The organism is Mycobacterium tuberculosis complex sp. N0072 (genome assembly GCF_030323725.1).
Lineage (GTDB): Bacteria > Actinomycetota > Actinomycetes > Mycobacteriales > Mycobacteriaceae > Mycobacterium > Mycobacterium tuberculosis.
This window is the reverse complement of record NZ_CP040689.1, coordinates 2,756,165-2,871,507: the sequence shown is the minus strand read 5'-3', so window position 1 is coordinate 2,871,507 and position 115,343 is coordinate 2,756,165. Positions and strand designations below refer to the sequence as shown.

The following is a 115,343-nucleotide window of genomic DNA, read 5'->3' as shown; positions in this document are numbered from 1 at the left end:
AGTAGCGGTCCTCGACCACCACGGCGGCCCGTGGCAGCGCGGCCAGTTCGGTCAGTTGGTATTTCAGGTTGCCGTTCAGCACGCCAGAAGTAAGGTCCGCCAACGCTTTACGCTCGACGGCCGCCACGAGTTGGCCGGCCACTTTCAGGCCGTAGTCGCCGCAGGGCAGGGCTTCCCGCGTCGTCTTCGCGGGTTTGTCGGCAAAGGTGTAGGGGTAGCGTTCGTGGGCGTCGACGACGATGTGCAGCTCGGGGATGCCGGCGGCGCGGGCGGTGGGGGTGCGCACGCCCGGCCGCGACTGTTTGCGCGTTTTGGGGCTCTGCCAGAACACCACCTGGCGGCCGCGCGCCATGGTGTGCACCAGTTGCGATCGGTTCTCCCGCGCGCGGGCGGCGACGACGTCGATGGCCGCGCCCCGGCGGCTGCAGCTGCGTAGCTCGACCCGGTCGACGACGACGGGGTCGGCGGGCCAGTCGGCGATGTCGAGGCGATGGCAATACAGCGCCTTGGTGCGCGGCCACACGTCTGAGGTGGCGAAGACCAGTCCCGCGCCCACCGGCAGCCGGATCAGGTAGGGCAGGCGCGAGTCTTCAGCGGGGTTGGCGGCGACGAGCAGCTCCACAGAGTGTGAGGGTACGGGCGGCGTACGGCAACGGTGAAGCAGGCACTCCGACGAACCCATCGTCACGTCGAAGGGGCAGGTGACGGTTCCGAAAGCGGTGCGCGACGCGCTCGGCCTGCAATCGGGTGATCGGGTTGTCTTCCGCGTTGAGGGCAATCGCCCGGTGCTTGCTCGGACGCCGGACTTCCTCGCCCCTGCCGGGACGATCCGGTGGCCGTCTTTCGATCGGTCTGTCGACCGGCTCAAGACGATCGAGGGGGTTGAGCCGCCGCCGGTCGGATCCCGGCGGAGCCGCGGACCGTGAGCCCAGGGCGGTGCTGTCGGCGGCCTGACGAGGCAAGGCCGATCGGCAGCGTTTGACGCCGAGCCCGACACCGCATTCGGTGTGGCACTGGACGACGGCGTGTCGCGGCTGCTGGCGACCCGGTGCGCGAGGTGCACGTTCCCTTGTGTCTCACCCGCCTCACGCGTCCCGGCATGGCAGGGATATGCCGACCTTTTAGGTCGGCGGGACCGGGTACACGTGGGGCAGATGAGGAAGATGCGACGCCTGCAGCGGGCCTGTCAGAACACGGAGCCCCGGATGGACTTACCCAACTTGGCCGGTTCGGAGGGCTGACAAGCCAGCTGGATAATGGCTCCCCATGACGATCCCTGATGCCCAGACGTTGATGCGGCCGATTCTCGCGTATCTTGCCGATGGACAAGCGAAGTCGGCCAAGGACGTCATCGCGGCGATGTCCGACGAGTTCGGTCTGTCCGACGACGAGCGGGCGCAGATGTTGCCCAGCGGTCGGCAAAGGACCATGTACGACAGGGTGCACTGGTCTCTCACTCACATGTCGCAGGCCGGATTGCTCGACCGTCCCACGCGGGGCCACGTCCAGGTCACGGACACGGGCCGTCAAGTCCTGAAGGCGCATCCCGAGCGCGTCGACATGGCTGTGCTGCGGGAGTTCCCGTCGTACATCGCTTTTCGTGAGCGAACCAAAGCCAAGCAGCCAGTCGACGCGACCGCCAAGCGACCGTCCGGGGACGATGTGCAGGTCTCACCCGAGGATCTCATCGACGCTGCGCTTGCGGAGAACCGGGCAGCCGTCGAGGGGGAGATCCTGAAGAAGGCACTCACGTTGTCGCCCACCGGGTTTGAAGATCTGGTTATCAGACTTTTGGAGGCGATGGGTTACGGGCGAGCCGGCGCGGTGGAACGGACGAGTGCCTCCGGTGACGCTGGCATCGACGGAATCATCAGCCAGGACCCGCTCGGGCTGGACCGCATCTACGTGCAGGCCAAGCGATACGCCGTCGACCAAACGATTGGCCGGCCGAAGATCCACGAGTTCGCCGGCGCCCTCCTGGGCAAGCAGGGCGACCGGGGCGTCTACATCACCACGTCATCGTTTTCCCGCGGTGCCCGCGAGGAAGCTGAGCGGATCAACGCCCGGATCGAACTCATCGACGGCGCTCGGCTGGCCGAGCTGCTCGTGCGGTATCGAGTCGGTGTCCAGGCGGTGCAGACCGTCGAACTCTTACGGCTCGACGAGGACTTTTTTGATGGCCTGTAAGGATTATCGCCTCCGCTCACGGATTCGGGCGAAGCTAGCGCCCGCGAGAGAGTTCGCATGCTTGAAACCCAGGCCGTACGACGGCAATTCGTTTGTAGTCACGGTCGTGGTGCAACACGCCGGCCCGGTGATGAAGCGCGGTTTCGGCGATGAATAGGTCCGGAAGCGGCGTTCGATGCCACATCCCACGGTGGTGGGCTAGGTCGCGCTGAAGGTGGCGAACCCGGTCAAAGATGTCGCTGGGTGCGCGAAGGATTTGATAGGCGCGCAGTGACGTTTGTTGGCTGTCGTAGTCGGTAGCTGACCGTGCTGAATACAGCCATTCAAGTTCGCCGATATCGCAGATGGCGAGGTCGGTGAGGTCGATGCCGGCTGGCGGCGTGGCGCCGGCCACGAGTCGCACGTGGGCACTCTTGTCCAGAATCCAGGTGGTCATCGCCACGCCTGCTCGGAGAGCAGCACGTCTGCGTCCACGTGAGTGCCGGCGTGCGCGAGATGGTCGACGATCCGCCGCCGGCGCGCGGCGGCCTGCTCGGCAGCCGCGGCCACCAGCTGCTGCAGCGCGCGCTCGACCGTCGCTCGCAATGTTTCCCCGGTGACGGCCTGGGCTGCCCGCACAAGATCTTCGTCCAGCTCAATCGTGGTCCTCTTTACGGTCATATGTACATACTAGTGTCTGATATGTGTGTCTAGTTGGACCTTTGAGGACACCTGCCCGGCAAGCGCACGGGGCTGCCTACGCCGAACGTGCAACCACGGCGGCGTCGCCCGGGCGTGTCGCCGCCACCAGTGCACATTCGGCGCAGCCAGCCCACGCTCGGCGCGCAGTGTGGGAACTACTCAACTGGTTGCACGTCCAGGTTCTGCCAGCGGGCGCGATCGTCGGACTCCCCCGTGGTAGTTGGTGAAGTTGCTGAGCACTTTGCAGCTAAGACGCCGCAAAGTTCTTATGCGTCGATATCCGCCTGGCCTCGAGTGCGGTGGCGCGACGATTTTGCCCATTGCGCCGTTGGGAGCGTAGGCGATCACACCGTAGTAGTGGTCGCAGGGAGAGGCGGCCTGCCCGAGACCGCACCGGTGTCGGTATGGCCGCATGCATGTGTTCTGCCAGTGTGATGCATCCGTGACCACTGAAACCAGTGTGACAGTTGTTGTTTTTGTCGTACCCTGTGGCATATGTCGGTCTCTCGGCGTGATGTGCTCAAATTCGCGGCGGCGACTCCGGGCGTGCTGGGTCTTGGCGTCGTTGCGTCGTCGTTGCGCGCCGCGCCGGCATCGGCCGGTTCGCTGGGCACCCTGTTGGACTACGCCGCCGGTGTCATCCCCGCCAGCCAGATCAGGGCTGCCGGCGCGGTGGGGGCAATCCGGTACGTGTCCGATCGGCGGCCTGGCGGCGCCTGGATGCTTGGCAAGCCGATCCAGCTCAGCGAGGCCCGTGACCTGAGCGGCAATGGGCTCAAGATCGTGTCCTGTTATCAATACGGCAAGGGGAGCACTGCCGACTGGCTGGGCGGTGCCAGCGCCGGCGTGCAGCACGCCAGACGGGGGTCGGAGCTGCATGCCGCTGCCGGCGGCCCGACGAGCGCCCCGATCTACGCCTCGATCGACGACAACCCATCATATGAGCAGTACAAGAACCAGATCGTGCCATATCTGCGGTCCTGGGAGTCGGTGATCGGACACCAGCGGACCGGCGTGTACGCCAACTCCAAAACCATCGACTGGGCCGTCAACGATGGCTTGGGCTCGTACTTCTGGCAGCACAACTGGGGCTCGCCCAAGGGATACACCCACCCGGCCGCGCATCTGCACCAGGTGGAGATCGATAAGCGCAAGGTTGGTGGGGTCGGGGTGGACGTCAACCAAATCCTGAAGCCCCAATTCGGGCAGTGGGCTTAGCCTGCCGCCCCGAGCCTGGCCCCCGCTGCACTACAGCAAACACTCGTTCGCCCGCTGCACGGCATTGCCAACCCCGGGCCAACGCCGCCAATGGCGCGGCCTTTGGGTCGGCGCGTCGGCACGCGCCCGGCGTAGAGCGAATTCCCAGCATAACGATTTGATAACAAAACTGCCTTGATCAGCGCAGTTATAGCTACTCCACCGTAACCACCTGCACGCAGGACGTTTGGTCAACACATACGCGCCGGCCGTCGAACCCGGCGTTACCCACGACACGGTTACCCGTACGTAGAACTCGCCAGTAACCGATCTGTGTAAACAAGGTGGACCGATCCTTATGAGACTCTTATAAGGCCGATGCAGCCCGTCGCGCTGCTCGACCCACGGGCCGGCCCACCGACAACACACCGGTCAGAGGATTTCGGCTGGGAGTCGGTGCGGAGTCGGGGATGCCCCGCACGGCAGCCTGGGCCGCTGTACGAACTGACACGTACCGATGCACATAGGGAGACATAGACCGTGACGATCCACGAGCACGACCGGGTGTCCGCTGATCGCGGCGGGGACAGCCCGCATACCACCCACGCTCTGGTCGATCGCCTCATGGCTGGTGAGCCCTACGCTGTCGCATTCGGTGGCCAGGGCAGCGCCTGGCTGGAAACCCTCGAAGAGCTGGTGTCGGCCACCGGGATAGAAACCGAGTTGGCGACGTTGGTCGGTGAGGCAGAGCTGTTGCTCGATCCGGTCACCGACGAGCTGATTGTGGTGCGCCCGATCGGTTTCGAGCCGCTGCAATGGGTACGCGCACTGGCGGCCGAGGACCCGGTTCCGTCCGACAAGCACCTGACGTCGGCCGCCGTGTCGGTGCCCGGCGTGTTGCTTACCCAGATCGCGGCGACCCGGGCGCTGGCCCGTCAAGGCATGGACCTCGTGGCCACCCCGCCGGTCGCCATGGCGGGGCATTCGCAAGGTGTGCTGGCGGTGGAAGCCCTCAAGGCTGGTGGGGCACGCGACGTCGAGCTGTTTGCCTTGGCCCAGTTGATCGGTGCCGCCGGAACGCTGGTGGCCCGCCGGCGCGGAATTTCCGTCCTGGGCGATCGCCCGCCGATGGTATCGGTCACCAACGCCGACCCCGAGCGCATCGGCCGGTTGCTCGACGAGTTCGCCCAGGACGTGCGCACGGTGCTGCCACCGGTGTTGTCCATCCGCAACGGCCGGCGTGCCGTCGTCATCACCGGCACCCCCGAGCAGCTGTCGCGTTTCGAGCTTTATTGCCGCCAGATCTCCGAGAAGGAAGAAGCCGACCGCAAGAACAAGGTCCGCGGCGGCGACGTCTTCTCGCCGGTCTTCGAGCCGGTGCAGGTGGAGGTGGGCTTTCACACCCCGCGGCTATCCGACGGGATCGACATCGTCGCGGGCTGGGCCGAGAAGGCGGGCCTCGATGTCGCCTTGGCTCGGGAGCTGGCCGATGCCATCTTGATCAGAAAGGTCGACTGGGTCGACGAGATCACCCGTGTCCACGCGGCCGGCGCCCGCTGGATCCTCGACCTGGGGCCGGGCGACATCCTGACCCGACTGACCGCACCGGTGATCCGCGGCCTGGGCATCGGCATCGTGCCGGCGGCTACCCGCGGTGGCCAGCGCAACCTGTTCACCGTCGGCGCCACCCCCGAGGTTGCCCGGGCCTGGTCGAGCTACGCACCGACCGTGGTTCGCCTCCCCGACGGCAGGGTCAAGCTCTCGACGAAGTTCACCCGGCTGACCGGCCGCTCGCCGATCCTGCTCGCGGGCATGACCCCGACCACCGTGGACGCCAAGATCGTCGCCGCGGCGGCCAACGCCGGGCACTGGGCCGAGCTGGCCGGCGGCGGGCAGGTCACCGAAGAGATCTTCGGTAACCGCATCGAACAAATGGCCGGCCTGCTCGAGCCGGGCCGCACCTATCAGTTCAACGCGCTGTTCCTCGATCCCTACCTGTGGAAGCTTCAGGTGGGCGGCAAGCGGTTGGTGCAGAAGGCCCGCCAGTCCGGCGCCGCGATCGACGGCGTGGTGATCAGCGCCGGCATCCCAGACCTCGACGAGGCCGTCGAGCTGATCGACGAACTGGGCGACATCGGCATCAGCCACGTCGTGTTCAAACCCGGGACCATCGAGCAGATCCGCTCGGTGATTCGCATCGCCACCGAGGTGCCCACCAAGCCGGTGATCATGCACGTCGAGGGCGGGCGCGCCGGCGGGCACCATTCCTGGGAGGATCTCGACGACCTGCTGCTGGCTACCTACTCGGAGTTGCGCTCACGCGCCAACATCACGGTGTGCGTCGGCGGCGGCATTGGCACCCCAAGAAGGGCTGCGGAATATTTGTCCGGGCGCTGGGCGCAGGCCTACGGCTTCCCATTGATGCCGATCGACGGCATCCTGGTCGGCACCGCGGCGATGGCCACCAAGGAATCCACCACGTCGCCATCGGTCAAGCGGATGCTCGTCGACACTCAGGGCACCGACCAATGGATCAGCGCCGGAAAAGCGCAGGGCGGCATGGCCTCCAGCCGCAGTCAGCTCGGTGCCGACATCCACGAGATCGACAACAGCGCATCCCGGTGCGGGCGGCTGCTCGACGAGGTGGCCGGTGACGCGGAGGCGGTCGCGGAGCGTCGCGACGAGATCATCGCGGCGATGGCCAAGACCGCCAAGCCCTACTTCGGCGACGTCGCCGACATGACCTACCTGCAGTGGCTGCGGCGCTACGTCGAACTGGCCATCGGGGAAGGCAACTCGACCGCCGACACCGCCTCGGTGGGCAGCCCGTGGCTGGCCGACACCTGGCGGGACCGCTTCGAGCAGATGCTGCAGCGTGCCGAAGCCCGGTTGCACCCACAGGATTTCGGCCCGATCCAGACGCTATTCACCGATGCTGGCCTGCTGGACAATCCGCAGCAGGCGATCGCCGCCCTGCTGGCGCGCTACCCCGACGCCGAGACCGTGCAGTTGCATCCCGCGGATGTGCCCTTTTTCGTGACGTTGTGCAAGACGCTGGGCAAGCCGGTCAACTTCGTGCCGGTGATCGACCAGGACGTGCGGCGCTGGTGGCGCAGCGACTCGCTGTGGCAGGCCCACGACGCCCGCTACGACGCCGATGCGGTGTGCATCATTCCGGGCACCGCGTCGGTAGCCGGCATCACCCGGATGGATGAACCCGTCGGTGAGTTGCTGGACCGTTTCGAGCAAGCCGCAATCGATGAAGTGCTCTGCGCCGGTGTCGAGCCGAAGGATGTCGCGTCGCGCCGGCTGGGCCGCGCCGACGTGGCCGGACCGTTGGCTGTCGTCCTCGACGCACCCGATGTGCGCTGGGCCGGTCGCACCGTGACCAACCCGGTGCATCGGATCGCCGACCCGGCCGAATGGCAGGTGCACGATGGACCCGAAAACCCGCGCGCCACACACTCATCCACCGGCGCCCGGCTGCAGACGCACGGCGACGACGTCGCCTTGAGCGTGCCCGTCTCGGGCACCTGGGTCGACATCCGATTCACGTTGCCGGCCAACACCGTCGATGGCGGCACCCCGGTGATCGCCACCGAGGACGCCACCAGCGCCATGCGCACGGTGCTGGCGATCGCCGCCGGTGTCGACAGCCCGGAGTTCTTGCCTGCGGTGGCCAACGGGACGGCCACTTTGACGGTGGACTGGCACCCCGAGCGTGTTGCCGACCACACCGGCGTCACCGCCACGTTCGGTGAGCCGCTGGCACCCAGCCTCACCAACGTGCCCGACGCGCTCGTCGGCCCTTGTTGGCCAGCGGTTTTCGCGGCCATCGGATCGGCGGTCACCGACACCGGTGAGCCGGTGGTGGAAGGCCTGCTGAGCCTGGTGCATCTGGACCACGCCGCCCGCGTGGTCGGTCAGCTGCCCACGGTCCCGGCCCAATTGACCGTCACCGCAACGGCTGCCAACGCAACCGATACGGACATGGGCCGCGTCGTGCCGGTCTCGGTCGTCGTTACCGGCGCCGATGGCGCCGTGATCGCCACTCTCGAGGAGCGATTCGCGATCCTGGGTCGCACCGGTTCCGCCGAGCTCGCCGACCCGGCGCGAGCCGGTGGCGCGGTGTCGGCGAACGCCACCGACACCCCGCGCCGTCGCCGCCGCGACGTCACGATCACCGCGCCGGTCGACATGCGCCCGTTCGCGGTGGTGTCCGGCGACCACAACCCCATTCACACCGACCGGGCCGCCGCGCTGCTTGCCGGCCTGGAGTCGCCGATCGTGCACGGCATGTGGCTGTCGGCCGCGGCGCAACACGCGGTGACCGCCACCGACGGGCAGGCCCGGCCACCGGCCCGGCTGGTCGGCTGGACCGCGCGGTTTTTGGGCATGGTGCGCCCCGGCGACGAGGTGGACTTCCGCGTCGAGCGCGTCGGAATCGACCAGGGCGCAGAGATTGTGGACGTGGCCGCGCGCGTCGGGTCGGATCTAGTGATGTCGGCCTCCGCGCGACTGGCCGCACCCAAGACGGTCTACGCATTCCCCGGCCAGGGCATCCAACACAAGGGCATGGGCATGGAGGTGCGCGCCCGCTCCAAGGCGGCCCGCAAGGTGTGGGACACCGCGGACAAGTTCACCCGCGACACCCTGGGCTTCTCGGTACTGCACGTGGTCCGCGACAACCCGACCAGCATCATCGCCAGCGGTGTGCACTACCACCACCCCGACGGGGTGCTCTACCTGACGCAGTTCACCCAGGTCGCGATGGCGACGGTGGCGGCCGCGCAGGTCGCCGAGATGCGTGAACAGGGAGCCTTCGTCGAAGGCGCCATCGCGTGCGGCCACTCGGTCGGCGAGTACACCGCGCTGGCCTGCGTGACCGGCATCTACCAACTGGAAGCCTTGCTGGAGATGGTGTTTCACCGCGGGTCGAAGATGCACGACATCGTTCCGCGCGACGAGCTCGGCCGCTCCAACTATCGGCTGGCGGCCATCCGGCCGTCCCAGATCGACCTCGACGACGCCGACGTGCCCGCGTTCGTCGCCGGGATCGCGGAGAGCACCGGTGAATTCCTGGAGATCGTGAATTTCAACCTGCGTGGCTCGCAATACGCGATCGCGGGCACGGTACGCGGCCTCGAGGCGCTCGAGGCCGAGGTGGAGCGGCGCCGCGAGCTCACCGGCGGCCGACGGTCGTTCATTTTGGTGCCCGGCATCGATGTTCCGTTCCACTCGCGAGTGCTGCGGGTCGGGGTGGCCGAATTCCGGCGCTCGCTGGACCGGGTCATGCCGCGCGACGCGGACCCCGACCTGATCATCGGGCGCTACATTCCCAACCTGGTGCCGCGGTTGTTCACCCTGGACCGCGACTTCATCCAGGAAATCCGGGATTTGGTGCCCGCCGAGCCGCTCGACGAGATCCTCGCCGACTACGACACCTGGCTTCGCGAGCGTCCGCGCGAGATGGCGCGCACGGTGTTCATCGAGCTGCTGGCATGGCAATTCGCCAGCCCGGTGCGCTGGATCGAGACGCAGGATCTGCTGTTCATCGAGGAGGCCGCCGGCGGGCTGGGTGTGGAGCGATTCGTCGAGATCGGTGTGAAGAGCTCACCGACGGTGGCGGGTCTTGCCACCAACACCCTCAAACTGCCCGAATACGCCCACAGCACAGTGGAAGTGCTCAACGCCGAGCGTGATGCCGCGGTGCTGTTCGCCACCGACACCGACCCGGAGCCGGAGCCGGAGGAAGACGAGCCGGTCGCGGAATCGCCCGCGCCGGACGTCGTCTCGGAAGCCGCCCCCGTCGCGCCGGCCGCTTCGTCGGCGGGCCCGCGTCCCGACGATCTGGTTTTCGACGCCGCCGATGCCACGCTGGCGCTGATCGCGCTCTCGGCCAAGATGCGCATCGACCAGATCGAAGAACTCGACTCCATCGAGTCCATCACCGACGGTGCGTCGTCGCGGCGCAACCAGCTGCTGGTGGACCTGGGCTCCGAGCTGAACCTCGGTGCCATTGACGGCGCCGCCGAATCGGACCTGGCCGGTCTGCGCTCACAGGTGACCAAACTGGCGCGCACCTACAAGCCTTACGGCCCAGTGCTTTCCGACGCCATCAACGACCAGCTTCGCACCGTCCTCGGACCGTCGGGCAAGCGGCCCGGCGCCATCGCCGAGCGGGTGAAGAAGACCTGGGAGCTCGGTGAGGGCTGGGCCAAGCATGTCACCGTCGAGGTCGCGCTGGGCACCCGCGAGGGCAGCAGCGTTCGCGGCGGCGCCATGGGCCACCTGCACGAGGGCGCGCTGGCCGATGCCGCCTCCGTCGACAAGGTCATCGACGCGGCGGTCGCATCGGTGGCCGCGCGCCAGGGCGTTTCGGTAGCGCTGCCGTCGGCCGGTAGTGGTGGCGGCGCCACCATCGACGCGGCCGCGCTCAGCGAGTTCACCGACCAAATCACCGGCCGTGAGGGCGTGCTGGCCTCCGCGGCCCGCCTGGTGCTGGGGCAGCTGGGACTGGACGACCCCGTCAACGCCTTGCCGGCCGCCCCCGATTCCGAGCTGATCGACTTGGTCACCGCCGAACTGGGAGCGGACTGGCCGCGGTTGGTGGCACCGGTGTTCGACCCCAAGAAGGCCGTCGTATTCGACGACCGCTGGGCCAGCGCCCGCGAGGACCTGGTGAAGCTGTGGCTGACCGACGAGGGCGACATCGACGCCGACTGGCCGCGCCTGGCGGAGCGCTTCGAGGGTGCCGGCCACGTCGTGGCGACCCAGGCTACCTGGTGGCAAGGTAAGTCGCTGGCCGCGGGCCGGCAGATCCATGCATCGCTGTACGGCCGCATCGCCGCCGGCGCCGAGAACCCCGAACCCGGCCGCTACGGCGGCGAAGTTGCCGTGGTGACCGGCGCTTCGAAGGGTTCGATCGCCGCGTCGGTGGTGGCTCGGCTGCTCGACGGCGGAGCCACCGTCATCGCGACCACCTCCAAGCTCGACGAGGAGCGGCTGGCGTTCTACCGCACGCTGTATCGCGACCACGCCCGTTACGGCGCGGCGCTGTGGCTGGTCGCGGCGAACATGGCGTCCTACTCCGACGTCGACGCCCTGGTCGAATGGATCGGCACCGAACAGACCGAAAGCCTTGGGCCGCAGTCGATTCACATCAAAGACGCGCAGACCCCGACGCTGCTGTTCCCGTTCGCGGCGCCACGCGTGGTCGGGGACCTGTCGGAGGCCGGTTCGCGCGCCGAGATGGAGATGAAAGTGCTGCTGTGGGCCGTGCAACGGCTGATCGGCGGCCTGTCGACGATCGGCGCCGAACGCGACATCGCGTCGCGGCTGCACGTGGTGCTGCCCGGCTCGCCCAACCGTGGCATGTTCGGCGGCGACGGCGCCTACGGCGAAGCCAAGTCCGCGCTGGATGCCGTGGTGAGCCGCTGGCACGCCGAGTCGTCCTGGGCGGCACGGGTCAGCCTGGCGCACGCGCTCATCGGCTGGACCCGCGGCACCGGGCTGATGGGCCACAACGATGCCATCGTGGCCGCCGTCGAAGAGGCCGGGGTCACCACCTACTCGACCGACGAGATGGCGGCGCTGCTGCTCGACCTGTGTGATGCGGAATCCAAGGTGGCTGCGGCGCGTTCGCCGATCAAGGCCGACCTGACCGGGGGCCTGGCCGAGGCCAACCTCGACATGGCCGAGCTGGCGGCCAAGGCGCGCGAGCAGATGTCGGCAGCGGCGGCCGTCGACGAGGACGCCGAGGCCCCTGGCGCCATCGCCGCGCTGCCGTCGCCGCCCCGGGGTTTCACCCCCGCACCGCCGCCGCAATGGGACGACCTCGATGTCGACCCGGCCGACCTGGTGGTGATCGTCGGCGGCGCCGAAATCGGCCCGTACGGCTCGTCACGCACCCGGTTCGAGATGGAGGTCGAAAACGAGCTGTCGGCGGCCGGCGTGCTGGAGCTGGCCTGGACCACTGGGTTGATCCGCTGGGAGGACGACCCGCAACCCGGTTGGTACGACACCGAATCCGGCGAAATGGTCGACGAATCCGAGTTGGTGCAGCGCTACCACGACGCCGTGGTGCAGCGCGTCGGCATTCGCGAATTCGTTGATGACGGCGCGATCGACCCCGACCACGCCTCGCCGCTGCTGGTGTCGGTGTTCCTGGAGAAGGACTTCGCGTTCGTGGTGTCCTCGGAGGCCGATGCGCGCGCCTTCGTCGAGTTCGATCCCGAGCACACGGTCATCCGGCCGGTGCCCGACTCCACCGACTGGCAGGTCATCCGCAAGGCCGGCACCGAGATCCGGGTGCCGCGAAAGACCAAGCTGTCCCGCGTCGTCGGCGGCCAGATCCCGACCGGGTTCGACCCGACGGTGTGGGGCATCAGCGCAGACATGGCCGGTTCCATCGACCGGTTGGCGGTATGGAACATGGTGGCGACCGTCGACGCGTTCCTGTCGTCCGGTTTCAGCCCGGCCGAGGTGATGCGTTACGTGCACCCGAGTTTGGTGGCCAACACCCAGGGCACCGGCATGGGCGGCGGCACGTCGATGCAGACGATGTACCACGGCAATCTGTTGGGCCGCAACAAGCCGAACGACATCTTCCAGGAAGTCTTGCCGAATATCATTGCCGCGCACGTGGTTCAGTCCTACGTCGGTAGCTACGGTGCGATGATCCACCCGGTAGCCGCGTGCGCCACCGCCGCGGTGTCGGTCGAGGAAGGTGTCGACAAGATCCGGTTGGGCAAGGCTCAACTGGTGGTGGCCGGCGGCCTGGATGACCTGACGCTGGAGGGCATCATCGGATTCGGTGACATGGCCGCCACCGCCGACACGTCCATGATGCGCGGCCGCGGCATCCACGACTCGAAGTTTTCCCGGCCCAACGACCGCCGCCGTCTGGGCTTCGTCGAAGCCCAAGGCGGCGGGACGATCCTGTTGGCCCGCGGGGACCTGGCGCTGCGGATGGGGCTGCCGGTGCTGGCGGTGGTGGCGTTCGCGCAGTCGTTCGGCGACGGCGTGCACACCTCGATCCCGGCCCCGGGCCTGGGCGCGCTGGGGGCGGGCCGCGGCGGCAAGGATTCACCGCTGGCGCGGGCGCTGGCCAAGCTGGGCGTGGCCGCCGACGACGTGGCGGTCATCTCCAAGCACGACACCTCGACGCTGGCCAACGATCCCAACGAGACCGAGTTGCATGAACGGCTCGCCGACGCCCTGGGCCGTTCCGAGGGCGCCCCGCTGTTCGTGGTGTCGCAGAAGAGCCTGACCGGCCACGCCAAGGGCGGCGCGGCGGTCTTCCAGATGATGGGGCTCTGCCAGATATTGCGGGATGGGGTGATCCCACCCAACCGCAGCCTCGACTGCGTCGACGACGAGCTGGCCGGCTCCGCGCATTTCGTGTGGGTGCGTGACACGTTGCGGCTCGGCGGCAAGTTCCCACTCAAGGCCGGCATGCTGACCAGCCTCGGGTTCGGCCATGTGTCGGGCCTGGTCGCGTTGGTGCATCCGCAGGCGTTCATCGCCTCGCTGGATCCCGCACAGCGCGCGGACTACCAGCGGCGTGCCGACGCCCGCCTGCTGGCCGGTCAGCGCCGGCTGGCCTCGGCGATTGCCGGTGGTGCGCCGATGTACCAGCGGCCCGGTGACCGTCGCTTCGACCACCACGCGCCCGAGCGGCCGCAGGAGGCGTCGATGCTGCTGAATCCGGCGGCCCGGCTGGGTGACGGCGAGGCGTATATCGGCTGACCCTGCCGTTGGGCGCCGAACGTGCGCTCAGGGCGACGGTGTTCGGCGTGTCGCCGCCATGGATACACGCTCGCCGCGTGCTCCTTGGCCTGACTGCCCGGCATCTCTTCGGTCCGTCCCCCGCAAGCGGGAGGTGCCCCCAACGCGGACCGCATCGTCGCCGGACTGGGCCATCGATTAACGTGGCCGCCCATGGGCATCGTCGGTGTGGGGATCGACCTGGTCTCCATTCCCGATTTCGCCGAGCAGGTCGACCAGCCCGGAACGGTGTTCGCCGAGACCTTCACCCCGGGTGAGCGCCGGGACGCCTCGGACAAGAGTTCGTCGGCGGCCCGGCACCTGGCGGCCCGCTGGGCCGCGAAGGAGGCGGTGATCAAGGCCTGGTCCGGATCGCGGTTCGCGCAGCGGCCGGTGTTGCCGGAGGACATCCACCGCGATATCGAGGTGGTCACCGATATGTGGGGCAGGCCGCGGGTCAGGCTGACCGGGGCCATCGCTGAGTATTTGGCCGACGTGACGATCCATGTGTCGCTGACCCACGAAGGGGATACCGCGGCCGCGGTCGCCATCCTGGAGGCCCCGTGAGCGCGAGCAGACGCAGAATCGCATCGAAATCCGGATTTTCATGCGACTCTGCGTCTGCTCGCGAGCTGGTTGAGCGCGTCCGTGAGGTGTTGCCGTCGGTGCGGTGTGATCTCGAGGAGCTGGTCCGCATCGAATCGGTGTGGGCCGACCCAGATCGGCGCGACGAGGTTCACCGCAGCGCGCGTGCGGTGGCAGACCTGTTGTCGCAGGCCGGTTTTGACGACGTGCGGATTGTCAGCGAGCGCGGTGCGCCGGCGGTGATCGCGCGGTACCCGGCGCCGCCGGGGGCGCCGACGGTGCTGCTCTATGCCCACCACGACGTCCAGCCCGAGGGTGACCGCGGGCAATGGGTGTCGCCGCCGTTCGAGCCGACCGAGCGTGGTGGGCGGCTCTACGGGCGGGGCACCGCCGATGACAAGGCAGGTATCGCCACGCATGTGGCCGCATTCTGGGCACACGGCGGCAGACCGCCGGTGGGCGTCACGGTCTTTGTCGAGGGTGAAGAAGAATCCGGGTCGCCGTCACTGGGCCGGTTGCTCGCCGCCCACCGTGACGCGCTGGCAGCCGACGTGATCGTCATCGCCGACTCGGACAATTGGAGCACCGACATCCCGGCTTTGACGGTGTCGCTACGCGGAATGGCCGACTGCGTCGTCGAGGTCGCCACCCTCGACCACGGGCTGCACTCCGGGTTGTGGGGCGGCGTCGTTCCCGACGCGCTGACCGTGCTAGTGCGGCTGTTGGCCAGCCTGCACGACGACGACGGCAACGTGGCCGTGGCGGGCATGCACGAAAGCACCGCGGCGCGTGTGGATTACCCGGCTGGACGGGTACGCGCTGAGTCGGGTCTACTGGACGGAGTATCGGAAATCGGCACGGGCTCGGTGCCGCAGCGGCTCTGGGCGAAGCCGGCGATCACCGTAATCGGCATCGACACCACATCCGTTGCGGCAGCGTCCAATACGCTGATCCCGCGGGCCCGGGCCAAGATCAGTATTCGGGTGGCGCCTGGAGGCGATGCCACGGCGCACCTGGACGCGGTGGAGGCCCATCTGCGGCGGCACGCCCCCTGGGGCGCCCAGGTCACTGTCACGCGCGGCGAGGTCGGACAGCCCTACGCCATCGAGGCGAGCGGCCCTGTCTATGATGCGGCGCGGTCGGCGTTTCGGCAGGCGTGGGGTGCCGATCCGATCGATATGGGAATGGGCGGGTCGATCCCGTTCATCGCCGAGTTCGCCGCCGCGTTCCCGCAGGCGACCATCCTTGTCACCGGGGTAGAAGACCCCGGAACGCAGGCGCACAGTGTCAATGAAAGCCTGCATCTGGGTGTGCTGGAACGCGCGGCGACCGCCGAAGCGCTGCTGCTGGCCAAGCTCGCGGCTATACCGACAGGTCGCGCCGAAGCTTAGCGACGTGGCCGGTGGCCTTGACGTTGTACTGCGCGACGACGATCTTTCCGTCTTCATCGACGACGAAGGTGGACCGGATCACCCCCTGCACCGTCTTGCCATACATCTGCTTCTCCCCGTAGGCACCCCAGGCCGTCAACACCTCGCGGTCGGGATCAGACAGCAGCGGAAACGTCAGGCCCTGGGCATCGCGGAACGTAGCGAGCTTCTCCGGCTTGTCGGGGGAGATACCGACGACGTTGAGGCCGGCAGTGGTGAAATCGCCCAGATTGTCGCGAAAATCACAAGCCTGCTTGGTGCATCCCGGTGTCGAGGCCGCCGGGTAGAAGTACACGATGACGCGGCGTCCTCGGTAGTCGGCCAGCGACACGTTGTTGCCGTCGGCATCGGGCAGGGTGAAGGCAGGGGCTTTGTCTCCGGGGGTCAGACGCGTGGTTTTGGTCACTGATCTAGGGTAGTTCGGCGGGCGACGCAGGCCGGCAGTGGGCGACTGGAGAACTTGGAGGACAGCACGTGGTGGACCGCGATCCCAATACCATCAAGCAGGAGATCGACCAAACCCGCGACCAACTGGCGGCGACCATCGATTCCCTCGCCGAGCGCGCCAACCCCCGCCGCCTCGCCGACGACGCAAAAACTCGGGTGATCGCCTTCCTCAGGAAGCCCATCGTGACCGTGTCACTGGTCGGGATCGGGTCTGTGGTCGTCGTCGTGGTCATCCACAAGATCAGGAATCGCTGACCAACCCGGAGTTACCGATGGGAAACCCATTGCAGTGCACCATGATTGCGCACTCCGCACTTAGCCGAGGTTCTGGACGAACGTGACGCCCTTATGGCGCGGCGGTTCTGGACCCGGCGGAAAGCTACGGTGGCGGGTAATTGAACACCACCGTCCCGACACCGCTAGGGTTGTTCGAGATATATACCGGTCCCAGCAGGAACGGGGTTAGACCGGTGTTGAGTCGGGGGTCTGCCGTGACCACTGGGCTGTTGCTCGCGGTTGTCGTGTACTGATACAGCAGCGTCTGGTTGTCATGTATTGAGATTGAGATAACCGTGCCCGGCGGGGCGTAACCGGTTGTCTGGCCCGTGCCGAGAATCACCGCCGGAAGCGTTCCGTGGTTGCCGCCCGAATCGAAAATCGAGGGGAGTGACCAGTAGCCCCCGTTGGGGTCGTAGCCGCCGATCTGAACGTTCAGCACGGTGATCGGTGCCCCGGTCACGGAGGTGATTGGAGTGCCCGTGTTGGGGCCGAACTGCATGTAGCCGCCGGGAATGTCGATGAGGGTGCCTTCGTTGAGTTGGCCCGGCAAATCGGTCGTGACAACGTTGCCGGGCCCGCTGACGGCATACGACCCCACATTCGGCCCGATGCCCAGTATGCCGTTTCCGTTGGGTCCGAAAGCGCCGCCGGAAGCGATGAGGACCAGGCTGTCAAGGTTTCGCGGGTACGGCAGGATACCGACATGGACGGAGGTCGGTGTGGTAGCGGCGCCGCCACCGAAATCGACCGTCGTGGGCACGTCGGCGTAGACGATGCTCACGCCATTGCCGTAGTGAACGACATCGAACCCGGTGGGCAAGCCCAGGTTCTGCCACCCGATTTTCCAGAATGGGATGACGAGACTCGAGGATCCCGTGTCCAGCAGTATGGGGACAGTTGGCCCGCGGTTGACCAAGAGGTTCACCAGCGGAAAGTTGTTTTCCACGCGCAGGGGGACGGCAACGTTAACTGGGTCGCCGGTGCCAGCGGCGCCGTTGTTGCCCCATAACCAGCCGCCGAGGCCTCCAGTCCCGCCGCCGGCGCCGGGCCCGCCGGCGCCCCCGGCGCCACCGTTACCGATAAATCCGGCCGACCCGCCGGCTCCGCCGACAGCTCCGGGCGTGGTCTGGGAGTAGCCGTTTCCGCCGTCGCCGTACAGGATTCCGCCGGGCTCGCCGATGGGGCTGGCAGCCGTGCCGTCAGCTCCGTCGCCGATCAGCGAGCGTCCGAACATGAACTCGGTGGGCGCATTGATCACACCCAGTACACCTTGTGTCGCGGTCTGCACGAGCGACGCACCCGTGGCTTCGGCCGTCTGATACGACGCTGCCGCCGAGTTCAGTGCTTGCGCGAACTGCTGATCAAGCGAGGCGAACCGCACACTCAGCGTCTGATACTCCCGGCCGTAGTTGGCGAATAGCGCTGCGGCCGCTGCGGATACCTCGTCTTCGGCGGCGGCCACCAATAGGGTGGTGGGGGCCGCGGCCGCGGCGTTCGCCGCGCTCAGCGCCGAGCCGATGCTTTGCACCTCCGCCGCTGCTGACGCCAGCCAGTCCGGAGCCACGATCAGACGCGACACAACTAACCTCTTCCCCGCTGTCCACATGCAGCGTAGCTATTGCACGCGCCTACAACCCAATTTTCTGCGGCTTCCCCGGCTGTCTCGTCGAGCTATCCCCGTGGCTCCGATCCGATCCGCTGCCCAAATCCGGTAACCGGCGTGCACCTTCCGAATACGGAAATCGTCGCCCAACGGGACAGCTGCGGCTGGTGCATCCGAAATAACGCGTTGACCTGTGCGCCGTCAGGGTTTCGAACCCCGGACCCGCTGATTAAGAGTCAGCTGCTCTACCAACTGAGCTAACGGCGCCTCGATTACCTAGCCAAGGCACATTAACAGGCCTTGCGCTCTCGCGTGAAATCTCACACTGAACTTGGTATCAGCATCGCAGCGTGGCGGCCAGTCAGGACCTAGACTACAGCCGAGTCTAGCTCGGTCACGACGCAGTGGGGGAGGTGAGGGAAGGCATGCCAAAGGTGGGGATTGCAGCTCAGGCGGGTAGGACCAGGGTTCGGAGAGCCTGGTTAACCGCGCTGATGATGACCGCCGTGATGATCGGTGCCGTCGCATGCGGCAGCGGCCGCGGACCCGCACCGATCAAGGTCATCGCGGACAAGGGCACGCCGTTCGCCGATCTGCTGGTGCCCAAGCTCACCGCGTCGGTCACCGACGGCGCCGTCGGCGTCACCGTGGATGCACCGGTGTCGGTGACCGCCGCCGACGGTGTGCTGGCGGCCGTCACCATGGTCAACGACAACGGCAGGCCGGTGGCCGGTCGACTCAGCCCCGACGGACTGCGCTGGTCGACCACTGAGCAGCTCGGCTACAACAGGCGCTACACGCTGAACGCGACGGCGCTTGGACTGGGTGGCGCGGCGACCCGCCAGCTGACCTTCCAGACCAGTTCCCCCGCGCACCTGACCATGCCCTACGTCATGCCCGGTGATGGGGAGGTCGTGGGTGTCGGCGAGCCGGTGGCGATCCGATTCGACGAGAACATCGCTGACCGGGGCGCGGCCGAGAAGGCCATCAAGATCACCACCAACCCGCCCGTGGAGGGCGCGTTCTACTGGCTGAATAACCGTGAAGTGCGTTGGCGCCCAGAGCATTTCTGGAAGCCAGGTACGGCCGTTGATGTGGCGGTCAACACCTACGGCGTCGACTTGGGCGAGGGAATGTTCGGCGAGGACAACGTGCAGACGCACTTCACCATCGGCGACGAGGTGATCGCGACCGCCGACGACAACACCAAGATACTGACCGTGCGGGTGAATGGCGAGGTCGTAAAGTCCATGCCGACGTCGATGGGCAAGGACAGCACCCCGACGGCCAACGGCATATACATCGTCGGCTCGCGGTACAAGCACATCATCATGGACTCGTCCACCTACGGCGTACCCGTCAACTCGCCCAACGGATATCGCACCGATGTCGACTGGGCCACCCAGATCTCCTACAGCGGTGTCTTCGTGCACTCAGCGCCGTGGTCGGTGGGGGCTCAGGGCCACACCAACACCAGCCATGGCTGCCTGAACGTCAGCCCGAGCAACGCGCAGTGGTTCTACGACCATGTCAAGCGCGGCGACATCGTCGAGGTGGTCAATACCGTGGGTGGCACCCTGCCGGGGATCGACGGGCTCGGCGATTGGAACATTCCGTGGGACCAGTGGCGCGCCGGTAACGCCAAGGCGTAAGCGCGCCGCGAGGAACGCCAGACAACCAACAGCGCCTGATACACGCCCTGCAACGACCGCATGGTTCGTTGTACGACGATGACATCCGATGGCCGCAGTGCCCAACCGCGCGGACCATGACGACACTCGGGTGTTCCTTCGCGACTGGGAGAACCACTGAGACCGGGTGAAGCCCAGCCGGTCGGCGATCATGAGGCCAGCCGGGGCGAGCTCGCGCGAAGCCGTGATCATCGGAGCACCCACTCACTGGCTACATCGCTCAAATATTCGAATGAGTCCGGCTAAAACCTTTACGATGTCGCGTCTTGCCATTACTCTTGACACATCGCAAGTGTTGGGGAGACGATGTGAACAGCGCAATCATCAAGATCGCGAAGTGGGCGCAATCGCAACAATGGACGGTTGAGGATGACGCCAGCGGCTACACCCGCTTCTACAACCCCCAGGGCGTCTATATTGCTCGGTTTCCGGCAACACCTAGCAACGAGTACCGCCGGATGCGAGACCTATTGGGCGCGTTGAAGAAAGCGGGCCTGACGTGGCCACCGCCGAGCAAGAAGGAACGGCGGGCACAGCACAGGAAGGAAGGCGCACAGTGACAGCCGACTGGGTCGTCACCTTCACGTTTGATGCTGACCCTTCGATGGAGACCATGGACGCCTGGGAGACGCAGCTCGAGGGCTTCGACGCACTGGTATCTCGGGTCCCAGGACACGGCATTGACGTCACGGTCTATGCGCCCGGCGATTGGAGTGTGTTCGACGCGCTCGCCAAGATGGCTGGCGAGGTTATGCCGGTAGTTCAAGCCAAGAGTCCCATTGCTGTGCAGATCATTAGCGAGCCAGAGCATCGTCTGCGCGCTGAGGCGTTCACAACGCCCGAGTTGATGTCTGCGGCTGAGATCGCGGATGAGTTGGGGGTTTCGCGTCAGAGGGTGCACCAATTGAGGTCGACAGCAGGGTTTCCCGCTCCGTTGGCAGATTTGCGTGGAGGCGCGGTGTGGGATGCGGCAGCGGTGCGCAGGTTTGCGGAGACCTGGGAGCGAAAGCCCGGTCGGCCGCATACCGGGACTGCCAAGTTCGCGTACTCGTGGGCGGTGGGACCGGCGGTCGGCAGGTCCGGTAAGGCACCTAACGTCCGGTGGCGTGTCGAGAACCCAGACAAAATCCGCTTTGTGTTGCGCAACATCGGCGACGATATCGCAGAAGATGTCGAGATTGACCTCTCGCGAATCGATGCGATCACTCGAAATGTCCCGAAGAAGACGGTGATTCGCCCCGGAGAGGGGCTCAACATGGTCTTGATAGCGGCTTGGGGCCATCCCCTTCCAAATCAGCTATACGTCCGTTGGGCTGGACAGGACGAGTGGGCGGCCGTCCCGTTGCACCCTGCTCACTAGTTCGTAAGGCGTTACACCGCAGCCGGTCTCACGGCACACCGTCCCAGACGCCGAACGCGGCGAGTACCGTCTCGCCAGGTTGCGGGGGAGCGGTTAATCGGCTGGTCGGGAACCAAGCGTGGGTATCGGCCATCCAATGTGGGTGGGGTGGTGCATCATCATTGCCATGCGGTCGATTCCCGCTTCGGTGGAGAGCTCGGTGCTCCGTTGGGCTCGCGAGTCGTGTGGCCTGACCGAGGTAGCCGCGGCCCGCAAACTCGGCCTGCCTGATGATCGCGTCGCGGCTTGGGAGGTGGGCGAGGTTGTGCCAACCATCGCGCAGCTGCGCAAGGCCGCCGAGGTCTACAAGCGCTCGCTGGCGGTGTTCTTCCTGTCCGAGCCGCCCGAGGGGTTTGACACCTTACGCGACTTCCGACGATTGGACGGTGCCGCGTCGGGTCAATGGACGCCGGGGCTTCACGAGGAGTTCCGTCGCGCACACACGCAACGCGACTTCGCGCTAGAGCTGGCCGACGCCGAGGACCGGGAGATACCGGGCGCCTGGCGTTTGCCCCTATCCGGCGACGAGGCCGACGCGGATATCGCGGCACGAATCCGCAAGGCCTTGATCGAGGTCAGCCCGTTGCCTATCCCCGTGGCCTCGGTTGACCCTTACGAGCATCTGAACGCCTGGGTGTCGGCCATCGAAACGTCCGGCGTTCTGGTGCTCGCGACCCGCGGCGGCAAGGTCGCTATCGACGAGATGCGCGGTATGTGTCTGTATTTCGACGAATTGCCGGTGATCGTGCTCAATGGCAGCGACCACCCCCGCCCTCGCCTGTTCTCGCTGCTGCATGAGTTCGTGCACGTGGTGCTGCACACCGAGGGCTTGTGTGACGTGATCGCCGATGCTCATCCGAGCACCCAGGACCGATCGCTGGAGGCTCGATGCAACGCGATCGCCGCCGCTGTGCTGATGCCTGCCGACGTGGTGCGAGCGCGGCCGGAGGTCATCGTTCGCAGCGAGACTCCGTCTTCGTGGGATTACGAATCGCTGCGGCCGGTCGCGGCGCATTTTGGCGTGAGTGCCGAGGCGTTCCTGCGGCGGCTAAGCACGCTTGGAATCGTGCCGGTCGAGGTCTACCGACAGCGCCGCGCCGAGTTCATCGCGGCTCACGAGGACGAGGCCGAACGGGCTCGATCGGCTGGGGGCGGCAACTGGTACCGCAATACCGTCCGAGACCTCGGTAAGGGCTACGTGCGGGCGGTGACCGACGCCCACCGCCGCCGCGTCATCGACAGCAACACCGCTGCGATCTACCTCGACGCCAAGGTCAGCCAGATTCCGAAGTTGGCTGAGTCAGCCGAACTGCGGAGCGTGGTCTAACCGCTGTGCTCTATTCCTTCGATACCAGCGCCATCCTGAACGGACGGCGTGATCTGTTTCGGCCAGCGGTGTTTCGCAGTCTGTGGGGCCGGGTTGAGGATGCGATCAGCGCCGGTCAGATCAGGTCGGTCGATGAGGTTCAGCGCGAACTCGCCAGGCGTGATGATGACGCGAAGCGGTGGGCGGACGGGCAAACTGGCTTGTTCTGTCCTCTGGATGAACAGATCCAGCAGGCGGCGCGGCACATCTTGCGGTTGCACCCGAACATGGTCCGGCAGGGTGGCAGGCGAAGCGCCGCCGACCCGTTCGTCATCGCGCTCGCGATGGTGAACAACGCCACGGTGGTTACCCAGGAGACTGCGAGCGGCAATATCGAAAAGCCGCGCATCCCCGATGTCTGCGACGCTCTTGGCGTGCCGTGGCTAACTCTGATGGGCTATATCGAGGCGCAGGGATGGACTTTCTGAGAGCTTCTGGCCGCGCCGCTGGGCTGTCACTTCATCCGCTTCAGCCTGCGGACAGCAGCCACGTCTGTACTCTGCGACGCCCATCACCCGGCTGGAGGACCTTGCCGGCGCCCATGCCGACAGGCCTAACGACATGCTCTCGGGTGCTACCCGAAGATCGGAGAATCTTGGTCCTCACAAGTGTTTCGTTTCGTGGTGCGTTCTCCGGCCGGCCGACGTCGAGTGACGCTTCGGTGCGCCATTCTTGCCTATCCAGGTTCGTAGCCGTCGCCGATCCTTCGTTCATCGCCTGGTTAGGACTCTGGCCCGGCGAATCCAAAGAATTCCAGCTCCTCATCGTCGTCTGGCCCCTTGCAGGTGATGCGGATCCATCCCGGCGACCGCTGCGAAGTCTCAGGGATATTGCCGAATCCAGCCAGGAGTGTGGGCCCTTCCGGGTCGCCCACTCTCGGCTCGATTTGGCTGGCGTAGAAGGTGTAACCCGGTAGCGTCCGGAAGACGAACGGCACCTTCCCGCCGCGAATACGTGGAGTATCGACCGCTTCCGGGCCCACCGGTCCAGGACGGCCTCCACCACCCAGGATCTCCGGTTGCTCTCGGCGCGCCGCGAAATTGAGAAACCCCGCCGGATTTTCCCCACCCGAACTTATGGCCCGCGTGACCGTGAAGGTTATGTCCGGCAGGCTGTCGAGCTTGAATGCTGCGATGTCGTCCACCTTGTTTCTCTCTGTTGTGGCTTAGCCAAGCTCGCCGCGGCGATTCATTCGGTCAATGTGGCCATATATCTGGTTGCTATCGATGATGGACAGCGTTGCACAGTTTCGTTTGCCGCAGAGGCAGCCGTGCCCGGTTGACTGATGATAGCGGCCGAGCTTTTCGAACTCTCTTAACACGGCATCGTGAGACCTAAACGCAGCCAGCATCTTTGCCTTGTAGTCATCGGCGCGGAGTTACGTCCAGGGGTGTGGTGTACGGGCAGGTAAGGCCGGTGGGCGTGTCGTAGCCCAGTAGTGGGCGGTCATCGCGTGATCCTTCGAAACGACCAGCAAAAGTCAATCGAAGGAAATGACGCAATGACCTCTTCTCATCTTATCGACACCGAGCAGCTTCTGGCTGACCAACTCGCACAGGCGAGCCCGGATCTGCTGCGCGGGCTGCTCTCGACGTTCATCGCCGCCTTGATGGGGGCTGAAGCCGACGCCCTGTGCGGGGCGGGCTACCGCGAACGCAGCGATGAGCGGTCCAATCAGCGCAACGGCTACCGCCACCGTGATTTCGACACCCGTGCCGCAACCATCGACGTCGCGATCCCCAAGCTGCGCCAGGGCAGCTATTTCCCGGACTGGCTGCTGCAGCGCCGCAAGCGAGCTGAACGCGCACTGACCAGCGTGGTGGCGACCTGCTACCTGCTGGGAGTATCCACTCGCCGGATGGAGCGCCTGGTCGAAACACTTGGTGTGACAAAGCTTTCCAAGTCGCAAGTGTCGATCATGGCCAAAGAGCTCGACGAAGCCGTAGAGGCGTTTCGGACCCGCCCGCTCGATGCCGGCCCGTATACCTTCCTCGCCGCCGACGCCCTGGTGCTCAAGGTGCGCGAGGCAGGCCGCGTCGTCGGAGTGCACACCTTGATCGCCACCGGCGTCAACGCCGAGGGCTACCGAGAGATCCTGGGCATCCAGGTCACCTCCGCCGAGGACGGGGCCGGCTGGCTGGCGTTCTTCCGCGACCTGGTCGCCCGCGGCCTGTCCGGGGTCGCGCTGGTCACCAGCGACGCCCACGCCGGCCTGGTGGCCGCGATCGGCGCCACCCTGCCCGCAGCGGCCTGGCAGCGCTGCAGAACCCACTACGCAGCCAATCTGATGGCAGCCACCCCGAAGCCCTCCTGGCCGTGGGTGCGCACCCTGCTGCACTCCATCTACGACCAGCCCGACGCCGAATCAGTTGTTGCCCAATATGATCGGGTACTCGACGCTCTGACCGACAAACTCCCCGCGGTGGCCGAGCACCTCGACACCGCCCGCACCGACCTGCTGGCGTTCACCGCCTTCCCCAAGCAGATCTGGCGCCAAATCTGGTCCAACAACCCCCAGGAACGCCTCAACCGAGAGGTACGACGCCGAACCGACGTCGTGGGCATCTTCCCCGACCGCGCCTCGATCATCCGCCTCGTCGGAGCCGTCCTCGCCGAACAACACGACGAATGGATCGAAGGACGGCGCTACCTGGGCCTCGAGGTCCTCACCCGAGCCCGAGCAGCACTGACCAGCACCGAAGAACCCGCCAAGCAGCAAACCACCAACACCCCAGCACTGACCACCTAGACTGCCACCCGAAGGATCACGCGAGGAACCTTCACTCGTACACCACGTCCCTGGCCTTGGCCCGGCGCGGTCCAGCGCAGCGTGGAGTTCGTCCACCGTCTCGCCCCAACGGATGCGGACCTCCTCTTCGTGGTCTTGCGCCATCTTGACCGGCTGGCCTTGGTGCTCGTTACAGATGCGACAGCGCCACCCACGGACGAGTCCGTATGGGTTGCGAATCGCTGACGCGAGCTGTTTAGGAACACAGAGCTCGCAGCACTCGCATACGACCTTGTCGGCTGACGCAGAAGCGCTCATCCTGGTCTAGCTGGTTGGGGTCTCAAACGTCCTGCACATCAACCATGGCACGAAACACCGAGTGAGTCCGAACAAGCCACGCCGGAGGTGCGATAGTTGCGCGGCAGGCAAATAGACCGGGCAAACCGACACCTGCCAAGGCCCTGGCGACGGGAAACATGCTGTCCGATGGCAGTTTGACCGGCGGGTGTTGGAGCGGGTGGCCAGGTGCAGTCGCGGCGAGTGGTCGAATTCGCCACGGGACCAGATCATAGACACGAAGGTTGCAGGTGCAAGCCCTCGGCGGGGACAGCAAAGGGCCCAGGGCCATAAACACCCTGCCGCCCTGTTGGGGTGAGTGACGGGACTCGAACCCGCGACACCCAGGATCACAACCTGGTGCTCTACCAACTGAACTACACTCACCATGGCCGCCGGCCGCCCCCGCGGGGGCTAATGAGCGGCGACGTCGATATTAACCGCTCTGGGGCGCCTCGGCCGAATCTGTTTCTTCCTGCGCGCCCGCCCCGTCGGAAAGCTCGGCGACGACGGCCGCGATTTCGCTGGTAGAAGGGCCGGGCTGGGGCACGAACGCGGTGCGGCGGTAGAACCGCAGTTCGCGGATGGATTCGTGGATGTCGGCCAGCGCCCGGTGCGTCAGCCCCTTGGGCGGCTGGCCGAAGTAGATCCGCGGATACCAGCGCCGGCACAGTTCCTTGATCGAGCTGACGTCGATCATTCGGTAGTGCAGAAACGAGTCCAGCGTGGGCATGTCGCGGGCGATGAACGCGCGGTCGGTGGCGATCGAGTTGCCGGCCAGTGGGGCGGTCTTGGGCTGCTTGACGTGCTCGTTGATGTAGTCGAGCACCATGGCCTCGGCGGTCGCTAGGTCGACCGTGGATGCCTTCACCTCGTCGATCAGCCCCGACCGCGAGTGCATCTCGGCGACCACGTCGATCATGCCCGACAGCGCGGCGTCGTCGGCGTGCATCACCACGTCCACCCCGTCGCCGAGAATGTTCAGATCGGCATCGGTGACCAGGGCGGCTATCTCGATCAGCTTGTCCGAACCCAGATCGAGCCCGGTCATCTCGCAGTCGATCCACACCAGTTCGTCTTGCACAGCGCTCAGCGTAGGCGCATGCGAGCCGTCGCGGCTGTCTCCCCCGGGCAAGTAGTGTGATCCAGCTATGGGCACCGAATCGGCGGCCGGTGGACCTGGCGGGCCCGCGCAGCGGATCGCGGCGGGTTACACCGTCGAAGGCCAGGCCCTGCAGTTGGGCACCGTCGTCGTCGACGGCGAACCCGACCCGAGCGCGCAGATTCGCATTCCGCTGGCCACCGTCAACCGGCACGGTCTGGTCGCCGGGGCCACCGGAACCGGCAAGACCAAGACGCTGCAGCTGATCGCCGAACAGCTCAGTGCGGCGGGGGTGGCAGTGCTGATGGCCGACGTGAAGGGCGATTTGTCCGGTCTGGCCCGCCCGGGGGAGGCCGCCGACAAGACGGCCGCCCGTGCGAAAGACACCGGTGACGACTGGGTGCCGACGGCCTTCCCGGTGGAGTTCCTGTCGCTGGGTGCCAGTGGCGTCGGGGTTCCGGTGCGTGCGACCATCTCCAGCTTCGGCCCGATTCTGCTGGCAAAGGTGTTGGGGCTCAACGCTACCCAGGAATCTACACTGGGCCTGATCTTTCACTGGGCCGACCAACGAGGACTTCCGCTGCTGGACCTGAAGGATCTGCGGGCGGTCATTACCCATCTGACCAGTGATGAGGGCAAGGTAGAGCTGAAATCCCTTGGGGCGGTGTCGCCCACGACGGCCGGGGTCATCCTGCGGGCTTTGGTCAACCTGGAAGCCGAAGGTGCCGACACATTCTTCGGTGAGCCCGAACTGAGGCCCGAGGACCTGCTGCGCGTCGACAGCCAGGGTCGGGGCATCATCTCGTTGCTGGAGTTCGGGAGCCAGGCGTTGCGCCCGGCGATGTTCTCCACTTTTCTGATGTGGGTGCTGGCGGACCTGTTTACCTTCCTGCCCGAGGTGGGTGACCTGGACAAGCCCAAACTGGTGTTCTTTTTCGACGAGGCGCACCTGTTGTTCACCGATGCCTCGAAGGCCTTTCTCGAGCAGGTCGAGCAGACCGTGAAGCTGATCCGTTCCAAGGGTGTTGGGGTGTTCTTCTGCACCCAGCTGCCCACGGATCTACCCAACGATGTCCTCTCCCAGCTGGGAGCCCGAATTCAGCACGCGCTGCGCGCGTTTACCCCCGACGACCACAAGGCGCTGCGCAAGACCGTGCGCACCTACCCGAAAACCGATGTCTACGACTTGGAGTCCGCGCTGACGTCGCTGGGCACCGGCGAGGCCGTCGTCACCGTGCTATCGGAGAAGGGCGCACCGACGCCGGTCGCCTGGACCAGGATGCGAGCGCCACGGTCGCTGATGGCCGCGATCGGAGCCGAAGCGATTGGCGCCGCGGCCCAGGCAAGCTCGTTGCAGGCCGTATATGGCCAGACCATCGACCGCCCGTCAGCCCACGAGATACTGAGCGCCAAACTCGCGCCGGCGCAAGAGGCCCCGGCCCAGGAGGCCCCAGCCCCAAGGGGGCAGTACGATCCGCTGCCCTGGCCGGACGATTTTGAAGTTCCGCCGATGCCCGCTCCGGTGGAGCCGCAGGGCCCCGCGGTGTGGGAGGAGATACTCAAGAATCCGACCGTCAAGAGCGTCCTCAACACCACCGCACGCGAGATCACCCGCAGCATCTTCGGCACCGGGCGCCGCCGCCGGAAGTGATGCCTAGCTGCCCCCAAGCCTTTTGTAAAAGGCACCCACGATTGGCGCCACGATGGCGCGCGGAGCGTATTGGCTGGCCACCGACATCGCCTTTGACGTCAGACCCGGAACGACGCGCATCTTGTTGCGCTCCAAGGCATTCAGCGATACCCGGGCGGTGTGCTCCGTCGAGATCCACAGGAAGTCCGGCACCAGCTTCTCGACCAGTGACGCTTCGGAGGCATCCGGTAGCTCGGTGCGAACCGGGCCCGGGGCCAGCACCGTGACGTGCACGCCGGAGCCGCGTAGCTCACCGCGCAGAGATTCGCTGAAGGTGTTCACGAAGGCCTTGGTCGCGGCATAGGTGGCGTTGTAGGGAATCGGTGAATTGCCGGCCGCCGAACCAGAAATCAAGATGCCGCCGGCCTTGCGCTCGATCATGCCCGGCAACACCGCCAACGTAAGGTCGTGCACCGCCACGGCATTCAACTGCACCTGCGTCTTTTCGCCGGCAAGATCGAGCGATGCGATCGGGCCGAATGTCGCGGTACCCGCGTTGGCGCACAGGATCGAGATGGGCCGGGCAGCCAGCTCGTCGGCCAGTTTCGATCGTTCTTGCGGATCGGCCAGATCGGCCGGTCGCACGTCGACCGTGACACGGTACTTGTCGGCCAGCCGGGCAGCCAACTCGGTCAACACGTCCTCGCGTCGTGCGGTGACGATCAGGTGGTGCCCGCGTGCGGCCAGTTCGGTGGCCAGCGCCGCGCCGATGTTCTGCGAAGCCCCGGTGACAACGGCACGTGCGTCGGGGCTGGGCGCGGGTATCGGCATGCGCCAATCGTAGACACGTAGCGATCGCGAGCGCGGCGGAGCCGGGCGCAGCGGGTCGCTGCCAAAAGCAATAAAGTGCCGGACATGAATAACCCGGGGTCGCGCGCGGGCACCCTCCTGCACTTCCGGGTGGTGGCGTGGGCCATGTGGGATTGCGGTTCCACCGGTCTGAACGCGATCGTGACAACCTTTGTGTTCTCCGTCTACCTGACCAGCGCCGTGGGTCAGGGTCTGCCGGGCGGCACTTCACCGGCGAGTTGGTTGGGTCGTGCGGGGGCGGTCGCCGGGTTGACCATCGGGGTGCTGGCGCCCGTCGTCGGCGTGTGGGTGGAGTCTCCGCACCGCCGTCGGGTGGCACTGTCTGTGCTGACCGGCACCGCGGTCGCGCTGACCTGCGCAATGTTCCTGATCCGCGACGACCCCCGCTACCTGTGGGCCGGGCTGGTTTTGCTCGCGGCCACCGCGGCGTCCAGCGATTTGTCCAGCGTTCCGTACAACGCGATGCTGCGCCAACTGTCCACACCCAGCACGGCGGGCCGGATCTCCGGCTTCGGTTGGGCGTCGGGCTATGTCGGCAGCGTCGCGCTCTTGCTGGTGATCTATCTGGGTTTCATGTCAGGTAGCGGTTCGCAGCGCGGCCTGCTGCAGCTACCCGTCGCGAACGGACTCAACGTGCGAATGGCGATGCTGGTTGCGGCGGCCTGGTTGGCGTTGCTGGGCCTGCCATTGTTGTTGGTCGCGCACCGACTACCCGATTCCGGTGCGGCGTCTCATCCTTCGACCGGCCTGCTGGGCGGCTACCGCAAGCTGTGGACGGAGATCAGCGCGGAGTGGCGGCGCGACCGCAACTTGGTCTACTTCCTGGTGGCCAGCGCGATATTCCGCGACGGGCTGGCGGCCATTTTCGCCTTCGGCGCGGTACTTGGCGTCAACGCATACGGGCTCACCCAGGCCGATGTCCTGATCTTTGGTGCGGCCGCAAGCGTGGTGGCTGCGGTGGGGGCCGTGCTGGGTGGGTTCGTCGACCACCGGATCGGGTCCAAACCGGTCATCGTCGGATCACTGGCCGCCATCATCGCCGCGGCGCTCACGTTGCTGACGTTGTCGGGCCCAACGGCGTTCTGGGCGTGCGGGCTGCTGTTGTGTGTGTTCATCGGGCCGGCGCAGTCGTCGGCACGCGCTCTGCTGCTGCATATGGCGCAGCACGGCAAGGAGGGTGTGGCCTTTGGGCTCTACACGATGACCGGCCGGGCGGTGTCGTTTCTGGGGCCGTGGTTGTTTTCGGTCTTCGTCGACGTGTTCCACACGGTCCGTGCCGGGCTCGGCGGCGTGTGCCTCGTGTTGACAACCGGCCTGCTGCTCATGCTGCGGGTACAGGTGTCGCGGCACGGCGGTGCGCTGACGACGGCGCAATCCTCCTAGCTGGGAGCGTCGCAGATGGTCAACCCCGCCCCGGTGCGCTGGCGTACCTGAACCCCGGCCACGGTGACCGAGCAGGTGACGTTGTGGCCGATGTTGACGATCGTGACGCTAGCGGGATGCAAGGACGACTTTGACAGGCTGACCTCTTTCCGCCACGGCAGGGCGACGTTGAACTCGGTCTGTATGACGTTGCCGCTATCCATGTACGTGATGCTGATTGCCCGGCCTTCCCCCGTGACGTCGTAGACAACGGTTTGCATCGCGCCGGCGACCGTCTCACTGGGCGTACCGGTCGTAGTTGTCGGTGCCGGTGCGGCGCTGGGTGAGGGTGGGGTCGGTGTGGTCGTGGTCGGACGTGTCGGGCTAGGCCCGGGCATGGGGGGTAACGGCTCGATCGCGGTTTGCTTTTTGACCGAGCCGTTGGCGATAACCAGTGCGATGACCAACGCGACGACGAGCAGCACGGCTGAGCCGGCGGCGAACCACAACCAGCGCGGCGTTCTCGGCCCTTGCGGTGGCGGGGGAGTCAGCCCGTCGGGGGGAAATCCGCCCGGTGGGGGCTGGTCGTATTGCCAGTACTGCGGCAGCTGTTGGGTCGGACTGGCCTCGTGGGGGCCTGGGGGCCACTGGGGAGGCCTTGGCGGGGGCCCTCCTGGAGACCACGGCGGGGAAACGTAACCGCCGTACGTGGATGCATACGGCGACTGGTCGGCGTAAGCCGGGTCGGCGGTCGGCGGATTGGGGGGAACCTGCGGTCCGGTCGGCCCGTACCCGGATAGAGGGGGACCAAACCGCTGGGGGCGACGTGGATCGTTCATGTCCACCTCATGGCATGCAGGGTACCCGCGCTGGGTGCGGGTGCGCTGATGTACCCGGCGACATCGCAGCCTGGCGAGCTATAGACAACGATCCGCGGCCGATAGCGCGGCGACCGTCATCGCCCGTAGGACGGCGCGTGCACGCACCGTCCGTGCCGGCTTGCTGTCGGCCGCTTTCATGCTATGCGGGGTGGAGTTCAGCAGTCCGAACACGGCGTGGGCCATCAGCCGGGCGTCGGCTTCGGCCAGGCCTGGGTTCAGCTCGCGCAGCACCCCGACCCAGACCTCCACGTACTGTCGCTGGGCCTTACGCACCTGCCGCTCAGCGACGGCCGGCAGGTGCGCTAGGTCCCGGTCCTGGATCCGGATGAGGTCTGCTTCGCCGAGTGCGAAGTCAAGGTGAAACTCGATGAGGCCATCCAGTGCCGCGGCCAAGTTAGCGCTGCGGGTCGTCACATCGCGTGCGCCGGCAAGAAGTCGCGCACTGACGCCGACCAGCAATTCCACCAGCAGCGACTCTTTGTTGGGGAAGTGTCGGTAGATGGCCGGACCGCTGACGCCCGCGGCGGCGCCGATGTCCTCCAGTCGCACCGCCAGGAATCCTCGTTCGGCAAACAATCGTTCGGCGGCTGCCAAGAGTTGGAATCGTCGGTCGGACTTCAGCTGACTGCGACGATTTGTGGCCTCGGGCTGGCCGGGCCGACCGTCCGGGGCGGACGCTGTCACGACGGTCTCCGTACACGACTCATGCTGGACACTTCGGTTAATCGTCACTAACGTAGCACGAGCTATTCGATGTTAACGCGAGTCAGACATGCGGTAGGCACCAGGCGGAGGAACCGTGGCAGCCGCGGAAGTCGTAGACCCCAATCGGCTTTCCTATGATCGCGGTCCGAGTGCGCCATCATTGCTCGAGTCGACCATCGGCGCCAACCTCGCAGCGACCGCTGCCAGGTACGGACATCGGGAAGCACTCGTGGACATGGTGGCCCGGCGACGGTTCAATTACAGCGAACTGCTGACTGACGTGCACCGGCTGGCGACGGGGCTGGTGCGGGCGGGGATCGGCCCGGGCGATCGGGTCGGCATCTGGGCACCGAACCGGTGGGAGTGGGTGCTCGTCCAGTACGCGACCGCTGAGATCGGCGCGATCCTAGTGACCATAAACCCCGCCTATCGGGTCCGCGAAGTGGAGTATGCGCTTAGGCAGTCCGGTGTCGCGATGGTGATTGCCGTAGCGAGTTTCAAGGATGCGGACTATGCCGCGATGCTGGCCGAGGTTGGGCCGCGATGCCCCGATCTGGCCGACGTGATTTTGCTGGAAAGCGATCGCTGGGACGCGCTGGCGGGTGCCGAGCCCGATCTGCCTGCGCTGCAGCAGACCGCGGCGAGGCTAGACGGCAGTGATCCGGTAAACATCCAATACACCTCCGGCACAACGGCATACCCGAAGGGTGTCACGCTAAGCCACCGCAATATCCTCAACAACGGCTACCTGGTGGGCGAGCTGCTCGGGTACACCGCACAAGATCGGATTTGCATCCCGGTGCCCTTCTACCACTGCTTCGGCATGGTAATGGGAAATCTGGCGGCCACCAGTCACGGGGCGGCCATGGTGATCCCGGCGCCGGGCTTTGACCCTGCGGCCACGCTGCGCGCGGTGCAGGACGAGCGATGCACCAGCTTGTACGGCGTGCCGACGATGTTCATCGCCGAGCTGGGCCTGCCGGACTTCACCGACTACGAACTGGGCAGTCTGCGCACCGGGATTATGGCCGGCGCCGCGTGCCCGGTCGAGGTGATGCGCAAGGTGATCTCACGCATGCATATGCCCGGGGTCTCGATCTGCTATGGAATGACCGAAACGTCACCGGTTTCCACGCAGACGCGCGCCGACGACTCGGTGGATCGACGGGTCGGCACGGTCGGTCGGGTGGGTCCACACCTTGAGATCAAGGTGGTGGATCCGGCCACGGGCGAGACGGTCCCGCGCGGGGTGGTCGGCGAGTTCTGCACGCGAGGCTATTCGGTGATGGCCGGGTACTGGAATGACCCGCAGAAGACTGCGGAGGTGATCGACGCCGACGGCTGGATGCACACCGGAGATCTGGCTGAGATGGACCCGTCCGGGTACGTGCGGATCGCCGGCCGGATCAAAGACCTCGTCGTCCGGGGCGGCGAGAACATCTCGCCGCGGGAGATCGAGGAACTCCTCCACACGCATCCCGATATTGTCGACGGTCACGTCATCGGGGTGCCCGACGCCAAATACGGCGAAGAGCTCATGGCGGTGGTCAAGCTGAGAAACGACGCGCCGGAACTGACCATCGAGCGGCTGCGCGAGTACTGCATGGGCCGCATCGCGCGATTCAAGATCCCGCGGTACCTGTGGATCGTCGACGAGTTCCCGATGACCGTCACCGGCAAAGTACGCAAAGTGGAGATGCGACAACAGGCGCTCGAATACCTCCGCGGCCAACAGTGAGGTCCCTAGACGCACCGCGGGGGCAATGGTATTCTCACCTCAGTTAATGATAATTAACTGAAATGCTAGGAGGCTCTGCGGTATGGACAAGGTGGTGGCCACCGCCGCGGAGGCGGTCGCAGACATAGCCAACGGGTCGTCGCTTGCGGTTGGTGGATTCGGGCTTTGCGGCATCCCCGAAGCACTGATCGCAGCGTTGGTGGATAGCGGTGTCACCGACCTGGAAACAGTCTCGAACAACTGCGGAATCGACGGTGTTGGTCTGGGACTATTGTTGCAACACAAGCGAATTCGCCGGACAGTCTCCTCCTACGTGGGGGAGAACAAGGAGTTCGCCCGCCAGTTCCTCGCGGGCGAGCTCGAGGTGGAACTGACCCCGCAGGGCACGCTGGCCGAGCGGTTGCGGGCCGGAGGGATGGGCATACCGGCCTTCTATACACCGGCAGGGGTCGGTACCCAGGTCGCCGACGGCGGGTTGCCGTGGCGCTACGACGCCTCGGGCGGGGTGGCGGTGGTGTCGCCGGCCAAGGAGACTCGGGAGTTCGATGGTGTCACCTATGTCCTCGAGCGGGGGATCCGGACCGACTTCGCACTGGTGCATGCCTGGCAGGGGGACCGGCACGGCAACCTGATGTACCGCCACGCCGCGGCCAACTTCAACCCGGAGTGCGCATCCGCAGGCAGGATCACGATCGCCGAGGTCGAGCACTTGGTCGAGCCGGGTGAGATCGACCCTGCCACCGTACACACCCCGGGCGTGTTTGTGCACCGGGTGGTTCATGTGCCCAACCCCGCCAAGAAGATCGAGAGGGAGACGGTGCGGCAATGAGCGCCCCGGGCTGGAGCCGAGACGAGATGGCCGCACGGGTGGCCGCGGAGTTCGAAGACGGTCAGTATGTCAACCTTGGCATCGGCATGCCCACCCTGATTCCCAACCACATTCCCGACGGCGTCCATGTCGTCCTGCACTCGGAGAACGGCATCCTCGGCGTCGGCCCCTACCCGCGGCGGGAGGACGTGGATGCCGATTTGATCAACGCGGGCAAGGAGACGGTCACCACGCTGCCGGGTGCCGCATTCTTCAGCTCGTCGACTTCGTTCGGAATCATCCGCGGCGGCCACCTTGATGTCGCAGTGCTTGGCGCGATGCAGGTTTCGGTCACCGGTGACCTAGCCAACTGGATGATCCCCGGCAAGATGGTCAAGGGCATGGGCGGCGCGATGGATCTGGTACACGGCGCTCGCAAGGTGATCGTGATGATGGAGCACACCGCCAAGGACGGTAGCCCCAAGATCCTAGAGCGGTGCACATTGCCGTTGACCGGTGTGGGCTGCGTCGACCGCATTGTCACTGAACTCGCGGTCATCGATGTCTGCGCTGACGGCCTGCACCTGGTCCAGACCGCTCCTGGCGTGTCGGTCGACGAGGTAGTCGCGAAGACTCAACCGCCCCTTGTGCTTCGGGACCTGGCGACCCAGTGACCACCCCGTCGATAGCAATAGCCCCCTCGTTCGCCGACGAGCACCGCCGGCTGGTGGCGGAATTGAACAATAAGCTCGCCGCCGCCGCCCTGGGCGGCAACGAACGCGCCCGGAAACGCCACGTCAGCCGCGGCAAGCTGTTGCCCCGCGAACGGGTGGACCGCCTGCTCGACCCGGGCAGCCCTTTCCTCGAGCTGGCTCCGCTGGCCGCTGGCGGCATGTACGGCGACGAATCCCCGGGCGCGGGAATCATCACCGGGATCGGCCGGGTATCCGGACGCCAGTGCGTGATCGTCGCCAACGACGCGACGGTCAAGGGCGGTACCTACTACCCGATGACGGTCAAGAAGCACCTGCGCGCCCAGGAGGTCGCGCTGCAGAATATGCTGCCGTGCATCTATCTGGTCGACTCCGGCGGCGCCTTCCTGCCCCGCCAAGACGAGGTGTTTCCCGACCGCGAGCATTTCGGGCGGATCTTCTACAACCAGGCGACGATGAGCGCCAAGGGCATTCCGCAGGTGGCGGCGGTTCTCGGCTCCTGCACGGCGGGTGGCGCTTATGTGCCGGCGATGAGTGACGAGGCCGTCATCGTCCGTGAGCAGGGCACGATCTTCCTCGGCGGTCCGCCACTGGTGAAGGCGGCCACCGGCGAGATCGTCTCGGCCGAGGAACTTGGCGGTGGCGACTTGCACTCGCGCACGTCCGGTGTCACCGACCATCTGGCTGACGACGACGAGGACGCGCTGCGGATCGTGCGCGCGATCGCGGACACCTTCGGCCCGTGCGAACCCGCCCAATGGGATGTGCGCCGTTCGGTCGAGCCCAAGTACCCGCAGGCCGAGCTCTACGATGTGGTGCCCCCGGATCCCCGGGTCCCTTACGACGTTCATGAGGTCGTCGTGCGGATTGTTGACGGCAGCGAATTCAGCGAGTTCAAGGCTAAATACGGCAAGACTCTGGTGACTGCGTTTGCACGCGTCCACGGCCACCCGGTCGGGATCGTCGCCAACAACGGCGTGTTGTTCAGCGAATCCGCGCTCAAGGGAGCGCATTTCATCGAGCTGTGCGACAAACGCAAGATTCCGCTGCTGTTCCTGCAGAACATCGCCGGCTTCATGGTCGGCCGCGACTACGAGGCCGGCGGAATCGCCAAGCATGGCGCCAAGATGGTCACCGCGGTGGCCTGCGCGCGGGTGCCCAAGTTGACCGTGGTGATCGGCGGATCCTATGGTGCGGGTAACTATTCGATGTGCGGACGCGCGTACTCGCCCCGGTTCCTGTGGATGTGGCCGAACGCGCGGATCTCGGTGATTGGCGGTGAGCAGGCCGCGTCCGTGTTGGCGACCGTGCGCGGCGAGCAGCTGTCCGCGGCCGGCACACCCTGGTCACCCGACGAGGAGGAAGCGTTCAAGGCGCCCATCCGAGCGCAGTACGAAGACCAGGGTAACCCCTACTATTCAACTGCCCGGCTGTGGGATGACGGTATCATAGACCCTGCGGACACCAGAACGGTTGTTGGGCTTGCCCTTTCGTTGTGTGCCCACGCTCCGCTGGATCAGGTTGGCTACGGCGTCTTCCGGATGTGAGGCGATGTTTGACACCGTACTAGTGGCCAACCGCGGTGAGATCGCGGTTCGGGTGATTCGGACGCTGCGCCGGCTAGGCATCCGGTCGGTCGCGGTCTACAGCGACCCCGACGTCGATGCCCGCCACGTCTTGGAGGCGGACGCTGCGGTGCGGCTGGGGCCCGCCCCAGCACGCGAAAGCTACCTCGATATCGGCAAGGTGCTCGATGCTGCGGCGCGCACCGGAGCCCAGGCGATCCATCCGGGCTACGGGTTTCTTGCCGAGAATGCCGATTTCGCTGCGGCGTGTGAACGCGCCCGGGTGGTGTTCCTGGGTCCGCCGGCGCGCGCGATCGAGGTGATGGGCGACAAGATCGCCGCCAAGAACGCGGTCGCCGCTTTCGATGTTCCGGTGGTGCCCGGTGTGGCGCGCGCCGGGCTGACGGACGACGCGCTGGTCACCGCTGCCGCTGAGGTGGGCTATCCGGTGCTGATCAAACCGTCGGCCGGCGGCGGCGGCAAAGGGATGCGGTTAGTGCAAGATCCGGCGCGGCTGCCTGAGGCGCTGGTGAGTGCCCGGCGCGAAGCCATGTCTTCGTTCGGGGACGATACGCTATTCCTGGAGCGGTTTGTGTTGCGGCCCAGGCACATCGAAGTGCAGGTGCTTGCCGACGCTCACGGCAACGTGGTGCATCTGGGTGAGCGTGAGTGCAGCCTCCAGCGGCGCCACCAGAAGGTTATCGAGGAGGCGCCGTCGCCACTGCTTGACCCGCAGACCCGCGAGCGCATCGGGGTCGCGGCCTGCAACACCGCCCGCTGCGTGGACTACGTCGGCGCCGGCACGGTGGAGTTCATCGTCTCCGCGCAGCGCCCCGACGAGTTCTTTTTCATGGAGATGAATACCCGGCTGCAGGTGGAACACCCGGTCACCGAGGCGATTACTGGATTGGACCTGGTCGAGTGGCAGTTGCGGGTGGGTGCGGGCGAAAAGTTGGGCTTCGCCCAAAACGACATCGAGCTGCGTGGGCACGCGATCGAGGCTCGGGTGTATGCGGAGGATCCCGCGCGGGAATTCCTGCCCACCGGCGGCCGGGTGCTGGCGGTGTTCGAACCCGCCGGCCCCGGGGTGCGGGTGGATTCGTCACTGCTAGGCGGCACGGTGGTCGGCAGTGATTACGACCCGTTGCTCACCAAGGTGATTGCGCACGGGGCCGATCGCGAGGAAGCGCTGGATCGGCTGGACCAGGCGCTGGCGCGGACTGCGGTGCTGGGAGTGCAGACCAATGTCGAGTTCCTTCGCTTTCTGCTCGCCGACGAGCGGGTGCGGGTCGGGGATTTGGACACCGCTGTACTGGACGAGCGATCGGCCGATTTCACTGCGCGGCCGGCGCCTGACGACGTGCTAGCTGCCGGCGGCCTCTACCGCCAGTGGGCCCTGGCCCGGCGCGCACAGGGCGACCTGTGGGCCGCGCCGTCCGGATGGCGCGGCGGGGGCCATATGGCACCGGTCCGCACCGCCATGCGCACCCCGCTGCGCAGCGAGACCGTTTCGGTGTGGGGGCCACCCGAGTCGGCGCAGGTTCAGGTTGGCGATGGTGAGATCGATTGTGCGAGCGTGCAGGTCACCCAAGAACAGATGAGCGTGACGATAAGCGGGCTGCGCCGGGATTATCGGTGGGCAGAGGCTGACCGGCACCTGTGGATCGCCGACGAGCGCGGGACTTGGCACCTGCGCGAGGCCGAGGAGCACAAGATTCACCGCGCCGTGGGTGCGCGGCCGGCGGAGGTCGTCAGCCCTATGCCTGGCAGCGTGATCGCCGTGCAGGTCGAGTCCGGCTCCCAGATCTCTGCGGGTGATGTGGTGGTGGTGGTGGAAGCGATGAAGATGGAGCACTCGCTGGAGGCGCCGGTTTCGGGACGGGTACAGGTGTTGGTGTCCGTTGGCGATCAGGTGAAAGTCGAACAGGTACTGGCGAGGATCAAGGACTAGGATCATGACCACAACGACTACAACGATTTCTGGGGGGATATTACCCAAGGAATACCAAGATCTTCGGGATACGGTGGCCGATTTTGCGCGCACCGTGGTCGCGCCGGTATCGGCCAAACACGATGCGGAACACAGCTTCCCATACGAAATTGTCGCCAAGATGGGAGAGATGGGCCTGTTCGGGCTGCCGTTTCCGGAGGAGTACGGCGGCATGGGCGGCGACTACTTCGCGCTGTCGCTGGTACTTGAGGAGCTGGGCAAGGTTGACCAATCGGTAGCGATCACGCTGGAGGCCGCGGTGGGCCTGGGTGCGATGCCGATCTACCGGTTCGGTACCGAGGAGCAGAAACAGAAGTGGTTGCCCGACTTGACGTCTGGCCGTGCGCTCGCCGGTTTTGGTCTCACCGAGCCGGGAGCGGGATCGGACGCGGGCAGCACCCGCACCACGGCGCGTCTCGAAGGTGACGAGTGGATCATCAACGGCTCCAAGCAATTTATCACCAACTCGGGCACCGACATCACATCGCTGGTCACCGTCACTGCGGTTACCGGGACCACCGGAACCGCTGCGGATGCCAAGAAAGAGATTTCGACGATCATCGTGCCCAGCGGCACACCGGGATTCACCGTGGAACCGGTCTATAACAAGGTCGGCTGGAACGCCTCGGACACCCACCCACTGACATTTGCCGATGCGCGGGTCCCGAGGGAGAACCTGCTGGGAGCCCGGGGGAGCGGCTATGCCAACTTCTTGTCCATCCTGGACGAGGGCCGGATTGCGATTGCAGCGCTGGCCACCGGCGCGGCGCAGGGCTGTGTTGACGAGAGCGTCAAGTACGCCAACCAGCGTCAGTCGTTTGGCCAGCCGATCGGCGCTTATCAGGCGATCGGCTTCAAGATCGCGCGGATGGAGGCACGCGCCCATGTTGCCCGCACAGCGTACTATGATGCCGCCGCAAAGATGTTGGCGGGCAAGCCCTTCAAGAAGGAGGCGGCGATCGCGAAGATGATCTCCTCGGAGGCGGCGATGGACAACTCCCGCGATGCCACCCAGATACACGGCGGATACGGCTTTATGAACGAATATCCGGTGGCGCGTCATTACCGCGACAGCAAGGTGCTCGAGATTGGTGAGGGCACCACGGAAGTGCAGCTGATGCTTATCGCGCGATCGTTGGGACTGCAGTGACAAAGCACGCCGGCGACCGTGAATCTGACGACGCCGTATCGGCGTGTCGCGTCGCAGGATCCACAGTCGGCAGAAGGATTCTTCAACGAGGCTTGTGGTTTGAAGAGTTCCAGATCGGCACCACATACCTGCACCGGCCCGGCCGCACGGTCACCGAGGCCGACAACGTGTTGTTCACCACGCTGACGATGAACACCCAGTCACTGCACCTCGACGCGGCGTGGGCTGGGCAGCAGCCGGGTTTTCGGGGCGAGCGGCTGGTGAACTCGATGTTCACTCTCTCGACGATGGTCGGTCTGTCGGTTGCGCAGTTGACGTTGGGCACCATCGTGGCCAACCTCGGCTTCTCCGAGGTGTCGTTTCCCAAACCGGTCTTCCACGGCGACACGCTTTATGCAGAGACCGTCTGTACCGGTAAACGTGAGTCGAAAAGCCGGCCCGGCGAGGGCATCGTCACACTCGAGCACATCGCCCGCAACCAGCACGGTGAGGTGGTGGCCCGCGCGGTGCGCACGACGCTGGTCCAAAAGCAGTCCATTAAGGAGGCGCAATGAACCTGCGTGCCGCCGGTCCGGGGTGGCTGTTCTGCCCTGCCGATCGTCCGGAACGCTTTGCGAAGGCTGCCGCCGCGGCCGACGTGGTGATTCTCGACCTCGAGGACGGCGTGGCCGAGGCGCAGAAGCCTGCCGCGCGCAATGCGTTGCGGGACACCCCGCTGGACCCGGAACGCACGGTGGTGCGTATCAATGCGGGCGGTACTGCTGATCAGGCCCGCGATCTGGAGGCCCTCGCAGGCACCGCCTATACCACGGTGATGCTGCCCAAGGCCGAATCGGCGGCCCAAGTCATCGAGCTTGCGCCGCGTGATGTCATCGCGCTGGTGGAGACCGCGCGCGGTGCCGTGTGCGCCGCCGAAATCGCCGCGGCCGATCCCACCGTGGGAATGATGTGGGGTGCCGAAGACTTGATCGCCACCCTTGGCGGTAGCTCGAGCCGGCGGGCCGACGGTGCCTATCGTGACGTGGCCCGACATGTCCGCTCGACCATCCTGCTCGCCGCGTCCGCGTTCGGCCGTCTCGCGCTCGATGCCGTACATCTGGATATCCTCGATGTCGAGGGCTTGCAGGAAGAGGCCAGAGACGCCGCGGCGGTGGGCTTTGACGTGACCGTGTGCATTCACCCGAGTCAGATCCCGGTGGTGCGCAAGGCCTATCGACCCAGCCACGAGAAGCTGGCCTGGGCTCGGCGGGTTTTGGCCGCGTCGCGAAGCGAGCGTGGGGCGTTCGCGTTCGAAGGCCAGATGGTCGACTCTCCAGTGCTCACGCACGCGGAAACGATGTTGCGGCGAGCCGGGGAAGCCACCTCCGAATGAGGGCGCAGATCCCCCGCGACACGGTTGCGATGCGTTCGCGATCGGTCCGGACTCTTCACATTTGGGGGCATAATGGAGGAAGCGCCAGTGTTGCGGCGAGCGGAAGCTTTGGTGCGGCCGGCGATCAACTTCGGCTCGCAGCGGTTTCCCAGGCGGGATGTGCTGTGAGCGCCGCACCACCAGCGCCGACGCTAAGGATGGAACGCACGGCATCTTCTGACGCGTAACCGCGTTGTGATCGCGAGCTGAGGAGACGGTATGGGGGAGGGTTCTCGGAGGCCATCTGGGATGTTGATGTCTGTCGATCTTGAGCCGGTGCAACTCGTCGGCCCGGACGGTACGCCGACGGCCGAACGCCGCTACCACCGTGACCTTCCTGAGGAAACGCTGCGTTGGCTCTACGAGATGATGGTGGTCACCCGCGAGCTGGATACCGAATTCGTCAATCTGCAGCGCCAGGGGGAGCTGGCGTTGTACACGCCCTGTCGCGGGCAGGAAGCCGCGCAGGTGGGTGCGGCGGCTTGCCTACGCAAAACCGACTGGTTGTTCCCCCAATACCGAGAATTGGGCGTCTACCTAGTGCGTGGCATCCCGCCTGGACATGTTGGGGTCGCGTGGCGTGGAACCTGGCACGGCGGGCTGCAATTCACCACGAAGTGCTGTGCACCGATGTCGGTTCCCATCGGCACCCAGACCTTGCACGCGGTGGGCGCGGCGATGGCCGCGCAACGCCTGGACGAGGACTCCGTGACGGTGGCCTTTCTGGGCGACGGCGCCACCAGCGAGGGCGACGTACATGAGGCGCTCAATTTCGCGGCGGTGTTCACCACACCGTGCGTGTTCTACGTGCAGAACAACCAGTGGGCAATCTCGATGCCGGTATCCAGGCAGACCGCCGCACCATCTATCGCGCACAAGGCGATTGGCTACGGGATGCCAGGCATCCGGGTGGACGGCAACGACGTGCTGGCATGCTATGCGGTGATGGCCGAAGCTGCCGCTCGGGCTCGGGCCGGCGACGGTCCAACGCTGATCGAGGCGGTCACTTACCGTCTTGGTCCGCACACCACCGCCGATGATCCAACCCGGTACCGCAGCCAGGAGGAGGTGGACCGCTGGGCGACGCTGGACCCGATTCCGCGCTATCGCACTTACTTACAAGATCAGGGCCTGTGGTCGCAACGCCTCGAGGAACAGGTGACGGCTCGGGCAAAACACGTGCGGTCCGAGCTACGCGACGCGGTCTTTGATGCGCCTGACTTCGACGTCGATGAGGTGTTCACCACGGTGTACGCCGAAATCACACCCGGGTTGCAGGCGCAGCGCGAACAGCTGCGTGCCGAACTGGCGCGGACTGACTGAGGAGGCGGGCATGACTCAAATCGCAGACCGTCCGGCCAGGCCGGATGAGACGCTTGCGGTAGCGGTGAGCGACATCACGCAGTCGTTGACCATGGTCCAGGCGATCAACCGCGCCCTGTACGACGCGATGGCCGCCGACGAGCGGGTATTGGTGTTTGGCGAGGATGTCGCGGTCGAGGGTGGGGTGTTTCGGGTGACCGAGGGACTGGCCGATACGTTCGGTGCAGACCGGTGCTTCGACACGCCACTGGCGGAGTCCGCGATCATCGGAATAGCCGTCGGGTTGGCACTACGTGGCTTTGTGCCGGTGCCAGAAATCCAGTTCGACGGCTTTTCCTATCCGGCTTTCGACCAAGTGGTGAGCCATCTGGCCAAGTACCGGACTCGCACCCGCGGTGAGGTGGACATGCCGGTGACCGTCCGGATCCCCTCGTTTGGCGGTATCGGTGCGGCCGAACATCATTCGGACTCCACGGAGTCCTACTGGGTGCACACCGCGGGCCTCAAGGTGGTGGTGCCGTCGACACCCGGTGACGCTTACTGGCTGCTGCGGCACGCTATCGCCTGCCCGGACCCCGTGATGTATCTGGAGCCCAAACGCCGCTACCACGGCCGCGGGATGGTCGACACTAGCCGGCCGGAACCGCCGATCGGGCACGCGATGGTGCGCCGGTCCGGCACCGATGTGACCGTGGTAACGTACGGAAACCTGGTGAGCACCGCCCTGTCTAGCGCGGATACTGCAGAGCAGCAACATGATTGGAGTCTGGAGGTTATCGATCTGCGGTCGTTGGCGCCGCTGGACTTCGACACCATTGCTGCGTCGATCCAGCGCACCGGGCGTTGCGTGGTGATGCACGAAGGGCCGCGCAGCCTCGGCTATGGTGCCGGTCTGGCCGCGCGCATCCAGGAAGAGATGTTCTACCAATTGGAGGCTCCGGTGTTGCGTGCCTGCGGTTTTGACACACCCTACCCGCCTGCGCGGTTGGAAAAATTGTGGTTACCCGGCCCCGACCGGCTGTTGGACTGCGTCGAACGTGTGCTGCGTCAGCCATGAGCGGTGAGGACAGCATCAGGTCTTTCCCGGTGCCCGACCTTGGCGAGGGACTGCAGGAAGTGACGGTGACGTGTTGGAGCGTCGCCGTCGGCGACGATGTGGAGATCAACCAGACGCTGTGTTCGGTGGAGACCGCCAAGGCCGAGGTCGAAATCCCCAGCCCGTATGCCGGCCGGATCGTCGAGTTAGGCGGCGCCGAAGGCGATGTGCTCAAAGTGGGCGCGGAGCTAGTTCGGATCGACACCGGGCCCACGGCAGTTGCGCAGCCTAACGGTGAAGGAGCGGTCCCCACGTTGGTCGGCTACGGTGCCGACGCCGCGATCGAAACCAGTAGACGGACAAGCCGGCCGCTGGCGGCACCGGTAGTGCGCAAGCTGGCCAAAGAGTTGGCGGTCGACCTGGCCGCATTGCAGCGTGGGTCGGGCGCCGGCGGTGTGATCACCCGGGCCGATGTGCTGGCCGCTGCTCGAGGCGGCGTCGGAGCCGGGCCGGACGTGCGGCCGGTCCACGGCGTGCACGCGCGGATGGCCGAAAAAATGACGTTGTCCCACAAGGAGATTCCGACCGCAAAGGCCAGCGTTGAGGTAATTTGCGCCGAACTGCTGCGGCTGCGCGACCGGTTCGTTTCGGCGGCGCCCGAGATTACACCGTTCGCGCTGACGCTGCGGCTGCTGGTTATTGCATTGAAACACAACGTAATTCTCAACTCGACGTGGGTCGACTCGGGCGAAGGCCCGCAAGTACACGTGCATCGCGGTGTGCATCTGGGGTTCGGCGCGGCCACTGAGCGTGGATTGCTGGTGCCGGTGGTGACCGACGCCCAGGACAAGAACACCCGCGAACTTGCCTCCCGCGTAGCGGAATTAATCACCGGCGCACGTGAAGGCACTCTCACACCCGCGGAGCTGCGCGGTTCGACGTTCACGGTGTCGAACTTCGGGGCGCTGGGAGTCGACGACGGCGTGCCGGTGATCAACCATCCCGAAGCGGCGATCCTGGGTCTGGGGGCGATCAAGCCGCGCCCGGTGGTCGTCGGCGGCGAGGTTGTCGCACGGCCGACGATGACGTTGACTTGTGTGTTCGACCACCGCGTTGTCGATGGTGCTCAGGTGGCCCAGTTCATGTGTGAGCTGCGGGATCTGATCGAGTCGCCGGAGACCGCGCTGTTGGATCTGTAGCCGGGCGGGCTGGCAGCTTTGGTTAGAGGATGGTCAGCAGCTCCACTGGCGTCTTGGGGCGTTGTTGGGCGAGGGTGAAGACACCGGCGTCGAAGGTGACCAGGCGGACGCCGCGCCGGCGGGCGAGTGTCAGCAGATGGGCGTCGGTCACCTGGCGATAACCGACGATCAACGGAACATCGTCATCGACGAGCGATACGTCGTCAGCCAGGAAGCGGTGGCCTCCCACGGCGCGTAGTGCCACGAGGACCCGTCGAGCGTCTGCGATCCCGATCGCGCTGGGAAGTACTTTTGGGTTCGTCGACACCCGCACGAAGCCGGCTTCGGTGAGCGGGCAAGTCGCCCAGCCGAGCGTGGCGTTGGCGGTAAACCACTCGCGGATCCGGGCGTGGTGGATGTGTGAGTCCCACGCCAGCGCGACCAATGCGTTGACGTCGAGCAGCGCCACCCGCGTCAGTCCTCATCGAGCGCGCGACGGACCATCTCCGGTGTGATCGGCGGGGTCCCGGCTGGAACGCGGATCACCGGCAGCCCGTCGTCAGCCTCGACGCGTCCGGGCATGAGACCACGGCGTGCGAGTTCGGAAATCACCGAGCCGAGCGAGCGGCGCTGGCTGGAGGCAAGTTCACGTGCCGCGGCGATCACATCGTCGTCAAGGTCAAGTGTCGTTCGCACAGCCCTGATGCTAGCGCATCAACGCATCAGCTGGGGAGGCTTAGCGTCCTCACTAATTCCGCACCGCGTCAAATTGTGTTCGCCTAAGGTCGAGGTTGGCCAAACGCTTGCAAGCCTCTGCATACGTCTCCTTGTAGATATGAACATCACAAATCATGCCATCAAGCGGGCCAAGCATGATCTTGCGCCCAATGCGCGCACTGACGTTCTCTCGCACCCAATCCGATAGCTTGGCGATAGACAAAAGATTGCCGTGACCTTTTTGCCAGGCGTCCATGGACCGCGAATAGAACGTCGTGTGGAAGACGTAATCTTTGCCGTCTGGCAACAAGCGGAACTGTATCGAAACAAGGCAAGGCAAGTAATCGTCTCGATGATTACGCATGACCGCCGCGTAATCCTCGTAAGTCGGGAACACGACCACTGCTTTCTTGCTTTCCGGAATTAGACTCAGTCGCTCAATTACGAACTCAATCATTCGTCCTTCTTTTATCCGGCGATGGTAGCTTTTTGCGCCACGACTGAAGCTCTTGACCACATCGATATCCTCCATGGTATCGGTGTTGAACATGAAATCTAGCATGGCCTTTAGTTGGTCGCTGTTGCAATGTTCTTCAATAGTGAGATCGGGATAATTCTGCACCGAAGACTTGATGCGGACGTTGGACAGCGCTATACGCTCTCGGTCTTCGTCAAAACACTGAGACCCAAGGTCAAGCACCGCCCTGACCAGCCCGGCCCAGGTGTCACCTATCGTGGCCCCGTAGATCTGTACTCCGAACTCGTTAATTATCCTACGGCTCATGTTGGGCATATCCTTTCCGGATCAGGCCAATGACAAGCGACACCGATTCGGCGGGGGTTGCCGCCGAAAAGACTCGCCAGGGCTTGGGTTTGTCCTCCGGAAAGGCGACCCCAAAGATTTCCTGCATGGACAGCATTTGCGCAGACGCACCCGTTGGCGATCCGCTGTTCGCTAGAACCACCACGGGGCCACGGCCTTCCCAGACACGACGGGCTTCTTCATAGGCGCCGCTCGAGCCGCCGACGACAATTGCTCCGTGGCAGCTCAAACCTGTTATGTAGTTACGAGCAAACTGCATACCGCTCAGAATCTTTATCGTGGAATAGGCATTGCCATCGGTAAACTTGTCGCCCGGCAGGACGCCGACGACAAGGCCGTCGGCGTCCGACGCACCCCGTGAGGAGGCTTCCATTGTGCCAGTCATCCCGCCACTGATGAGAATGTGGCCTTGCTTTGCGATCTCGGCACCGACTTGATAGGCCAGTTCGTAGACTCTCGGACCAATTGTTCCGGACCCGAAAACTCCAATCTGGTAGGGGTGCTTACTAAGACTCACATGAGCGCGGCGCGGATCGGTGTCCAGCCGGCTGGCGGGCGCGCTCGTGTCGACCATGGCGCTCTCCTCGTCTCGGGTTCGTTAATGATCGGAGGCCGGGCTGCCGAAAGCATCGACCGAAACGCGCAGATCACGCGGACCCGCGTTCGACAGAATTCGGAGCAATCTAGTCACACGTGCTGATGTATTGCGGTGCCCGCTGGCTCGATGCTGGCTGGCATGCGCGAGATTGACCCGGGTGCCGACGTGGCACCTCTGGACTGCAGCAAAGTCAGCAAAGACGACGTGGGCAATCCGGTGGCGGCGGGTTCGGTGGCATTGCTGCTGGCCGACAGAGTGGGTTCGACCCACCTGGGAGGTCGTCGCGGCAAATCAGAACAAGGCCTGTCGCGGCGGTAGTTGGGGTCGCTGGCTCAAGAGACCAAGGGGTCACTAGTCGCAGCGGGAGCGGCGCGGCGACGGTCGGGCTATTGGGTAGGTGCGAGATGTCATATGTGATCGCGACGCCGGAGATGATGGCAACTGCGGCTTTTGATCTGGCGCGTATTGGTTCGCAGGTGAGCGCGGCTAGTGCGGTCGCGGCGATGCCGACGACGGAAGTGGTGGCCGCCGGCGCCGACGAGGTGTCGGCGGGCATCGCGGCGTTGTTCAGCGCGCACGCTCAGGAGTATCAGGCGCTAAGTGCGCAGGCCGCGGCGTTTCACGACCAGTTCGTGCACACGCTGACCGCGGCCGCGAGGTGGTACACGGCCACCGAGATCGCCAACGCCGCGGCGATGCGAGTCGTGCTCGGAGCCGTGAATGCGCCCACCCAGACGCTACTGGGACGCCCGCTGATCGGCGATGGTGCGCACGGGACAGCGCCTGGGCAGCCCGGTGGGGCCGGTGGATTGTTGTTCGGCAATGGCGGCAACGGCGCTGCCGGTGCCGTCGGGCAGGTGGGCGGCGCCGGCGGGGCGGCCGGGTTATTTGGGATCGGCGGCGCCGGTGGCGCGGGCGGGGCGGGCGCACCCGGAGGTACCGGCGGGACGGGTGGATGGCTGGCGGGTGGGGGCGGCGTCGGCGGTATGGGTGGGGCTGGTGGTGGCGCCGGCGGGGCGGGTGGCAACGCGGGCCTGTTCGGCAACGGCGGCGCCGGTGGTGCCGGTGGGGCTGGTGGTGGCGCCGGCGGCGCGGGCGGTAACGCGGGGTGGTTTGGTCATGGGGGCGCTGGCGGCGTGGGTGGTGTAGGTGCGGCCGGGGCCAACGGTGCTACGCCCGGTCAGGATGGGGCGGCTGGTGTTGCCGGGTCGGACGACGGTGCCGGCGGTGACGGTTTGGCAGGGTCGGACGGGGGCGATGGCGGTGCCGGTGGGGTGGGCGGCAACGGTGGTCGGGGAGGGTGGCTTCTCGGTAACGGCGGCGCCGGTGGCGTTGGCGGTGTCGGCGGGGCCGGTGGTGCCGGTGCGGCCGGCGGTGCCGGCGGTGCCGGGGCTACCGGAATAAATGGGCCGGCCGGTATCTCGGCGGCCGGCGGTGACGGCGGCGCCGGCGGCAATGGCGGTGCCGGCGGAAACGGCGGCGTGGGCGGCGCCGGGGGTGCTGGCGGGTCGGCTGGACTATTGGGGTATGTCGGCCGGGCCGGAGACGGCGGGGCTGGCGGGGGTGGGGGGCTGGGTGGAGCGCCTGGTGACGGCGGTGCCGGCGGCAACGGTGGCAGTTGGCTGGCCGCCGGTGACGGCGGGGCCGGCGGTCACGGTGGCGACCCGGGCCTGGGTGGGGCTGGCGGAGCCGGGGGGGCGTCGGGCGGCGCCGGTGCTCGCGCGGGGGCCAATGGTCTGGCGGCCGGCAACGACGGGCCGGTCAGCGGCGGCAACGGCGGCAAAGGTGGCAATGGCGCCCACGCACCGGTCGCCGGCGGTCATGGCGGTAACGGCGGTGCCGGTGGCAACGGCGGGTTGGTCGGTGACGGTGGGGCCGGCGGTCATGGCGGTGACGGAGCCGCGGGTGCCGGCTATGCCGATATGACGGCGATCTTCCTGGGTTCATCCGGTACCCCCGGTGAGGATGGAGGTAACGGCGGGGCCGGTGGGGCCGGCGGCGCGGGTGGGGCCCACGCCGGCGATGGCGGGGCCGGCGGTGCCGGCGGCAACGGTGGGGCCGGCGGGGCCGGTGGTAACGGAGCTCACGGTTTCAATGCTGTGCTCGTATCTGACGGCGGCAACGGTGGTGATGGCGGAGCCGGCGGTCGCGGCGGTGACGGTGGGGCCGGTGGGGCTGGCGGTGACGCACCTGCGGGTCGGGCGGGCAGCCAGGGTGTTGGCGGGGACGGTGGTGCCGGCGGGGCTGGTGGGGCGCCCGGTAACGGGGGCAGCGGTGGCCGCGGCGACATGGCTTTCAAGGATGGTGACGGTGGGGCCGGCGGCGATGGTGGTGACCCAGGCGCCGGTGGGAAGGGTGGCGCCGGCGGCGCCGGCGCCACCGAGGGTGTGACCGGCGCGACCGGCGCTACCGTGCACAGTGGTGGCAACGGCGGCAAGGGCGGTAACGGCGCCGACGCCACCGTGGCTGGCGCGAACGGCGGCAAGGGCGGTGCCGGTGGTAACGGCGGGTTGGTCGGTGACGGCGGGGCCGGCGGCGACGGTGGTAGCGGCGCGGCCGGTGCGAATGGCGCGAACGTAGGTGAGGACGGCGCCGACGGCACCCTCTCGGGGCAACCGGGCGAAGGAAGCGAGGCCAACGGCGGTCAAGGCGGCGTTGGCGGTGGCGGCGCGGGCGGTGCCGGCGGTGACGGTGGTGCCGGGAGTTCGGCGTTAGGTAGTGGCGGCAACGGCGGTCGAGGCGATGCGGGGCAGGCCGGCGGCGCGGGCGGTGCGGGCGGAGCCGGTGGCGCCGGTGGGTCGGTGTCGGGCGACGGTGGACCCGGTGGCAAGGGCGGGGCCGGCGGTGCGGGTGGTGCCGGAGCTAGTGGTGGCGGCGGCGGCAAGGGCGCCTCCGGCGCCGACAGCGCTGAGGCCGTTGGAGGCGCCGGCGGGAAAGGCGGCGACGGCGGTGTCGGCGGCGTTGGCGGTGACGGCGGGCCCGGCGGTGATGGCGGCGCCGGCGGGGCCGCACCCGCGGGTCAGGTCGGCAGCCACGGTGTCGGCGGCGTTGGCGGTGACGGCGGGCTCGGCGGAGCCGGCGGCAACGGCGGTGACGGCGGTCATGGCAGTGATGGCGGGGACGGCGGTGACGGCGGTGACCCCGGCGCGGGAGGCCTCGGCGGCTTGGGCGGCGACAGCGGCAACGGCACCCGCGCGGCCAGCGGTGTGGACGCCAGCGACCACGGGCCCGGCAGCGGCGGCAACGGTGGTAACGGTGGCAACGGTGCGCAAGCCAGCGTCGCGGGCGGCGCCGGGGGCAACGGAGGCGACGGCGGCAATGCCGGCCGGGTCGGCGATGGTGGCGCCGGCGGCAATGGTGGCGATGGCGCGGCCGGCGCCAACGGGGCCAATTCGGGCGCGCCTGGTTCAGATGCCCTCGCCCTCGGCCAACCGGGAGGCAACGGGGGTCAGGGCGACGCGGGGCAGGCCGGCGGTGCCGGTGGTGCCGGTGGTGCCGGTGGCGCCGGTGGGTCGGTGTCGGGTGACGGCGGTGCCGGCGGCAACGGCGGGGCCGGCGGCAACGGCGGTGTGGGCGCTAGCGGTGGGGCCGGGGCCAGGGGCGCCAACGGTATCGACAGTATCGGCGGCACCGGTGGGGCCGGCGGTGGTGGCGGCGATGGCGGTGCCGGCGGGGTCGGTGGACATGGCGGGGACGGTGGGGTCGGCGGGGCCGCACCTTCGGGGACGGTCGGCAGTCACGGCACCGGTGGGGTCGGTGGCGACGGCGGACTCGGCGGCGCCGGCGGCGTTGGCGGGGCCGGCGGCAACGGCGGCATTGGTATCACCGTCGGCGGCGCCGGCGGAGCGGGCGGTAACGGCGGTGACCCCGGCGCAGGCGGTCGCGGCGGTCTGGGGGGTGACAGCGGCAACGGCACCTCCGCGGCCAACGGCGTGGACGCCAGCAAACACGGGCCACTGACCGGCGGCGACGGCGGCGTCGGCGGCAACGGTGCCAAGGCCGCCGCGGCCGGCGGCGACGGCGGCCAGGGCGGTGACGGCGGCAACGCCGGGCTATTCGGGGACGGCGGAGCCGGTGGTGATGGGGCCGACGGCACCGCTGCCGAAGCTCTCGGCGGTGATGGCGGGGCCGGTGGGGCTGGAGGCAAGGGCGGTGACGCCGGCGACATCGGTGACGGCGGTGACGGCGGCAAGGGTGGCGACGGCGCGCACGGTGCCCTCGGAGGGCTCACCGTTGCTGGCGGCAACGGTGGGGCTGGTGGCGCCGGTGGGGCTGGTGGCGCCGGCGGAGCATTTCTGGGCGACGGCGGGAACGGCGGAGCCGGCGGCCAAGGTGGGGCTGGCCGGGGCGGCAGCCCCGGCGGCGGCGGCGGGGTTGGTGGACACGGCGGGGCGGGCGGCGACGCCGGGATGAACGGCGGCGGCGGAACCGGCGGCCAGGGAGGCAACGGCGCGGCCGGTGGCGCGGGTTGGTCGCCCGACTCCGACCTAAAGGGCTTCGACGGCTTCGACGGCGGCAGCGGTGGGGCGGGAGGCGACGGCGGGGCCGGTGGCGCCGGCGGAACTCAGACCGGCGACGGTGGTGACGGCGGGGCCGGAGGCCTAGGCGGGGCTGGTGGGGTCGGCGGTAACGGCGTTGACGGCTTTGACATTAACGAAACGACGGGCCGCGACGGCGGCGACGGCGGCGACGGTGGCTACGGCGGGTGGGGCGGCGCCGGCGGAAACGGCGGGGCCGGCGGGTCGGCACCCGCCGGCGAGGTCGGCAATCGAGGCGTTGGCGGGGACGGCGGTGACGGCGGGTCGGGCGGGGACGCTGGTAATGGTGGCTTGGGCGGTGACGGCTTTACCTATCTCGCGGATTTTGACGGAGAGCCTGGCGGCGACGGAGGTGACGGCGGCGACGGCGGGGGGGGCCGCCCCGGCGGACAAGGCGGTTTCGGTTCCACAAGTGGCGCGCACGGCAAGGCCGGCTTCGGCGCCCCCGGCGGTGACGGAGGCGACGGCGGGAACGGCGGTCACGGTGGGGACGGCAACGGCAGCTTTGCTGATGCAGGCGACGGCGGGCCGGGTGGCAACGGCGGCAACGGCGGCTTGGGTGGGGCCGGGCGAGACGGTGGCGCCCCCGGTGGTGACGGAGGCGACGGCGGGACCGGCGGCTCCGGCGGCTTCGGCGCCCCTCCGCCTCGCAGCATCGGCGGCGGTGACGGCGGGGGCGGCGGGCGCGGAGGTGACGGCGGACGCGGTGCCGGTGGCTTGACCTCCGGCGGCGTCGGCTCGTCGGGCGAGTCGGGTGGCTCCGGCAACGGGAGGGGCGACCCTGGCTCCGGCGGTTCCGGCGGTGAAGGCGGCGAAGGCGGCCCCTCCATCTCCGTTAACGTCACGTAGCCAGAACACCCACCATGGTCAGAGAATCCGGATCGCTTCCTGTCGTTGGCGCCACCGCGATGGCTCGCTCTGCGCGGCCGGGCGACGCTAGGCTCGTTTTCCGCATGGTTGGGGGTTACGGCGAAGGCGGCCGAGGCGGCCGCCCCATCGTCATCATTCCCTAGCCTTCGGAAACCCCATCGGGCCGGTGACTCCGCCGATCGGTCAGCCGGCGACTTCGACGGCACCGCCCACGATGCGGTCGTGTCGGTTCTTGCGGGCGATGCTGCCAGCACTGGGGGACTCACAATTGCCAGCGGACAGCACGGGCACTGTAGGTCCGCCGCGATGGCACGCCGGTCGCCGAATGCATCGACTAAAGCGCGTAGAACACATGGACCGGCGGCCAAGAGATTTCGAGCAATCTAGGCGCAGGTGCCGATGTAATGCGCTACGCGCTGGCTCGATGCTGGCTAGCATGAGCAAGATTCACCCCGGCGTCGACGTGGTACCTGTGGACTGGAGCGCAGATGGTGTGAGCGAGCTTGTACCGACGGGCACGGTGACGTTGCTGCTGGCCGATATCGAGGGCGCGACCCACCTGCCGGGGTCTCAGCTTGACACGACGGCGATCGCCAAACTGGACCGAACGCTGACCGAATTGGTTCGCGAGCACCGCGGGGTTTGCCCGGTCGAACAGGGCGAAGGCGACAGCTTCTTGGTGGCGTTCGCCCGCGCATCCGACGCCGTGGCGTGCGCCCTGGGCTTGCAGCGGGCGCCGCTGGCACCGATCCGGCTGCGCATCGGCATGCACACCGGGGAGGTGTCGTCACCCGACGAGGGCAACTGCGTAGGGCCGACCATCGACCGCACCGCCCGGCTGCGCGAGCTGGCCCACGGGGGCCAGACCGTGTTGTCGGGAACTACCAGCGATCTGGTTGCTGACCTGCTGCCCAAGGACGCGTGGCTGAACGACCTCGGTACCTACCGGCTGGACGACCTGCCCCGACCGGAACGGGTGGTGCAGCTGTGTCACCCTGATCTGCACAACGCGTTCCCGCCGCTGCGGACCCGGAAAGTCGTTGGTGCGCACTGTCTTCCGGCCCAGCTCACTCGGCTGGTGGGGCGCGTCGACGAAGTGGCGCAAGTCCGTGGGCTGCTGGACGTCAAACGGTGGGTCACCCTTACCGGTGTCGGCGGGGTCGGAAAGACACGCCTGGCGACACAGGTCGCGAGCGCCGTTGCCGACGGTTATCCGGACGGGGTTTGGTATGTCAACCTGGCGCCGATCACCGACCCGGCGCTGGTGCCGATCGCGGCGGCGCGGGTTTTGGGGTTACCGGATCAGCCGGGCCGCTCGACGGTGGACACCATTGTGCGGCGTATCGGCGACCGGCGCATGCTGGTAGTGCTGGACAACTGCGAGCACTTGCTCGACGGGTGCGCGGCTCTGATCGTCGCGTTGCTCGGGGCGTGCCCAGCGCTGAGGGTATTGGCGACCAGCCGGGAACCGATCGCGGTGGCCGGTGAGCAGATTTGGCGGGTTCCCCCGCTGGGGCACGGCGAGGCGATCGAGTTGTTCACCGACCGCGCTCGTGAGGCGCGGCCCGAACTCGAGATCACTGCCGACAACCTCGCCCTGGTGACCGAGATCTGCCACCGACTCGACGGCATTCCGCTGGCGATCGAACTTGCAGCGTCGCGGGTGCGTGCCCTGGCGCTGACCGAAATCGTCGACAGCTTGCATGACCGGTTCCGCCTGCTGACCGGTGGATCGCGTAGTGCGCCGCCAGCAGACGATGCGGGCTTCCGTCGACTGGTCACATGCGCTGCTGACCGGACCGGAGCAGGTGCTGTTTCGGCGACTGGCGGTTTTCCCGAGCGGGTTTGATCTCGACGGTGCCCAAGCGGCAGCCGCCGGCGGTGACGTTCAGCGCTACGAGGTGGTCGATCTGCTCAGCCTGCTGGCAGACAAGTCTCTGGTGGTGACCGACGACAGCGACGGCCGAACGCGCTACCGCCTGCTAGAGACGGTGCGCCAGTATGCGTTGGAGAAGCTGCGTGAATCCGGCGATGCCGATGCCGTGCGTGCGCGACACCGCGACCACTACGCGGCCGTTGCCGCCGGGCTTGACGCCCCCTCGGTGGCCGGCCATGAACGCCGGCTCAACCAGGCCGAGCTCGAGATCGACAACCTACGGGCCGCTTTCGCGTTCAGCCGCGAGAATGGCGATACCGGCCACGCGTTGCTGTTGGCATCATGTCTGCAGCCGTTGTGGCGTGCCCGGGGCCGCCTGCAAGAGGGGCTGGCCTGGTTCGCCGCCGCCCTGGCCGACCACGATGCACATCCGGCGGGGGCCGACCCTGGGTTGTATGCGCGGGCACTGGCCGACCGGGCCCTGATAGATGCCGTGGCCGGCATCACCGACCGCCTAGATGATGCCCAGAAGGCGCTGGCTATAGCGCGCGACATCGAGGATCCGGCCCTGCTGGCGCGGGCGCTGACCGCGTGCGGGGGTGTCGCCGCCTACAACGCGGATCTGGCGCGACCGTGGCTGGCCGAGGCCGTCGGCCTGGCCCGGGCGGTGGGCGACAAGTGGCGGTTGGCCGAGGTTCTGGCCTGGCAGGCCTATGTCGGGTTCGCCGGCGAGGGTGACCCGGGCGCGACCCGCGCGGCGGGCGAGGAGGCACGAAGCCTCGCCGACGAGATTGGTGATGCATTCCTTTCACGTTCATGTCGCTGGGCGCTGGCCGCGGCGAATCTCTGGCAGGGCAACCTCGAGGCAGCGGTCGGCCTGTCGCGCGAGGTGATCGGCGAGTCCGACGCCGCGCACGACATGGTTAGCAGCTGCGCGGGCCAGGCTTGCTTGGCGCACGCGTTAGCGCACCGCGGCGACACCGAGGCGGCCGCCGCCGCCCAAGCCAGCATCGACACCGCCGTTGGACTCAGCCCGGTGCTGTCGGGCTCGGCCTGCTCCGCGCTGGTCTTCGCGACCCTGGCCGCCGGTGACGTCGCGGCCGCCGAACACGCCCGCGAATCGGCAACGCGATTCTTTGGTGCCAGCGCGGCGGCGATCATCAACGACCCCACCAGTTCGGCTCAAATATCGTGTGCGCGAGGTGATCTGAACGCGGCGCACCGATTGGCCGACGGCGCAGCGTCGATCACTCGTGGCGTGCACCGCGCCCGCGCCCTGACTACCCGTTGCCGCATCGAGATCGCCCAAGGGGATCGCCACCGGGCCGAGCGCGATGCCCACGACGCCCTCGGCGTGGCCGCGTCCATTGGGGCATACCTATGGGTCCCCGACATTCTCGAGTGCCTCGCCTCGGTGATGGCGGATGCCGGCAGCAACCGGGAAGCGGTGCGGCTGTTCGGCGCGGCCGACGCGGCCCGGGGGCGCATGGGAGCGGTCCGCTTCGGGATCTACCAGGCGGGCTGTAACTCGTCGCTAGCCACCCTTCGAAAATCCATGGGTGACAGCGAGTTCGACGATGCCTGGGCCGAAGGAACTGCGTTATCGATCGATGAGGCGATCGCGTACGCGCAACGAGGCCGCGGTGCACGGAAACGCCCGACAAGTGGCTGGGGCGCGTTGACACCGACAGAGCTTGAGGTGGCTCTACTGGTCGGTGAGGGACTCAGCAACAAGGAGATCGGCGTCCGCCTATTCATCTCGCCGCGGACCGTGCATTCCCACTTGACCCACGTCTACACCAAGCTCGGCCTGTCCTCCCGTCTTCAACTCGCGCAGCAAGCTGCGCGCCGGGGCGAATCAGAACGAGGGCCGTCGCGGCCATAGTCAGGGCCGCCAGCCAGCGACCAAAGGTCACGTGGCCGCTGGGGACACGGTGCGGCGATATGGGGTATCGGGAGGTGCGAGGTGTCGTTGGTGATCGCGACGCCGCAGCTGCTGGCAACTGCGGCTTTGGATTTAGCGAGTATTGGTTCGCAGGTGAGCGCGGCTAATGCGGCCGCGGCGATGCCGACGACGGAAGTGGTGGCTGCGGCTGCCGATGAAGTGTCGGCGGCGATTGCGGGGTTGTTCGGGGCCCATGCTCGGCAGTATCAGGCGCTCAGCGTACAGGTGGCAGCGTTTCACGAGCAGTTTGTGCAGGCGTTGACTGCGGCCGCGGGTCGGTATGCCAGCACTGAGGCCGCTGTTGAGCGGAGTCTGCTGGGTGCGGTGAATGCGCCCACCGAGGCGCTTTTGGGGCGCCCGTTGATCGGAAACGGCGCCGACGGGACGGCACCCGGGCAGCCTGGCGCGGCCGGCGGGTTGCTGTTTGGCAACGGTGGCAACGGCGCGGCTGGCGGGTTCGGTCAAACCGGCGGCAGCGGAGGCGCGGCCGGGTTGATCGGCAACGGCGGCAACGGCGGGGCCGGTGGTACCGGCGCGGCCGGCGGTGCCGGTGGGAACGGGGGGTGGTTGTGGGGCAACGGCGGCAACGGCGGTGTCGGCGGCACCAGCGTGGCCGCAGGCATCGGGGGTGCGGGCGGTAACGGCGGCAACGCCGGGCTGTTCGGCCATGGCGGCGCCGGTGGTACCGGCGGCGCCGGCCTCGCCGGGGCAAACGGGGTCAATCCCACGCCCGGCCCCGCGGCCAGCACCGGGGACAGCCCGGCAGATGTGTCCGGCATCGGTGATCAAACCGGCGGCGACGGCGGCACGGGCGGCCATGGCACTGCCGGCACGCCGACCGGTGGCACCGGCGGCGACGGTGCCACCGCGACGGCAGGCTCGGGCAAGGCCACCGGCGGTGCCGGTGGTGACGGCGGTACCGCCGCTGCCGGTGGCGGCGGCGGCAACGGCGGCGACGGCGGAGTCGCGCAGGGCGACATTGCGAGCGCCTTTGGCGGTGATGGTGGCAACGGGTCCGACGGTGTAGCCGCCGGCAGTGGGGGTGGTAGCGGCGGCGCCGGAGGCGGCGCTTTCGTACACATCGCCACTGCCACCTCTACCGGTGGTAGCGGCGGTTTCGGTGGTAACGGGGCTGCCAGTGCCGCCTCCGGCGCCGACGGTGGCGCAGGGGGAGCTGGCGGCAATGGTGGCGCCGGCGGGTTGCTATTCGGTGATGGCGGCAACGGTGGCGCCGGTGGCGCGGGTGGTATCGGTGGTGACGGCGCCACGGGGGGGCCCGGGGGAAGCGGCGGCAACGCTGGCATCGCGAGGTTTGACAGCCCAGACCCCGAGGCAGAACCCGATGTGGTCGGCGGCAAGGGTGGTGATGGCGGCAAGGGCGGCAGCGGCCTTGGCGTCGGCGGCGCCGGCGGGACCGGCGGCGCGGGCGGCAACGGCGGCGCCGGCGGGTTGTTGTTCGGCAACGGCGGCAACGGCGGCAACGCCGGGGCCGGCGGGGATGGCGGCGCCGGCGTTGCCGGTGGGGTTGGCGGTAACGGCGGCGGTGGTGGCACCGCGACGTTTCACGAAGACCCGGTCGCTGGTGTCTGGGCGGTCGGTGGCGTAGGTGGTGATGGTGGCTCCGGCGGCAGCTCGCTTGGTGTCGGCGGGGTGGGCGGAGCCGGTGGCGTGGGTGGCAAGGGTGGCGCCAGCGGCATGTTGATCGGCAACGGCGGCAACGGTGGCAGCGGCGGAGTCGGTGGGGCCGGTGGAGTCGGCGGGGCTGGCGGTGACGGCGGCAACGGCGGCTCCGGTGGCAACGCCAGTACTTTTGGCGATGAGAACTCCATCGGCGGGGCCGGCGGGACGGGCGGCAACGGGGGCAACGGCGCAAACGGCGGTAACGGTGGCGCTGGCGGTATTGCCGGCGGTGCGGGTGGGTCCGGAGGGTTCCTCAGCGGTGCCGCAGGAGTCAGCGGCGCTGACGGTATCGGTGGCGCGGGCGGCGCAGGCGGTGCCGGTGGCGCGGGCGGTAGCGGCGGTGAGGCAGGCGCGGGGGGCCTCACCAACGGCCCCGGGTCCCCTGGCGTTTCCGGCACCGAAGGCATGGCCGGCGCGCCCGGCTAGCGCTGGGCGCCGTCGGGCCTGCCGGAGTCGGGGGGCCGGACTGAAGCCGCGAGCGCGCGACTGTACACCGACACGCCGTTTGGGCCGTACAACAGCGCGCGCTCGGGCCCAGCGCGCGGAGTCAAGCAGCAGCAGCTTCGGACTGGGGCACGCCATGGAAACCCTCGAGGCTGGTAGGCGCTACCTGTGTTGAGCGGCAGCCAAGCGAGCGGCGAACTCGGGCGACTGGACCGATTTCGCCTGCGGCCCAAGTTCTAAGCGTTTGGCGAGTTCGTGTTGCTCAAGGTCCAGCGATCCGGGGCTGGCTGTGGCGCGCATGGTGGCTTTGCTCGCCAGCACGACCTCGCGCGGGGCGGCTGCGGGCCCGGCGGCCAGCTCCAGCGCCGCGGTGACGGGATCGTCGGCAACCATTAGCGCCAAGCCGTGCCGCACAGCGGATTCGGCGTCGAAGCACATGCCGAACAATAAGGCCGCACGGGCGACCTGCGGACCCACCGCTCGCTGCAGCATCCAGGTTGCGCCGCCACCTGGATGCAGTCCCAGCTTTTGGAAGCGGGCGTCGAACAATGCGGCCGGTCCGGCGATGCGCACATCGGCGGCCAACGCCAGATTGAGTCCGGCGCCCACAGCCGCGCCGTTGACCGCGGCGATGGTGGGCAGATTACAACTACTGACGGCCATGAAACCGTCGTAGAGCCGTAACAATCTCGGCTCGGCTGGATCGCCGACCCCGGCGCCCAGCGCACTCAGGTCGGCCCCGGCGCAGAAGGCCTTGCCCGCCCCGGTCACGACTACGGCGTGTACGTCGGGGTCGCCTTCGGCGCGTTGGATCGCCGCACGCAACTGCGCCGACATCTCGTCGGTGACGGCGTTCCGTCGGTCCGGGTCGTTGACCGTGATGAGCGCAACGTGCTTGTCGACGCTGAGCAAGACCGGGTCGTATTGGGCCATCGGGCACCTCCGTGGTTTGAGTTTGAAGGCGACTCTGGGCGTCGACCCATAACGAGGCGGTGTCAAGCCACGCCACCATGCTGACCTGCTATTTCCACAGTGCCCCCGGCACGACTCGAACGTGCGACCTAGGGATTAGAAGGCCCTTGCTCTATCCACCTGAGCTACGGAGGCGATGCGCAGGTCAGTTTATCTAACGGTGGCCGTCGAGGAATTTTTCCAGACGCCACACGCGCGAAAGGTCTACCGCCACGTCAATTATTGGTTATTGTGTGATCCTCGACACACGTACAAAACCGGCTGGCAACCAGCCGTTTACCGCAACGATGCGTGTGCCTGACGTCGAGGGGTGGGCTTTGTTATGCACATCGCCAGCGTGACTTCGCGGTGCTCGCGGGCCGGCGCCGAGGCATTGCGCCAGGGAGCGCAGCTGGCGGCCGACGCCAGAGACACCTGCCGGGCCGGCGCCCTGCTGCTGCGTGGATCACCGTGCGCCATCGGTTGGGTCGCAGGATGGTTGTCCGCGGAGTTTCCGGCCCGCGTCGTCACCGGCCACGCGCTGTCCCGCATATCACCACGCTCGATCGGCCGGTTTGGCACCAGCTGGGCGGCGCAGCGGGCGGATCAAATCCTGCACGCGGCGCTCGTGGACGCTTTCGGCCCGGATTTCCGTGACCTAGTGTGGCATCCGACCGGCGAACAGTCAGAGGCTGCCCGGCGCAGCGGGCTGCTGAACCTACCGCACATTCCCGGACCCCATCGCCGCTATGCGGCCCAGACCTCCGACATCCCGTACGGGCCCGGCGGCCGCGAGAATCTACTCGACATCTGGCGGCGTCCCGATTTAGCGCCCGGCCGCCGGGCTCCGGTCCTCATCCAGGTCCCGGGCGGGGCGTGGACCATCAACGGCAAACGCCCTCAGGCTTACCCGTTGATGAGCCGGATGGTGGAACTCGGCTGGATCTGTGTGTCGATCAACTACAGCAAGAGCCCACGGTGCACGTGGCCGGCGCACATTGTGGACGTGAAGAGGGCGATTGCGTGGGTTCGCGAGAACATCGCCGACTATGGCGGCGATCCGGATTTCATCACGATCACCGGCGGGTCCGCCGGTGCGCACCTGGCCGCGTTGGCCGCGCTTTCGGCGAATGATCCGGCGCTGCAGCCGGGCTTCGAAAGCGCCGACACGGCGGTACAAGCCGCGGCGCCCTACTACGGCGTCTACGACCTCACCAACGCCGAGAATATGCACGAAATGATGATGCCGTTCCTGGAGCACTTCGTGATGCGTAGCCGCTACGTCGACAACCCGGGGCTGTTCAAGGCGGCGTCGCCGATTTCGTACGTCCACAGCGAGGCTCCGCCGTTCTTCGTGTTGCACGGTGAGAAGGATCCGATGGTGCCGAGCGCGCAATCTCGCGCCTTCAGCGCGGCGCTGCGCGACGCGGGTGCCGCGACGGTGTCCTACGCTGAGCTCCCCAACGCCCACCACGCGTTCGACCTCGCCGCCACGGTCCGATCGCGGATGGTCGCCGAAGCGGTCTCGGACTTCTTGGGTGTGATCTACGGGCGACGGATGGGTGCTCGCAAGGGTTCGCTGGCGCTGTCGTCACCTCCGGCCAGCTGAGCTTGGCCGTTCCAACTCGGCTGCCCAACACGAGGTTTCGTCGGTCGTGGCCGCGGCATCGGTGCTGCGGGTGGATCATGGCCCGCATCGGCTTTCACCACCGCGTCATCGCGACTAGCGTTGTGTTGGCACTGTGGTGCGTGGCGGTGGCGGGTTTGAAGCAGGAGGTCTGATCGGCGGTGACAGAGTTTGTGCGTCGAGTTGCCCAACCCGCGCGGGGTCGTGGCCATGGCTGAGTCCGGCGAGTCCCCCAGGTTGTCCGACGAGCTTGGGCCGGTCGACTATTTGATGCATCGGGGCGAGGCAAATCCGCGGACTCGTTCGGGGATCATGGCGCTGGAATTGCTGGACGGCACGCCGGACTGGGATCGCTTCCGGACCCGATTCGAAAACGCCTCGCGACGGGTGTTGCGGCTGCGGCAGAAGGTGGTGGTGCCGACCTTGCCGACCGCGGCCCCGCGCTGGGTGGTGGATCCGGACTTCAATCTGGACTTCCATGTGCGTCGGGTGCGTGTGTCCGGACCCGCCACGTTGCGCGAAGTGCTCGATCTCGCCGAGGTGATTCTGCAGTCGCCGCTGGACATATCGCGCCCGCTGTGGACGGCCACCCTGGTGGAGGGTATGGCTGACGGCAGAGCGGCGATGCTGCTGCACGTCAGCCATGCGGTCACCGACGGTGTCGGCGGCGTGGAGATGTTCGCGCAGATCTATGACCTCGAGCGCGATCCACCACCTAGGTCGACGCCGCCGCAACCCATTCCGGAGGATCTGTCCCCCAATGACCTGATGCGCCGGGGCATCAACCACCTGCCAATTGCTGTCGTCGGCGGTGTCCTGGACGCGCTGTCCGGGGCGGTATCGATGGCCGGGCGGGCTGTTCTGGAACCGGTGTCCACCGTGTCGGGGATCTTGGGCTACGCCAGGTCGGGCATCCGGGTGCTGAACCGAGCTGCTGAACCCTCACCCCTACTGCGCCGGCGCAGCCTGACCACCCGTACCGAGGCCATCGACATCCGGCTCGCCGACCTGCACAAGGCCGCAAAGGCCGGCGGCGGGTCGATCAACGACGCCTACCTTGCGGGTCTGTGTGGCGCGCTGCGCCGCTACCACGAGGCCCTGGGCGTGCCGATCAGCACGCTGCCGATGGCGGTGCCGGTCAACCTGCGGGCCGAGGGCGATGCGGCCGGCGGCAACCAGTTCACCGGTGTCAACCTGGCGGCGCCGGTGGGCACTATCGATCCGGTGGCCCGGATGAAGAAGATCCGGGCGCAGATGACCCAGCGTCGCGACGAGCCCGCGATGAACATCATCGGTTCCATTGCACCGGTGCTGAGTGTCTTGCCGACGGCCGTGCTGGAGGGGATCACCGGTTCGGTGATCGGTTCCGATGTGCAAGCCAGCAATGTTCCGGTCTACCCAGGGGATACCTACCTTGCCGGCGCGAAGATACTGCGGCAGTACGGTAATGGACCGTTGCCCGGTGTGGCGATGATGGTAGTGCTAATTTCCCGGGGCGGGTGGTGCACCGTCACGGTGCGCTACGACAGGGCGTCGGTGCGAAACGACGAGTTGTTCGCTCAATGCCTGCAGGCGGGTTTCGACGAAATCCTTGCGCTGGCCGGTGATCCGGCACCGCGTGTGCTGCCGGCGTCGTTCGATACTCAAGGAGCCGGTTCAGTGCCTCGATCGGTGTCGGGCTCATGAGCGCCGCTGACGAGCAGGGGGAAGAGCGGGCGACGCGGAAGTCGGCGCCGGATTTGCGCCTACCCGGTTCGGTAGCCGAGATTCTGGCCAGTCCTGCCGGCCCGAAGGTCGGTGCGTTTTTCGACCTGGACGGCACGCTGGTCGCCGGCTTCACGGCCGTCATCCTCACCCAGGAGAGGCTGCGGCGCCGCGATATGGGCGTGGGCGAGCTGCTCGGTATGGTTCAGGCCGGCCTGAATCACACGCTCGGGCGAATCGAGTTCGAAGACCTTATCGGAAAGGCCGCCGCGGCGCTGGCCGGGCGGCTCTTGACCGACCTGGAAGAAATCGGCGAGCGGCTATTCGCCCAGCGGATCGAGTCCCGGATCTACCCGGAAATGCGGGAACTGGTCCGGGCTCACGTGGCCCGCGGCCACACCGTGGTCCTCAGCTCGTCGGCGCTGACCATCCAAGTTGGCCCAGTCGCACGTTGTCTGGGGATCAACAACATGCTCACCAACAAGTTCGAGACCAACGAGGACGGGATACTCACCGGGGGTGTGCTGAAGCCAATTTTGTGGGGTCCGGGCAAAGCCACTGCGGTGCAACGCTTTGCGGCCGAGCACGACATCGATCTCAAAGACAGTTACTTCTATGCCGACGGTGACGAGGACGTCGCCCTGATGTATCTGGTGGGCAATCCGCGACCGACCAATCCGGAAGGAAAGATGGCCGCGGTCGCCAAGCGACGGGGCTGGCCGATCTTGAAGTTCAACAGTCGCGGCGGTGTGGGCATCCGGCGGCAGTTGCGGACACTTGCCGGTCTGAGCACCATCGTCCCGGTCGCGGCCGGCGCGGTAGGGATCGGTGTGCTGACCGGTAGCCGGCGCCGCGGCGTGAATTTCTTTACCTCCACCTTCTCTCAGCTGCTGCTGGCGACCAGCGGCGTGCACCTGAATGTGATCGGAAAAGAGAATCTGACCGCCCAGCGGCCCGCCGTCTTTATCTTCAACCACCGCAACCAGGTTGACCCGGTCATTGCCGGTGCGCTGGTGCGCGACAACTGGGTTGGGGTGGGCAAGAAGGAACTGGCGAGCGACCCGATCATGGGCACGCTGGGGAAGTTGCTGGACGGTGTGTTCATCGACCGTGATGATCCGGTCGCCGCGGTGGAGACACTGCACACGGTTGAGGAGCGCGCCCGCAATGGACTATCGATCGTGATCGCTCCCGAAGGTACCCGGTTGGATACCACCGAAGTCGGGTCATTCAAGAAGGGGCCCTTCCGTATCGCCATGGCCGCGAAGATCCCGATCGTGCCGATCGTGATCCGCAATGCGGAGATCGTCGCCTCGCGCAACTCCACCACGATCAATCCTGGCACGGTCGACGTCGCGGTGTTTCCGCCGATTCCGGTCGATGACTGGACCCTGGACGCCCTGCCGGATCGTATCGCCGAGGTGCGCCAGCTGTATCTGGACACGCTGGCGGACTGGCCGGTCGATGGGTTGCCCGCGGTCGATCTGTACGCCGAGCAGAAGGCCGCCAGAAAAGCCAGGGCTCAGGTCGCCAAGGCCACCGCGAAAAGGGTGCCGGCTAAGAAGGCTCCCGCCAAAAGCGCCGCCAATAAAGGCGCGGCCGCGACGAAGGCGGCTACAAAGAAGGCATCGCCGAAGGCCAAACCCAGCGAATCTAAGATCGCTGGCAAGGATGGTGAGGCCTCCGCATCGCCAAGCTCTAGCGCCAAAGGACGGTCGTGACCAAACCGGCGGCCGATGCCAGCGCGGTGCTTACTGCCGAGGACACACTGGTGCTGGCTTCCACGGCGACGCCGGTCGAGATGGAGCTGATCATGGGCTGGCTGGGCCAGCAGCGTGCACGCCATCCGGACTCGAAGTTCGACATATTGAAGCTGCCACCGCGCAACGCTCCGCCGGCGGCGCTGACGGCACTGGTCGAGCAGCTCGAGCCCGGCTTCGCATCCAGCCCGCAATCTGGCGAGGACCGTTCTATCGTGCCGGTTCGGGTGATCTGGCTGCCTCCCGCCGATCGCAGCCGGGCGGGCAAGGTGGCAGCACTGCTCCCGGGTCGGGATCCCTACCATCCCAGCCAGCGTCAGCAGCGTCGCATCCTGCGTACCGATCCCAGGCGCGCGCGGGTGGTGGCCGGCGAGTCGGCCAAGGTGTCCGAACTGCGCCAGCAGTGGCGCGATACCACGGTGGCAGAGCACAAGCGCGATTTCGCCCAGTTCGTCAGCCGCCGAGCGCTGTTGGCGCTGGCGCGCGCCGAATATCGGATCCTTGGACCGCAATACAAATCTCCCCGGCTGGTGAAGCCGGAGATGTTGGCGTCCGCACGATTTCGTGCCGGCCTGGACCGGATTCCGGGCGCCACGGTCGAAGATGCCGGGAAGATGCTCGACGAACTCTCCACCGGATGGAGCCAGGTGTCGGTAGACCTGGTTTCCGTCCTCGGCAGGCTGGCTAGCCGCGGCTTCGATCCGGAATTCGACTACGACGAGTATCAGGTCGCGGCGATGCGCGCCGCACTGGAGGCTCATCCGGCGGTCCTGCTGTTCTCGCACCGGTCCTACATCGACGGCGTGGTGGTACCGGTGGCCATGCAGGACAACCGGTTACCGCCGGTGCACATGTTCGGCGGCATCAACCTGTCGTTCGGTCTCATGGGACCCCTCATGCGGCGCTCGGGGATGATCTTCATCCGGCGCAATATCGGCAACGACCCACTGTATAAGTACGTGCTCAAGGAGTACGTGGGCTACGTGGTCGAGAAGCGGTTCAACCTGAGCTGGTCCATCGAAGGCACCCGGTCGCGCACCGGAAAGATGTTGCCGCCCAAGCTCGGTTTGATGAGCTACGTGGCCGATGCTTACCTGGACGGCCGCAGTGACGACATCCTGCTGCAGGGGGTTTCGATTTGCTTCGATCAGCTGCACGAGATCACCGAATACGCCGCCTACGCGCGTGGCGCGGAGAAGACGCCCGAAGGTTTGCGCTGGCTCTACAACTTCATCAAGGCGCAGGGGGAACACAACTTCGGCAAGATCTACGTTCGCTTCCCCGAAGCGGTCTCGATGCGCCAGTACCTCGGCGCACCGCACGGCGAGCTGACCCAGGATCCGGCCGCGAAACGGCTTGCGTTGCAGAAGATGTCGTTCGAGGTGGCCTGGAGGATTTTGCAGGCGACGCCGGTGACCGCGACGGGTTTGGTGTCCGCACTGCTGCTCACCACCCGCGGCACCGCGTTGACGCTCGACCAGCTGCACCACACGTTGCAGGACTCACTGGACTATCTGGAACGCAAACAATCGCCGGTTTCGACAAGCGCATTGCGACTGCGCTCGCGCGAAGGCGTCCGTGCGGCGGCGGACGCGTTGTCCAACGGCCACCCGGTCACTCGGGTCGACAGTGGCCGGGAGCCGGTATGGTACATAGCGCCTGACGACGAGCACGCCGCGGCGTTCTACCGGAACTCGGTGATCCATGCGTTTTTGGAGACCTCGATCGTCGAGCTCGCGCTGGCCCATGCCAAGCACGCCGAAGGTGACCGCGTCGCCGCGTTCTGGGCCCAGGCGATGCGGTTGCGGGATCTGCTGAAGTTCGACTTCTATTTCGCGGATTCCACGGCGTTTCGGGCCAACATCGCCCAAGAGATGGCCTGGCACCAAGACTGGGAGGATCATCTTGGCGTCGGGGGCAATGAGATCGACGCGATGCTGTATGCCAAACGGCCGCTGATGTCGGACGCGATGTTGCGGGTCTTCTTCGAAGCCTATGAGATCGTTGCCGACGTGTTGCGCGATGCTCCGCCTGACATCGGTCCTGAGGAGTTGACGGAGCTGGCGCTCGGCCTCGGCCGTCAGTTTGTGGCACAGGGCCGGGTCCGCAGCAGCGAACCGGTATCGACGCTGCTGTTCGCCACTGCACGCCAGGTCGCCGTCGATCAGGAGCTGATAGCGCCGGCGGCCGACCTCGCCGAACGTAGGGTCGCCTTCCGGCGGGAGTTACGAAACATTCTGCGGGATTTCGACTATGTCGAGCAGATCGCGCGCAACCAGTTCGTCGCCCGCGAGTTCAAAGCGCGTCAAGGACGCGACCGAATCTAAGAACGTGTTGGGGGCGTGGCGTTGCGTAGACGCCATGAGCCAGACGGCTGGCCATTTTCCCAGCGCTCAGAAAAACCGAATGCGGTGCGCCATGCCGTCAGATGCAGCGCCGTGAGCGCCGCCGCGAGCACGGCGAACGGCACCCCAGTGAACTGGGTCAGTGGGCGCGTGACGCGCGCAATGGGCGTACACCGCCAGACTCGTGGCGGCGTCGCGAGTGTCCATGCCGACTCGCTGCGGGGTGCGGTTCTTGTCCACGGGCAGCTGAGGAACTCGATCCCCATCAGCGCCAACGTCCCCGCCAGCGGCGCTAACACGAAGTCGTCTATAGCTCACTAGCTGTCGTGAAGCCCTGCTCGCCCTGGGTGCCGGGCGACTTGTCCGCCGCGATCGGCTAGACGCCGAGGTGCGTTGGCGCCGCATCCGGCGCCGGCAGTGGAGCCTGCGGGCCCGACCAACCTATTTCCGGAGTGGGAGGCGCGGGCGCTTGCAATTGGCAGCCCGTAGCGAAAACCACGTACAACCCAGTAACTATCGCGCCGAGCAGCCAGGTTAGCAGCGTCCGTGGGTTCCTTGTCTTCATTGTCGTCGCCCCTTCGATGGCAGGTTGTCGTGGCCCGTACGTCGCCATGGTTCGAAGAATCACGGTCATTGGGATGTTATCGCCGTCACCCTGCCCCATTGGACCGTTTTGTGAATACTGAGCGAGGTTTCGGTCTGGTTCCCAGGTTTGCAGGCCAAGCGGCCAATTAATTGGTTAATCCACAGTTACCGCTTCATTCACAGGATTGCGCGCGGCGACGGTCTCATCCCGGCAAATGTCGGTGTGGCCGAGGTGAATAGCACTCGGCATATGCGTGGGCAGTTCGCGGAATCACCCGGTGCCAACGCAACTGTGCCAACGCAACTAGGAAAGGAATGAGCAAATGTTCGAAACGCCACTGACCGTGGTCGGTCACATCGTCAACGATTTGCAGCGCCGCAAAGTCGGTGATCAAGAGGTCGTCAAGTTCCGGGTGGCCAGCAATTCGCGCCGGCGCACCAGCGACGGCGGTTGGGAGCCCGGCAACTCGCTGTTTATCACCGTCAATTGCTGGGGAAGGCTGGTCACCGGGGTGGGCGCAGCATTGGGCAAGGGCGCACCGGTGATTGTGGTGGGACACGTGTACACCAGTGAATATGAGGACCGGGACGGCATTCGTCGCTCGTCGCTGGAGATGCGGGCGACGTCGGTAGGGCCGGATTTGTCGCGCGTGATCGTGCGCATCGAAAAGCCGGCCTACACCGGTCCAAGCGCCGGTGATCTCCCGGCCGCCACGGGGACCGGGGCGGCCGGTGCCGCCGACGCCCCAGCGTCGGCAGCCGACTCGGTTTCCGATGTCGTGGTCGACGACGCCATCACTGGCCACAACCCCCTGCCCATATCGGCTTAGGGGTCGCCTCGATGCTGCCCCGGCGGTGCCTAGGATGGTTCGCGAGGTAACCCGAAGGACCAGAAAGGCAACACCGCGGCATGGCTGAGTTCATCTACACGATGAAGAAGGTCCGCAAGGCGCACGGCGATAAGGTGATCCTCGACGACGTGACGTTGAGTTTCTATCCGGGCGCCAAGATCGGTGTCGTCGGCCCCAACGGGGCCGGTAAGTCGAGCGTCTTGCGGATCATGGCCGGTTTGGACAAGCCGAACAACGGCGATGCCTTCCTGGCCACCGGCGCCACCGTGGGCATCCTGCAACAGGAACCGCCGCTGAACGAGGACAAGACCGTTCGCGGCAATGTGGAAGAGGGCATGGGGGACATCAAGATCAAGCTCGACCGCTTCAACGAGGTCGCCGAATTGATGGCCACCGACTACACCGACGAGCTGATGGAAGAGATGGGTCGGCTGCAAGAGGAACTGGACCACGCCGACGCGTGGGACCTCGACGCGGAGCTCGAGCAGGCCATGGATGCGCTGCGCTGTCCGCCGGCCGACGAGCCGGTAACCAACCTATCCGGTGGCGAGCGTCGCCGGGTGGCGCTGTGCAAACTGCTGTTGTCCAAACCCGACCTGTTGTTGCTCGACGAGCCGACCAACCACCTAGACGCGGAAAGTGTGCAGTGGCTCGAACAGCATCTGGCCAGCTACCCCGGTGCGATCCTGGCGGTCACCCACGACCGTTACTTCCTGGACAACGTCGCGGAATGGATCCTGGAGCTCGATCGTGGCCGCGCCTACCCCTATGAGGGCAACTACTCGACCTATCTGGAGAAAAAAGCCGAGCGGCTCGCGGTGCAAGGCCGCAAGGACGCGAAGCTGCAAAAGCGGTTGACCGAGGAGTTGGCTTGGGTCCGGTCCGGGGCCAAGGCGCGCCAGGCCAAAAGCAAGGCGCGCCTGCAGCGCTACGAGGAGATGGCAGCCGAGGCGGAGAAGACCCGCAAGCTCGACTTCGAGGAGATTCAGATCCCGGTCGGGCCCCGCCTAGGCAACGTGGTGGTTGAGGTCGACCACCTCGATAAGGGCTACGACGGGCGCGCCCTGATCAAGGACCTGTCGTTCAGCTTGCCCCGCAATGGCATCGTCGGCGTCATTGGGCCCAACGGGGTAGGCAAGACCACACTGTTCAAAACCATCGTCGGGCTCGAGACACCGGACAGCGGCAGCGTCAAGGTCGGCGAGACCGTCAAGCTGAGTTACGTGGACCAGGCCCGTGCTGGCATCGATCCGCGGAAGACCGTCTGGGAGGTTGTCTCGGACGGTCTGGACTATATCCAGGTCGGTCAAACCGAAGTGCCGTCACGGGCCTACGTGTCGGCATTCGGGTTTAAGGGACCGGACCAGCAAAAACCGGCCGGTGTGCTATCCGGCGGGGAGCGCAACAGGCTCAACCTTGCGTTGACGCTCAAACAGGGCGGCAACCTGATTCTGCTCGACGAACCGACGAACGACCTGGATGTCGAGACTCTGGGTTCGCTGGAGAATGCTCTGCTGAACTTCCCCGGCTGCGCCGTGGTGATTTCGCACGATCGCTGGTTTCTTGACCGCACGTGCACGCACATCCTGGCGTGGGAGGGTGACGACGACAACGAGGCGAAGTGGTTCTGGTTCGAGGGCAACTTCGGCGCCTACGAGGAGAACAAGGTGGAACGGCTCGGTGTCGACGCCGCTCGACCGCATAGGGTCACCCACCGCAAGCTGACGCGCGGCTAATGTTAGCTTCGCCCACGCCCCGTGACGATGCGTCCGGAACGCCGCACCCAGGAGCGGGAAAATTGAATCGAGCGGTACCCGTCGTGAGTTGGGAGCAATCGGCATGACGATCGATCCCGGGGCTAAGCAGGATGTTGAGGCGTGGACCACGTTCACCGCGAGTGCGGACATTCCTGACTGGATCTCGAAGGCCTACATCGACAGCTATCGAGGACCGCGCGACGACTCGTCGGAAGCCACCAAGGCCGCCGAGGCCAGTTGGCTTCCAGCCTCCCTGCTGACGCCCGCCATGCTGGGCGCACATTATCGGCTTGGCCGGCACCGCGCGGCCGGTGAAAGCTGTGTCGCCGTCTATCGGGCGGACGATCCCGCGGGGTTCGGTCCGGCGCTGCAGGTGGTCGCCGAGCACGGCGGCATGCTGATGGATTCCGTTACGGTGCTGCTGCACCGGCTTGGAATCGCCTACGCGGCGATTCTGACCCCGGTGTTCGACGTGCACCGCAGCCCCACGGGAGAGCTGCTGCGCATCGAACCGAAGGCCGAGGGCACGTCGCCGCACCTGGGTGAGGCCTGGATGCACGTAGCGCTCTCGCCCGCCGTTGATCACAAAGGCCTCGCCGAGGTGGAGCGGTTGCTGCCCAAGGTGCTGGCCGACGTCCAGCGGGTGGCCACCGACGCCACAGCGCTGATCGCCACCCTGAGCGAGCTGGCGGGAGAAGTCGAATCCAATGCCGGCGGCCGATTTTCCGCGCCCGACCGACAAGACGTCGGGGAACTGTTGCGTTGGCTGGGTGACGGGAACTTCCTGCTGCTGGGCTACCAACGGTGCCGGGTGGCTGACGGGATGGTCTACGGCGAGGGGTCAAGCGGTATGGGCGTCCTGCGGGGCCGCACCGGTTCGCGTCCCCGGCTGACCGACGACGACAAACTGCTGGTGTTGGCCCAAGCGCGGGTCGGCAGCTACCTGCGTTACGGCGCCTATCCCTATGCCATCGCGGTCCGCGAATACGTCGACGGCAGCGTGGTCGAGCACCGCTTCGTCGGGCTCTTCAGCGTCGCGGCCATGAATGCGGACGTGCTGGAGATCCCGACGATCTCGCGCCGGGTCCGCGAGGCGCTGGCGATGGCCGAAAGCGATCCCAGCCACCCAGGCCAATTGCTGCTCGACGTCATCCAGACCGTCCCGCGACCGGAGCTGTTCACCCTGAGCGCGCAGCGCCTGCTGACCATGGCCAGGGCCGTGGTGGACTTGGGATCGCAACGGCAGGCGTTGTTGTTCCTGCGCGCGGATCGGTTGCAGTACTTCGTGTCGTGCCTGGTCTACATGCCCCGAGATCGCTACACCACCGCCGTGCGCATGCAATTCGAGGACATCCTTGTCCGCGAGTTCGGGGGAACACGACTGGAGTTCACCGCTCGGGTCAGTGAATCACCTTGGGCACTCATGCATTTCATGGTGCGGCTACCCGAAGTGGGTGTGGCAGGAGAAGGGGCGGCCGCCCCGCCGGTGGACGTTTCCGAAGCCAACCGGATCCGGATCCAGGGTCTGCTGACCGAAGCCGCGCGAACCTGGGCCGACCGTTTGATCGGCGCGGCGGCGGCGGCTGGCTCCGTCGGACAGGCCGACGCTATGCATTACGCTGCCGCCTTCTCCGAGGCCTACAAACAGGCCGTCACCCCGGCCGATGCCATTGGCGACATTGCGGTCATCACGGAGCTGACCGACGATTCGGTCAAGCTGGTGTTTTCCGAACGCGACGAGCAGGGTGTCGCCCAGTTGACCTGGTTCCTCGGTGGGCGCACCGCTTCGCTGAGCCAGCTGCTGCCGATGCTGCAAAGCATGGGAGTCGTGGTGCTCGAAGAGCGACCGTTCTCCGTCACCCGGCCGGACGGTCTGCCGGTCTGGATCTATCAGTTCAAGATCTCGCCGCATCCCACGATCCCGTTGGCCCCGACGGTTGCCGAGCGGGCCGCGACCGCGCACCGATTCGCCGAGGCGGTGACCGCGATCTGGCACGGCCGGGTCGAAATCGACCGATTCAACGAGCTGGTGATGCGTGCCGGGCTGACTTGGCAGCAGGTCGTGCTGCTCCGTGCCTACGCGAAGTACCTGCGCCAGGCGGGCTTCCCGTACAGCCAGTCCTACATTGAATCGGTGCTCAACGAGCACCCTGCTACCGTTCGGTCTTTGGTCGATCTGTTCGAAGCGCTTTTCGTTCCGGTGCCGTCGGGGTCGGCGAGCAATCGCGATGCCCAAGCGGCCGCTGCCGCTGTCGCCGCGGACATCGACGCGCTGGTGAGCCTGGACACCGACCGGATCCTGCGCGCCTTCGCGTCGTTGGTTCAGGCCACGTTGCGCACCAATTACTTTGTGACACGCCAGGGTTCGGCCCGCTGCCGTGATGTATTGGCGCTGAAACTCAATGCCCAGTTGATCGACGAACTTCCGCTGCCGCGTCCCCGGTACGAGATTTTTGTGTATTCGCCCCGCGTCGAAGGCGTGCATCTGAGGTTCGGCCCAGTTGCGCGTGGCGGGTTGCGCTGGTCGGACCGCCGTGACGATTTCCGAACCGAGATTCTCGGATTGGTCAAGGCGCAAGCGGTGAAGAACGCCGTCATCGTGCCGGTCGGGGCCAAGGGCGGGTTCGTGGTCAAGCGTCCCCCGCTGCCCACCGGCGACCCCGCCGCCGACCGCGACGCCACCCGCGCCGAAGGGGTCGCCTGCTATCAGCTGTTCATCTCCGGGTTGCTCGATGTCACCGACAACGTCGATCATGCGACCGCAAGCGTCAACCCCCCGCCCGAGGTGGTGCGACGTGACGGCGACGACGCCTACTTGGTAGTGGCCGCCGACAAAGGTACTGCCACCTTTTCCGATATCGCCAACGATGTCGCCAAGTCCTATGGGTTCTGGCTGGGCGACGCGTTCGCCTCGGGCGGATCGGTGGGCTACGACCACAAGGCCATGGGCATCACCGCCCGGGGGGCCTGGGAGGCCGTAAAACGGCATTTCCGAGAGATCGGGATCGACACCCAGACCCAGGATTTCACCGTCGTGGGAATCGGCGACATGAGCGGCGACGTATTCGGCAACGGCATGTTGCTGAGCAAGCACATCCGGCTGATCGCCGCCTTCGACCACCGCCACATCTTCCTCGACCCCAACCCCGATGCCGCGGTGTCGTGGGCCGAACGCCGGCGGATGTTCGAGTTGCCCCGGTCCAGCTGGGGCGACTATGACAGGTCTCTGATCAGCGAGGGCGGCGGGGTGTACAGCCGCGAACAGAAAGCCATCCCGCTCAGCGCGCAGGTCCGCGCCGTCCTCGGCATCGACGGCTCAGTTGACGGGGGGGCCGCCGAGATGGCCCCGCCCAACCTTATTCGGGCGATTCTGCGGGCGCCGGTGGACCTGCTGTTCAACGGCGGCATCGGCACTTACATCAAGGCCGAGTCAGAGTCGGATGCTGATGTCGGCGATCGCGCCAACGATCCGGTGCGAGTCAACGCGAATCAAGTGCGCGCCAAGGTCATTGGCGAAGGTGGCAATCTCGGAGTGACGGCGTTGGGCCGTGTCGAATTCGATCTGTCCGGCGGCCGGATCAACACCGACGCGCTGGACAACTCCGCCGGCGTGGACTGCTCGGACCACGAGGTCAACATCAAGATCCTGATCGACTCGCTGGTGAGCGCCGGCACGGTCAAAGCCGACGAACGCACACAGCTGCTCGAGTCAATGACCGACGAGGTAGCGCAACTGGTGCTCGCCGACAACGAAGATCAGAACGACTTGATGGGCACCAGTCGCGCCAACGCGGCCAGCCTGCTGCCGGTGCACGCAATGCAGATCAAGTATTTGGTGGCTGAGCGCGGGGTCAACCGCGAATTGGAAGCGCTGCCGTCGGAGAAGGAGATTGCCCGGCGCTCCGAGGCCGGCATCGGGCTCACCTCGCCCGAACTCGCCACGCTGATGGCGCACGTCAAGCTGGGGCTCAAAGAGGAGGTGCTAGCCACCGAACTACCGGATCAGGATGTCTTCGCTTCCAGGTTGCCTCGTTATTTCCCGACGGCGCTGCGCGAACGGTTCACCCCGGAGATCCGTTCCCACCAGCTGCGCCGCGAGATCGTCACCACCATGCTGATCAACGATCTGGTGGATACCGCCGGCATCACCTATGCGTTCCGGATCGCCGAAGACGTTGGTGTCACGCCGATCGATGCCGTGCGCACCTATGTCGCCACCGATGCCATCTTCGGTGTCGGTCACATTTGGCGCCGGATCCGTGCGGCGAACCTGCCAATCGCGCTGTCAGACAGGTTGACGCTGGACACCCGTCGGCTGATCGACCGTGCCGGACGCTGGCTGCTCAACTACCGTCCGCAGCCCTTGGCCGTCGGCGCCGAGATCAACCGATTCGCGGCCATGGTCAAGGCACTGACACCGCGCATGTCGGAGTGGTTGCGTGGTGATGACAAGGCCATCGTCGAAAAGACAGCTGCGGAATTCGCATCGCAGGGTGTGCCTGAAGACTTGGCCTACCGTGTCTCGACCGGCCTGTACCGGTACAGCCTGCTCGACATCATCGACATCGCCGACATCGCCGACATCGACGCCGCCGAGGTCGCTGACACCTATTTCGCCCTGATGGACCGGCTGGGCACCGATGGCCTGCTGACCGCGGTATCCCAGCTGCCCCGACACGACCGCTGGCATTCGTTGGCGCGCTTGGCGATTCGCGACGATATTTACGGTGCGCTACGGTCGTTGTGTTTCGACGTGCTGGCCGTGGGGGAACCCGGCGAGAGTAGCGAGCAAAAGATCGCCGAGTGGGAACACCTCAGCGCCTCCCGGGTGGCGCGGGCACGTCGGACACTCGACGACATCCGTGCCAGCGGCCAGAAGGATCTGGCGACGTTGTCGGTCGCCGCGCGGCAGATCCGCCGCATGACACGGACAAGCGGGCGAGGAATCTCGGGGTGAGCGTCGGGTTCGTCACGCCGGTGGGGGTGCGCTGGTCTGACATCGACATGTATCAGCACGTCAACCACGCCACCATGGTCACGATTCTCGAAGAGGCACGGGTCCCGTTTCTTAAGGATGCTTTCGGAGCCGACATCACGTCCACCGGGCTGCTGATCGCCGATGTCCGGGTGACCTACAAGGGTCAACTGCGGTTGTCCGACTCGCCGCTACAGGTGACGATCTGGACCAAGCGGCTGCGGGCGGTCGACTTCACGCTCGGGTACGAGGTGCGGTCGGTCAACGCGGAGCCAGACTCGAGGCCTGCGGTCATCGCCGAGTCGCAGCTGGCCGCGTTCCATATCGAGGAACAGCGGTTGGTTCGACTATCGCCACACCATCGCGAGTACCTGCAACGGTGGTTTCGGGGATAGGCGGGGTGGTTGAGCGTGGGTTGTGGCTCCCTGACCCGGCTCACCGCGCGGATCTGGCCACGTTCGTGGATCACGCGCTTCGGCTCGACGATGCCGCCGTTATCCGTATTCGCGCGCGGTCTACCGGATTGCTATCGGCTTGGGTAGCAACGGGCTTCGACGTGCTGGCCAGTCGGGTGGTGGCCGGCAAGGTGCGACCCGACGATCTGTCGGTGGCCGCACGGTCACTCGCGCACGGTCTGGCCACAACGGATGCCTCGGGCTATGTCGATCCCGGTTACTCGATGGACTCCGCGTGGCGGGGTGGGTTGCCGCCGGAGTCCGGCTTCACCTATCTCGACGACGTACCGGCCCGGGTGATGTTGGACCTGGCGCACCGTGGCGCGCGGCTGGCCAAGGAGCACGGGAGTTCGGCTGGTCCGCCGGTATCGCTGCTCGATCAGGAGGTCATCCAGGTCAGCTCGGCCGATGTCGTCGTTGGGCTACCCATGCGCTGTGTGTTCGCTTTGACCGCAATGGGTTTCCTTCCCCAGTCCGCAGAAACGATCAGCGCCGACGAGCTGATCCGGGTCCGGATATCGCCGGCGTGGTTGCGTCTGGACGCCCGCTTCGGCTCGGTTTATCGGCATCGCGGCCACGCGGCGCTGGTGCTGCGCTGATGGGCGAGGATGGTTCATTTCCGGATCGCCGTCACACGCATAGCGGATCCACGGCTCTGGTGTCCCTTTCCAGCGCCAGCCGCAGGGGAGTTACCACGGAATCGGGAGCTCCAGCGAGATAGTTCACTGCAAGCTCTTGTAGAGCGTTGGCGAGCGAGCGGACGGCATCGCGCAACTCGGCAGGAGTCGCTGGCTCGGCGGTGAGACGCCTCAGCAGGTAGTCGCCGCCGCTATACAGCGCCAGGCGGGCGTTGGCTGCCACCGCCAAATCGCCGGTCGGGTCTCCGGGTACCGGGTTGGCCTGATTGGTATTCAGCACGGCCGCCTGGCGCACGATCCGGTGTGCGGCGCAGACGTTTTCTTTCGCGTCGGAAATCTGTTGGCTGGTGAACGTCGGCGCGGATGGGGCCGGTGATGGCTTGTCGTGCGGTTGCCGATGAAACCATCCGACGATGCCCACGCCTAATGAGACGACCGCAAGGGCTAGGGCCGCCACTAGAGACCACCGCCCGGGCGATCGAGGAGTCGTCGAGGGCGCTGGCCGCGACGATCCGTCCCAACCTGGTGGCGGGACACCCCAGGGGGGCCGCTGCTCGGGATAGGGCTCGGCGAACGGAGTATCCGACATCGGCCGATGGTATCGCTGACTGGCGGTCGCGGTGGTGCGCCAGCCGACCACACCGCTAGCGGCAGCGCTCGGCCAGGGCATGAGCAGTTCGCTGGCTACGCTGCTCGAGGTGGGTGCCACGGTTACCCGGTGCGAGGTAAGGCCTGGCCAGTTCGCGGGTAAAGGCACGGGTCTCGTCTAGCTGGGCGAGCTGGATGAGCCGCATCAATCGATGTTGGTGCTAGCTTTGCGGCCTGTCCGGCGAGTGCGTCGAGGTGGTGATTGGGTTCGGTGGCGGTAAGAATCGCGGCGTCGCTCGCGTTCGAGGCACGCAACACCACTGCGGCGCGCCGGCTGGGTATGCGGATTTGGCTGACCTCGCTATCGACGAAGGTGATGACTTCCCCGGGTAGCCGCACGGCGATCCGCATCATCATACCTAGACGGTGCCCGCCTAGGATGCGTATGCGCTTATATGTCGGGCAGGCATAGCTCGGAATGCCGCTACACCAGCCAGGCCGCGGCATTGGGTGGCAACGTGGCGTCGGTCAACGGTGCGCTGGCCAGGATGGGTTCACCTGCCGGCAGCGCCAGCGGACGCTCAGCGGCGTTGAGCGCGCACACCAAACCCCCGCCGTGACGCCGGAATATCAGCGCATCGTCGGGCGCGGCCAGCCAGTCGACGTCGCCGTCGAATTCATTTCGTTCCCTACGTAATCTGAGTGCAAGTCGAAAAAACGACAAGGTCGAGCCGGCATCAGCGCGTTGTTTTTCGGCGGTCAGCGCCGCCCATTCCGGCGGCATCGGCAACCAGGTGTCTGGACACGTCGAGAACCCGAACGGGGGAATGTTGCCCGACCAGGGAATCGGCACCCGGCAGCCATCGCGACCGCGTTCGGTGCGTCCCGAGCGTTCCCACGTCGGATCCTGCAGCACCTCGTCGGGCAGGTCCACGTCGGGCAAACCCAGTTCCTGGCCGTTGTAGAGGAAGACCACGCCCGGCAGGGCGAGCATCACCACCGCCATCGCCTTGGCCCGGCGCAGCCCGATCTCGCCGCCGCCGTAGCGGCTAACCTCCCGTCCCACATCGTGATTGGCCAGCGTCCAGGTTGGGGTCGCGTTCTGCAGCGCCGCGGCGGCCAGGGAGTTCGCCACCGCGTCGCGGATCTCGGCGGCGTCGAACTCGGTTCGCGCCAGCCGGAAATTGAAGCCGAGATGCAGTTCGTCGGGCCGCAGATACTCCGCCCAGCGGGCGTTGTCGTGTACCCACACCTCGCCGACGGTTACCGCTCCGGGGTACTCGTCGATCACCGTGCGGATGTCGCGGTGAATCGCGTGCACATTCGGGTGGTTGAAGCGCGGGTCGTCATCGCGGTGGTGCAGCACCTCGATGCCCAGGTCCGGTGAGTCCGGCAGGCCCGGGGGCTTGGCCATGCCGTGCGCCACGTCGATGCGGAAGCCATCCACGCCGCGGTCCAGCCAGAAGCGCAGTGTTTTCTCGAAGTCGTCAAGGATTTCCGGGTTGTCCCAGTTCAGGTCCGGCTGTTCGGTGTCGAAAAGGTGCAGGTACCACTGGCCCGGGTTGCCGTCCGGTTCGCGCACTCGGGTCCAGGCCGGCCCGCCGAACACCGACTCCCAGTTGTTCGGCGGCAGCGACCCGTCGGGGCCCCGCCCGTCGCGAAAGAAATAGCGATCCCGCGCCGGGCTACCCGGGAGGTCAGCCAGCGCGGCCTGAAACCATGGGTGCGCCGAAGTGGTGTGGTTGGGCACCACGTCCATGGTGACTTTGATGCCCTGCCGGTGTGCCGCAGCGACCAACCGTTCGAACGCCGGCATCCCGCCGAAGAGTGGGTCGATGTCGCGGGGATCGGCGACGTCGTATCCGTGGTCTGCCATCGGCGAGACGGTGACCGGGTTGATCCAGATCGCGTCGACACCGAGCTGTTGCAGGTGGTCAAGCCGGCTCGCCAACCCGTCCAGGTCGCCCACCCCGTCGCCGTTGCTGTCGGCGAACGATCGGGGATAGACCTGGTAGAACACGGCTCGCGACCACCACGGCTCGCCCATCGGATCTGGCTCCGGTCGACGAGCGCTGGCGCGAGGAGAGCCGGGGCCCATTGGATCCGGTCGCTGGTGTTGGTCCATCAAAACGGGGAGTTGACCAGCGAGTGAGCGGCCATCTCCAGATAATCCAGCAACTCTCGACGGTGCTCGTCATCGAGCGTTTCTGAGTCGATGGAGGCCACAGCCGTATGCATGCACCGCAGCCAGGCGTCGCGTTCGATGAGCGAGATCCGAAACGGGGCATGCCGCATCCGCAATCGGGGGTGGCCGCGCTGCTCCGAGTAGGTTCGTGGGCCGCCCCAGTACTGCTCGAGGAACATCCGCAATCGTTCCTCGGCGCCGGCTAAGTCATCTTCGGGGTACACCCGCCGCAGTACTTCGTCCTCGGCGACCTGCGCATAGAAACGCGACACGATCGCGTCGAAGGTTTTGGCGCCGCCGACCGCGTCGTAGAAAGACTTCGGCATCTGATCCATCCCCTCCATTGTGGTCTATTTGTCGTGGCCGACCAGCCAGCCCCCGGTTTGTTCACCGGAGCGACACGGTGTGGACGTGGCATTTGGCGTGCGATTAGCCGCGAATCATGGTGGACTGTTCGGCGGAGGACCTATGGCGCACGGCAAGAAGCGCCGCGGCCACCGCAGTTCCGGTGTCGCGGCAGGCGTAACCGGGCCCGCTTCATGCCTGCACAGTGTCCACTCCCACCGACTCGCGTCAGGCGTCGAGACCCATCCACCGAACCGTCACGAGAGCGCATCGATCTGGAACCGCCGGCGGGTGCTGCTCCTGAACTCCACCTACGAGCCGCTTACCGCGTTGTCGATGCGGCGGGCGATTGTCATGGTGATCTGTGGCAAGGCCGACGTGGTGCACGAAGACCCGTCCGGGCCGGTCATCCACTCGGCGACCAGATCGATCCTGGTCCCGTCGGTGATCCAGTTGCGCTCCTATGTCCGGGTTCCCTACCGTGCCCGGGTTCCGATGACCCGGGCCGCGCTCATGCATCGGGACCGGTTCTGTTGTGCCTACTGCGGCGGCAAGGCCGACACCGTCGACCACGTGGTACCCCGCAGCCGGGGCGGTGCCCACTCCTGGGAGAACTGCGTTGCGTGCTGCTCGCCGTGTAACCACCGCAAGGGTGACAGGCTGTTGACCGAGCTTGGCTGGGCACTCCGCCGGGCGCCGCTGCCGCCCACGGGACCGCACTGGCGACTGCTGTCGGCGGTCAAGGAGCTGGACCCGTCCTGGGCGCGATACCTCGGTGAGGGTGCGGCCTGAAAACCCGGTGGGATACGGTTTGCGTCGTGAGTGCTATGGAGATCCACCTCTTCTTTGTCGGTATCCCGTTGTTGCTGGTGGTTGTGCTGTCTGTGCTGATCTGGTCGCGCAAGGGACCTCACCCGGCAACCTACAAACTGTCGGAGCCTTGGACACACCCGCCCATCCTGTGGGCCGCCACCGACGAGGTCGTTGGCAGCGCGCACGGCGGACACGGGCATGACGCATCGGAGTTCACGGTTGGAGGTGGGGCCAGTGGCACGTGGTGACGTTGCGACGATTGAGCACGCCGAGCTGCCGCCGGGTTGGGTGCTGACCACCAGCGGACGGATCTCGGGGGTCACCGAGCCCGGGGAACTGTCCGTGCACTACCCGTTCCCCATCGCAGATCTCGTCGCCCTGGACGACGCGCTGACCTACAGCTCGCGGGCGTGTCAGGTGAGGTTCGCCATCTACCTCGGCGACTTGGGTCGTGACACCGCCGCGCGGGCCCGCGAGATCTTGGGCAAGGTGCCCACGCCGGACAATGCTGTGCTGCTCGCGGTCTCGCCCAACCAGTGCGCCATCGAAGTGGTCTACGGCTCGCAAGTCCGCGGCCGCGGTGCCGAGTCGGCGGCTCCGCTCGGGGTTGCCGCCGCTTCCTCAGCGTTCGAGCAGGGTGAGCTGGTAGATGGGCTGATCAGCGCGATCCGCGTGCTCAGCGCGGGGATCGCGCCGGGCTGACCCGGCGAGCACGCCCGAATGTACGCCCGATGCGGCGTGTCGTTGTACAGACACGCGCCCTCGCGGTGAGGGCTAGCCGTCAGCGTCGAAGTTGCGGGCCCGCAACGATCGCTGCACCGCGGCCTGGCCCTCGAGCACCAGCCGGCGCAATGCGGGCGGAACCTCGGGGTCGCTGAGGAACTCCTCGGCGGCGGTGATGCCCTGCTCGCTGATGTCCCAGTGCGGATACAGGCCAATCACCACCGATTGCGCGACTTCGCTGGATCGCCGTGCCCATACTCCGGGGATCGCCTGAAAGTAGCGTCGCGCGAACGGCTTGAGCAGCTCGCCTTGTCCGGGTGCGGCAATGCCGGCGATCATCGCGCGGCCAGTGGCGTTGGCCAGGGTGTCGTCCTCGACCACCGTGGTGAATGCCTCGTCCTTGACGACGAACTGTGGCCGCGCCGCGCGGGCCTGGGCGGCATGCCGCTTTCCGGCGGCAGTCGGGTCGCGCTGCACCTCGGCGTCGATTCTCGGTGTCTCCGGCCCGTCGGCGTCGATGGCGCCCGCGGTGGCCAGCGCGGTTACGATCCGCCAGCGCAGGTCGGTGTCGACGGCTAAGCCTGCCAATCCACATGCGGCGGGCTCACCCTCGAGCAACGCCCCTAGGGTCTGCACATGCCGGGGGGACAACACCGACGAACACAGCGAGTTGATATAGGCCAGCTGATGATCCGACCCAGGCTCGGCTTCGCGCGCCAACTCCAGCAGCCGGTCGGCGAACTGCGGCCATCCCCGCTCCCGGGCCCAGCCGGGCTCGGCATAGCAACCCAACGCTGTCTGCGCCTGTAGCAGCAGCCGCTGCGCGACCCCGACCTCCGTTTCTGCGTGCACGCCGCCGGACACCAGTGACACGAAGTCGCGGGCACGCAGTTCGGCTTCACGGGTCATTTCCCAGGCGGCCGACCACACCAGCGTGCGCGGCAGCGGCTCGGCGATGTCGGCGATGCGGTCTAGCGCGGTCTGTAGCGACCGCTCGTCCAGCCGCAGCGAACAGTAGGTCAGGTCGTCGTCGTTGACCAGAATCAGTTTCCCGCGCGAAACGCCAACCAGCGCAGGGACGTTCGTGATCGGACCGGAGACATCGAGTTCCTCGCGGTGCACCCGGACCAGCTTGCCGGAACTCTTGGAACCATCATCGTCGTAGATGCCCACCGCCAACCGATGCACCCTGGTCTCACCTGCGCCGGGTGCCGCACCGCTCTGTGTCACCGCGAACCGGGTGAACCTGCCCTCGGCATCAACCTCGAAATCTGGTCGCAGGGTGTTGAGCCCGGTCGTCTTCAGCCACTGCTCGCCCCAATTCGACAGGTCGCGGCCCGAGGCCTTTTCCAACGCGGCCAGCAGATCGTCAAAGCTGGCATTGCCAAAAGCGTGCGTGCGGAAGTAGTCACGCAGGCCGGCCAGAAAGCGCTCCAGCCCGACGTAGGCAACGAGCTGTTTGAGCACCGAGGCGCCCTTGGCGTAGGTGATCCCGTCGAAGTTCACCTCGACAGCGGCCAGGTCGGGGATGTCGGCGGCGATCGGGTGCGTCGACGGCAGCTGGTCTTGGCGATACGCCCAAGACTTCTCCACGGTCGCAAACGTCGTCCAAGCCTCGGTGAATTCGGTGGCCTCGCTTTGGCACAGCACCGAGGCGAAGGTGGCGAAGGACTCGTTCAGCCACAGATCGTCCCACCAGGTCATGGTGACCAGGTCGCCGAACCACATGTGGGCCATCTCGTGCAGCACGGTCTCCGCGCGCCGCTCATAGGATGCCCGGGTGACCTTGCTGCGGAAGACGTAGTCCTCCAAGAAGGTCACCGCGCCGGCGTTTTCCATTGCGCCGGCGTTGAATTCGGGGACGAAGAGCTGGTCGTACTTGCCGAACGCGTATGGCAGGCCAAAGTGCTTGTGGTAGAAGCCGAATCCCTGCTTGGTTTGGGTGAACAGCCGCTCGGCGTCCATGTATTCGGCAAGCGAGGCCCGGCAATAGATGCCGAGTGGGATTTCCCCGTGGTCGTCGATGTAAGTGTCCGTCCAGGCCGCGTATGGTCCGGCGATCAAGGCCACCAGATAGGTGCTCATCCGCGGGGTAGTGGCGAAGGTGTGTACGCCGTTTGCCGCGGCCAGCGGCGCGCCGTTGGAGATCACCTTCCAGTGCGCGGGCGCGGTCACCCGCACGTCAAACGTGGCCTTGAGGTCGGGTTGGTCGAAGCAGGCGAACATGCGCTTGGCGTCGGCGGTTTCGAATTGCGAGTACAGGTAGGTCTCGCCGTCCACCGGATCGACAAACCGATGCAGGCCCTCGCCGGTATTGGAGTAGTGGCAGTCGGCGTCGACGACGACGACGTTGCGCTGGGCCAGTCCGCGCAACGGGATCCCGGCCGCCTCGTCATATCCCGAGACGTCCAGGTCTTGGTCGTTGAGGCTGGCGCGGCGCACGGTGTGGGCGGAGATGTCGATGACCGTGTCGGCGCCGGGGAGTGCGTCGAACACCACGGTGGTGGTCGACCGGAAGGTGCGTTCGCCGGGAGCGCCGTTACCGTCGGTCACATCGAGAATGATCTGGTAGCTGTCCACGGTTATCAGGGCGGCGCGTTCGACGGCTTGGTCCCGCGTGAGGTTTGGAAGGGCCACGGCGTCCAACTTAACCGGGTCGGCGGGAACAGGTGCGGGGCGGCCGTGGTTGTGCTGGGCGGTGTACTCACCGCTGCTGACTCCAACGAGAGGACCGCGCCATGCTCGAGAAGGCCCCCCAGAAGTCTGTCGCCGATTTCTGGTTCGATCCGCTGTGCCCGTGGTGCTGGATCACGTCGCGCTGGATCCTCGAGGTGGCAAAGGTCCGCGACATCGAGGTGAACTTCCACGTCATGAGCCTGGCAATACTCAACGAAAACCGTGACGACCTGCCCGAGCAATACCGCGAAGGCATGGCGAGGGCATGGGGACCGGTACGGGTGGCGATCGCCGCCGAGCAGGCCCATGGGGCGAAAGTCCTGGACCCGCTGTACACCGCGATGGGCAACCGGATTCACAACCAGGGCAACCACGAACTCGACGAGGTCATCACCCAGTCGCTGGCGGACGCCGGTCTGCCCGCGGAGTTGGCCAAGGCCGCTACCAGCGACGCTTACGACAACGCCCTGCGCAAAAGCCACCACGCCGGGATGGACGCGGTGGGCGAGGACGTCGGTACGCCGACGATCCATGTCAATGGTGTGGCGTTCTTCGGGCCGGTGCTCTCGAAGATTCCGCGCGGCGAGGAAGCCGGCAAGCTCTGGGATGCCTCGGTTACCTTCGCTTCCTACCCGCACTTTTTTGAGCTCAAGCGGACCCGCACCGAGCCGCCTCAGTTCGACTAGCCGCCGATAGTGAATTCGGCGCCGGAACACGCCCGGGTTCTTGTCGCCGAATTCACTATCGGCGGGCGCCCGCGCCGGCGCCCGGCAGTGTGTCGGGCACAATGTCGGGCATGCGCGTCTACCTGGGGGCCGACCACGCCGGATATGAGCTCAAGCAGCGGATCATCGAGCACCTGAAGCAAACCGGCCACGAGCCGATCGACTGCGGCGCGTTGCGCTACGACGCCGACGACGACTACCCGGCATTCTGCATTGCCGCAGCGACGCGCACTGTCGCCGATCCGGGCAGCCTGGGCATCGTGCTGGGCGGATCGGGCAACGGGGAGCAGATCGCCGCCAACAAGGTGCCCGGCGCTCGCTGCGCGCTGGCCTGGAGTGTGCAGACCGCGGCGCTGGCTCGCGAGCACAACAACGCCCAATTGATCGGCATCGGCGGCCGCATGCACACGGTGGCCGAGGCACTGGCGATAGTCGACGCCTTCGTCACCACGCCGTGGTCGAAAGCGCAACGCCACCAACGGCGTATCGACATTCTCGCCGAGTACGAACGGACCCACGAAGCGCCGCCGGTGCCCGGCGCTCCGGCCTGACTCCCGTGCCTGAGGGGCATACGCTGCATCGGCTGGCCCGGCTGCACCAGCGCCGGTTCGCCGGTGCGCCGGTCTCGGTGTCCAGCCCCCAGGGCCGGTTCGCCGATTCGGCTTCCGCGCTCAACGGTCGGGTGTTGCGGCGGGCCAGTGCCTGGGGCAAACACCTGTTCCATCACTACGTCGGCGGCCCCGTGGTGCACGTGCATCTCGGGCTCTATGGCACCTTCACCGAATGGGCACGCCCCACAGATGGGTGGCTACCCGAACCCGCGGGGCAGGTGCGGATGCGGATGGTCGGGGCAGAATTCGGCACCGACTTGCGCGGCCCGACGGTGTGTGAGTCGATCGACGACGGCGAGGTTGCGGACGTGGTTGCCAGGCTGGGACCCGACCCGTTGCGTAGCGACGCCAACCCGTCGTCGGCATGGTCTCGGATCACCAAGTCTCGCAGGCCCATAGGCGCGCTCTTGATGGACCAAACGGTGATCGCCGGTGTTGGCAACGTCTACCGTAATGAGTTGCTTTTTCGGCACCGGATCGACCCACAGCGGCCCGGCCGCGGGATCGGTGAGCCGGAATTCGACGCGGCCTGGAACGATCTGGTGTCGTTGATGAAGGTGGGCTTGCGCCGCGGCAAGATCATCGTGGTGCGCCCCGAACATGACCATGGTCTGCCGTCATATCTGCCCGACCGGCCCCGCACCTATGTGTACCGCCGAGCCGGCGAGCCGTGTCGGGTGTGTGGGGGAGTGATCCGCACGGCACTGCTCGAGGGCCGCAATGTTTTCTGGTGCCCGGTCTGTCAGACCTGACCGCCTGGTGGCTAGCCGTCTAGGAACGGTTTACCCCGAGCGCGGCGTAGACCTCGTTGGACAGGACGACGCTGCGCGGATCCGCGTTGGCCTTGGTGGCGTCGAAGCGGTTCATCACGTAGGCGTAGCCGATCCGGTGCTCGAGGTCGACGAACCCAAACGAGCCGCCGAGGCCACCATGCCCGAAAATCCGTGGGTTGGGTCCATTGACGCCGCGCTGGTTGAGCATGTAGCCCAGACCCCAGCCATGGTCGGCGACCCTCGGGCCGAGCACCAGATCGGTGTCGAAGCCGCCCTGTGAGACCCGGACCAGCTCCATGTGCTCGCGGCTGAGCAGCTTCTCCTGGGCAAGCCCGTTGTAGAACGTCGCCAGCCCCAGCGCAGACACCTGGCCGTTGGTGCCGGGGAATTCGATCTGACGCCACAGCTGCAGGTCGTTGGAGCCGAGTTCGTCGTCGGGGGCGAAGCCCATCGACACCGACAATGCAGCCTTGGGATGTTCGTTTAGGCTGGTGGGGTAGCCGGGGGCTTGGACGTCGGCCAGCAATTGGCGGATGTGCGGCTTATCAACTAGATCGGCGCAGCGGAGCTGTTCGCCGGGATGCAAGCCAATGTGGACGTCCGCACCCAGCGGCTCAGCGATCTCGGTACGCAGGTATTGACCGACCGTACGGCCTGTGACGCGGCGGAACACTTCGCCGAGGATGAAACCGAAGGTGGTCATGTGGTAGCCCTGCGCGGCACCCGGCTGCCACCACGGTTCGGCGGCGGCCAGTTGCTCGCAGACAAAATCCCAATCGGCGACCTGCTCCCAGCCCAGCCGTCCGCGCGGCCCGATCGCCCCGGAGCGGTGGCTCATCACCATCGCCAGCGTGATGGCCTGCTTACCCGCCTGTCCGAACTCGGGCCAGTAGCGTGCCACCGGCGCATGCAGGTCAAGCTCACCGCGATCGACGAGCTGATGCACACACGTGGCCGTTAGTGCCTTGGTACCGGACAGCACGGTGGCCAGCGTGTCGTGCTGCCAGGGCCGGGTACCGCCGGCGTCGGCGGAGCCGCCCCACAGGTTGACGACAAGATCCCCGTCGACCCACACCGCGACGGCCGCGCCGACCTCGTTGCGCAGCACAAAGTTGCGCTCGAACGCGTCGCGTACCTTGGTGAACTCCGACGCGCACGAGCCCTTGATGTCAGGCTGATTCATGGGTCGCGCATGGCGCCTTTCTGCCGAACAAACGCATGGCCCGAGCGGGCGACGGGAATCGAACCCGCGTCGCTAGTTTGGAAGACTAGGGCTCTACCATTGAGCTACGCCCGCATGTATTTAGTCGAGCGCGACTGTACGTGGTGACAGACATCAAATCTAATCGGAGTCGTTTTGAGACCTTCCCGTGAGGTCTCAAGAGGTCATTGCGGTGCCGGTGTCGCCGGGCCGTAGGATCGCGAGGTCAGCGCGGGGTGTAGCGCAGCTTGGTAGCGCATCCGCTTTGGGAGCGGAAGGCCGCAGGTTCAAATCCTGTCACCCCGACCAGCCGACCGCCGTTATCGACTACCAAGGAGCACACCCGTGAAGAGCACCGTCGAGCAGTTGAGCCCCACCCGGGTTCGTATCAACGTGGAGGTGCCATTCGCCGAGCTTGAGCCGGATTTCCAGCGGGCCTACAAAGAGCTGGCCAAACAGGTGCGGCTGCCCGGCTTCCGGCCCGGGAAGGCGCCGGCCAAACTACTCGAAGCCCGCATCGGCCGGGAGGCCATGCTGGATCAAATCGTCAACGATGCGCTGCCCAGCCGGTACGGACAGGCGGTGGCCGAGTCGGATGTCCAACCGCTCGGCCGGCCCAACATCGAGGTGACCAAGAAGGAGTACGGCCAGGACCTGCAATTCACCGCCGAGGTCGACATCCGCCCGAAGATCAGTCTCCCGGACCTGAGCGCGCTGACGGTCTCGGTGGATCCGATCGAAATCGGTGAGGACGACGTCGACGCCGAACTGCAGTCGTTACGTACCCGGTTCGGCACCCTGACCGCGGTGGACCGGCCGGTGGCCGTCGGCGACGTCGTCTCGATCGACTTGTCTGCCACGGTCGACGGAGAGGACATACCGAACGCAGCCGCTGAGGGACTCTCCCACGAGGTCGGCTCCGGCCGGCTCATCGCAGGTCTCGACGACGCGGTTGTTGGTCTGTCCGCCGACGAGTCCCGGGTCTTCACCGCCAAGCTGGCAGCCGGCGAGCACGCCGGGCAGGAAGCTCAGGTTACCGTCACGGTCAGGTCGGTTAAGGAGCGCGAACTACCAGAGCCCGACGACGAATTCGCGCAGTTAGCCAGCGAGTTCGACAGCATCGACGAATTGCGGGCCAGCCTCAGCGACCAGGTGCGCCAGGCCAAGCGCGCCCAGCAGGCCGAGCAGATTCGAAACGCCACCATCGATGCGCTACTCGAACAGGTCGACGTGCCGTTGCCGGAGTCGTATGTGCAGGCCCAATTCGACAGCGTGCTGCACAGCGCGCTCAGCGGTCTTAATCACGACGAAGCCCGGTTCAATGAGTTGCTCGTCGAGCAAGGCTCGTCACGCGCGGCGTTCGATGCCGAGGCGCGCACCGCCTCAGAAAAGGACGTCAAGAGGCAGCTGTTGCTAGACGCCCTGGCCGACGAGCTGCAGGTCCAAGTTGGCCAGGATGATCTGACCGAACGACTGGTGACGACGTCTCGGCAATACGGCATCGAGCCGCAGCAGCTGTTCGGCTACCTCCAAGAGCGCAACCAGCTGCCGACCATGTTCGCTGACGTGCGGCGCGAGCTGGCGATCAGGGCCGCAGTGGAGGCGGCGACGGTCACCGACAGTGACGGAAACACGATCGATACCAGTGAGTTCTTCGGCAAGCGTGTGTCGGCCGGTGAGGCTGAGGAGGCCGAACCGGCAGACGAGGGTGCCGCGCGGGCGGCGTCCGACGAAGCGACAACGTGACCGTATGACGCTGTAAGCGAACGCGCCGGTTTCAGGGGGTGCGTGACCGCGAAACAGCCAGCCTGGTTGGTTAGTGTCGGAGCATAGAAGAACTCGAGGAAAGCAGGTGCCCCACTGTGAGCCAAGTGACTGACATGCGTTCGAACTCGCAGGGTCTTAGCCTCACGGATTCGGTCTACGAGCGCTTGCTCTCCGAGCGCATCATCTTCCTGGGCTCGGAGGTGAACGACGAGATCGCCAACCGGTTATGCGCTCAGATTCTGCTGCTGGCCGCCGAAGACGCCAGCAAGGACATCAGCCTCTACATCAATTCGCCGGGTGGATCGATCAGCGCCGGCATGGCGATCTACGACACCATGGTGCTGGCGCCCTGTGACATCGCCACCTACGCGATGGGCATGGCCGCCTCGATGGGCGAGTTCCTGCTGGCGGCAGGTACCAAGGGCAAGCGCTACGCGCTGCCGCATGCTCGCATCCTGATGCACCAGCCGTTGGGCGGGGTGACCGGCAGCGCGGCCGATATCGCCATCCAGGCCGAGCAGTTCGCCGTGATCAAGAAAGAAATGTTCCGGCTCAACGCCGAATTCACCGGCCAGCCGATCGAGCGCATTGAGGCGGATTCCGATCGCGACCGCTGGTTCACCGCCGCCGAAGCCCTGGAATACGGTTTCGTCGATCACATCATCACCCGCGCCCACGTCAATGGAGAAGCACAGTGAATTCCCAAAATTCTCAGATCCAGCCCCAGGCGCGCTACATCCTGCCGTCGTTCATCGAGCACTCCAGCTTCGGGGTCAAGGAGTCCAATCCATACAACAAGCTGTTCGAGGAACGCATCATCTTCCTCGGCGTCCAGGTCGACGACGCGTCGGCGAACGACATCATGGCACAGTTGCTGGTGTTGGAGTCGTTGGATCCCGACCGCGATATCACCATGTACATCAACTCGCCGGGCGGTGGGTTCACCTCGCTGATGGCGATCTACGACACCATGCAATACGTGCGGGCCGATATCCAGACGGTGTGTCTGGGCCAGGCCGCCTCGGCGGCTGCGGTGCTGCTGGCCGCCGGAACACCGGGCAAGCGCATGGCGCTGCCGAATGCGCGGGTGTTGATCCATCAGCCGTCGTTGTCGGGCGTGATCCAGGGACAGTTCTCCGATCTGGAGATCCAGGCCGCCGAGATCGAGCGGATGCGCACCCTGATGGAAACCACGCTGGCCCGCCACACCGGCAAGGACGCCGGAGTGATCCGCAAAGACACTGACCGGGACAAGATCTTGACCGCGGAAGAGGCTAAGGACTACGGCATCATCGACACGGTGCTCGAGTACCGGAAGCTCTCCGCGCAAACCGCCTGAGCCATGGGCGGGTGGTGCGGCCGTGGCGTGGCTTGGTGGTCGCCACCCGACATGCGCCGAGATCCACGCCAGAGCGGAAAATCACCATAAGGCGTGACGCTAACGTCGATCTCGGCGCAGGGACTGTGGGGGCGCACCGAGCGAGACCACTTAGCTGGCGGGGGTCCGGGGGAAGCGCGTCCAACCAAGGACGAACGCGCCGGTCAGCAATACGGCGGCGCCGCCCAACGCGAGCTTGATTCCGCTCACGAAGACCGCGTCGGCGGCCAGTACGATCTCATCCTCCTGCGCCGCAGTTATCCGGTGTCCTGGCCCGATAAATGCCGCGTGGGCATGCGGATTCGCGCTGTCCACGATGACGTCGACAACGATCGCGCGAGCGATGGGATCGGGAATTTCGTCGGCCATGGTGTTCGGCAGCGCGGCACCCAACCAGGCCGCGACAATGGTGCCCAGGAAGGCGACGCCGAAAATGCCGCCCAGCGACCGCTGCAGATTGAGCATCCCGGCGGCCATGCCGGCACGGCCATCATCGACCTTGGTCATTCCAAGATGCAACAGCGGTGTGGCGCAGCCGCCGGCTCCCGCGCCAAAGATCGTCAGGCCAACAAGGGCCACTGGATGCGCGTGGTCCATCGAGATCGCGAAAATCGCCAACCCGATGAACATGGCCGCCAGGCACGTCAGCACCGGGAGCTGAGGACCCCATTTGTTGACCGCCCTACCCGCCAGCAGACTCGCCACCCCGAATCCCGCGGGGACCGGCAACATCATCAAACCCGCGTGCAGCGGCGATAGGTCGCGCACATTTTGGAAGTGCTGGGTGATCACCATCAGAGTCCCGAAAAAGCAGGACATCACCACGAAGTAGACGATCAGCACCGATCGGTACAACGGCTCGGCGAACAGTTTGAGATCGACCAACGGGAAAGCGGCGCGGTGTTCGTGTCGAACAAACAGCCACAGCAGTACCCCAGCCGCTAACAGCAACGCCGCCACGAACCCGGCGGACTGCCGGTCGAACCGGGGAGCCTCGATGATGGTGTATGCGATCAGGGCGACGGCCGGGATAAGCGTCAGCTGTCCCACCCAGTCGAGTTGAGTGGGCTCGGGATCCTGTGACTCGTCGACACCGACTAGCGTCAGCAGCCACACGATGGCACCGAGCGGAACGTTCACCAGGAACACGCTGCGCCAACCGAGGCCGTCGACCATGAGCCCGCCCAGCGCGGGGGCAGATGCCGCACCGACCATGCCTATGGCCATCCAGTTGGATATCGCCCGTGCTTTCATTCGGGGATTGGGAAAGGAGTGGCTTAGCAAGGCCAGCGAGAGCACTGAGATGAACGCCGCTCCTAAACCTTGGATCACTCGTGCGACCGTGAAAACTGCCAGGCTGACCGGTAGCACACAGACAATAGAGCTCACGACGAAGAGCGTGACCCCGAACACAAAACTGCGCCTGCGACCGTAGCGATCGCCCAGCAGGGCGCAACTCATCAGCACGGCCGCCATGCCCAGGCTGTACCCGGCGACCGCCCACTGCAGACCTTGTTCGCCCGTGTGAAACACCTTTTGGATGCTGGGCAATGCGACATTGACGATGTTGACGTCCACGAACACCATGAAGATGCCCAGCCCCGTTGCCAACACGGTCAGCCGCTGGCGCGGTGTCATTGCAGTGTGGGAATCGCCCTCCACGGTGTCGGGTGCCGCAGTCACATCTGACTTCTCCGGTTGGTTGCCCATAATGCGGTTCTTACTCATGCGTAGCCGGGCTTCGCGGTCACAAGAACTAACCCTAGGTAACGCCTCGATGAGGCAGTAGAGGCAATTTTCGCTTTCAGCCTCGGGGCGGCGCGGTGGTCAGCGCTCGCCCGATTTCGGCAATATCGATCGGCCGTACTCGGCAGCATCCGCCCACGATGCGCGCGCCCGCCGCAACCCATTCCCGCGCAAGCTGCCCGGAAGATCCGGAAAACCGCCGCGGACCTACCCAGGCGCGGCGCCGACCATCCCAACCCTCACCGCTGTTCGGGTACACGATCACCGGTTTGCCTGTGTGGGCGACGGCGAAAGCGATGGCCGGCAACACGTCGTCGGGTGCGCAGCAGTTGACGCCGACGGCGACGATCTCGGGAACTCCTGCGGCCACCGCAAACGCGTCGGTGAGCGGTTGCCCGGCGCGAGTCCGCGTCCCGTTGATCGTGTAGCTGAGCCAGGCCGGCGTAGCCAACCGCCGCACCAGGTTGACCAGCGCTTCGGCTTCGTCGATATCGGGGATGGTTTCCAGGGCGAGCATGTCAGCGCCGGCATCGACTAGCACCTCGAGCCGTGGCAGATGCCACTTCATCAAGGCTGCGACGGACAGGCCGTAGCATCCGCGGTATTCGGATCCGTCAGCCAGCGCGGCGCCGTATGGCCCGACCGAGGCTGCGACCGATAGACCGCCAACGCCGACCTCGTCGCGCGCAGCCTGGGCGAGTTCGACGCTGCGGCGCAGCAGCACGGTGGCGTCGTCATGACCTATGCCGCGCGCCGCGAAGCCCTCGAACGAGGCCTGGTAGCTGGCAGTCGTGGCAATCTGGGCCCCAGCGCGAAAGTACGCGGTATGCACCGCGGTGATCGCGTGCGGAGCGTCCACCAGCAGCCGCGCCGACCACAACGGGTCGGACAGGTCGTGACCGCGCGCCTCAAGCTCGGTGGCCAGGCCGCCATCGCTGATCAGCACGGAATCGCTGACCAATTCCACAACGCCACTGTAGGGTGGTCAGCTGGCGGTCGGGCCGCTGCCGGGTCCGCGACGCGCGGGCCTCGGTGGGGTTACGACCGCGACACGCCAGAGACACGGATCGCGCGTCTCGGCGAGTGGGGCGCAGTCGGGCTATATGTTTCATTCAGACGAGAGGCGTGAACACCCTGAAATCTCTAGGACGCTATTCGGTGCTAACGGTCGCGGGGGGCCGGAGCAAGCGGGTAGCGTCGGGGCATACACGCGGCACGGCAACACGAACGGCGATCAGGAAGTAGGCCATCAGCATTATGGCGCGCATAGGAGACGGTGGTGACCTGCTGAAGTGCTCGTTCTGCGGGAAGAGCCAAAAACAGGTCAAGAAGCTCATTGCCGGCCCCGGCGTGTACATCTGCGATGAGTGCATCGACCTGTGTAACGAGATCATCGAAGAGGAACTCGCCGACGCCGACGATGTGAAACTCGACGAGCTGCCCAAGCCGGCCGAGATCCGGGAGTTCCTCGAGGGCTACGTCATCGGGCAAGATACCGCCAAACGCACGCTGGCCGTGGCGGTGTACAACCACTACAAGCGGATCCAGGCCGGGGAGAAGGGCCGTGACTCCCGATGTGAGCCCGTTGAGTTGACCAAGTCGAACATCTTGATGCTCGGACCCACCGGTTGTGGCAAGACCTACCTGGCCCAGACGCTGGCCAAGATGCTTAACGTGCCGTTTGCCATCGCCGACGCCACCGCGCTGACCGAGGCCGGTTACGTCGGCGAGGACGTCGAGAACATCTTGCTCAAACTTATTCAGGCCGCCGACTACGACGTCAAACGCGCCGAGACCGGCATCATCTACATCGACGAGGTCGACAAGATCGCCCGCAAGAGTGAGAACCCGTCGATTACTCGCGACGTCTCCGGTGAGGGCGTTCAGCAGGCCTTGCTGAAAATCCTGGAGGGCACTCAGGCGTCGGTTCCGCCGCAGGGGGGCCGTAAGCACCCGCATCAAGAGTTCATCCAGATCGACACCACCAACGTGCTGTTCATCGTCGCGGGAGCGTTCGCCGGGCTGGAGAAGATCATTTACGAGCGCGTCGGCAAGCGGGGCCTCGGCTTTGGCGCCGAGGTTCGTTCCAAGGCCGAGATCGACACCACCGACCACTTTGCCGACGTGATGCCGGAGGATCTGATCAAGTTCGGCCTGATCCCGGAATTCATCGGCCGCCTGCCGGTGGTCGCCTCGGTCACCAACCTGGACAAAGAGTCGTTGGTCAAGATCCTGTCCGAGCCGAAGAACGCTTTGGTCAAGCAGTACATCCGGCTGTTCGAGATGGATGGCGTGGAGTTGGAGTTCACCGACGATGCGCTGGAAGCGATCGCCGACCAGGCGATCCATCGCGGCACCGGTGCCCGCGGCCTGCGGGCGATCATGGAAGAAGTCCTGCTGCCGGTGATGTACGACATCCCGAGCCGCGACGATGTCGCCAAAGTGGTGGTCACCAAGGAGACCGTGCAGGACAACGTGTTGCCGACAATCGTGCCACGCAAGCCGTCCCGTTCGGAGCGCCGCGACAAGAGCGCGTAGCCCCGCGACGACTGCATGTCGGGCACCGTTGTGGCAGTGCCGCCACGGGTGGCGCGTGCGCTGGACCTGCTGAATTTCTCGTTGGCTGATGTTCGCGACGGTCTGGGCCCCTATCTGTCGATATACCTCCTGTTGATCCACGATTGGGATCAAGCCTCGATCGGGTTCGTCATGGCGGTCGGCGGCATTGCGGCCATCGTGGCCCAGACGCCGATTGGCGCCCTGGTGGACCGGACCACGGCCAAGCGGGCGCTGGTCGTCGCCGGCGCGGTGCTGGTCACCGCCGCCGCAGTGGCGATGCCGCTGTTTGCGGGCTTGTATTCCATCTCGGTGCTGCAGGCCGTCACCGGGATCGCCAGCTCGGTTTTCGCTCCGGCGTTGGCGGCGATCACGTTGGGTGCTGTCGGTCCTCAGTTTTTCGCCAGACGGATTGGGCGTAACGAAGCGTTCAACCACGCCGGTAACGCGTCGGCGGCTGGGGCGACCGGCGCGCTGGCGTACTTCTTCGGGCCGGTGGTGGTGTTCTGGGTGCTGGCCGGCATGGCGTTGATCAGCGTGCTGGCGACACTGCGGATCCCGCCGGACGCGGTCGACCACGATTTAGCGCGTGGTATGGACCATGCGCCCGGCGAGCCGCATCCGCAGCCGTCGCGGTTCACCGTGTTGGCGCACAACCGCGAACTGGTGATCTTCGGGGCGGCGGTTGTCGCGTTCCACTTCGCCAACGCGGCGATGCTGCCGCTGGTCGGCGAGCTGTTGGCGTTGCACAATCGAGACGAAGGAACGGCGCTGATGTCGTCGTGCATCGTCGCGGCGCAGGTCGTGATGGTGCCGGTGGCGTATGTGGTCGAGACCAGGGCCGACGCGTGGGGGCGAAAGCCGATCTTTTTGGTGGGGTTCGCTGTCTTGACCGCTCGCGGGTTCCTCTACACGTTGTCGGATAACTCCTACTGGCTGGTGGGCGTGCAGTTGCTCGACGGTATCGGAGCCGGCATTTTCGGGGCGTTGTTTCCCCTTGTCGTACAGGACGTCACACACGGAACGGGACATTTCAATATCAGCCTCGGGGCGGTAACCACGGCAACGGGCATTGGTGCCGCGCTGTCTAATCTTGTTGCCGGCTGGATCGTGGTCGTCGCGGGCTATGACGCGGCATTCATGTCGCTGGGTGCGCTCGCCGGGGCCGGCTTCCTCCTGTACCTGGTCGCGATGCCGGAAACCGTGGATTCGGATGTCCGGGTGCGGTCGCGGCCAACCCTCGGGGGGAAGTGACCAATACCACAGTTCTGTGTCGTCGCTACCGCCAGCCCTCGCTGACTTCGCCTTTTGGTCGGTTACCGGCCGCATATATGGCATCGGAGACCGCCTTACACCCGAAATGAAATGTCATAATCGCTACCGCCAGTGACACAAGCCGTGCGGCGCGGGGGTGTCGCTCCGACGACGCGTAACCTGAAGCTGCAGCGCGGAGTGCCTGTCCGATAACACATGGAAGGCGGAGACGTGGATCCGAACGGCAGCGGGGCCGGGCCAGAGTCTCATGACGCGGCATTTCATGCCGCGCCTGATCGGCAACGCTTGGAAAATGTGGTGATCCGGTTCGCTGGAGACTCCGGCGACGGCATGCAGCTAACCGGCGACCGATTCACCTCGGAGGCAGCGCTTTTCGGCAACGATCTGGCGACCCAGCCGAACTACCCCGCAGAGATCCGGGCACCGGCGGGCACGTTGCCCGGAGTGTCGTCTTTTCAGATTCAGATAGCCGATTACGACATCCTGACCGCCGGTGACCGTCCCGACGTGCTCGTCGCCATGAACCCGGCAGCGTTGAAGGCCAATATCGGCGACCTACCGCTTGGCGGAATGGTGATCGTGAACTCTGACGAGTTCACCAAGCGCAACCTGACGAAAGTGGGCTACGTGACAAACCCGCTGGAGTCCGGCGAGCTGTCCGACTATGTGGTGCACACCGTCGCCATGACCACACTGACCCTGGGTGCCGTCGAGGCGATCGGCGCGTCCAAGAAGGATGGCCAGCGCGCCAAAAATATGTTTGCGCTGGGTCTGCTGTCGTGGATGTACGGGCGCGAGCTCGAGCACAGCGAGGCCTTCATCAGGGAGAAGTTCGCCCGCAAGCCCGAAATCGCCGAGGCCAACGTGTTGGCCCTCAAGGCCGGCTGGAACTACGGCGAAACCACCGAGGCCTTCGGCACGACCTATGAGATACCGCCCGCGACTTTGCCGCCCGGCGAGTACCGGCAGATCTCGGGCAATACCGCGCTGGCCTACGGGATCGTGGTGGCCGGTCAGCTCGCCGGCCTTCCGGTCGTGCTCGGCAGTTATCCGATTACTCCGGCGTCGGACATCCTGCACGAACTGTCCAAGCACAAGAACTTCAATGTCGTCACCTTCCAGGCCGAAGACGAGATCGGCGGCATCTGCGCTGCGCTGGGTGCCGCCTACGGTGGTGCGTTGGGAGTCACCAGCACATCGGGACCGGGAATTTCGCTGAAGTCCGAAGCGCTGGGACTGGGTGTGATGACCGAACTGCCGTTGCTGGTCATAGACGTGCAGCGGGGCGGGCCGTCGACCGGTCTACCCACCAAGACCGAGCAGGCCGACTTGCTGCAGGCGCTCTACGGCCGCAATGGCGAGTCACCGGTGGCGGTGCTGGCGCCGCGCTCTCCTGCCGACTGCTTTGAAACCGCCCTTGAGGCGGTGCGCATCGCGGTGTCCTACCACACCCCGGTGATCTTGTTGTCCGACGGCGCCATCGCCAACGGCTCGGAGCCATGGCGAATCCCGGATGTCAATGCGCTACCGCCCATTAAGCACACCTTCGCCAAACCCGGCGAGCCCTTCCAGCCTTATGCCCGTGACCGGGAAACCCTTGCCCGCCAGTTCGCCATTCCGGGCACCCCCGGTCTGGAACACCGCATCGGCGGGCTGGAAGCTGCCAATGGCTCGGGCGACATCTCCTACGAGCCGACTAATCATGACCTCATGGTCCGGTTGCGCCAAGCCAAGATCGACGGTATCCATGTTCCCGATCTGGAAGTCGATGATCCGACCGGGGACGCCGAGCTGTTGTTGATTGGGTGGGGCAGCTCCTACGGCCCAATCGGTGAAGCGTGCCGGCGCGCGCGTCGCCGAGGCACCAAGGTAGCGCACGCCCATCTGCGCTATCTCAACCCGTTCCCGGCCAATTTGGGTGAGGTGCTGCGGCGTTACCCCAAGGTGGTGGCTCCGGAGTTGAACTTGGGCCAGCTGGCCCAGGTGCTGCGCGGTAAGTACCTGGTCGACGTGCAATCGGTCACCAAGGTTAAGGGTGTCTCGTTCCTGGCCGACGAGATTGGGCGCTTTATCCGGGCCGCACTTGCCGGGAGATTGGCCGAGCTTGAGCAAGACAAGACGTTGGTCGCCAGATTGTCGGCGGCCACGGCGGGAGCGGGAGCAAACGGATGACCCGCTCCGGCGATGAAGCACAGCTCATGACCGGCGTGACCGGTGATTTGGCGGGCACCGAGCTCGGCCTGACTCCGAGCTTGACCAAGAACGCTGGGGTGCCCACCACGGATCAGCCGCAGAAGGGCAAGGATTTCACCAGTGACCAGGAGGTGCGCTGGTGCCCGGGCTGCGGCGACTACGTCATCCTCAACACCATCCGAAACTTCCTGCCCGAACTGGGGCTGCGGCGTGAGAACATCGTGTTCATCAGCGGTATCGGATGCTCCAGCCGGTTCCCCTATTACCTGGAAACCTACGGCTTTCATTCGATTCACGGCCGCGCGCCCGCGATAGCGACCGGTCTGGCGCTGGCTCGCGAGGATCTGTCGGTATGGGTGGTCACCGGCGACGGTGACGCCTTGTCGATCGGCGGTAACCACCTGATCCACGCGCTGCGCCGCAACATCAACGTGACGATTCTGCTGTTCAACAACCGGATCTATGGGCTGACCAAAGGACAGTATTCGCCGACATCGGAGGTCGGCAAGGTCACCAAGTCGACACCGATGGGCTCGCTGGATCACCCGTTCAATCCGGTGTCGTTGGCGCTGGGGGCAGAGGCGACGTTCGTTGGCCGCGCGCTGGACTCAGACCGTAACGGGCTGACCGAAGTGCTGCGTGCCGCGGCCCAGCATCGCGGTGCTGCCCTGGTCGAAATCCTGCAGGACTGCCCGATCTTCAACGACGGCTCGTTCGATGCGCTGCGCAAGGAGGGCGCCGAGGAGCGGGTCATCAAGGTCCGCCACGGCGAGCCGATCGTCTTCGGGGCCAACGGCGAATACTGCGTGGTCAAGTCCGGATTCGGCCTCGAAGTGGCCAAGACGGCCGATGTGGCCATCGACGAGATCATTGTGCACGATGCGCAGGTCGACGACCCGGCCTACGCCTTCGCGCTGTCCCGGCTGTCCGATCAGAACCTGGACCACACCGTGCTGGGAATCTTTCGGCACATCAGCCGGCCAACCTACGATGATGCGGCCCGCTCGCAGGTAGTCGCGGCCCGAAACGCCGCCCCGTCCGGCACCGCTGCACTGCAGTCACTGTTGCACGGGCGCGACACTTGGACCGTCGACTGACGTGGCTGAGCTCGCGCCCGACACAGTGCCGCTGGCCGGGGTTGTTCTCGCGGGAGGTGAATCCCGCCGAATGGGTCGCGACAAAGCCACCCTGCCCCTCCCCGGGGGAACCACCACGCTGGTGGAGCATATGGTCGGCATTCTCGGCCAGCGCTGCGCGCCGGTTTTCGTGATGGCCGCTCCGGGACAACCGTTGCCCACGCTGCCGGTCCCCGTTCTGCGTGATGAGCTGCCGGGGCTGGGGCCGCTGCCGGCGACCGGTCGCGGGTTGCGTGCGGCTGCGGAGGCCGGTGTCCGGCTCGCGTTTGTCTGTGCGGTCGACATGCCTTATCTGACAGTGGAATTGATCGAGGATCTCGCGCGCCGCGCGGTGCAGACCGATGCCGAAGTGGTGTTGCCCTGGGATGGCCGTAACCACTACCTGGCCGCGGTGTATCGGACGGATCTGGCCGACCGCGTCGACACGTTGGTCGGTGCCGGCGAGCGAAAGATGAGCGCCCTGGTCGACGCTTCGGATGCACTGCGGATCGTGATGGCGGATTCCCGACCGCTGACCAACGTCAATTCGGCCGCAGGCTTGCACACACCGATGCAGCCCGGACGCTAATACTATTCCGTATTAATTTTCTGGTGGCCTTTCGAGATATTCTCGTCTTGTTTTCAATGAAGACGTTATTAACATTGGCCATGGCCGCCGCTTCTAGTACTGCCTTGACTACAGTTGGCGTCTCTGGTGCGCGGTTGATCACGTATTGCGTTGGGGTGGAGGACATTTGAGTCTGCTGACGGTAGAGGATCCGGCTGTTACGGCAGACTGCTATTTGGTGGTGCCCCAGGTTACCTATGAATCACAGTGCGGCACTTAGTATTAGGGCGGATTATTGGGAGCAGTCTAGCTGATTCGAGGTGTGGTGGACGTCGGGGTGTGCAAGTCGTTGTGGCGCAGGTCACCACGGCGTGTGGATCAGATCCCGGACCAGGGCCACGATGGTGACAAATCCGTGTCCGGGGTCACAATATTTGCGTGATTCGGCTCACGATAGCGCCGCGGTCGCAAAGATACAGCTGAGCCAAAACCGCACTTCTGACCTGCAACAACAATTGTGCCACCGCGCCGTGATCGGCTTGTGATTGAACTGATATCTCGGTTTGCCGGAGATGACGAATCCAAATCGTTATCGTACGGTCCCCTTGGCCCGGCAGACGGGCAGCAAGAAATCTCAACAATTGAATCTACGGACCCGCGTGCGAGCGGAGCCGGGGACGGCTGAATCGGTTGGCCGACCCGCAGGCGGCGGCTAGCAGCCGCGCCGGGCAGATCAAGCGCTCCGCTGCCGTGCCGGACCGAGACGGCACGTCCCACGCAGCACCCTCGAATGCACCTGGCAGCTAACCCATGCCCGTGGGTTGGCTTTGGCGCGCGCGCACCGCGAAAGGAACAACGTTGAAGAACGCCCGTACGACGCTCATCGCCGCCGCGATTGCCGGGACGTTGGTGACCACGTCACCAGCCGGTATCGCCAATGCCGACGACGCGGGCTTGGACCCAAACGCCGCAGCCGGCCCGGATGCCGTGGGCTTTGACCCGAACCTGCCGCCGGCCCCGGACGCTGCACCCGTCGATACTCCGCCGGCTCCGGAGGACGCGGGCTTTGATCCCAACCTCCCCCCGCCGCTGGCCCCGGACTTCCTGTCCCCGCCTGCGGAGGAAGCGCCTCCCGTGCCCGTGGCCTACAGCGTGAACTGGGACGCGATCGCGCAGTGCGAGTCCGGTGGAAACTGGTCGATCAACACCGGTAACGGTTACTACGGCGGCCTGCAGTTCACCGCCGGCACCTGGCGTGCCAACGGTGGCTCGGGGTCCGCGGCCAACGCGAGCCGGGAGGAGCAGATCCGGGTGGCTGAGAACGTGCTGCGTTCGCAGGGTATCCGCGCCTGGCCGGTCTGCGGCCGCCGCGGCTGACCACCGCGAAAAGACGCAAAAGCTCCCAAATCCGGTCGGATTTGGGAGCTTTTGCGTCTGCTCGCGCACCCCGGAGTAGCGTCAAACCCGTGACCGCTACGCCGCGTGAATTCGACATCGTGTTGTACGGGGCGACCGGCTTCGTCGGCAAGCTGACCGCCGAATACCTGGCCCGGGCCGGGGGAGATGCCCGGATCGCGCTGGCCGGCAGGTCGACGCAACGGGTGCTCGCCGTTCGCGAAGCCCTGGGCGAATCCGCGCAGACCTGGCCGATCCTGACCGCCGACGCGTCGTTGCCGTCGACGCTGCAAGCCATGGCCGCCCGCGCCCAGGTCGTGGTCACCACCGTTGGGCCCTACACCCGCTACGGGCTGCCGCTGGTGGCCGCATGCGCTGCCGCCGGCACCGACTACGCCGACCTGACCGGCGAGCCGATGTTCATGCGCAACAGCATCGACTTGTACCACAAGCAGGCCGCCGACACCGGTGCACGCATCGTGCACGCCTGCGGATTCGACTCCGTCCCATCTGATCTGAGCGTGTACGCCCTATACCACGCGGCACGAGAAGACGGCGCCGGCGAGCTGACCGACACCAACTGCGTGGTGCGTTCCTTCAAAGGCGGGTTCTCCGGCGGCACCATCGCATCGATGCTGGAGGTGTTGAGCACCGCTTCTAACGATCCCGATGCGCGCCGCCAGCTATCCGACCCCTACATGCTGAGCCCAGACCGCGGCGCCGAACCCGAACTGGGCCCACAGCCTGACCTGCCGTCGCGTCGTGGCCGTCGGCTCGCGCCGGAACTGGCCGGTGTGTGGACCGCGGGATTCATCATGGCGCCCACCAACACCCGGATCGTGCGCCGCAGCAACGCGCTCCTGGACTGGGCCTACGGCCGGCGGTTCCGCTACAGCGAAACCATGAGCGTAGGGTCCACGGTGCTGGCGCCGGTGGTATCGGTTGTCGGCGGCGGTGTCGGCAACGCGATGTTCGGCTTGGCCAGCCGCTACATCCGCCTGCTGCCGCGGGGACTGGTAAAGCGTGTCGTCCCCAAACCCGGCACCGGCCCCAGTGCGGCGGCTCGCGAGCGCGGCTACTACCGCATCGAGACCTACACCACCACAACCACCGGAGCCCGGTACCTGGCGCGCATGGCCCAAGATGGTGACCCCGGCTACAAGGCGACGTCGGTGTTGTTGGGGGAGTGTGGTCTGGCGCTGGCACTGGATCGCGACAAGCTGTCCGACATGCGTGGTGTGTTAACCCCCGCGGCCGCAATGGGTGACGCCCTGCTGGAGCGTTTGCCGGCCGCCGGTGTGTCGCTGCAGACCACGCGACTGGCTAGCTGAATCCGGGCGGTTTCGGGCGCTTTCATGCCGGTGTGAAGCGGTTCCTAGAATTGATCGGTGACCGCCAGCCCTCACCCTGCCGCCGATATGCTGCCCAAGTCGTGGGATCCGGCCGCGATGGAGAGCGCCATCTATCAGAAGTGGCTGGACGCTGGCTACTTCACCGCGGACCCGACCAGCACCAAGCCGGCCTATTCGATCGTGCTGCCGCCGCCGAACGTGACCGGCAGCCTGCACATGGGCCACGCGCTGGAACACACCATGATGGACGCCTTGACGCGGCGCAAGCGGATGCAGGGCTATGAGGTGCTCTGGCAGCCGGGCACCGACCATGCCGGGATCGCCACCCAGAGCGTGGTCGAGCAGCAGCTGGCGGTCGACGGCAAGACTAAAGAAGACCTCGGCCGCGAGCTGTTCGTGGACAAGGTGTGGGATTGGAAGCGAGAGTCTGGCGGTGCCATCGGCGGCCAGATGCGCCGACTCGGTGACGGGGTGGACTGGAGCCGCGACCGGTTCACCATGGACGAAGGTCTGTCGCGGGCGGTGCGCACGATCTTCAAGCGGCTTTATGACGCCGGGCTGATCTATCGGGCCGAGCGGCTGGTCAACTGGTCGCCGGTGCTGCAGACCGCGATCTCCGACCTCGAGGTCAACTACCGCGACGTCGAAGGCGAGCTGGTGTCGTTTAGGTACGGCTCGCTTGACGACTCGCAACCCCACATCGTGGTCGCCACCACCCGGGTCGAGACGATGCTGGGCGATACCGCGATCGCCGTCCATCCCGATGACGAGCGCTACCGTCACCTGGTCGGCACCAGCCTGGCGCACCCATTCGTCGACCGGGAGCTGGCCATTGTCGCCGACGAGCACGTGGACCCTGAATTCGGCACCGGCGCGGTCAAAGTCACACCCGCCCACGACCCCAACGACTTCGAAATCGGGGTGCGCCACCAGCTGCCGATGCCCTCGATCCTGGACACCAAGGGCCGGATCGTCGACACCGGAACGCGATTCGACGGCATGGACCGCTTCGAGGCACGGGTCGCGGTGCGCCAAGCGCTCGCGGCCCAGGGCCGCGTGGTCGAAGAAAAGCGACCCTACCTGCACAGCGTCGGACACTCCGAACGCAGCGGCGAGCCGATCGAGCCGCGGCTATCCCTGCAGTGGTGGGTCCGGGTGGAATCGCTGGCCAAAGCGGCCGGGGATGCGGTGCGCAACGGGGACACCGTGATTCACCCGGCCAGCATGGAACCCCGCTGGTTCTCCTGGGTCGACGACATGCACGACTGGTGCATCTCGCGACAGCTCTGGTGGGGGCATCGGATCCCGATCTGGTACGGACCCGACGGCGAACAGGTGTGCGTCGGCCCGGACGAAACACCCCCGCAGGGCTGGGAACAGGATCCTGACGTGCTGGATACCTGGTTTTCGTCGGCGCTGTGGCCGTTTTCCACGCTGGGTTGGCCGGACAAGACGGCGGAGCTGGAAAAGTTCTATCCGACAAGCGTTCTGGTTACCGGCTATGACATCTTGTTCTTTTGGGTGGCCAGAATGATGATGTTCGGCACCTTCGTCGGCGACGACGCCGCCATCACCCTCGACGGCCGCCGGGGCCCGCAGGTGCCGTTCACCGACGTGTTTCTGCATGGGCTGATCCGCGACGAGTCTGGCCGCAAGATGAGCAAGTCCAAGGGCAACGTCATCGACCCGCTGGATTGGGTGGAAATGTTCGGGGCCGATGCGCTGCGGTTCACGCTGGCCCGCGGGGCCAGTCCCGGTGGTGACTTGGCGGTGAGCGAGGATGCCGTGCGGGCGTCGCGCAATTTCGGGACCAAGCTGTTCAACGCCACTCGGTACGCACTGCTCAATGGCGCCGCGCCAGCACCCCTGCCATCGCCGAACGAGCTGACCGACGCCGACCGCTGGATTCTCGGAAGGTTGGAAGAGGTTCGGGCCGAAGTTGATTCGGCCTTCGACGGATACGAGTTCAGCCGCGCTTGTGAGTCCCTGTATCACTTCGCCTGGGACGAATTCTGCGACTGGTACCTCGAACTGGCCAAAACGCAGCTTGCCCAGGGACTCACACACACCACCGCCGTGCTGGCCGCCGGGCTGGACACGCTGCTGCGCCTGCTGCACCCGGTGATTCCCTTCCTCACCGAGGCGCTATGGCTGGCGCTGACCGGCAGGGAATCGCTGGTCAGCGCCGACTGGCCGGAGCCTTCCGGGATTAGCGTGGACCTTGTTGCCGCGCAACGGATTAACGATATGCAGAAGTTGGTGACCGAAGTGCGGCGGTTCCGCAGCGATCAAGGTCTGGCCGACCGGCAGAAGGTTCCGGCCCGAATGCACGGTGTGCGGGACTCGGATCTGAGCAACCAGGTGGCCGCCGTGACCTCGCTGGCGTGGCTCACCGAGCCGGGCCCGGATTTTGAGCCGTCGGTCTCGTTGGAGGTTCGGCTCGGCCCCGAGATGAACCGCACCGTCGTCGTCGAGCTCGACACCTCGGGCACCATCGACGTGGCCGCCGAGCGTCGCCGCCTGGAAAAGGAGTTGGCCGGCGCCCAAAAGGAGCTGGCGTCGACCGCCGCCAAGTTGGCCAACGCGGACTTTCTGGCCAAAGCGCCCGACGCCGTCATTGCCAAGATCCGGGACCGCCAGCGCGTGGCGCAGCAGGAAACCGAGCGCATCACCACCCGGTTGGCTGCGCTGCAATGAATTCGACGAATTCCGGCCCGCCTGACTCGGGATCGGCCACCGGCGTCGTGCCCACTCCGGACGAGATCGCGTCCCTGCTGCAGGTTGAGCATCTACTCGACCAACGCTGGCCGGAGACCCGCATCGATCCGAGCCTGACCCGGATCAGCGCGTTGATGGACCTGCTGGGCTCGCCCCAACGCAGCTATCCGTCGATCCATATCGCGGGCACCAACGGCAAGACCTCGGTGGCGCGCATGGTCGACGCGCTGGTCACCGCGCTGCACCGGCGCACCGGCCGAACCACCAGCCCACACCTGCAGTCACCGGTGGAACGCATTTCGATCGACGGCAAGCCGATCAGCCCGGCGCAGTATGTGGCGACCTACCGGGAGATCGAGCCGTTGGTGGCGCTGATCGACCAGCAGTCGCAGGCTTCTGCGGGTAAGGGTGGCCCGGCGATGAGCAAGTTCGAGGTGCTCACCGCGATGGCGTTCGCGGCCTTTGCGGACGCGCCCGTCGACGTGGCAGTGGTCGAGGTGGGCATGGGCGGACGTTGGGACGCCACCAACGTGATCAACGCACCGGTCGCCGTCATCACCCCGATCAGCATTGATCACGTCGACTATCTCGGTGCCGATATCGCCGGGATCGCCGGGGAGAAGGCGGGCATCATCACTCGGGCCCCCGACGGTTCGCCGGACACCGTCGCGGTCATCGGGCGTCAGGTCCCGAAGGTCATGGAGGTGCTGCTGGCCGAATCGGTGCGCGCCGACGCGTCGGTGGCCCGGGAGGATTCCGAATTCGCGGTGCTACGGCGACAGATCGCGGTCGGCGGTCAGGTACTGCAACTGCAGGGCCTCGGCGGGGTTTACTCCGACATCTACTTGCCGCTGCACGGTGAACACCAGGCGCACAACGCGGTGCTCGCCCTCGCTTCCGTCGAGGCCTTTTTCGGTGCCGGTGCGCAGCGTCAGCTCGACGGCGACGCCGTCCGGGCCGGCTTTGCCGCCGTCACCAGTCCCGGCCGGTTGGAGCGCATGCGCAGCGCACCCACGGTGTTCATCGACGCCGCGCACAATCCGGCCGGGGCGAGTGCTCTGGCACAAACGCTGGCGCATGAGTTCGACTTCCGATTTCTGGTCGGGGTGCTCAGCGTGCTGGGCGACAAGGACGTGGACGGCATCCTGGCCGCACTGGAGCCGGTGTTCGATTCCGTCGTCGTGACCCACAACGGGTCGCCGCGGGCGCTGGATGTCGAGGCCCTGGCGCTGGCGGCCGGCGAGCGGTTCGGACCCGACCGGGTGCGCACCGCCGAGAACCTGCGCGATGCTATCGACGTTGCCACCTCACTGGTCGACGACGCCGCCGCCGACCCGGATGTGGCCGGGGACGCATTCTCGAGAACCGGGATCGTCATCACCGGCTCGGTTGTCACCGCAGGGGCGGCTCGGACCTTGTTCGGTCGTGATCCGCAATGACCGACCGGTCGCGTGAGCCGGCTGACCCGTGGAAGGGATTCAGCGCGGTGATGGCGGCGACGCTGATCCTCGAGGCGATCGTGGTGCTGCTGGCAATACCGGTAGTGGACGCGGTCGGCGGTGGGCTGCGTCCGGCCTCGCTGGGCTATTTGGTCGGTCTGGCCGTGCTGTTGATACTGCTGACCGGGCTGCAGCGCAGACCCTGGGCAATCTGGGTGAACCTGGGCGCACAACCGGTGCTGGTTGCCGGCTTCGCCGTGTACCCGGGTGTGGGTTTCATTGGCGTGCTGTTCGCTGCGTTGTGGGTCCTGATCGCGTATTTGCGTGCCGAGGTGCGGCGGCGTCGGGATTACCGGGTGTCGCAATGACCGGTTTGGGCATACATCTTGCGGCATTTAGTGTTGGGCACCGTGACCGAACGGACTCTGGTACTGATCAAGCCGGATGGCATCGAAAGGCAGCTGATCGGCGAGATCATCAGCCGCATCGAGCGCAAAGGCCTCACCATCGCTGCGCTGCAGCTCAGGACCGTCAGCGCGGAGTTGGCCAGCCAGCACTACGCCGAACATGAAGGCAAACCATTCTTTGGATCGTTGCTGGAGTTCATCACGTCGGGTCCGGTGGTAGCGGCGATCGTGGAGGGAACCCGAGCCATCGCGGCGGTTCGCCAACTCGCCGGCGGCACCGACCCGGTGCAGGCGGCGGCGCCCGGCACAATCCGGGGCGACTTCGCTCTAGAGACGCAGTTCAACCTGGTGCACGGGTCTGATTCGGCCGAATCCGCGCAGCGCGAAATCGCGCTCTGGTTTCCCGGCGCCTAGCTCCGGGTGCGCCGATCCCGGGCGGCTTGGGCAGCACCCCAGCTCAAGGGAAGGTGACTCGGCCCAGTGATGTGGGATACTGATGACGGGTGAACGTCGCCGAAGCGGTGTCGGACGCCCGAATGAAGACTTAGGCAACCGCGACCATCGCCATCCTTCGATGCGGCGCGGCATGTCGGGCCGTCATTCAGCACGGTGCCGAGTGGGTTCGTCATGAGCTGCTCGGGACAAGACCATCACAAGCTCGGGAGACAAGTGACCCGGGCAGATAGCGAAGCCCTCGCGTGGCCGCGTCGATCAAGACGCGCCCGGGGGCTTGAGGAGAATACGTGATAGACGGTGCCCCACCTTCAGATCCACCAGAACCGAGCCAGCATGAGGAACTGCCGGACCGCCTAAGAGTCCATTCGCTGGCACGAACGCTGGGAACCACCAGCAGGCGGGTGCTGGATGCGCTCACCGCGCTCGACGGACGGGTCCGCAGCGCACATTCCACGGTGGATCGCGTCGATGCGGTCCGGGTGCGCGATCTGCTGGCCACTCATCTCGAGACTGCCGGCGTGCTGGCGGCCTCGGTCCATGCGCCCGAAGCGTCCGAGGAACCCGAGTCCCGGCTGATGCTAGAGACCCAGGAGACTCGGAATGCCGACGTGGAGCGGCCGCACTATATGCCGCTGTTCGTCGCGCCCCAGCCGATTCCCGAGCCGTTAGCGGACGACGAGGACGTCGACGATGGCCCCGACTACGTCGCCGACGATTCCGACGCTGACGACGAAGGGCAGCTAGACCGGCCGGCGAACCGGCGGCGACGTCGCGGCCGTCGGGGTCGCGGTCGCGGACGCGGGGAGCAGGGTGGATCCGACGGTGATCCGGTTGACCAGCAATCCGAGCCCCGGGCCCAACAATTTACCAGCGCGGACGCCGCCGAAACCGACGACGGCGACGATCGAGATTCCGAAGATACCGAAGCCGGTGACAACGGCGAGGACGAAAACGGTTCGCTGGAGGCCGGCAATCGTCGCCGGCGCCGCCGGCGACGGCGTAAGTCGGCTTCTGGTGACGACAACGACGCTGCGTTAGAGGGCCCGTTGCCTGACGATCCGCCCAACACTGTCGTACACGAACGCGTGCCCCGCGCGGGTGACAAGGCCGGCAACTCGCAGGATGGCGGCTCTGGCTCCACTGAGATCAAGGGCATCGACGGCTCGACCCGCCTGGAAGCCAAGCGGCAACGCCGCCGCGACGGGCGCGACGCCGGCCGGCGCCGCCCACCGGTGTTGAGTGAGGCCGAGTTTCTGGCTCGCCGTGAGGCGGTCGAGCGGGTGATGGTGGTGCGCGACCGGGTCCGCACCGAGCCACCGCTGCCGGGCACGCGGTACACCCAGATTGCGGTGCTCGAAGACGGTATCGTCGTGGAGCATTTCGTGACGTCTGCGGCCTCGGCTTCCCTGGTGGGCAACATCTACCTGGGAATTGTGCAGAACGTGCTGCCGTCGATGGAGGCGGCGTTCGTCGACATCGGGCGCGGTCGCAATGGAGTGCTCTACGCCGGTGAAGTCAATTGGGATGCAGCGGGGTTGGGCGGGGCCGATCGCAAGATCGAGCAGGCCCTCAAACCCGGCGACTATGTCGTGGTGCAGGTCAGCAAGGACCCGGTAGGGCATAAGGGCGCGCGGCTGACCACGCAGGTGTCGCTGGCCGGTCGATTTCTGGTTTATGTGCCGGGCGCGTCGTCGACCGGGATCAGCCGCAAGCTGCCCGACACTGAACGTCAGCGGCTCAAGGAGATCCTGCGCGAGGTGGTGCCGTCTGACGCTGGGGTCATCATCCGTACCGCGTCTGAGGGCGTCAAAGAGGACGACATTCGCGCAGACGTCGCTCGGCTACGGGAACGCTGGGAGCAGATCGAGGCCAAGGCACAAGAGACCAAGGAGAAGGCCGCGGGCGCTGCGGTGGCGCTGTACGAAGAACCGGACGTGCTGGTCAAGGTTATCCGTGACCTGTTCAACGAGGACTTCGTCGGCCTCATCGTTTCCGGCGACGAGGCTTGGAACACGATCAATGAATACGTGAATTCTGTTGCTCCCGAATTGGTTTCGAAGTTGACCAAGTACGAGTCCGCTGACGGGCCGGATGGCCAGTCCGCGCCGGACGTCTTCACGGTGCACCGCATTGACGAGCAGCTGGCCAAAGCGATGGACCGCAAGGTGTGGTTGCCGTCGGGCGGGACGCTGGTGATCGACCGGACCGAAGCCATGACGGTCATTGACGTCAACACCGGTAAATTCACCGGAGCCGGGGGCAACCTCGAGCAGACGGTCACCAAGAACAATCTGGAAGCGGCCGAGGAGATCGTGCGCCAGCTGCGGCTGCGCGATATCGGCGGCATCGTGGTCATCGACTTCATCGACATGGTGCTGGAGTCCAACCGCGACTTGGTGTTGCGCCGGTTGACCGAGTCGCTGGCCCGCGATCGCACCCGCCACCAGGTGTCCGAGGTGACGTCGCTGGGGCTGGTGCAGTTGACTCGCAAGCGGTTGGGAACCGGACTGATCGAAGCGTTCTCCACATCGTGTCCGAACTGCAGTGGCCGCGGGATCCTGCTGCACGCCGACCCGGTCGATTCGGCCGCGGCGACTGGGCGAAAGTCTGAGCCCGGTGCTCGGCGGGGCAAGCGATCGAAAAAGAGCCGGTCCGAAGAGTCCAGTGATAGGAGCATGGTCGCCAAGGTCCCCGTGCACGCTCCCGGTGAGCATCCCATGTTCAAGGCGATGGCAGCGGGCTTGTCCTCGCTGGCTGGTCGCGGTGACGAGGAATCCGGGGAGCCCGCTGCCGAACTCGCCGAGCAGGCCGGCGATCAACCGCCCACTGACCTCGACGACACCGCCCAAGCGGACTTCGAGGACACCGAGGACACCGACGAAGACGAGGACGAGCTCGACGCCGACGAGGACCTCGAGGACCTCGACGACGAGGACCTCGACGAGGATCTCGACGTTGAAGACTCCGATTCCGACGACGAAGACTCCGACGAAGACGCCGCCGATGCCGACGTCGACGAGGAGGATGCAGCCGGCTTGGACGGTTCCCCGGGCGAAGTCGACGTCCCCGGTGTCACGGAGCTGGCCCCTACCCGTCCACGTCGGCGCGTTGCGGGCCGGCCGGCCGGCCCACCAATCCGCCTAGACTGACCTGCTCGAAATCGCACAGCGCAGGGTTCGTCGGGACGCCGCCCCCGTGGGGTGTGGCGGCGGGTGGCTCCTCATCGTGGGGATCGACCATGGTCGATTCGTCGAAGGGATCACGACCGCGCAACACCTCGTCGGCTTTGGACAGGTCAATGGTCTTTGTCCACGAGGCAACCAGGATGGTTGCGACGGCGTTGCCGGAGAAGTTCGTGAGCGAACGGGCTTCCGACATGAACCGGTCGATCCCCACAATCAGCCCGACACCGTCCAGCAGCTCGGGGCGATGAGCCTGCAGGCCGCCGGCCAGCGTCGCAAGGCCCGCACCGCTGACCCCGGCAGCGCCCTTGGACGCGATGATCATGAACGCCAGCAGCGCGATCTGCTCGCCCCATGTCAAGCGATGTCCCATCGCGTCGGCGATGAACAGCGACGCCATGGTCAGATAGATAGCGGTGCCGTCAAGATTGAACGAGTAGCCGGTCGGCACCACCACGCCGACCGTGCTGGATTGCACGCCCAAGTGTTTCATCTTGGTGATCAGTCTGGGCAGCACCACCTCCGACGACGATGTTGCGAAGATCAGCAAGTACTCGCGGGCTAGATAGCGCAGCAGCCGAAAGATCGACAAACCCGACACGATGCGCAGTAGCACTCCCAGGACGCCGAAAACGAACACCACGCACGTCAGGTAGAAGCCGGCCATCAGCAGCAGCAGGTTGGTGACGGCGTTGAAGCCAGTCGTGGCGACGATATTGGCGATCGCACCGAACGCGCCGATCGGAGCCAGCCACAGTACCATCACGAGCACCTTGAACACCAGCTTTTGCAGGTTCTCGACGGCACGCAGGATGGACTCGCCTGCGGGGCCCAGGCCTTGGACCGCGAAACCGACCAGCAGCGCGACGAGTAACACCTGCAGCACGTTGCCTTCAGTAAGGGCTGAGGGGAGCGACCTCGGAATGATCTGCTGGATGAACCCAGCGATTCCGTGTGACTCCGCAGCCTGGCCGGCCAATGCTGCGCCGCTTCCGACCGCACCAGGCCTAAGGTGCAGATCCCTACCCGGACTGAGTAGGTTGCCGACGATCAACCCGATCCCGAGCGCCACCGATGACATCGTTAGAAAGTAGGCCAAAGCCAGCCCGCCGACCTTGCCCACGGCCGCGGCTTTGCGCACCGAGCCGATCCCGAGCACGATCGTGCAGAAGATGACCGGTGCGATCATCATCTTGATCAGGTTGACGAACACCGTCCCGAGCACCGTGAGGCTTTTTCCGGTCAACGGCGCCGTCAGCCCCACGATCACACCGGCTATCACTGCGAAAATGACCGCGAGATACAGCCAGTGGGTGCGGTCTCGGCCTTTGTTGTTAGCCGGCAAATCCGTGACCGGCGCACGATCCAAGGGGGCAGTCATCGGCGGTTCCTCCAGGTCGACATCGGACGCGATTCGGCACGATGTTAGCCGCAGCCATCAGCGGTCCAACCCGGATGACGTCACCACCCGGGCCCCGGAGTGCGCCGGTAGCGTCGAGATCGACGCTACCGGCGCACTTTCGTGTGCTGGCGTCGATCTCGCTGAGGCCCCGCTGGTTTGACCCCGTAGTTGCAGGTCACGTACCCTTGACCAGTTGTCGCCAGGCTGACGGCTGGAGACGATGCGGGGTCCGTTGTAGGTGCCCGCCCAAGACCCAGCACGCGTCCCGCCGCTGGCCCGCGCGCGAAGCGCAACGCATGCAGCGGAAGTATGAAGAGGCAGGAGCAATGATGGCGACCTACGCAATCGTCAAGACCGGCGGCAAGCAGTACAAAGTCGCTGTCGGAGATGTGGTCAAGGTCGAAAAGCTGGAATCCGAGCAGGGGGAGAAGGTGTCCCTGCCGGTGGCTCTGGTTGTCGACGGCGCCACCGTCACCACCGATGCGAAGGCACTGGCCAAGGTCGCGGTGACCGGTGAGGTGCTCGGGCACACCAAGGGCCCCAAGATCCGTATCCACAAGTTCAAGAACAAGACTGGCTACCACAAACGGCAGGGACACCGTCAGCAGCTGACGGTCCTGAAGGTCACCGGCATCGCATAACGGAGGCGACAGACATGGCACACAAGAAGGGGGCTTCCAGCTCGCGCAACGGTCGCGATTCCGCCGCCCAGCGGCTGGGGGTTAAGCGGTACGGCGGCCAGGTCGTCAAGGCCGGCGAGATCCTGGTCCGCCAGCGCGGTACCAAATTCCATCCCGGCGTCAACGTCGGGCGTGGCGGCGATGACACCTTGTTCGCCAAGACGGCCGGGGCGGTCGAGTTCGGCATCAAACGCGGACGTAAGACGGTGAGCATCGTCGGTTCGACCACTGCCTGAGCGTCGCGCGTGTGCGCCCACTGCGAAGATTCACGAGGGGCAAAACCCGCAGTAGCTGCACACTCCGCAGATGAAGGGGAGCTCGGTGCCTCGGTTTGTCGATCGGGTCGTCATCCACACCAGAGCGGGTTCGGGCGGTAACGGCTGCGCTTCGGTCCATCGCGAGAAATTCAAGCCGCTGGGCGGCCCCGATGGCGGAAATGGCGGCCGGGGCGGCAGCATCGTCTTCGTCGTCGATCCGCAAGTGCACACCCTGCTCGACTTCCATTTCCGCCCGCATCTCACCGCGGCTTCGGGCAAGCACGGGATGGGCAATAACCGCGACGGGGCCGCCGGCGCGGATTTGGAAGTGAAAGTTCCCGAAGGCACCGTGGTATTGGACGAGAGCGGCCGGCTACTGGCCGACCTGGTCGGCGCGGGCACCCGCTTTGAAGCCGCCGCCGGAGGCCGTGGCGGTTTGGGCAACGCCGCGCTGGCTTCCCGCGTGCGTAAGGCCCCCGGTTTCGCACTCCTCGGCGAAAAGGGACAGTCCCGAGACCTCACCTTGGAACTCAAGACCGTCGCCGACGTCGGCCTGGTCGGGTTTCCGTCGGCCGGAAAATCCTCGCTGGTGTCGGCGATTTCGGCGGCCAAGCCGAAGATCGCCGACTACCCGTTCACCACCCTGGTGCCCAACCTCGGTGTGGTCTCGGCTGGCGAGCACGCGTTCACCGTCGCCGACGTGCCGGGGTTGATCCCGGGCGCATCCCGGGGCCGTGGTCTGGGGCTGGACTTTCTGCGGCACATCGAGCGCTGCGCTGTACTGGTGCATGTGGTGGATTGCGCTACCGCCGAGCCGGGCCGCGACCCCATCTCGGACATCGACGCGCTGGAAACGGAACTCGCGTGCTACACGCCCACGCTGCAAGGGGACGCGGCTCTGGGCGATCTCGCCGCACGGCCGCGTGCGGTGGTCCTCAACAAAATCGATGTGCCGGAGGCCCGCGAGCTCGCGGAGTTCGTCCGTGACGACATCGCCCAGCGCGGCTGGCCGGTGTTCTGCGTGTCGACCGCAACCCGGGAAAACCTGCAGCCGTTGATCTTTGGGCTGTCGCAGATGATCTCGGACTACAACGCTGCGCGGCCGGTGGCGGTGCCACGGCGGCCGGTGATTCGTCCGATTCCGGTGGACGACAGCGGTTTTACCGTCGAACCCGACGGGCATGGTGGCTTTGTCGTCAGCGGTGCCCGGCCCGAGCGTTGGATTGACCAGACCAACTTCGACAACGACGAGGCCGTCGGCTATCTCGCCGACCGGCTGGCGCGCCTGGGTGTCGAGGAGGAATTGCTGAGGCTGGGTGCGCGGTCAGGATGCGCGGTGACCATCGGCGAGATGACGTTCGATTGGGAGCCGCAAACGCCTGCGGGTGAGCCGGTCGCGATGTCCGGCCGGGGCACCGATCCGCGGCTGGACAGCAACAAGCGGGTGGGCGCGGCCGAGCGAAAGGCCGCTCGGAGTCGGCGTCGCGAACACGGGGATGGCTGATGAGAAGTCCGCATCGGGACGCAATCCGGACCGCGCGCGGCCTTGTCGTGAAGGTCGGGACCACGGCGCTTACCACACCGTCCGGGATGTTCGATGCCGGCCGGCTGGCCGGACTGGCCGAGGCGGTCGAGCGGCGGATGAAGGCGGGTTCCGACGTCGTCATCGTGTCTTCGGGCGCCATCGCCGCCGGCATCGAGCCGCTCGGGCTGTCCCGTCGTCCCAAAGATCTGGCGACCAAGCAGGCGGCGGCCAGCGTCGGGCAGGTCGCGCTGGTGAACTCGTGGAGCGCGGCGTTCGCCCGCTACGGCCGCACGGTGGGCCAGGTGCTGCTGACCGCGCACGACATTTCGATGCGGGTGCAGCACACCAACGCCCAACGCACGCTGGATCGGCTGCGCGCGTTGCACGCGGTGGCGATTGTCAACGAGAACGACACCGTGGCCACCAACGAGATCCGGTTCGGTGACAACGATCGGCTGTCTGCACTGGTGGCGCACCTGGTCGGCGCCGACGCTTTGGTGCTGCTGTCGGACATCGACGGCCTCTACGACTGCGACCCGCGCAAAACCGCGGACGCGACGTTCATTCCGGAGGTGTCCGGGCCGGCGGATCTGGACGGTGTGGTCGCCGGCCGCAGTAGCCACCTGGGTACTGGCGGCATGGCGTCCAAGGTGTCGGCGGCGCTGTTGGCCGCCGACGCCGGGGTGCCGGTACTGCTGGCCCCCGCGGCCGACGCCGCGACCGCGCTCGCCGACGCGTCGGTGGGCACGGTGTTTGCGGCCCGGCCCGCGCGTCTGTCGGCCCGGCGGTTCTGGGTGCGTTATGCCGCCGAAGCAACCGGCGCACTGACTCTCGACGCCGGTGCGGTGCGCGCTGTGGTGCGACAACGCCGGTCACTGCTGGCGGCGGGTATCACCGCGGTGTCCGGCCGGTTTTGCGGCGGCGATGTGGTCGAACTGCGTGCACCCGACGCGGCCATGGTAGCCCGCGGGGTGGTTGCCTACGACGCGTCCGA

General features: G+C 66.2%; 91 protein-coding genes, 5 tRNA genes and 1 pseudogene (2 of these 97 running past the window's edge). 68 read left to right on the top strand and 29 right to left on the bottom strand.

Features of this window, described 5'->3' with window-relative positions:
* On the bottom strand, positions 1–622 hold the 5' portion of the coding sequence (locus FF952_RS13440; RefSeq protein ID WP_003911916.1) for an ERCC4 domain-containing protein. 329 nt of this gene lie to the left of the window's left edge; the window shows 622 of its 951 coding nt (coding positions 1–622); its start codon is at positions 620–622; the stop codon falls past the left edge of the window.
* A gap of 58 nt (positions 623–680) precedes the next feature.
* Here FF952_RS13440 and FF952_RS13435 point away from each other — a divergent pair, with 58 nt between their 5' ends.
* Together FF952_RS13435 and FF952_RS13430 are read left to right on the top strand one after the other, a co-directional pair.
* Positions 681–926 (top strand): AbrB/MazE/SpoVT family DNA-binding domain-containing protein, encoded by a 246-nt coding sequence (locus tag FF952_RS13435; protein WP_071854223.1) that lies wholly within the window; start codon positions 681–683, stop codon positions 924–926.
* A 340-nt stretch (positions 927–1,266) separates the two neighbouring features.
* The gene (locus FF952_RS13430) at positions 1,267–2,187 is read left to right on the top strand and encodes a restriction endonuclease (RefSeq protein ID WP_003412965.1); all 921 of its coding nucleotides are present in this window, start codon (positions 1,267–1,269) and stop codon (positions 2,185–2,187) included.
* Positions 2,188–2,221: 34 nt separating this feature from the next.
* On the opposite strand, the gene FF952_RS13425 is transcribed toward FF952_RS13430, so the two are convergent.
* Entirely contained in the window at positions 2,222–2,623 is a 402-nt protein-coding gene (locus FF952_RS13425; RefSeq protein ID WP_003412963.1) for a PIN domain-containing protein, read from the bottom strand.
* Positions 2,620–2,847 carry a type II toxin-antitoxin system VapB family antitoxin gene (locus tag FF952_RS13420; protein WP_003412960.1) on the bottom strand — a complete coding sequence of 76 codons (228 nt, stop codon included), beginning with the start codon at positions 2,845–2,847 and terminating at the stop codon, positions 2,620–2,622. The genes FF952_RS13425 and FF952_RS13420 overlap by 4 nt, the downstream gene beginning before the upstream one ends.
* Positions 2,848–3,363: 516 nt before the next feature.
* On the opposite strand from FF952_RS13420, the gene FF952_RS13415 reads away from it, so the two are divergent.
* The 4 genes from FF952_RS13415 (at position 3,364) to FF952_RS13400 (ending at position 15,809) form a co-directional block, all read left to right on the top strand.
* Complete coding sequence (locus tag FF952_RS13415) at positions 3,364–4,086, top strand: DUF1906 domain-containing protein (protein WP_003412957.1); 723 nt, start codon at positions 3,364–3,366, stop codon at positions 4,084–4,086.
* A 519-nt stretch (positions 4,087–4,605) separates the two neighbouring features.
* Positions 4,606–13,815, top strand: a complete 9,210-nt coding sequence (fas, locus tag FF952_RS13410; RefSeq protein WP_244736047.1) for a fatty acid synthase — start codon at positions 4,606–4,608, stop codon at positions 13,813–13,815.
* A gap of 192 nt (positions 13,816–14,007) precedes the next feature.
* Complete coding sequence (acpS, locus tag FF952_RS13405; protein ID WP_003412952.1) at positions 14,008–14,400, top strand: holo-ACP synthase AcpS; 393 nt, start codon at positions 14,008–14,010, stop codon at positions 14,398–14,400.
* Entirely contained in the window at positions 14,397–15,809 is a 1,413-nt protein-coding gene (locus FF952_RS13400) for a dipeptidase (RefSeq protein WP_003412946.1), read from the top strand. Before acpS ends, FF952_RS13400 begins: the two co-directional genes overlap by 4 nt.
* On the opposite strand, the gene bcp is transcribed toward FF952_RS13400, so the two are convergent.
* Positions 15,781–16,254, bottom strand: a complete 474-nt coding sequence (gene bcp, locus FF952_RS13395; RefSeq protein WP_003412944.1) for a thioredoxin-dependent thiol peroxidase — start codon at positions 16,252–16,254, stop codon at positions 15,781–15,783. The two genes, FF952_RS13400 and bcp, sit on opposite strands and share 29 nt — an antisense overlap.
* A gap of 68 nt (positions 16,255–16,322) precedes the next feature.
* Between bcp and FF952_RS13390 the strand changes: the two genes are divergently transcribed.
* Positions 16,323–16,550, top strand: a complete 228-nt coding sequence (locus FF952_RS13390) for a DUF3618 domain-containing protein (RefSeq protein WP_003412942.1) — start codon at positions 16,323–16,325, stop codon at positions 16,548–16,550.
* 124 nt (positions 16,551–16,674) lie between these two features.
* Here FF952_RS13390 and FF952_RS13385 read toward each other — a convergent pair whose 3' ends face one another.
* Both FF952_RS13385 and FF952_RS13380 read right to left on the bottom strand, forming a co-directional pair.
* Entirely contained in the window at positions 16,675–18,153 is a 1,479-nt protein-coding gene (locus FF952_RS13385) for a PecA family PE domain-processing aspartic protease (protein ID WP_003900842.1), read from the bottom strand.
* Between the two features lie 218 nt (positions 18,154–18,371).
* Positions 18,372–18,444: transfer RNA gene (locus FF952_RS13380), tRNA-Lys, on the bottom strand.
* Positions 18,445–18,602: 158 nt separating this feature from the next.
* On the opposite strand from FF952_RS13380, the gene ldtMt2 reads away from it, so the two are divergent.
* The 5 genes from ldtMt2 (at position 18,603) to FF952_RS13355 (ending at position 23,061) form a co-directional block, all read left to right on the top strand.
* Positions 18,603–19,829 carry a L,D-transpeptidase LdtMt2 gene (gene ldtMt2, locus FF952_RS13375; protein WP_003412938.1) on the top strand — a complete coding sequence of 409 codons (1,227 nt, stop codon included), beginning with the start codon at positions 18,603–18,605 and terminating at the stop codon, positions 19,827–19,829.
* Positions 19,830–20,176: 347 nt separating this feature from the next.
* A complete protein-coding gene (locus FF952_RS13370) occupies positions 20,177–20,428 on the top strand; it encodes a hypothetical protein (protein ID WP_003412936.1) in 252 nt (83 codons plus the stop codon).
* Positions 20,425–21,228, top strand: coding sequence for a helix-turn-helix transcriptional regulator (locus FF952_RS13365; RefSeq protein WP_003412932.1), 804 nt, complete (start codon positions 20,425–20,427; stop codon positions 21,226–21,228). Before FF952_RS13370 ends, FF952_RS13365 begins: the two co-directional genes overlap by 4 nt.
* Before the next feature lie 118 nt (positions 21,229–21,346).
* Entirely contained in the window at positions 21,347–22,594 is a 1,248-nt protein-coding gene (locus FF952_RS13360; protein ID WP_003412926.1) for an XRE family transcriptional regulator, read from the top strand.
* A 5-nt stretch (positions 22,595–22,599) separates the two neighbouring features.
* Positions 22,600–23,061: a DUF4411 family protein gene (locus FF952_RS13355; RefSeq protein WP_003899362.1), complete on the top strand. Its 462-nt coding sequence runs from the start codon at positions 22,600–22,602 to the stop codon at positions 23,059–23,061.
* A gap of 293 nt (positions 23,062–23,354) precedes the next feature.
* On the opposite strand, the gene FF952_RS13350 is transcribed toward FF952_RS13355, so the two are convergent.
* Positions 23,355–23,777, bottom strand: a complete 423-nt coding sequence (locus tag FF952_RS13350; protein WP_003412921.1) for a hypothetical protein — start codon at positions 23,775–23,777, stop codon at positions 23,355–23,357.
* Between the two features lie 357 nt (positions 23,778–24,134).
* On the opposite strand from FF952_RS13350, the gene FF952_RS13345 reads away from it, so the two are divergent.
* Positions 24,135–25,382 carry an IS256-like element IS1081 family transposase gene (locus tag FF952_RS13345; RefSeq protein WP_003904572.1) on the top strand — a complete coding sequence of 416 codons (1,248 nt, stop codon included), beginning with the start codon at positions 24,135–24,137 and terminating at the stop codon, positions 25,380–25,382.
* Between the two features lie 626 nt (positions 25,383–26,008).
* On the opposite strand, the gene FF952_RS13340 is transcribed toward FF952_RS13345, so the two are convergent.
* Positions 26,009–26,084 (bottom strand) — tRNA-His (locus FF952_RS13340).
* A gap of 49 nt (positions 26,085–26,133) precedes the next feature.
* On the bottom strand, positions 26,134–26,781 hold the full coding sequence (orn, locus tag FF952_RS13335; protein WP_003899361.1) for an oligoribonuclease: 648 nt from the start codon (positions 26,779–26,781) through the stop codon (positions 26,134–26,136).
* Between the two features lie 67 nt (positions 26,782–26,848).
* On the opposite strand from orn, the gene FF952_RS13330 reads away from it, so the two are divergent.
* Entirely contained in the window at positions 26,849–28,450 is a 1,602-nt protein-coding gene (locus tag FF952_RS13330) for a helicase HerA-like C-terminal domain-containing protein (RefSeq protein WP_003412803.1), read from the top strand.
* Positions 28,451–28,453: 3 nt separating this feature from the next.
* Here the strand turns inward: FF952_RS13330 and cmrA are convergent, their stop codons facing one another.
* Positions 28,454–29,260, bottom strand: a complete 807-nt coding sequence (gene cmrA, locus FF952_RS13325) for a mycolate reductase (protein ID WP_003412799.1) — start codon at positions 29,258–29,260, stop codon at positions 28,454–28,456.
* Positions 29,261–29,344: 84 nt separating this feature from the next.
* Here cmrA and FF952_RS13320 point away from each other — a divergent pair, with 84 nt between their 5' ends.
* Positions 29,345–30,682 carry an MFS transporter gene (locus FF952_RS13320; protein WP_003412798.1) on the top strand — a complete coding sequence of 446 codons (1,338 nt, stop codon included), beginning with the start codon at positions 29,345–29,347 and terminating at the stop codon, positions 30,680–30,682.
* Here the strand turns inward: FF952_RS13320 and FF952_RS13315 are convergent.
* Together FF952_RS13315 and FF952_RS13310 are read right to left on the bottom strand one after the other, a co-directional pair.
* Positions 30,679–31,500, bottom strand: a complete 822-nt coding sequence (locus tag FF952_RS13315; RefSeq protein WP_003412795.1) for an MmpS family transport accessory protein — start codon at positions 31,498–31,500, stop codon at positions 30,679–30,681. The two genes, FF952_RS13320 and FF952_RS13315, sit on opposite strands and share 4 nt — an antisense overlap.
* Before the next feature lie 78 nt (positions 31,501–31,578).
* Positions 31,579–32,226 (bottom strand): SACE_7040 family transcriptional regulator, encoded by a 648-nt coding sequence (locus FF952_RS13310; RefSeq protein WP_003412790.1) that lies wholly within the window; start codon positions 32,224–32,226, stop codon positions 31,579–31,581.
* Between the two features lie 115 nt (positions 32,227–32,341).
* Between FF952_RS13310 and FF952_RS13305 the strand changes: the two genes are divergently transcribed.
* The 11 genes from FF952_RS13305 (at position 32,342) to FF952_RS13255 (ending at position 45,180) form a co-directional block, all read left to right on the top strand.
* On the top strand, positions 32,342–33,985 hold the full coding sequence (locus FF952_RS13305) for an AMP-binding protein (RefSeq protein ID WP_003899357.1): 1,644 nt from the start codon (positions 32,342–32,344) through the stop codon (positions 33,983–33,985).
* A gap of 82 nt (positions 33,986–34,067) precedes the next feature.
* Positions 34,068–34,814 (top strand): CoA transferase subunit A, encoded by a 747-nt coding sequence (locus tag FF952_RS13300; protein ID WP_003412786.1) that lies wholly within the window; start codon positions 34,068–34,070, stop codon positions 34,812–34,814.
* Entirely contained in the window at positions 34,811–35,467 is a 657-nt protein-coding gene (locus FF952_RS13295) for a CoA transferase subunit B (RefSeq protein ID WP_003412782.1), read from the top strand. Before FF952_RS13300 ends, FF952_RS13295 begins: the two co-directional genes overlap by 4 nt.
* Positions 35,464–37,053: an acetyl-/propionyl-CoA carboxylase subunit beta gene (locus FF952_RS13290; RefSeq protein WP_003903911.1), complete on the top strand. Its 1,590-nt coding sequence runs from the start codon at positions 35,464–35,466 to the stop codon at positions 37,051–37,053. The genes FF952_RS13295 and FF952_RS13290 overlap by 4 nt, the downstream gene beginning before the upstream one ends.
* A gap of 4 nt (positions 37,054–37,057) precedes the next feature.
* The gene (locus FF952_RS13285; protein WP_020824551.1) at positions 37,058–39,022 is read left to right on the top strand and encodes an acetyl/propionyl/methylcrotonyl-CoA carboxylase subunit alpha; all 1,965 of its coding nucleotides are present in this window, start codon (positions 37,058–37,060) and stop codon (positions 39,020–39,022) included.
* A gap of 4 nt (positions 39,023–39,026) precedes the next feature.
* Entirely contained in the window at positions 39,027–40,211 is a 1,185-nt protein-coding gene (locus tag FF952_RS13280) for an acyl-CoA dehydrogenase family protein (protein ID WP_003412771.1), read from the top strand.
* Positions 40,208–40,765: a MaoC family dehydratase gene (locus FF952_RS13275; RefSeq protein WP_003412768.1), complete on the top strand. Its 558-nt coding sequence runs from the start codon at positions 40,208–40,210 to the stop codon at positions 40,763–40,765. Before FF952_RS13280 ends, FF952_RS13275 begins: the two co-directional genes overlap by 4 nt.
* Positions 40,762–41,583: a citrate (pro-3S)-lyase subunit beta gene (gene citE, locus FF952_RS13270; protein WP_003412766.1), complete on the top strand. Its 822-nt coding sequence runs from the start codon at positions 40,762–40,764 to the stop codon at positions 41,581–41,583. Before FF952_RS13275 ends, citE begins: the two co-directional genes overlap by 4 nt.
* Positions 41,584–41,841: 258 nt before the next feature.
* Positions 41,842–42,945, top strand: coding sequence for a pyruvate dehydrogenase (acetyl-transferring) E1 component subunit alpha (gene pdhA, locus FF952_RS13265; protein ID WP_003412761.1), 1,104 nt, complete (start codon positions 41,842–41,844; stop codon positions 42,943–42,945).
* Positions 42,946–42,955: 10 nt separating this feature from the next.
* The gene (gene bkdB / locus FF952_RS13260; RefSeq protein WP_003412757.1) at positions 42,956–44,002 is read left to right on the top strand and encodes a 3-methyl-2-oxobutanoate dehydrogenase subunit beta; all 1,047 of its coding nucleotides are present in this window, start codon (positions 42,956–42,958) and stop codon (positions 44,000–44,002) included.
* Entirely contained in the window at positions 43,999–45,180 is a 1,182-nt protein-coding gene (locus FF952_RS13255) for a dihydrolipoamide acetyltransferase family protein (RefSeq protein ID WP_003899351.1), read from the top strand. The genes bkdB and FF952_RS13255 overlap by 4 nt, the downstream gene beginning before the upstream one ends.
* A 22-nt stretch (positions 45,181–45,202) precedes the next feature.
* On the opposite strand, the gene FF952_RS13250 is transcribed toward FF952_RS13255, so the two are convergent.
* Genes FF952_RS13250 through FF952_RS13235 form a run of 4 tightly spaced genes read right to left on the bottom strand, consistent with a single transcriptional unit; the run spans position 45,203 to position 47,273 of the window.
* The gene (locus FF952_RS13250; protein WP_003412752.1) at positions 45,203–45,628 is read right to left on the bottom strand and encodes a type II toxin-antitoxin system VapC family toxin; all 426 of its coding nucleotides are present in this window, start codon (positions 45,626–45,628) and stop codon (positions 45,203–45,205) included.
* A 5-nt stretch (positions 45,629–45,633) separates the two neighbouring features.
* A complete protein-coding gene (locus tag FF952_RS13245; protein WP_003412749.1) occupies positions 45,634–45,855 on the bottom strand; it encodes an antitoxin in 222 nt (73 codons plus the stop codon).
* Between the two features lie 52 nt (positions 45,856–45,907).
* Positions 45,908–46,660, bottom strand: a complete 753-nt coding sequence (locus tag FF952_RS13240) for a thymidylate synthase family protein (protein ID WP_003901416.1) — start codon at positions 46,658–46,660, stop codon at positions 45,908–45,910.
* A complete protein-coding gene (locus FF952_RS13235; protein WP_003900858.1) occupies positions 46,650–47,273 on the bottom strand; it encodes a TIGR00725 family protein in 624 nt (207 codons plus the stop codon). Before FF952_RS13235 ends, FF952_RS13240 begins: the two co-directional genes overlap by 11 nt.
* A gap of 135 nt (positions 47,274–47,408) precedes the next feature.
* On the opposite strand from FF952_RS13235, the gene FF952_RS13230 reads away from it, so the two are divergent.
* From FF952_RS13230 to FF952_RS13210, 5 genes and pseudogenes are all read left to right on the top strand, one after another.
* Positions 47,409–47,615, top strand: a complete 207-nt coding sequence (locus FF952_RS13230; RefSeq protein WP_003899347.1) for a hypothetical protein — start codon at positions 47,409–47,411, stop codon at positions 47,613–47,615.
* 86 nt (positions 47,616–47,701) lie between these two features.
* On the top strand, positions 47,702–52,684 hold the full coding sequence (locus FF952_RS13225) for a PE family protein (RefSeq protein ID WP_286450848.1): 4,983 nt from the start codon (positions 47,702–47,704) through the stop codon (positions 52,682–52,684).
* A gap of 108 nt (positions 52,685–52,792) precedes the next feature.
* Positions 52,793–53,092 (top strand): hypothetical protein, encoded by a 300-nt coding sequence (locus tag FF952_RS13220; RefSeq protein ID WP_003899346.1) that lies wholly within the window; start codon positions 52,793–52,795, stop codon positions 53,090–53,092.
* Positions 53,093–53,129: 37 nt separating this feature from the next.
* Positions 53,130–56,466: pseudogene (locus FF952_RS13215) on the top strand (LuxR C-terminal-related transcriptional regulator).
* Between the two features lie 81 nt (positions 56,467–56,547).
* The gene (locus FF952_RS13210; RefSeq protein WP_003910913.1) at positions 56,548–58,632 is read left to right on the top strand and encodes a PE family protein; all 2,085 of its coding nucleotides are present in this window, start codon (positions 56,548–56,550) and stop codon (positions 58,630–58,632) included.
* 180 nt (positions 58,633–58,812) lie between these two features.
* Here FF952_RS13210 and FF952_RS13205 read toward each other — a convergent pair whose 3' ends face one another.
* Entirely contained in the window at positions 58,813–59,583 is a 771-nt protein-coding gene (locus FF952_RS13205; protein WP_003412728.1) for an enoyl-CoA hydratase, read from the bottom strand.
* A 100-nt stretch (positions 59,584–59,683) separates the two neighbouring features.
* Positions 59,684–59,757, bottom strand: a tRNA-Arg gene (locus FF952_RS13200).
* Between the two features lie 187 nt (positions 59,758–59,944).
* On the opposite strand from FF952_RS13200, the gene lipQ reads away from it, so the two are divergent.
* From lipQ to FF952_RS13150, 10 genes are all read left to right on the top strand, one after another.
* Complete coding sequence (lipQ, locus tag FF952_RS13195) at positions 59,945–61,210, top strand: esterase LipQ (RefSeq protein ID WP_003412725.1); 1,266 nt, start codon at positions 59,945–59,947, stop codon at positions 61,208–61,210.
* 228 nt (positions 61,211–61,438) lie between these two features.
* Entirely contained in the window at positions 61,439–62,914 is a 1,476-nt protein-coding gene (locus FF952_RS13190; protein ID WP_003904849.1) for a WS/DGAT/MGAT family O-acyltransferase, read from the top strand.
* Complete coding sequence (locus tag FF952_RS13185; protein WP_031656826.1) at positions 62,911–64,653, top strand: HAD-IB family hydrolase/lysophospholipid acyltransferase family protein; 1,743 nt, start codon at positions 62,911–62,913, stop codon at positions 64,651–64,653. Before FF952_RS13190 ends, FF952_RS13185 begins: the two co-directional genes overlap by 4 nt.
* Entirely contained in the window at positions 64,650–67,019 is a 2,370-nt protein-coding gene (locus FF952_RS13180) for a glycerol-3-phosphate 1-O-acyltransferase (protein WP_003904848.1), read from the top strand. The genes FF952_RS13185 and FF952_RS13180 overlap by 4 nt, the downstream gene beginning before the upstream one ends.
* 15 nt (positions 67,020–67,034) lie before the next feature.
* Positions 67,035–67,358, top strand: a complete 324-nt coding sequence (locus FF952_RS13175; protein WP_003902275.1) for a hypothetical protein — start codon at positions 67,035–67,037, stop codon at positions 67,356–67,358.
* A gap of 587 nt (positions 67,359–67,945) precedes the next feature.
* Positions 67,946–68,452, top strand: coding sequence for a single-stranded DNA-binding protein (locus FF952_RS13170; RefSeq protein ID WP_003900529.1), 507 nt, complete (start codon positions 67,946–67,948; stop codon positions 68,450–68,452).
* A gap of 80 nt (positions 68,453–68,532) precedes the next feature.
* Complete coding sequence (gene ettA, locus FF952_RS13165) at positions 68,533–70,209, top strand: energy-dependent translational throttle protein EttA (protein ID WP_031680796.1); 1,677 nt, start codon at positions 68,533–68,535, stop codon at positions 70,207–70,209.
* Between the two features lie 103 nt (positions 70,210–70,312).
* Positions 70,313–75,187: an NAD-glutamate dehydrogenase gene (locus FF952_RS13160; RefSeq protein WP_003899340.1), complete on the top strand. Its 4,875-nt coding sequence runs from the start codon at positions 70,313–70,315 to the stop codon at positions 75,185–75,187.
* The gene (locus FF952_RS13155; protein WP_003412703.1) at positions 75,184–75,600 is read left to right on the top strand and encodes an acyl-CoA thioesterase; all 417 of its coding nucleotides are present in this window, start codon (positions 75,184–75,186) and stop codon (positions 75,598–75,600) included. Before FF952_RS13160 ends, FF952_RS13155 begins: the two co-directional genes overlap by 4 nt.
* A 5-nt stretch (positions 75,601–75,605) precedes the next feature.
* Entirely contained in the window at positions 75,606–76,259 is a 654-nt protein-coding gene (locus tag FF952_RS13150) for a DUF8010 domain-containing protein (protein WP_003412698.1), read from the top strand.
* 31 nt (positions 76,260–76,290) lie between these two features.
* Here FF952_RS13150 and FF952_RS13145 read toward each other — a convergent pair whose 3' ends face one another.
* The 4 genes from FF952_RS13145 to glbO form a co-directional block, all read right to left on the bottom strand.
* Positions 76,291–77,007: a hypothetical protein gene (locus FF952_RS13145; protein WP_003412695.1), complete on the bottom strand. Its 717-nt coding sequence runs from the start codon at positions 77,005–77,007 to the stop codon at positions 76,291–76,293.
* Positions 77,008–77,009: 2 nt separating this feature from the next.
* Positions 77,010–77,303, bottom strand: coding sequence for a hypothetical protein (locus FF952_RS13140; RefSeq protein ID WP_003899337.1), 294 nt, complete (start codon positions 77,301–77,303; stop codon positions 77,010–77,012).
* Between the two features lie 67 nt (positions 77,304–77,370).
* Positions 77,371–79,011 carry a glycoside hydrolase family 13 protein gene (locus tag FF952_RS13135; protein ID WP_003907960.1) on the bottom strand — a complete coding sequence of 547 codons (1,641 nt, stop codon included), beginning with the start codon at positions 79,009–79,011 and terminating at the stop codon, positions 77,371–77,373.
* Positions 79,011–79,397 (bottom strand): group 2 truncated hemoglobin GlbO, encoded by a 387-nt coding sequence (glbO, locus tag FF952_RS13130; protein WP_003412688.1) that lies wholly within the window; start codon positions 79,395–79,397, stop codon positions 79,011–79,013. The genes FF952_RS13135 and glbO overlap by 1 nt, the downstream gene beginning before the upstream one ends.
* Before the next feature lie 142 nt (positions 79,398–79,539).
* On the opposite strand from glbO, the gene FF952_RS13125 reads away from it, so the two are divergent.
* The 3 genes from FF952_RS13125 to FF952_RS13115 are packed head-to-tail and all read left to right on the top strand — an operon-like array spanning position 79,540 to position 80,931.
* Positions 79,540–80,208 carry an HNH endonuclease gene (locus FF952_RS13125; RefSeq protein ID WP_003899334.1) on the top strand — a complete coding sequence of 223 codons (669 nt, stop codon included), beginning with the start codon at positions 79,540–79,542 and terminating at the stop codon, positions 80,206–80,208.
* A gap of 35 nt (positions 80,209–80,243) precedes the next feature.
* Positions 80,244–80,477, top strand: a complete 234-nt coding sequence (ctaJ, locus tag FF952_RS13120) for an aa3-type cytochrome oxidase subunit CtaJ (protein WP_003412671.1) — start codon at positions 80,244–80,246, stop codon at positions 80,475–80,477.
* Complete coding sequence (locus FF952_RS13115; RefSeq protein ID WP_003904843.1) at positions 80,464–80,931, top strand: DUF5130 domain-containing protein; 468 nt, start codon at positions 80,464–80,466, stop codon at positions 80,929–80,931. The genes ctaJ and FF952_RS13115 overlap by 14 nt, the downstream gene beginning before the upstream one ends.
* Before the next feature lie 72 nt (positions 80,932–81,003).
* Here FF952_RS13115 and pepN read toward each other — a convergent pair whose 3' ends face one another.
* Complete coding sequence (pepN, locus tag FF952_RS13110; RefSeq protein ID WP_003412666.1) at positions 81,004–83,589, bottom strand: aminopeptidase N; 2,586 nt, start codon at positions 83,587–83,589, stop codon at positions 81,004–81,006.
* A 101-nt stretch (positions 83,590–83,690) separates the two neighbouring features.
* On the opposite strand from pepN, the gene FF952_RS13105 reads away from it, so the two are divergent.
* The 3 genes from FF952_RS13105 (at position 83,691) to FF952_RS13095 (ending at position 85,716) form a co-directional block, all read left to right on the top strand.
* Positions 83,691–84,314 (top strand): Rv2466c family mycothiol-dependent reductase, encoded by a 624-nt coding sequence (locus FF952_RS13105; protein WP_003412664.1) that lies wholly within the window; start codon positions 83,691–83,693, stop codon positions 84,312–84,314.
* Positions 84,315–84,424: 110 nt separating this feature from the next.
* Positions 84,425–84,904, top strand: a complete 480-nt coding sequence (locus FF952_RS13100) for a ribose-5-phosphate isomerase (protein WP_003412660.1) — start codon at positions 84,425–84,427, stop codon at positions 84,902–84,904.
* Positions 84,905–84,909: 5 nt separating this feature from the next.
* Complete coding sequence (locus FF952_RS13095) at positions 84,910–85,716, top strand: Fpg/Nei family DNA glycosylase (RefSeq protein ID WP_003412657.1); 807 nt, start codon at positions 84,910–84,912, stop codon at positions 85,714–85,716.
* 19 nt (positions 85,717–85,735) lie between these two features.
* On the opposite strand, the gene FF952_RS13090 is transcribed toward FF952_RS13095, so the two are convergent.
* Both FF952_RS13090 and FF952_RS13085 read right to left on the bottom strand, forming a co-directional pair.
* Positions 85,736–86,920, bottom strand: coding sequence for a serine hydrolase domain-containing protein (locus FF952_RS13090; RefSeq protein WP_003412656.1), 1,185 nt, complete (start codon positions 86,918–86,920; stop codon positions 85,736–85,738).
* Positions 86,921–86,963: 43 nt separating this feature from the next.
* A tRNA-Gly gene (locus FF952_RS13085) sits at positions 86,964–87,034 on the bottom strand.
* A gap of 136 nt (positions 87,035–87,170) precedes the next feature.
* Between FF952_RS13085 and FF952_RS13080 the strand changes: the two genes are divergently transcribed.
* From FF952_RS13080 to clpP2, 4 genes are all read left to right on the top strand, one after another.
* Positions 87,171–87,247 (top strand) — tRNA-Pro (locus FF952_RS13080).
* A 36-nt stretch (positions 87,248–87,283) separates the two neighbouring features.
* Positions 87,284–88,684, top strand: coding sequence for a trigger factor (gene tig / locus FF952_RS13075; RefSeq protein WP_003412652.1), 1,401 nt, complete (start codon positions 87,284–87,286; stop codon positions 88,682–88,684).
* 116 nt (positions 88,685–88,800) lie between these two features.
* Positions 88,801–89,403 carry an ATP-dependent CLP protease proteolytic subunit ClpP1 gene (clpP1, locus tag FF952_RS13070; RefSeq protein ID WP_003412650.1) on the top strand — a complete coding sequence of 201 codons (603 nt, stop codon included), beginning with the start codon at positions 88,801–88,803 and terminating at the stop codon, positions 89,401–89,403.
* Complete coding sequence (clpP2, locus tag FF952_RS13065; protein WP_003412648.1) at positions 89,400–90,044, top strand: ATP-dependent CLP protease proteolytic subunit ClpP2; 645 nt, start codon at positions 89,400–89,402, stop codon at positions 90,042–90,044. Before clpP1 ends, clpP2 begins: the two co-directional genes overlap by 4 nt.
* Before the next feature lie 150 nt (positions 90,045–90,194).
* Here clpP2 and jefA read toward each other — a convergent pair whose 3' ends face one another.
* Entirely contained in the window at positions 90,195–91,721 is a 1,527-nt protein-coding gene (gene jefA, locus FF952_RS13060; protein ID WP_003412642.1) for a multidrug efflux pump JefA, read from the bottom strand.
* 166 nt (positions 91,722–91,887) lie between these two features.
* Positions 91,888–92,796: a homocysteine S-methyltransferase gene (mmuM, locus tag FF952_RS13055; protein WP_003412639.1), complete on the bottom strand. Its 909-nt coding sequence runs from the start codon at positions 92,794–92,796 to the stop codon at positions 91,888–91,890.
* 290 nt (positions 92,797–93,086) lie between these two features.
* Between mmuM and clpX the strand changes: the two genes are divergently transcribed.
* The 6 genes from clpX to FF952_RS13025 all read left to right on the top strand — a co-directional run bounded on the left by clpX (position 93,087) and on the right by FF952_RS13025 (position 99,727).
* Positions 93,087–94,367 (top strand): ATP-dependent Clp protease ATP-binding subunit ClpX, encoded by a 1,281-nt coding sequence (clpX, locus tag FF952_RS13050; RefSeq protein WP_003412634.1) that lies wholly within the window; start codon positions 93,087–93,089, stop codon positions 94,365–94,367.
* A gap of 15 nt (positions 94,368–94,382) precedes the next feature.
* Positions 94,383–95,639, top strand: a complete 1,257-nt coding sequence (locus tag FF952_RS13045; protein WP_003904842.1) for an MFS transporter — start codon at positions 94,383–94,385, stop codon at positions 95,637–95,639.
* A 231-nt stretch (positions 95,640–95,870) separates the two neighbouring features.
* Complete coding sequence (locus FF952_RS13040) at positions 95,871–97,832, top strand: 2-oxoacid:acceptor oxidoreductase subunit alpha (RefSeq protein WP_003412627.1); 1,962 nt, start codon at positions 95,871–95,873, stop codon at positions 97,830–97,832.
* Positions 97,829–98,950 carry a 2-oxoacid:ferredoxin oxidoreductase subunit beta gene (locus FF952_RS13035; RefSeq protein ID WP_003412624.1) on the top strand — a complete coding sequence of 374 codons (1,122 nt, stop codon included), beginning with the start codon at positions 97,829–97,831 and terminating at the stop codon, positions 98,948–98,950. Before FF952_RS13040 ends, FF952_RS13035 begins: the two co-directional genes overlap by 4 nt.
* A gap of 1 nt (position 98,951) precedes the next feature.
* Positions 98,952–99,557 carry a molybdenum cofactor guanylyltransferase gene (gene mobA, locus FF952_RS13030; protein WP_003904841.1) on the top strand — a complete coding sequence of 202 codons (606 nt, stop codon included), beginning with the start codon at positions 98,952–98,954 and terminating at the stop codon, positions 99,555–99,557.
* A gap of 23 nt (positions 99,558–99,580) precedes the next feature.
* Complete coding sequence (locus tag FF952_RS13025) at positions 99,581–99,727, top strand: hypothetical protein (RefSeq protein ID WP_003908854.1); 147 nt, start codon at positions 99,581–99,583, stop codon at positions 99,725–99,727.
* A 187-nt stretch (positions 99,728–99,914) separates the two neighbouring features.
* Here FF952_RS13025 and FF952_RS13020 read toward each other — a convergent pair whose 3' ends face one another.
* Positions 99,915–100,313: a hypothetical protein gene (locus FF952_RS13020; RefSeq protein WP_003899327.1), complete on the bottom strand. Its 399-nt coding sequence runs from the start codon at positions 100,311–100,313 to the stop codon at positions 99,915–99,917.
* Positions 100,314–100,394: 81 nt separating this feature from the next.
* Here FF952_RS13020 and rpfE point away from each other — a divergent pair, with 81 nt between their 5' ends.
* From rpfE to rne, 7 genes are all read left to right on the top strand, one after another.
* Positions 100,395–100,913 (top strand): resuscitation-promoting factor protein RpfE, encoded by a 519-nt coding sequence (gene rpfE / locus FF952_RS13015; RefSeq protein ID WP_003412613.1) that lies wholly within the window; start codon positions 100,395–100,397, stop codon positions 100,911–100,913.
* 89 nt (positions 100,914–101,002) lie between these two features.
* Positions 101,003–102,262 (top strand): saccharopine dehydrogenase family protein, encoded by a 1,260-nt coding sequence (locus tag FF952_RS13010; RefSeq protein ID WP_003412609.1) that lies wholly within the window; start codon positions 101,003–101,005, stop codon positions 102,260–102,262.
* Positions 102,263–102,319: 57 nt separating this feature from the next.
* Complete coding sequence (locus FF952_RS13005; RefSeq protein ID WP_003412604.1) at positions 102,320–104,980, top strand: valine--tRNA ligase; 2,661 nt, start codon at positions 102,320–102,322, stop codon at positions 104,978–104,980.
* Positions 104,977–106,440 carry a bifunctional tetrahydrofolate synthase/dihydrofolate synthase gene (gene folC, locus FF952_RS13000; protein ID WP_003899324.1) on the top strand — a complete coding sequence of 488 codons (1,464 nt, stop codon included), beginning with the start codon at positions 104,977–104,979 and terminating at the stop codon, positions 106,438–106,440. Before FF952_RS13005 ends, folC begins: the two co-directional genes overlap by 4 nt.
* Positions 106,437–106,808: a DUF4233 domain-containing protein gene (locus tag FF952_RS12995; RefSeq protein ID WP_003412596.1), complete on the top strand. Its 372-nt coding sequence runs from the start codon at positions 106,437–106,439 to the stop codon at positions 106,806–106,808. Before folC ends, FF952_RS12995 begins: the two co-directional genes overlap by 4 nt.
* 42 nt (positions 106,809–106,850) lie before the next feature.
* Positions 106,851–107,261, top strand: a complete 411-nt coding sequence (gene ndk / locus FF952_RS12990) for a nucleoside-diphosphate kinase (RefSeq protein WP_003412592.1) — start codon at positions 106,851–106,853, stop codon at positions 107,259–107,261.
* Positions 107,262–107,590: 329 nt separating this feature from the next.
* Positions 107,591–110,452, top strand: a complete 2,862-nt coding sequence (rne, locus tag FF952_RS12985; protein WP_003899322.1) for a ribonuclease E — start codon at positions 107,591–107,593, stop codon at positions 110,450–110,452.
* Here rne and FF952_RS12980 read toward each other — a convergent pair.
* The gene (locus FF952_RS12980) at positions 110,391–111,866 is read right to left on the bottom strand and encodes a C4-dicarboxylate transporter DctA (RefSeq protein ID WP_003904840.1); all 1,476 of its coding nucleotides are present in this window, start codon (positions 111,864–111,866) and stop codon (positions 110,391–110,393) included. The two genes, rne and FF952_RS12980, sit on opposite strands and share 62 nt — an antisense overlap.
* A gap of 347 nt (positions 111,867–112,213) precedes the next feature.
* Between FF952_RS12980 and rplU the strand changes: the two genes are divergently transcribed.
* The 4 genes from rplU to proB form a co-directional block, all read left to right on the top strand.
* On the top strand, positions 112,214–112,528 hold the full coding sequence (gene rplU, locus FF952_RS12975; RefSeq protein ID WP_003412578.1) for a 50S ribosomal protein L21: 315 nt from the start codon (positions 112,214–112,216) through the stop codon (positions 112,526–112,528).
* Positions 112,529–112,542: 14 nt separating this feature from the next.
* Positions 112,543–112,803 carry a 50S ribosomal protein L27 gene (gene rpmA, locus FF952_RS12970; protein WP_003412574.1) on the top strand — a complete coding sequence of 87 codons (261 nt, stop codon included), beginning with the start codon at positions 112,543–112,545 and terminating at the stop codon, positions 112,801–112,803.
* 85 nt (positions 112,804–112,888) lie between these two features.
* The gene (gene obgE, locus FF952_RS12965) at positions 112,889–114,328 is read left to right on the top strand and encodes a GTPase ObgE (RefSeq protein ID WP_003904838.1); all 1,440 of its coding nucleotides are present in this window, start codon (positions 112,889–112,891) and stop codon (positions 114,326–114,328) included.
* A protein-coding gene (gene proB, locus FF952_RS12960) for a glutamate 5-kinase (protein WP_003412568.1) crosses the window boundary here: on the top strand, positions 114,328–115,343 show its 5' portion. 115 nt of this gene lie beyond the right edge of the window; the window shows 1,016 of its 1,131 coding nt (coding positions 1–1,016); its start codon is at positions 114,328–114,330; the stop codon falls past the right edge of the window. The genes obgE and proB overlap by 1 nt, the downstream gene beginning before the upstream one ends.

Coding starts and splice junctions, on each gene's coding strand:
- ettA (WP_031680796.1), top strand. CDS start 68,533: ATGGCTGAGTTCATCTACACGATGAAGAAGGTCCGCAAGGCGCACGGC.
- FF952_RS13205 (WP_003412728.1), bottom strand. CDS start 59,583: ATGGCCCAATACGACCCGGTCTTGCTCAGCGTCGACAAGCACGTTGCG.
- citE (WP_003412766.1), top strand. CDS start 40,762: ATGAACCTGCGTGCCGCCGGTCCGGGGTGGCTGTTCTGCCCTGCCGAT.
- lipQ (WP_003412725.1), top strand. CDS start 59,945: ATGCACATCGCCAGCGTGACTTCGCGGTGCTCGCGGGCCGGCGCCGAG.
- FF952_RS13320 (WP_003412798.1), top strand. CDS start 29,345: ATGAATAACCCGGGGTCGCGCGCGGGCACCCTCCTGCACTTCCGGGTG.
- bkdB (WP_003412757.1), top strand. CDS start 42,956: ATGACTCAAATCGCAGACCGTCCGGCCAGGCCGGATGAGACGCTTGCG.
- ctaJ (WP_003412671.1), top strand. CDS start 80,244: ATGGAGATCCACCTCTTCTTTGTCGGTATCCCGTTGTTGCTGGTGGTT.
- FF952_RS13300 (WP_003412786.1), top strand. CDS start 34,068: ATGGACAAGGTGGTGGCCACCGCCGCGGAGGCGGTCGCAGACATAGCC.
- clpX (WP_003412634.1), top strand. CDS start 93,087: ATGGCGCGCATAGGAGACGGTGGTGACCTGCTGAAGTGCTCGTTCTGC.
- FF952_RS13415 (WP_003412957.1), top strand. CDS start 3,364: ATGTCGGTCTCTCGGCGTGATGTGCTCAAATTCGCGGCGGCGACTCCG.
- FF952_RS13295 (WP_003412782.1), top strand. CDS start 34,811: ATGAGCGCCCCGGGCTGGAGCCGAGACGAGATGGCCGCACGGGTGGCC.
- FF952_RS12980 (WP_003904840.1), bottom strand. CDS start 111,866: ATGACTGCCCCCTTGGATCGTGCGCCGGTCACGGATTTGCCGGCTAAC.
- FF952_RS13240 (WP_003901416.1), bottom strand. CDS start 46,660: ATGAGCCGTAGGATAATTAACGAGTTCGGAGTACAGATCTACGGGGCC.
- FF952_RS13430 (WP_003412965.1), top strand. CDS start 1,267: ATGACGATCCCTGATGCCCAGACGTTGATGCGGCCGATTCTCGCGTAT.
- FF952_RS13190 (WP_003904849.1), top strand. CDS start 61,439: ATGGCTGAGTCCGGCGAGTCCCCCAGGTTGTCCGACGAGCTTGGGCCG.
- FF952_RS13280 (WP_003412771.1), top strand. CDS start 39,027: ATGACCACAACGACTACAACGATTTCTGGGGGGATATTACCCAAGGAA.
- FF952_RS13140 (WP_003899337.1), bottom strand. CDS start 77,303: ATGATGATGCGGATCGCCGTGCGGCTACCCGGGGAAGTCATCACCTTC.
- glbO (WP_003412688.1), bottom strand. CDS start 79,397: ATGCCGAAGTCTTTCTACGACGCGGTCGGCGGCGCCAAAACCTTCGAC.
- FF952_RS13160 (WP_003899340.1), top strand. CDS start 70,313: ATGACGATCGATCCCGGGGCTAAGCAGGATGTTGAGGCGTGGACCACG.
- FF952_RS13285 (WP_020824551.1), top strand. CDS start 37,058: ATGTTTGACACCGTACTAGTGGCCAACCGCGGTGAGATCGCGGTTCGG.
- FF952_RS12995 (WP_003412596.1), top strand. CDS start 106,437: ATGACCGACCGGTCGCGTGAGCCGGCTGACCCGTGGAAGGGATTCAGC.
- rplU (WP_003412578.1), top strand. CDS start 112,214: ATGATGGCGACCTACGCAATCGTCAAGACCGGCGGCAAGCAGTACAAA.
- folC (WP_003899324.1), top strand. CDS start 104,977: ATGAATTCGACGAATTCCGGCCCGCCTGACTCGGGATCGGCCACCGGC.
- pdhA (WP_003412761.1), top strand. CDS start 41,842: ATGGGGGAGGGTTCTCGGAGGCCATCTGGGATGTTGATGTCTGTCGAT.
- FF952_RS13420 (WP_003412960.1), bottom strand. CDS start 2,847: ATGACCGTAAAGAGGACCACGATTGAGCTGGACGAAGATCTTGTGCGG.
- FF952_RS13090 (WP_003412656.1), bottom strand. CDS start 86,920: ATGAATCAGCCTGACATCAAGGGCTCGTGCGCGTCGGAGTTCACCAAG.
- FF952_RS13185 (WP_031656826.1), top strand. CDS start 62,911: ATGAGCGCCGCTGACGAGCAGGGGGAAGAGCGGGCGACGCGGAAGTCG.
- acpS (WP_003412952.1), top strand. CDS start 14,008: ATGGGCATCGTCGGTGTGGGGATCGACCTGGTCTCCATTCCCGATTTC.
- FF952_RS13330 (WP_003412803.1), top strand. CDS start 26,849: ATGGGCACCGAATCGGCGGCCGGTGGACCTGGCGGGCCCGCGCAGCGG.
- FF952_RS13255 (WP_003899351.1), top strand. CDS start 43,999: ATGAGCGGTGAGGACAGCATCAGGTCTTTCCCGGTGCCCGACCTTGGC.
- FF952_RS13100 (WP_003412660.1), top strand. CDS start 84,425: ATGCGCGTCTACCTGGGGGCCGACCACGCCGGATATGAGCTCAAGCAG.
- FF952_RS13235 (WP_003900858.1), bottom strand. CDS start 47,273: ATGGTCGACACGAGCGCGCCCGCCAGCCGGCTGGACACCGATCCGCGC.
- ldtMt2 (WP_003412938.1), top strand. CDS start 18,603: ATGCCAAAGGTGGGGATTGCAGCTCAGGCGGGTAGGACCAGGGTTCGG.
- FF952_RS13045 (WP_003904842.1), top strand. CDS start 94,383: ATGTCGGGCACCGTTGTGGCAGTGCCGCCACGGGTGGCGCGTGCGCTG.
- FF952_RS13225 (WP_286450848.1), top strand. CDS start 47,702: ATGTCATATGTGATCGCGACGCCGGAGATGATGGCAACTGCGGCTTTT.
- jefA (WP_003412642.1), bottom strand. CDS start 91,721: ATGACACCGCGCCAGCGGCTGACCGTGTTGGCAACGGGGCTGGGCATC.
- FF952_RS13345 (WP_003904572.1), top strand. CDS start 24,135: ATGACCTCTTCTCATCTTATCGACACCGAGCAGCTTCTGGCTGACCAA.
- FF952_RS13135 (WP_003907960.1), bottom strand. CDS start 79,011: ATGGACCAACACCAGCGACCGGATCCAATGGGCCCCGGCTCTCCTCGC.
- FF952_RS13425 (WP_003412963.1), bottom strand. CDS start 2,623: ATGACCACCTGGATTCTGGACAAGAGTGCCCACGTGCGACTCGTGGCC.
- FF952_RS13125 (WP_003899334.1), top strand. CDS start 79,540: ATGGCGCACGGCAAGAAGCGCCGCGGCCACCGCAGTTCCGGTGTCGCG.
- cmrA (WP_003412799.1), bottom strand. CDS start 29,260: ATGCCGATACCCGCGCCCAGCCCCGACGCACGTGCCGTTGTCACCGGG.
- FF952_RS13105 (WP_003412664.1), top strand. CDS start 83,691: ATGCTCGAGAAGGCCCCCCAGAAGTCTGTCGCCGATTTCTGGTTCGAT.
- FF952_RS13315 (WP_003412795.1), bottom strand. CDS start 31,500: ATGAACGATCCACGTCGCCCCCAGCGGTTTGGTCCCCCTCTATCCGGG.
- rpmA (WP_003412574.1), top strand. CDS start 112,543: ATGGCACACAAGAAGGGGGCTTCCAGCTCGCGCAACGGTCGCGATTCC.
- FF952_RS13170 (WP_003900529.1), top strand. CDS start 67,946: ATGTTCGAAACGCCACTGACCGTGGTCGGTCACATCGTCAACGATTTG.
- FF952_RS13035 (WP_003412624.1), top strand. CDS start 97,829: ATGACCCGCTCCGGCGATGAAGCACAGCTCATGACCGGCGTGACCGGT.